General features: G+C 72.8%; 116 protein-coding genes and 1 riboswitch (2 of these 117 running past the window's edge). Of the genes, 59 read left to right on the top strand and 57 right to left on the bottom strand.

The annotated features are described in order from the left end of the window. A protein-coding gene (locus tag AB0A69_RS09545) for an alcohol dehydrogenase (protein ID WP_361417502.1) crosses the window boundary here: on the top strand, nt 1-362 show its 3' portion. It extends 484 nt beyond the left edge of the window; 362 of the gene's 846 nt are visible here — the last part of the coding sequence; the start codon falls outside the window, past its left edge; its stop codon occupies nt 360-362. 11 nt (nt 363-373) lie between these two features. On the opposite strand, the gene AB0A69_RS09540 is transcribed toward AB0A69_RS09545, so the two are convergent. Then, complete coding sequence (locus AB0A69_RS09540; protein ID WP_361417499.1) at nt 374-835, bottom strand: MarR family transcriptional regulator; 462 nt, start codon at nt 833-835, stop codon at nt 374-376. 144 nt (nt 836-979) lie between these two features. Here AB0A69_RS09540 and AB0A69_RS09535 point away from each other — a divergent pair, with 144 nt between their 5' ends. The 3 genes from AB0A69_RS09535 to AB0A69_RS09525 all read left to right on the top strand — a co-directional run bounded on the left by AB0A69_RS09535 (nt 980) and on the right by AB0A69_RS09525 (nt 3,668). Next, the gene (locus tag AB0A69_RS09535; RefSeq protein ID WP_361417496.1) at nt 980-2,161 is read left to right on the top strand and encodes an NADP-dependent malic enzyme; all 1,182 of its coding nucleotides are present in this window, start codon (nt 980-982) and stop codon (nt 2,159-2,161) included. Between the two features lie 52 nt (nt 2,162-2,213). Beyond that, nucleotides 2,214-3,257 (top strand): aldo/keto reductase, encoded by a 1,044-nt coding sequence (locus tag AB0A69_RS09530; protein WP_361417493.1) that lies wholly within the window; start codon nt 2,214-2,216, stop codon nt 3,255-3,257. A 99-nt stretch (nt 3,258-3,356) separates the two neighbouring features. Continuing rightward, nucleotides 3,357-3,668 (top strand): putative quinol monooxygenase, encoded by a 312-nt coding sequence (locus AB0A69_RS09525; RefSeq protein WP_361417490.1) that lies wholly within the window; start codon nt 3,357-3,359, stop codon nt 3,666-3,668. 121 nt (nt 3,669-3,789) lie between these two features. Here AB0A69_RS09525 and AB0A69_RS09520 read toward each other — a convergent pair whose 3' ends face one another. Then, nucleotides 3,790-4,989: a putative manganese transporter gene (locus AB0A69_RS09520; RefSeq protein WP_361417487.1), complete on the bottom strand. Its 1,200-nt coding sequence runs from the start codon at nt 4,987-4,989 to the stop codon at nt 3,790-3,792. Between the two features lie 223 nt (nt 4,990-5,212). Here AB0A69_RS09520 and AB0A69_RS09515 point away from each other — a divergent pair, with 223 nt between their 5' ends. The 3 genes from AB0A69_RS09515 (at nt 5,213) to tatC (ending at nt 7,703) form a co-directional block, all read left to right on the top strand. Beyond that, nucleotides 5,213-6,181, top strand: a complete 969-nt coding sequence (locus tag AB0A69_RS09515) for a cyclase family protein (RefSeq protein ID WP_361417483.1) — start codon at nt 5,213-5,215, stop codon at nt 6,179-6,181. Nucleotides 6,182-6,403: 222 nt separating this feature from the next. Then, a complete protein-coding gene (gene tatA, locus AB0A69_RS09510) occupies nt 6,404-6,694 on the top strand; it encodes a Sec-independent protein translocase subunit TatA (RefSeq protein ID WP_361417480.1) in 291 nt (96 codons plus the stop codon). Nucleotides 6,695-6,845: 151 nt separating this feature from the next. Further along, on the top strand, nt 6,846-7,703 hold the full coding sequence (gene tatC / locus AB0A69_RS09505) for a twin-arginine translocase subunit TatC (protein WP_361418426.1): 858 nt from the start codon (nt 6,846-6,848) through the stop codon (nt 7,701-7,703). A gap of 29 nt (nt 7,704-7,732) precedes the next feature. On the opposite strand, the gene AB0A69_RS09500 is transcribed toward tatC, so the two are convergent. Further along, nucleotides 7,733-8,704 (bottom strand): AraC family transcriptional regulator, encoded by a 972-nt coding sequence (locus AB0A69_RS09500; protein ID WP_361417477.1) that lies wholly within the window; start codon nt 8,702-8,704, stop codon nt 7,733-7,735. A gap of 147 nt (nt 8,705-8,851) precedes the next feature. Between AB0A69_RS09500 and AB0A69_RS09495 the strand changes: the two genes are divergently transcribed. Next, nucleotides 8,852-9,697 (top strand): LLM class F420-dependent oxidoreductase, encoded by an 846-nt coding sequence (locus tag AB0A69_RS09495; protein ID WP_361417474.1) that lies wholly within the window; start codon nt 8,852-8,854, stop codon nt 9,695-9,697. Between the two features lie 62 nt (nt 9,698-9,759). Next, nucleotides 9,760-10,575 carry an SDR family oxidoreductase gene (locus AB0A69_RS09490; protein WP_361417471.1) on the top strand — a complete coding sequence of 272 codons (816 nt, stop codon included), beginning with the start codon at nt 9,760-9,762 and terminating at the stop codon, nt 10,573-10,575. A 105-nt stretch (nt 10,576-10,680) separates the two neighbouring features. Here AB0A69_RS09490 and AB0A69_RS09485 read toward each other — a convergent pair whose 3' ends face one another. The 6 genes from AB0A69_RS09485 to AB0A69_RS09460 all read right to left on the bottom strand — a co-directional run bounded on the left by AB0A69_RS09485 (nt 10,681) and on the right by AB0A69_RS09460 (nt 17,519). After that, the gene (locus AB0A69_RS09485) at nt 10,681-11,175 is read right to left on the bottom strand and encodes an Atu4866 domain-containing protein (protein WP_361417467.1); all 495 of its coding nucleotides are present in this window, start codon (nt 11,173-11,175) and stop codon (nt 10,681-10,683) included. Between the two features lie 391 nt (nt 11,176-11,566). After that, nucleotides 11,567-12,610, bottom strand: a complete 1,044-nt coding sequence (locus AB0A69_RS09480; RefSeq protein WP_361417464.1) for a ketoacyl-ACP synthase III — start codon at nt 12,608-12,610, stop codon at nt 11,567-11,569. A gap of 82 nt (nt 12,611-12,692) precedes the next feature. Next, on the bottom strand, nt 12,693-13,379 hold the full coding sequence (locus AB0A69_RS09475; RefSeq protein WP_361417461.1) for an HAD-IB family hydrolase: 687 nt from the start codon (nt 13,377-13,379) through the stop codon (nt 12,693-12,695). A gap of 27 nt (nt 13,380-13,406) precedes the next feature. Next, a complete protein-coding gene (locus AB0A69_RS09470) occupies nt 13,407-14,507 on the bottom strand; it encodes a ScbA/BarX family gamma-butyrolactone biosynthesis protein (RefSeq protein WP_361417458.1) in 1,101 nt (366 codons plus the stop codon). Between the two features lie 205 nt (nt 14,508-14,712). Next, nucleotides 14,713-15,780: an aldo/keto reductase gene (locus AB0A69_RS09465; RefSeq protein ID WP_361417455.1), complete on the bottom strand. Its 1,068-nt coding sequence runs from the start codon at nt 15,778-15,780 to the stop codon at nt 14,713-14,715. Between the two features lie 188 nt (nt 15,781-15,968). Then, nucleotides 15,969-17,519 carry an MFS transporter gene (locus AB0A69_RS09460; protein WP_361417452.1) on the bottom strand — a complete coding sequence of 517 codons (1,551 nt, stop codon included), beginning with the start codon at nt 17,517-17,519 and terminating at the stop codon, nt 15,969-15,971. Nucleotides 17,520-17,666: 147 nt separating this feature from the next. Here AB0A69_RS09460 and AB0A69_RS09455 point away from each other — a divergent pair, with 147 nt between their 5' ends. Next, nucleotides 17,667-19,304 carry an FAD-dependent monooxygenase gene (locus AB0A69_RS09455; RefSeq protein ID WP_361417449.1) on the top strand — a complete coding sequence of 546 codons (1,638 nt, stop codon included), beginning with the start codon at nt 17,667-17,669 and terminating at the stop codon, nt 19,302-19,304. 118 nt (nt 19,305-19,422) lie between these two features. Here AB0A69_RS09455 and AB0A69_RS09450 read toward each other — a convergent pair whose 3' ends face one another. The 3 genes from AB0A69_RS09450 to AB0A69_RS09440 form a co-directional block, all read right to left on the bottom strand. Then, nucleotides 19,423-20,604 (bottom strand): acyl-CoA dehydrogenase family protein, encoded by a 1,182-nt coding sequence (locus AB0A69_RS09450; protein WP_361417446.1) that lies wholly within the window; start codon nt 20,602-20,604, stop codon nt 19,423-19,425. A gap of 542 nt (nt 20,605-21,146) precedes the next feature. Next, nucleotides 21,147-21,506: a LysR family transcriptional regulator gene (locus AB0A69_RS09445; protein ID WP_361417444.1), complete on the bottom strand. Its 360-nt coding sequence runs from the start codon at nt 21,504-21,506 to the stop codon at nt 21,147-21,149. Nucleotides 21,507-21,740: 234 nt separating this feature from the next. Then, entirely contained in the window at nt 21,741-22,430 is a 690-nt protein-coding gene (locus AB0A69_RS09440; protein ID WP_361417442.1) for a helix-turn-helix domain-containing protein, read from the bottom strand. A gap of 234 nt (nt 22,431-22,664) precedes the next feature. Here AB0A69_RS09440 and AB0A69_RS09435 point away from each other — a divergent pair, with 234 nt between their 5' ends. Further along, nucleotides 22,665-23,297 carry a ScbR family autoregulator-binding transcription factor gene (locus AB0A69_RS09435; RefSeq protein WP_361417439.1) on the top strand — a complete coding sequence of 211 codons (633 nt, stop codon included), beginning with the start codon at nt 22,665-22,667 and terminating at the stop codon, nt 23,295-23,297. Nucleotides 23,298-23,360: 63 nt separating this feature from the next. On the opposite strand, the gene AB0A69_RS09430 is transcribed toward AB0A69_RS09435, so the two are convergent. Continuing rightward, nucleotides 23,361-24,059, bottom strand: coding sequence for an HAD-IB family hydrolase (locus AB0A69_RS09430; RefSeq protein ID WP_361417436.1), 699 nt, complete (start codon nt 24,057-24,059; stop codon nt 23,361-23,363). 391 nt (nt 24,060-24,450) lie between these two features. Continuing rightward, nucleotides 24,451-25,455, bottom strand: a complete 1,005-nt coding sequence (locus AB0A69_RS09425; RefSeq protein ID WP_361417433.1) for a ScbA/BarX family gamma-butyrolactone biosynthesis protein — start codon at nt 25,453-25,455, stop codon at nt 24,451-24,453. Between the two features lie 275 nt (nt 25,456-25,730). On the opposite strand from AB0A69_RS09425, the gene AB0A69_RS09420 reads away from it, so the two are divergent. Continuing rightward, complete coding sequence (locus tag AB0A69_RS09420) at nt 25,731-26,723, top strand: aldo/keto reductase (RefSeq protein WP_361417429.1); 993 nt, start codon at nt 25,731-25,733, stop codon at nt 26,721-26,723. A gap of 148 nt (nt 26,724-26,871) precedes the next feature. On the opposite strand, the gene AB0A69_RS09415 is transcribed toward AB0A69_RS09420, so the two are convergent. The 5 genes from AB0A69_RS09415 to AB0A69_RS09395 form a co-directional block, all read right to left on the bottom strand. After that, the gene (locus tag AB0A69_RS09415; protein ID WP_361417426.1) at nt 26,872-27,042 is read right to left on the bottom strand and encodes a hypothetical protein; all 171 of its coding nucleotides are present in this window, start codon (nt 27,040-27,042) and stop codon (nt 26,872-26,874) included. A gap of 206 nt (nt 27,043-27,248) precedes the next feature. Further along, a complete protein-coding gene (locus AB0A69_RS09410) occupies nt 27,249-28,544 on the bottom strand; it encodes a CHAP domain-containing protein (RefSeq protein ID WP_361417423.1) in 1,296 nt (431 codons plus the stop codon). Between the two features lie 113 nt (nt 28,545-28,657). Further along, entirely contained in the window at nt 28,658-29,857 is a 1,200-nt protein-coding gene (locus tag AB0A69_RS09405; RefSeq protein ID WP_361417420.1) for a tachylectin-related carbohydrate-binding protein, read from the bottom strand. A gap of 64 nt (nt 29,858-29,921) precedes the next feature. Next, a complete protein-coding gene (locus tag AB0A69_RS09400) occupies nt 29,922-30,047 on the bottom strand; it encodes a hypothetical protein (protein WP_361417417.1) in 126 nt (41 codons plus the stop codon). Between the two features lie 198 nt (nt 30,048-30,245). Further along, nucleotides 30,246-30,560, bottom strand: a complete 315-nt coding sequence (locus AB0A69_RS09395; RefSeq protein ID WP_361417414.1) for a hypothetical protein — start codon at nt 30,558-30,560, stop codon at nt 30,246-30,248. A gap of 185 nt (nt 30,561-30,745) precedes the next feature. Here AB0A69_RS09395 and AB0A69_RS09390 point away from each other — a divergent pair, with 185 nt between their 5' ends. Then, entirely contained in the window at nt 30,746-31,741 is a 996-nt protein-coding gene (locus tag AB0A69_RS09390) for a LuxR C-terminal-related transcriptional regulator (RefSeq protein ID WP_361417412.1), read from the top strand. Between the two features lie 6 nt (nt 31,742-31,747). On the opposite strand, the gene thpR is transcribed toward AB0A69_RS09390, so the two are convergent. Next, entirely contained in the window at nt 31,748-32,311 is a 564-nt protein-coding gene (thpR, locus tag AB0A69_RS09385; protein ID WP_361417409.1) for an RNA 2',3'-cyclic phosphodiesterase, read from the bottom strand. 47 nt (nt 32,312-32,358) lie between these two features. Here thpR and AB0A69_RS09380 point away from each other — a divergent pair, with 47 nt between their 5' ends. Beyond that, nucleotides 32,359-32,865, top strand: coding sequence for a GNAT family N-acetyltransferase (locus AB0A69_RS09380; RefSeq protein WP_361418423.1), 507 nt, complete (start codon nt 32,359-32,361; stop codon nt 32,863-32,865). A gap of 44 nt (nt 32,866-32,909) precedes the next feature. On the opposite strand, the gene AB0A69_RS09375 is transcribed toward AB0A69_RS09380, so the two are convergent. Together AB0A69_RS09375 and AB0A69_RS09370 are read right to left on the bottom strand one after the other, a co-directional pair. Then, on the bottom strand, nt 32,910-34,250 hold the full coding sequence (locus AB0A69_RS09375; protein ID WP_361417407.1) for an MFS transporter: 1,341 nt from the start codon (nt 34,248-34,250) through the stop codon (nt 32,910-32,912). A gap of 26 nt (nt 34,251-34,276) precedes the next feature. Beyond that, nucleotides 34,277-34,720, bottom strand: coding sequence for a MarR family transcriptional regulator (locus tag AB0A69_RS09370; protein ID WP_361417405.1), 444 nt, complete (start codon nt 34,718-34,720; stop codon nt 34,277-34,279). Nucleotides 34,721-34,832: 112 nt separating this feature from the next. On the opposite strand from AB0A69_RS09370, the gene AB0A69_RS09365 reads away from it, so the two are divergent. Then, nucleotides 34,833-35,015, top strand: coding sequence for a ribbon-helix-helix protein, CopG family (locus AB0A69_RS09365; protein WP_361417402.1), 183 nt, complete (start codon nt 34,833-34,835; stop codon nt 35,013-35,015). A 10-nt stretch (nt 35,016-35,025) separates the two neighbouring features. On the opposite strand, the gene AB0A69_RS09360 is transcribed toward AB0A69_RS09365, so the two are convergent. Continuing rightward, on the bottom strand, nt 35,026-36,480 hold the full coding sequence (locus AB0A69_RS09360; RefSeq protein ID WP_361417399.1) for an NCS2 family permease: 1,455 nt from the start codon (nt 36,478-36,480) through the stop codon (nt 35,026-35,028). A gap of 203 nt (nt 36,481-36,683) precedes the next feature. On the opposite strand from AB0A69_RS09360, the gene AB0A69_RS09355 reads away from it, so the two are divergent. Together AB0A69_RS09355 and AB0A69_RS09350 are read left to right on the top strand one after the other, a co-directional pair. Next, nucleotides 36,684-36,962: a DUF2530 domain-containing protein gene (locus tag AB0A69_RS09355; protein WP_361417396.1), complete on the top strand. Its 279-nt coding sequence runs from the start codon at nt 36,684-36,686 to the stop codon at nt 36,960-36,962. A gap of 140 nt (nt 36,963-37,102) precedes the next feature. Continuing rightward, the gene (locus AB0A69_RS09350) at nt 37,103-39,553 is read left to right on the top strand and encodes an HAD-IC family P-type ATPase (RefSeq protein ID WP_361417394.1); all 2,451 of its coding nucleotides are present in this window, start codon (nt 37,103-37,105) and stop codon (nt 39,551-39,553) included. A gap of 146 nt (nt 39,554-39,699) precedes the next feature. On the opposite strand, the gene AB0A69_RS09345 is transcribed toward AB0A69_RS09350, so the two are convergent. Continuing rightward, nucleotides 39,700-40,296, bottom strand: coding sequence for an isoprenylcysteine carboxylmethyltransferase family protein (locus AB0A69_RS09345; RefSeq protein WP_361417391.1), 597 nt, complete (start codon nt 40,294-40,296; stop codon nt 39,700-39,702). Nucleotides 40,297-40,342: 46 nt separating this feature from the next. Between AB0A69_RS09345 and AB0A69_RS09340 the strand changes: the two genes are divergently transcribed. Further along, complete coding sequence (locus AB0A69_RS09340; protein ID WP_361417388.1) at nt 40,343-40,897, top strand: GNAT family protein; 555 nt, start codon at nt 40,343-40,345, stop codon at nt 40,895-40,897. 66 nt (nt 40,898-40,963) lie between these two features. On the opposite strand, the gene AB0A69_RS09335 is transcribed toward AB0A69_RS09340, so the two are convergent. From AB0A69_RS09335 to AB0A69_RS09320, 4 genes are all read right to left on the bottom strand, one after another. Next, entirely contained in the window at nt 40,964-41,788 is an 825-nt protein-coding gene (locus AB0A69_RS09335; protein ID WP_361417386.1) for an SAM-dependent methyltransferase, read from the bottom strand. After that, the gene (locus AB0A69_RS09330) at nt 41,785-42,033 is read right to left on the bottom strand and encodes a hypothetical protein (protein WP_361417384.1); all 249 of its coding nucleotides are present in this window, start codon (nt 42,031-42,033) and stop codon (nt 41,785-41,787) included. Before AB0A69_RS09330 ends, AB0A69_RS09335 begins: the two co-directional genes overlap by 4 nt. A 151-nt stretch (nt 42,034-42,184) precedes the next feature. Then, the gene (locus tag AB0A69_RS09325) at nt 42,185-45,292 is read right to left on the bottom strand and encodes a molecular chaperone Hsp90 (protein WP_361417381.1); all 3,108 of its coding nucleotides are present in this window, start codon (nt 45,290-45,292) and stop codon (nt 42,185-42,187) included. Nucleotides 45,293-45,384: 92 nt separating this feature from the next. Further along, entirely contained in the window at nt 45,385-46,308 is a 924-nt protein-coding gene (locus AB0A69_RS09320) for a DUF3027 domain-containing protein (protein ID WP_361417378.1), read from the bottom strand. 291 nt (nt 46,309-46,599) lie between these two features. Between AB0A69_RS09320 and AB0A69_RS09315 the strand changes: the two genes are divergently transcribed. Genes AB0A69_RS09315 through AB0A69_RS09300 form a run of 4 tightly spaced genes read left to right on the top strand, consistent with a single transcriptional unit; the run spans nt 46,600 to nt 50,080 of the window. After that, on the top strand, nt 46,600-47,961 hold the full coding sequence (locus tag AB0A69_RS09315; protein ID WP_361417375.1) for an MFS transporter: 1,362 nt from the start codon (nt 46,600-46,602) through the stop codon (nt 47,959-47,961). A 27-nt stretch (nt 47,962-47,988) separates the two neighbouring features. Next, nucleotides 47,989-48,474 carry a DUF2771 domain-containing protein gene (locus AB0A69_RS09310; RefSeq protein ID WP_361417372.1) on the top strand — a complete coding sequence of 162 codons (486 nt, stop codon included), beginning with the start codon at nt 47,989-47,991 and terminating at the stop codon, nt 48,472-48,474. 17 nt (nt 48,475-48,491) lie between these two features. Continuing rightward, a complete protein-coding gene (locus tag AB0A69_RS09305; RefSeq protein ID WP_361417370.1) occupies nt 48,492-49,250 on the top strand; it encodes a futalosine hydrolase in 759 nt (252 codons plus the stop codon). 2 nt (nt 49,251-49,252) lie between these two features. After that, a complete protein-coding gene (locus AB0A69_RS09300) occupies nt 49,253-50,080 on the top strand; it encodes a 1,4-dihydroxy-6-naphthoate synthase (RefSeq protein WP_361418420.1) in 828 nt (275 codons plus the stop codon). A gap of 3 nt (nt 50,081-50,083) precedes the next feature. Here the strand turns inward: AB0A69_RS09300 and AB0A69_RS09295 are convergent, their stop codons facing one another. Next, complete coding sequence (locus tag AB0A69_RS09295) at nt 50,084-50,467, bottom strand: cold-shock protein (protein WP_361417367.1); 384 nt, start codon at nt 50,465-50,467, stop codon at nt 50,084-50,086. 160 nt (nt 50,468-50,627) lie between these two features. Between AB0A69_RS09295 and AB0A69_RS09290 the strand changes: the two genes are divergently transcribed. Then, nucleotides 50,628-50,900: a hypothetical protein gene (locus tag AB0A69_RS09290; RefSeq protein WP_361417364.1), complete on the top strand. Its 273-nt coding sequence runs from the start codon at nt 50,628-50,630 to the stop codon at nt 50,898-50,900. On the opposite strand, the gene AB0A69_RS09285 is transcribed toward AB0A69_RS09290, so the two are convergent. Together AB0A69_RS09285 and AB0A69_RS09280 are read right to left on the bottom strand one after the other, a co-directional pair. Next, entirely contained in the window at nt 50,855-51,532 is a 678-nt protein-coding gene (locus tag AB0A69_RS09285) for a haloacid dehalogenase-like hydrolase (protein ID WP_361417361.1), read from the bottom strand. The genes AB0A69_RS09290 and AB0A69_RS09285 overlap by 46 nt on opposite strands. Before the next feature lie 48 nt (nt 51,533-51,580). Further along, nucleotides 51,581-52,501 (bottom strand): hypothetical protein, encoded by a 921-nt coding sequence (locus AB0A69_RS09280; protein ID WP_361417358.1) that lies wholly within the window; start codon nt 52,499-52,501, stop codon nt 51,581-51,583. Between the two features lie 41 nt (nt 52,502-52,542). On the opposite strand from AB0A69_RS09280, the gene AB0A69_RS09275 reads away from it, so the two are divergent. After that, nucleotides 52,543-55,233 carry a helicase C-terminal domain-containing protein gene (locus AB0A69_RS09275; protein ID WP_361417355.1) on the top strand — a complete coding sequence of 897 codons (2,691 nt, stop codon included), beginning with the start codon at nt 52,543-52,545 and terminating at the stop codon, nt 55,231-55,233. 216 nt (nt 55,234-55,449) lie between these two features. Next, nucleotides 55,450-55,587 (top strand): hypothetical protein, encoded by a 138-nt coding sequence (locus AB0A69_RS09270; protein WP_361417352.1) that lies wholly within the window; start codon nt 55,450-55,452, stop codon nt 55,585-55,587. A 9-nt stretch (nt 55,588-55,596) separates the two neighbouring features. On the opposite strand, the gene AB0A69_RS09265 is transcribed toward AB0A69_RS09270, so the two are convergent. Beyond that, nucleotides 55,597-55,983, bottom strand: a complete 387-nt coding sequence (locus AB0A69_RS09265) for a hypothetical protein (RefSeq protein ID WP_361417349.1) — start codon at nt 55,981-55,983, stop codon at nt 55,597-55,599. 174 nt (nt 55,984-56,157) lie between these two features. Here AB0A69_RS09265 and AB0A69_RS09260 point away from each other — a divergent pair, with 174 nt between their 5' ends. After that, nucleotides 56,158-57,828, top strand: coding sequence for a DNA repair helicase XPB (locus AB0A69_RS09260; RefSeq protein ID WP_361417346.1), 1,671 nt, complete (start codon nt 56,158-56,160; stop codon nt 57,826-57,828). Here AB0A69_RS09260 and AB0A69_RS09255 read toward each other — a convergent pair. Beyond that, nucleotides 57,815-57,991, bottom strand: coding sequence for a hypothetical protein (locus tag AB0A69_RS09255; RefSeq protein ID WP_361417343.1), 177 nt, complete (start codon nt 57,989-57,991; stop codon nt 57,815-57,817). The two genes, AB0A69_RS09260 and AB0A69_RS09255, sit on opposite strands and share 14 nt — an antisense overlap. A 280-nt stretch (nt 57,992-58,271) precedes the next feature. Here AB0A69_RS09255 and AB0A69_RS09250 point away from each other — a divergent pair, with 280 nt between their 5' ends. After that, nucleotides 58,272-60,317 (top strand): UvrD-helicase domain-containing protein, encoded by a 2,046-nt coding sequence (locus tag AB0A69_RS09250; protein WP_361418417.1) that lies wholly within the window; start codon nt 58,272-58,274, stop codon nt 60,315-60,317. Nucleotides 60,318-60,599: 282 nt separating this feature from the next. On the opposite strand, the gene AB0A69_RS09245 is transcribed toward AB0A69_RS09250, so the two are convergent. Together AB0A69_RS09245 and AB0A69_RS09240 are read right to left on the bottom strand one after the other, a co-directional pair. Next, nucleotides 60,600-61,301: a copper homeostasis protein CutC gene (locus AB0A69_RS09245; RefSeq protein ID WP_361417340.1), complete on the bottom strand. Its 702-nt coding sequence runs from the start codon at nt 61,299-61,301 to the stop codon at nt 60,600-60,602. 50 nt (nt 61,302-61,351) lie between these two features. Beyond that, entirely contained in the window at nt 61,352-62,206 is an 855-nt protein-coding gene (locus tag AB0A69_RS09240; RefSeq protein ID WP_361417337.1) for a hypothetical protein, read from the bottom strand. A 182-nt stretch (nt 62,207-62,388) separates the two neighbouring features. On the opposite strand from AB0A69_RS09240, the gene AB0A69_RS09235 reads away from it, so the two are divergent. After that, on the top strand, nt 62,389-64,656 hold the full coding sequence (locus AB0A69_RS09235) for a heavy metal translocating P-type ATPase (protein WP_361417334.1): 2,268 nt from the start codon (nt 62,389-62,391) through the stop codon (nt 64,654-64,656). A gap of 136 nt (nt 64,657-64,792) precedes the next feature. Beyond that, nucleotides 64,793-64,936: a hypothetical protein gene (locus AB0A69_RS09230; protein WP_361417331.1), complete on the top strand. Its 144-nt coding sequence runs from the start codon at nt 64,793-64,795 to the stop codon at nt 64,934-64,936. A gap of 28 nt (nt 64,937-64,964) precedes the next feature. On the opposite strand, the gene AB0A69_RS09225 is transcribed toward AB0A69_RS09230, so the two are convergent. Continuing rightward, complete coding sequence (locus AB0A69_RS09225; protein WP_361417328.1) at nt 64,965-65,624, bottom strand: maleylpyruvate isomerase family mycothiol-dependent enzyme; 660 nt, start codon at nt 65,622-65,624, stop codon at nt 64,965-64,967. 69 nt (nt 65,625-65,693) lie between these two features. Here AB0A69_RS09225 and AB0A69_RS09220 point away from each other — a divergent pair, with 69 nt between their 5' ends. Further along, the gene (locus AB0A69_RS09220; RefSeq protein WP_361417325.1) at nt 65,694-66,371 is read left to right on the top strand and encodes a hypothetical protein; all 678 of its coding nucleotides are present in this window, start codon (nt 65,694-65,696) and stop codon (nt 66,369-66,371) included. A 99-nt stretch (nt 66,372-66,470) separates the two neighbouring features. Further along, on the top strand, nt 66,471-67,718 hold the full coding sequence (locus tag AB0A69_RS09215; protein ID WP_361418414.1) for a Cmx/CmrA family chloramphenicol efflux MFS transporter: 1,248 nt from the start codon (nt 66,471-66,473) through the stop codon (nt 67,716-67,718). Here AB0A69_RS09215 and AB0A69_RS09210 read toward each other — a convergent pair. Further along, entirely contained in the window at nt 67,669-67,941 is a 273-nt protein-coding gene (locus AB0A69_RS09210; RefSeq protein ID WP_361417322.1) for a DUF4031 domain-containing protein, read from the bottom strand. The genes AB0A69_RS09215 and AB0A69_RS09210 overlap by 50 nt on opposite strands. Beyond that, nucleotides 67,938-68,294, bottom strand: a complete 357-nt coding sequence (locus AB0A69_RS09205) for a hypothetical protein (RefSeq protein ID WP_361417318.1) — start codon at nt 68,292-68,294, stop codon at nt 67,938-67,940. The genes AB0A69_RS09210 and AB0A69_RS09205 overlap by 4 nt, the downstream gene beginning before the upstream one ends. Before the next feature lie 185 nt (nt 68,295-68,479). On the opposite strand from AB0A69_RS09205, the gene AB0A69_RS09200 reads away from it, so the two are divergent. From AB0A69_RS09200 to AB0A69_RS09180, 5 genes are all read left to right on the top strand, one after another. Beyond that, nucleotides 68,480-69,379 carry a MurR/RpiR family transcriptional regulator gene (locus tag AB0A69_RS09200; protein WP_361418411.1) on the top strand — a complete coding sequence of 300 codons (900 nt, stop codon included), beginning with the start codon at nt 68,480-68,482 and terminating at the stop codon, nt 69,377-69,379. Between the two features lie 48 nt (nt 69,380-69,427). Further along, a complete protein-coding gene (gene murQ, locus AB0A69_RS09195; protein WP_361417315.1) occupies nt 69,428-70,330 on the top strand; it encodes an N-acetylmuramic acid 6-phosphate etherase in 903 nt (300 codons plus the stop codon). Between the two features lie 42 nt (nt 70,331-70,372). Beyond that, complete coding sequence (locus AB0A69_RS09190) at nt 70,373-70,924, top strand: hypothetical protein (RefSeq protein WP_361417312.1); 552 nt, start codon at nt 70,373-70,375, stop codon at nt 70,922-70,924. Between the two features lie 159 nt (nt 70,925-71,083). After that, nucleotides 71,084-72,535: a PTS transporter subunit EIIC gene (locus AB0A69_RS09185; protein ID WP_361417309.1), complete on the top strand. Its 1,452-nt coding sequence runs from the start codon at nt 71,084-71,086 to the stop codon at nt 72,533-72,535. Nucleotides 72,536-72,803: 268 nt separating this feature from the next. Continuing rightward, nucleotides 72,804-73,067, top strand: a complete 264-nt coding sequence (locus AB0A69_RS09180) for a WhiB family transcriptional regulator (RefSeq protein WP_361417306.1) — start codon at nt 72,804-72,806, stop codon at nt 73,065-73,067. Between the two features lie 3 nt (nt 73,068-73,070). On the opposite strand, the gene AB0A69_RS09175 is transcribed toward AB0A69_RS09180, so the two are convergent. Both AB0A69_RS09175 and AB0A69_RS09170 read right to left on the bottom strand, forming a co-directional pair. Beyond that, nucleotides 73,071-73,277 carry a hypothetical protein gene (locus AB0A69_RS09175; protein ID WP_361418479.1) on the bottom strand — a complete coding sequence of 69 codons (207 nt, stop codon included), beginning with the start codon at nt 73,275-73,277 and terminating at the stop codon, nt 73,071-73,073. Then, complete coding sequence (locus tag AB0A69_RS09170; RefSeq protein ID WP_361417303.1) at nt 73,274-73,489, bottom strand: hypothetical protein; 216 nt, start codon at nt 73,487-73,489, stop codon at nt 73,274-73,276. The genes AB0A69_RS09175 and AB0A69_RS09170 overlap by 4 nt, the downstream gene beginning before the upstream one ends. A gap of 115 nt (nt 73,490-73,604) precedes the next feature. On the opposite strand from AB0A69_RS09170, the gene AB0A69_RS09165 reads away from it, so the two are divergent. Both AB0A69_RS09165 and AB0A69_RS09160 read left to right on the top strand, forming a co-directional pair. After that, the gene (locus tag AB0A69_RS09165; protein WP_361417300.1) at nt 73,605-74,447 is read left to right on the top strand and encodes a helix-turn-helix transcriptional regulator; all 843 of its coding nucleotides are present in this window, start codon (nt 73,605-73,607) and stop codon (nt 74,445-74,447) included. Then, a complete protein-coding gene (locus tag AB0A69_RS09160; protein WP_361417297.1) occupies nt 74,428-74,670 on the top strand; it encodes a DUF397 domain-containing protein in 243 nt (80 codons plus the stop codon). The genes AB0A69_RS09165 and AB0A69_RS09160 overlap by 20 nt, the downstream gene beginning before the upstream one ends. A 20-nt stretch (nt 74,671-74,690) precedes the next feature. Here AB0A69_RS09160 and AB0A69_RS09155 read toward each other — a convergent pair whose 3' ends face one another. Further along, nucleotides 74,691-75,143, bottom strand: a complete 453-nt coding sequence (locus AB0A69_RS09155; RefSeq protein ID WP_361417294.1) for an SRPBCC family protein — start codon at nt 75,141-75,143, stop codon at nt 74,691-74,693. Between the two features lie 231 nt (nt 75,144-75,374). Here AB0A69_RS09155 and AB0A69_RS09150 point away from each other — a divergent pair, with 231 nt between their 5' ends. Both AB0A69_RS09150 and AB0A69_RS09145 read left to right on the top strand, forming a co-directional pair. Then, the gene (locus AB0A69_RS09150; protein WP_361417292.1) at nt 75,375-76,223 is read left to right on the top strand and encodes a hypothetical protein; all 849 of its coding nucleotides are present in this window, start codon (nt 75,375-75,377) and stop codon (nt 76,221-76,223) included. Between the two features lie 56 nt (nt 76,224-76,279). Further along, nucleotides 76,280-76,858: a Uma2 family endonuclease gene (locus AB0A69_RS09145; RefSeq protein ID WP_361417289.1), complete on the top strand. Its 579-nt coding sequence runs from the start codon at nt 76,280-76,282 to the stop codon at nt 76,856-76,858. Between the two features lie 25 nt (nt 76,859-76,883). Here the strand turns inward: AB0A69_RS09145 and AB0A69_RS09140 are convergent, their stop codons facing one another. Then, nucleotides 76,884-77,735 (bottom strand): hypothetical protein, encoded by an 852-nt coding sequence (locus tag AB0A69_RS09140; RefSeq protein WP_361417286.1) that lies wholly within the window; start codon nt 77,733-77,735, stop codon nt 76,884-76,886. 86 nt (nt 77,736-77,821) lie between these two features. Between AB0A69_RS09140 and AB0A69_RS09135 the strand changes: the two genes are divergently transcribed. Then, a complete protein-coding gene (locus AB0A69_RS09135; protein WP_361417283.1) occupies nt 77,822-78,274 on the top strand; it encodes a hypothetical protein in 453 nt (150 codons plus the stop codon). 34 nt (nt 78,275-78,308) lie between these two features. Here AB0A69_RS09135 and AB0A69_RS09130 read toward each other — a convergent pair whose 3' ends face one another. Then, nucleotides 78,309-78,695 carry a VOC family protein gene (locus AB0A69_RS09130; RefSeq protein WP_361417280.1) on the bottom strand — a complete coding sequence of 129 codons (387 nt, stop codon included), beginning with the start codon at nt 78,693-78,695 and terminating at the stop codon, nt 78,309-78,311. Nucleotides 78,696-78,776: 81 nt separating this feature from the next. Here AB0A69_RS09130 and AB0A69_RS09125 point away from each other — a divergent pair, with 81 nt between their 5' ends. The 4 genes from AB0A69_RS09125 (at nt 78,777) to AB0A69_RS09110 (ending at nt 81,828) form a co-directional block, all read left to right on the top strand. Next, nucleotides 78,777-79,370: a hypothetical protein gene (locus tag AB0A69_RS09125; protein WP_361417277.1), complete on the top strand. Its 594-nt coding sequence runs from the start codon at nt 78,777-78,779 to the stop codon at nt 79,368-79,370. A gap of 1 nt (nt 79,371) precedes the next feature. Continuing rightward, nucleotides 79,372-79,920: a GNAT family N-acetyltransferase gene (locus AB0A69_RS09120; RefSeq protein ID WP_361417274.1), complete on the top strand. Its 549-nt coding sequence runs from the start codon at nt 79,372-79,374 to the stop codon at nt 79,918-79,920. A 125-nt stretch (nt 79,921-80,045) separates the two neighbouring features. Next, nucleotides 80,046-80,996 (top strand): immunity 49 family protein, encoded by a 951-nt coding sequence (locus tag AB0A69_RS09115; protein WP_361417271.1) that lies wholly within the window; start codon nt 80,046-80,048, stop codon nt 80,994-80,996. Between the two features lie 34 nt (nt 80,997-81,030). After that, nucleotides 81,031-81,828, top strand: coding sequence for a hypothetical protein (locus AB0A69_RS09110; RefSeq protein ID WP_361417268.1), 798 nt, complete (start codon nt 81,031-81,033; stop codon nt 81,826-81,828). A gap of 113 nt (nt 81,829-81,941) precedes the next feature. Here the strand turns inward: AB0A69_RS09110 and groL are convergent, their stop codons facing one another. From groL to thrC, 4 genes are all read right to left on the bottom strand, one after another. Further along, nucleotides 81,942-83,564 carry a chaperonin GroEL gene (groL, locus tag AB0A69_RS09105; protein WP_355355581.1) on the bottom strand — a complete coding sequence of 541 codons (1,623 nt, stop codon included), beginning with the start codon at nt 83,562-83,564 and terminating at the stop codon, nt 81,942-81,944. A 333-nt stretch (nt 83,565-83,897) separates the two neighbouring features. Then, nucleotides 83,898-84,101, bottom strand: a complete 204-nt coding sequence (locus AB0A69_RS09100) for a cold-shock protein (protein WP_031073244.1) — start codon at nt 84,099-84,101, stop codon at nt 83,898-83,900. A gap of 412 nt (nt 84,102-84,513) precedes the next feature. Further along, nucleotides 84,514-84,792, bottom strand: coding sequence for a ubiquitin-like small modifier protein 1 (locus AB0A69_RS09095; protein ID WP_355355584.1), 279 nt, complete (start codon nt 84,790-84,792; stop codon nt 84,514-84,516). Nucleotides 84,793-84,826: 34 nt separating this feature from the next. Next, a complete protein-coding gene (gene thrC, locus AB0A69_RS09090; RefSeq protein WP_361417264.1) occupies nt 84,827-86,119 on the bottom strand; it encodes a threonine synthase in 1,293 nt (430 codons plus the stop codon). Nucleotides 86,120-86,136: 17 nt separating this feature from the next. After that, nucleotides 86,137-86,284, bottom strand: a riboswitch (SAM riboswitch). Between the two features lie 116 nt (nt 86,285-86,400). Here thrC and AB0A69_RS09085 point away from each other — a divergent pair. Both AB0A69_RS09085 and AB0A69_RS09080 read left to right on the top strand, forming a co-directional pair. Next, complete coding sequence (locus tag AB0A69_RS09085; protein ID WP_361417261.1) at nt 86,401-87,357, top strand: glucosyl-3-phosphoglycerate synthase; 957 nt, start codon at nt 86,401-86,403, stop codon at nt 87,355-87,357. Nucleotides 87,358-87,402: 45 nt separating this feature from the next. Beyond that, nucleotides 87,403-88,854 (top strand): trehalose-6-phosphate synthase, encoded by a 1,452-nt coding sequence (locus tag AB0A69_RS09080; RefSeq protein WP_361417258.1) that lies wholly within the window; start codon nt 87,403-87,405, stop codon nt 88,852-88,854. Between the two features lie 101 nt (nt 88,855-88,955). Here AB0A69_RS09080 and otsB read toward each other — a convergent pair whose 3' ends face one another. From otsB to AB0A69_RS09065, 3 genes are read right to left on the bottom strand one after another with little or no spacing between them, the layout of a single operon-like run. Beyond that, the gene (otsB, locus tag AB0A69_RS09075) at nt 88,956-89,801 is read right to left on the bottom strand and encodes a trehalose-phosphatase (RefSeq protein WP_361417255.1); all 846 of its coding nucleotides are present in this window, start codon (nt 89,799-89,801) and stop codon (nt 88,956-88,958) included. 36 nt (nt 89,802-89,837) lie between these two features. Next, nucleotides 89,838-90,068, bottom strand: coding sequence for a DUF3263 domain-containing protein (locus AB0A69_RS09070; protein WP_361417252.1), 231 nt, complete (start codon nt 90,066-90,068; stop codon nt 89,838-89,840). 22 nt (nt 90,069-90,090) lie between these two features. Further along, the gene (locus AB0A69_RS09065; RefSeq protein ID WP_361418408.1) at nt 90,091-91,308 is read right to left on the bottom strand and encodes an extracellular solute-binding protein; all 1,218 of its coding nucleotides are present in this window, start codon (nt 91,306-91,308) and stop codon (nt 90,091-90,093) included. 179 nt (nt 91,309-91,487) lie between these two features. On the opposite strand from AB0A69_RS09065, the gene AB0A69_RS09060 reads away from it, so the two are divergent. From AB0A69_RS09060 to AB0A69_RS09040, 5 genes are all read left to right on the top strand, one after another. After that, nucleotides 91,488-92,390, top strand: a complete 903-nt coding sequence (locus AB0A69_RS09060) for an SIS domain-containing protein (RefSeq protein ID WP_361417249.1) — start codon at nt 91,488-91,490, stop codon at nt 92,388-92,390. A 140-nt stretch (nt 92,391-92,530) separates the two neighbouring features. After that, entirely contained in the window at nt 92,531-93,442 is a 912-nt protein-coding gene (locus tag AB0A69_RS09055) for an ROK family protein (protein ID WP_361418405.1), read from the top strand. Then, nucleotides 93,442-94,593, top strand: a complete 1,152-nt coding sequence (gene nagA / locus AB0A69_RS09050) for an N-acetylglucosamine-6-phosphate deacetylase (protein ID WP_361417246.1) — start codon at nt 93,442-93,444, stop codon at nt 94,591-94,593. Before AB0A69_RS09055 ends, nagA begins: the two co-directional genes overlap by 1 nt. A gap of 129 nt (nt 94,594-94,722) precedes the next feature. Further along, on the top strand, nt 94,723-95,652 hold the full coding sequence (locus AB0A69_RS09045; RefSeq protein ID WP_361417243.1) for a 1-phosphofructokinase family hexose kinase: 930 nt from the start codon (nt 94,723-94,725) through the stop codon (nt 95,650-95,652). Nucleotides 95,653-95,677: 25 nt separating this feature from the next. After that, nucleotides 95,678-96,538, top strand: coding sequence for a class II fructose-bisphosphate aldolase (locus AB0A69_RS09040; RefSeq protein ID WP_361417240.1), 861 nt, complete (start codon nt 95,678-95,680; stop codon nt 96,536-96,538). Between the two features lie 15 nt (nt 96,539-96,553). Here AB0A69_RS09040 and AB0A69_RS09035 read toward each other — a convergent pair whose 3' ends face one another. Further along, entirely contained in the window at nt 96,554-97,501 is a 948-nt protein-coding gene (locus AB0A69_RS09035; RefSeq protein ID WP_361417237.1) for a CBM35 domain-containing protein, read from the bottom strand. Nucleotides 97,502-97,660: 159 nt separating this feature from the next. Next, the gene (cdgB, locus tag AB0A69_RS09030) at nt 97,661-99,352 is read right to left on the bottom strand and encodes a diguanylate cyclase CdgB (RefSeq protein ID WP_361417234.1); all 1,692 of its coding nucleotides are present in this window, start codon (nt 99,350-99,352) and stop codon (nt 97,661-97,663) included. Between the two features lie 372 nt (nt 99,353-99,724). Here cdgB and AB0A69_RS09025 point away from each other — a divergent pair, with 372 nt between their 5' ends. Beyond that, complete coding sequence (locus tag AB0A69_RS09025; protein WP_361418402.1) at nt 99,725-100,189, top strand: flavin reductase family protein; 465 nt, start codon at nt 99,725-99,727, stop codon at nt 100,187-100,189. A gap of 15 nt (nt 100,190-100,204) precedes the next feature. On the opposite strand, the gene arfB is transcribed toward AB0A69_RS09025, so the two are convergent. Next, nucleotides 100,205-100,642 (bottom strand): alternative ribosome rescue aminoacyl-tRNA hydrolase ArfB, encoded by a 438-nt coding sequence (gene arfB / locus AB0A69_RS09020; protein WP_361417231.1) that lies wholly within the window; start codon nt 100,640-100,642, stop codon nt 100,205-100,207. Nucleotides 100,643-100,778: 136 nt separating this feature from the next. Here arfB and AB0A69_RS09015 point away from each other — a divergent pair, with 136 nt between their 5' ends. Together AB0A69_RS09015 and AB0A69_RS09010 are read left to right on the top strand one after the other, a co-directional pair. Further along, entirely contained in the window at nt 100,779-101,354 is a 576-nt protein-coding gene (locus AB0A69_RS09015; RefSeq protein ID WP_361417228.1) for a TerD family protein, read from the top strand. 225 nt (nt 101,355-101,579) lie between these two features. Further along, nucleotides 101,580-102,095: a GNAT family N-acetyltransferase gene (locus tag AB0A69_RS09010; protein ID WP_361417225.1), complete on the top strand. Its 516-nt coding sequence runs from the start codon at nt 101,580-101,582 to the stop codon at nt 102,093-102,095. Between the two features lie 36 nt (nt 102,096-102,131). Here the strand turns inward: AB0A69_RS09010 and AB0A69_RS09005 are convergent, their stop codons facing one another. Together AB0A69_RS09005 and AB0A69_RS09000 are read right to left on the bottom strand one after the other, a co-directional pair. Further along, on the bottom strand, nt 102,132-103,427 hold the full coding sequence (locus AB0A69_RS09005; RefSeq protein WP_361418399.1) for a M1 family metallopeptidase: 1,296 nt from the start codon (nt 103,425-103,427) through the stop codon (nt 102,132-102,134). Nucleotides 103,428-103,552: 125 nt separating this feature from the next. Next, nucleotides 103,553-104,113 carry a heme-binding protein gene (locus AB0A69_RS09000; RefSeq protein ID WP_361417222.1) on the bottom strand — a complete coding sequence of 187 codons (561 nt, stop codon included), beginning with the start codon at nt 104,111-104,113 and terminating at the stop codon, nt 103,553-103,555. Nucleotides 104,114-104,289: 176 nt separating this feature from the next. Between AB0A69_RS09000 and AB0A69_RS08995 the strand changes: the two genes are divergently transcribed. The 4 genes from AB0A69_RS08995 to AB0A69_RS08980 all read left to right on the top strand — a co-directional run bounded on the left by AB0A69_RS08995 (nt 104,290) and on the right by AB0A69_RS08980 (nt 107,857). Continuing rightward, nucleotides 104,290-105,591, top strand: a complete 1,302-nt coding sequence (locus tag AB0A69_RS08995) for a sensor histidine kinase (RefSeq protein WP_361417219.1) — start codon at nt 104,290-104,292, stop codon at nt 105,589-105,591. Beyond that, nucleotides 105,588-106,187, top strand: a complete 600-nt coding sequence (locus AB0A69_RS08990; protein ID WP_361417216.1) for a response regulator transcription factor — start codon at nt 105,588-105,590, stop codon at nt 106,185-106,187. Before AB0A69_RS08995 ends, AB0A69_RS08990 begins: the two co-directional genes overlap by 4 nt. A 69-nt stretch (nt 106,188-106,256) precedes the next feature. Further along, complete coding sequence (locus AB0A69_RS08985; protein WP_361417213.1) at nt 106,257-106,757, top strand: hypothetical protein; 501 nt, start codon at nt 106,257-106,259, stop codon at nt 106,755-106,757. A 98-nt stretch (nt 106,758-106,855) separates the two neighbouring features. Continuing rightward, a complete protein-coding gene (locus AB0A69_RS08980; RefSeq protein WP_361417210.1) occupies nt 106,856-107,857 on the top strand; it encodes a zinc-binding dehydrogenase in 1,002 nt (333 codons plus the stop codon). A 191-nt stretch (nt 107,858-108,048) separates the two neighbouring features. Here AB0A69_RS08980 and AB0A69_RS08975 read toward each other — a convergent pair whose 3' ends face one another. Both AB0A69_RS08975 and AB0A69_RS08970 read right to left on the bottom strand, forming a co-directional pair. Further along, on the bottom strand, nt 108,049-108,525 hold the full coding sequence (locus tag AB0A69_RS08975; RefSeq protein ID WP_361417206.1) for a GNAT family N-acetyltransferase: 477 nt from the start codon (nt 108,523-108,525) through the stop codon (nt 108,049-108,051). Further along, nucleotides 108,522-109,140: the 3' portion of an aminoglycoside phosphotransferase family protein gene (locus tag AB0A69_RS08970; protein WP_361417203.1), read on the bottom strand. Its footprint extends 266 nt past the window's final position; only the last 619 of its 885 coding nucleotides appear in the window; its start codon lies off the right edge, out of view; the stop codon is at nt 108,522-108,524. The genes AB0A69_RS08975 and AB0A69_RS08970 overlap by 4 nt, the downstream gene beginning before the upstream one ends.

Genomic DNA, 109,140 nt, shown 5'->3' with positions numbered 1-109,140 from the left:
GGCCGGTCGCCTCGCTCGGCGCCGCGCGGGTCGTGACGGACGCCGCCGACGCGCAGGGCGTCTTCGACGTGGTGTACGAAGCCGTCTCCGGTGACGTGACGGCCGCGGAACAGGGCCTGGTGGCCGGGGGCGGTGTGGTCTTCCTCTACGAGAGCTTCGCCGCGAACGGCGCCGACATCGGCTTCTTCCGGTTCTTCGGCGGCCCGGAGCAGGCGGGTCTGCGGCACTTCGTCCTCCGCACCGCCACCCCCGGCGACCGGGAGCTGGCCCAGCTGCTCGACCTGCTGACGACGGGCGAGCTGTCCTTCGGACCCGCCCCGGTGAGGGTGAAGGCGATGGCGGAGGCGACACCCGCGGCCTGAGCCGCCACGGGTCAGGAGGACGACGGCTTGGCCGGCGCGCCCGGGAGGGTGGCCAGGGCCTTGGAGCAGCGGGACAGCTGCTCCAGGAAGCGTTCGGCCTCGTCCGGCTCGAAGTGGTCCGTGAGCGCCCGCTCCACCTCCTCCACCGCCGCGTCCGCGCGCTGGAGGAGGGAGCGGCCGGTACGGGTGAGCCGGGCCTCCAGGATGTGGCTGTGGATCGGGTGCGGCTTCCGCTCGACCAGGCCGCGCCCCTCCAGTGTGGAGAGCACGGAGGACATGGTCTGCGGTGTGACCATGCAGCGGCGGGCGAGCACCGAGCCGGACAGGCCGGGCTCCTGGAGCAGCGCGTAGAGCACGCTGTACTGCGGGACGTTGATCTTGAAGGGGCGCAGCACCGCGTGTTTGGCGGAGGTCAGTTCCTGCTCCACTCGCTTGATGTGCTGCCCCAGGCGCTCATGCTTCGACGGGTCCATGGGCTGAGATTACCTGTAGACGTCTTACTTCCCTAGGTCCTCTTACCCACTGAGCAGTAAGTCATCTTGCATCTATAAGATATCTTACTAATACTGGGGGTGAAGGGCCGGCTACGCCGCCGGCCCGTGAACCGAGGAGCCCCCATGCCCACCACGCCACCGTCCGTTCTCGACCGCGACCCCGCCTTCGCCCTCCATCGCGGCGGCAAGCTGGCCGTCCGTTCGACCGTCGAGGTGACCGACGCGGAGCAGCTCTCCCTCGCGTACACCCCCGGCGTCGCCCGGGTGTGCACGGCGATCGCGGAGGACCCCGACCTGGCCGCCGACTACACCTGGGCCGCGCGCACGGTCGCCGTGGTCTCCGACGGCACCGCCGTCCTCGGTCTCGGCGACATCGGCCCGGCCGCGGCCATGCCGGTGATGGAGGGCAAGGCCCTGCTCTTCAAGGAGTTCGCGGACGTCGACGCCGTACCGATCTGCCTGGCCACCACCGACGTCGACGACCTGGTGGAGACCGTCGTACGGCTCGCGCCCTCCTTCGGCGGCATCAACCTGGAGGACATCAGCGCGCCCCGCTGCTTCGAGATCGAGGACCGGCTCCGGGAGGCCCTCGACATCCCCGTCTTCCACGACGACCAGCACGGCACCGCCGTCGTCGTCCTCGCCGCGCTGCGCAACGCCGCCCGGCTCACCGGCCGCTCGCTGTCCGACCTGCGCGCCGTGGTCGCGGGCGCCGGCGCCTCCGGCATCGCCGTGAGCCGGATCCTGCTGGATGCGGGCATCGGCGACCTCGCCGCGGCCGACAGCAAGGGAATGCTGCACACCGGACGCGAGGACCTCAACCCCGTCAAGGCCCGCCTGGCCCGGGACGGCAACAAGGCCGGTTACGCCGGCTCGGTCGAGCAGGCGCTCAAGGGCGCCGACGTCTTCATCGGCCTGTCCGGCGCCACCGTGAGCGAGGAGGCCATCGCCGCGATGGCCCCGGACTCCATCGTCTTCGCCCTGTCCAACCCCACCCCCGAGATCGCGCCGGACGTCGCCGCCCGCCACGCCCGGGTGGTCGCCACGGGCCGCAGCGACTTCCCCAACCAGATCAACAACGTGCTGGCGTTCCCCGGCATCTTCCGCGGCGCCTTCGACGTCCGCGCGACCGCCGTCACCGAAGGCATGAAGCTGGCCGCGGCCGAGGCCATCGCCGCCGTCGTCGGCGACGACGAGCTGAGCGCCGACCACATCGTGCCGAGCCCCTTCGACCCCCGGGTCGCCCCCGCCGTCGCCGCGGCCGTCGCCGAGCAGGCGCGCCGGGACGGTGTGGCGCGGCTCTGACCGGCATCGATCCCCGACCACCCCACTCGCAACGAAAGGGACATCCCACGCTATGAGGCTGCCCGCCCAGCCCCTGGGCTCCACCGGCATCGACATCTCGCGCACGGGCTTCGGCGCCTGGGCCATCGGCGGCGACGGATGGCGCTACGGCTGGGGCGCACAGGACGACATCGCGTCGATCGCCGCCATCCACCACGCCGTCGACAGCGGCATCAACTGGATCGACACGGCCGCCGTCTACGGACTGGGCCACTCCGAGGAGATCATCGGAAAGGCACTCGCCTCCCTGCCGCCGCACGCGCGCCCCCACGTCTTCACCAAGTGCGGCCTGGTATGGGACGCGTCGAACCCGTCCGCGCCCCCGCACCGGATCATGAAGCCCGAAAGCGTGCGCCGGGAGGTGGAGGACTCGCTGCGCCGGCTGAACGTCGAGCAGATCGGCCTCTACCAGGTGCACTGGCCGGACACCGGCGAGTCGCTCGAGTACGGCGGGCCGGAGGGGGAGGTCTCCCCCAACGCCACACCGCTCGAGGAGTACTGGCAGGTGATGGCCGACCTCAAGGCCGAGGGGAAGGTACGGGCGATCGGCCTGTCCAACCACTCCGTCGCGCAGCTCGAAGCCGCCGAGCGCATCGCGCACGTCGACGTGATCCAGCCGCCGTTCTCCGCGATCAACCGCTCGGCCGCCGAGGAGATCGCCTGGGCCGCCGCGCACGGCACCGGCGTGATCGCCTACTCGCCGATGCAGTCGGGCCTGCTCAGCGGCGCCTTCTCGGCCGAGCGCGCGACGGCCCTGCCGGCCGACGACTGGCGGTCGGGCCACCCCGACTTCACGACGGGCCTGACGGCGAACCTGCGCCTGGCCGACGCCCTGCGGCCCGTGGCCGAACGGCACGGGGTGAGCACCGGCGCGGTCGCCGTCGCCTGGGTACTGGCGTGGCCGGGTGTCAGCGGCGCCATCGTCGGCGCCCGCACGCCGCAGCAGGTCGGCGGCTGGATCGCCGCGGCCTCCCTGGAGCTGACGGACGCCGACCTCGCCGAGATCGCGGCGGCCATCGAGGCGACGGGTGCCGGGTCCGGTCCCGTCCGGCCCTGACCCGCGCGCACCGCGCCTCCCCTGCCGCCGCCCCCTTCCCCCCTCCCGCCTTTCCCCCTCCCCCACGCACCTGACCTGCCGAGCACCTGAGGAGCCGTCATGTACCACATCGCCGTCGCCTTCGACGTACCGGCCGAGCGGCGCGCGGAGTTCATCGCCGCCGCCCTCGCGGACGGCCGCGACTCCCTCGCCGACGAGCCGGGCACCCGGCGGTTCGAGCTGATCGCCGACGCGGAGGACCCCAACCGCTTCTACCTCAACGAGGCGTACGAGGACGAGGCCGCGTTCGACGAGCACTGCGCCGGCGAGCACTTCGCCCGCTTCTTCGCGGTGATCGAGGAGTTCGCGGAGGGCCCGGCGTGGCTCATCCGCGGCACACGGGTCGACGACCACGCCGTTGCCGCGGCCTGACGGCGCACGCCGCCCCGTACGACGCGAGTCCGTACGGGGCGGGGGCGTACGACGCGAGGGGGCGGTCCCGGTATCCGTACCGGGACCGCCCCCTCGTACCGCTCCCCCGCGGGGCCGCGGCTCAGGACGCCAACAGCAGCACGGCGCCCACCGCCAGGGCGGGGACCGTCGTCAGGACCGTCGTCAGGAACGCCGCGCGGGCGTCCCGGGCGATCAGGGGCAGCAGGGCGTCACCGTCCTGGCTGACGGCGTTGGCCACCAGAGTGGGCAGCGGAACCCCGCCGGCGAGGTAGAGCGTGGTGAACGCGATCTGCACCGCGCAGCCCGGTATCAGCCCGATGCACGCCCCGACCACGACGCCGAGCCAGTCGTGCAGCGGCAGTTGGCTCCCGTCGAAGCCGGTGAGCGTCTCCACCAGGGTCCAGGCCAGGTAGATGACCGAGACCCACACCACGATCAGGGCGAGTTCGCGGGCGCCCGCGGCGAGCGCGATCGAGGGGCGCTGCGGCGAGATGCCGTCGTCGTGCTGGGCCGTGCCGCGGTGCGCGACCAGGACCATGGCGCACAGCACGGTGCCGAGGAAGCCGAGCACGAGGTACGGGTCCCAGCCCCCGGCGATCCGGGTCAGCGTCGCCGCGTCGACCAGCTGGAACGCCACGGGGACGGCGACGAGCGCCGCGAGCCCGGCGACGACCCACAGGGCGAGCCTCAAGGCACCCGCGGCGGTGGCCGCCGGAGCCGCGTCACCGGCGACGGCACCCGACGCGGCACCGGGGACACCGCCGGGCGTCCACGCGCCGGCGCCGCCCTTGAGCGACCCGCCCGCGGACGCCTGCGCGCCGACCGTCCGCCGTGCGCCGCCGCTCACCAGGACCAACTCCCGCACCTCGGCGGGCGCGTGGTCCTCCGCACCCCGGGAGGAGAGGCGCTCCGGGGTCAGGCGCAGCGCGTCCACGGCGTAACCGGTGACCACGCCCGTGGCGAAGAGCAGCGCGTGCACCTTGAGCGCCATCAGCGGCTGCGCCGCGAAGATCACCCAGGAGGAGTCGCCCATGGTGGCGGCCACACCGGCGACCACCGTGCCGAACGAGATGGCGCCCCGGGTGTAGAGCGGGGTCAGCAGCAGCGCGCCCGCGCAGCCGGGCGAGACCCCGAGGAGGGCGCCCACCACGGGCCCGAAGCCGCGCCGCCGCTCCAGCAGGGCGAGCAGGCGGTCACCGTACCGCCAGCGCAACCAGGCGAAGGCTCCCACCAGGAGGGCCACGAACACACCCACCTGCATGAAGCCGTCCGCCAGCGGGCGGACCAGGGTCTCGATCACGTCTGTGCTCCTTGGAGAGGCCGTACGGGGAGTGCGGCGCGCGGGTACGTCGCGGGGCGTCCGGCGGCGCGGCAGCACCAGAACTATACGATCTCTTATGGTTATTCGTAGCCGGAAGTTTGATCGATCTCTGAATCTGGGCTACGGTTCCACCGTTCCCCCTCGCCAACTCGACTTCGGGTACCGGCCTTTGGCTGCCCGCAGCATTTGAGAGGAGATCCCCATGTGCGGACCTCAGATCATGAACGCCGTCTATGGCGATGACTTCAGAGCCGAGCACGATCTGATCCCCACCCGCCAGGCGGGTAGCGAGCAGACCATCCAGACCGCGCAGGAGGCTCGCAAGGCCGGCTTCGGTGCCAACTCCAGCCGCCGCAAGCTGCTCGGCGTCGGCGGCGCGCTCGCCGCCACCGTCGCGGGCATGGGCCTGTTCGGCGCCAAGCCGGCCGTCGCCGCGAGCTCCGCCGCGGGCAACGTGGACAAGCTGTTCTCCCGCCGCCGCAAGGTCGTGGACATGAGCCACCCGTGGGGCGAGGACTTCCCGGTCTACCAGCCGTACGTCGCCCCGCCGAAGATCTGGCAGGTGGCCTCGGTGGACAAGGAGGGTTACAACACCAACCTGATGACCATCGACGAGCACAGCGGCACCCACATGGACGGCCCGAAGCACTTCGCCAACGGCCAGATCACCACGGACCAGATCGGTGCCGAAGACCTCATCGCCCCGATGGTCATCATCCGGCTGGAGGAGCGCGCCAAGCAGGACCCGGACGCGCTGCTCACCTACGACGACCTGAAGAAGTGGGAGGCGCGCTACGGCCGCATCCCCAAGGGCGCCATCATCTGCCTGGACAGCGGCTGGTACAAGCGGCTGCACACCCCGGAGCTGATCTTCAACCGGGACGCGGACGGGCACCCGCACTTCCCGGGCATCGGCTGGGACGCGGCGGAGTTCCTGGAGTCGCAGCGCGACGTCGTCGGCATCGCCACGGACGCCCCGAGCATGGACTCCGGCGCCCACGACGTCGTCGACCCGCGCAGCCACAAGATCCTGCTGCCCACGGGCCACTACGGCATCGAGTGGGCCGCCAACATGGACCAGCTGCCGGACAACGGCGCCATCGCCGTCATCGGCCTGCTCAAGCACATCGGCGGCTTCAGCGGCCCGGTCCGCATGTTCGGCATCTACTGAGCCGGACCGCACCCCGGTCGTACGGCGCGCACGGCGTCGCGGTGCCCGCGGGCTTCGGCCCGCGGGCGCCGCGGGCCCGCCACCCACCGCGGCCGCCCGGACGCGTCGTCCACCCGGCCGTGCCGTCCACCCGGCCGTGGCGTCCGCACGCCGCGTCGCCCGCACGCCGGCCCCGCTCCGGGCGGCCGGCTCCGCTCTCCCCCGTTCCGGAAGGAGCCCCCGATGTTCGGAAAGATCGGCGCCCCCGAGATCCTCCTCATCCTCATCGTCGTCCTGCTGCTGTTCGGCGCGAAGAAGATGCCGGAGATGGCCCGTGCGCTGGGCCGCTCCGCCCGCATCCTCAAGCGCGAGGCCGAGGCGATGAAGTCCGACGTCACCGCGCATGCGGCCTCGGCCCCCGCCACGGCGACGGGCCCCGCCACGACCCCGGCGCCCGGCCCGGTCACGGCCCCGCAGGCCGCCGTCGTCCGCACGCCCGTCGAGTCCGCCGCCCCGGCCGGCCTCCAGCACTGACGGACCCGGCACCCTCCACCACTCCACCACACGAGACGAGGACGAGATGCTGAAGTCGGCCCGCCTGCACACGCAGCCCCCCGGGGACGTGTCCACGGAGCGGCCCGCTCAGGCGGCGGGCACCGGCGACCCGCGTGGCGGTGACGGGAGGATGTCGCTCGTCGAGCACCTGCGCGAGCTGCGCAAGCGCCTCGCCATCGCCGTCGCCGCCATCCTGGTCGTCACCGTCACCGCGGCCTTCTTCTACGAGGCCATCACCGACTTCGCCACCCGGCCCATCCTCGACGCCGTCGGCTGCCGCTCCGCCTTCGCCGAGCTGGCGCGGGGCGAGGACAAGACCTGCGCGCGTCTCGTGCTCAACGGCCTGATCGCCCCGTTCTCCCTCGCCCTGAAGGTCTCGCTGGCCACCGGCCTGGTGGTCGCCGCGCCCGTCTGGCTCTACCAGCTGTGGGCCTTCATCGCCCCGGGTCTGCACCGCCACGAGCGCAAGTACACGCTGCTCTTCGTCGGCGCGGGCGTCCCGCTGTTCCTGGCCGGCGGCTTCCTGGCGTACCGCACGCTGCCCGTCATGGCGCGGGTGCTGCTGGACTTCTCCCCGGCCCAGGTGGACAACCAGCTGCCGCTCGACGAGCTGCTGGACCTGATCGTCCGCATGGTCGTCGTCTTCGGGTTCGCCTTCGAACTCCCCCTGCTGCTGGTCATGCTGAACGTGTGCGGCGTGGTCTCCGGCCGGAAGATGCTCGGCTGGTGGCGCTGGATGATCATGGGCGTCACGCTCTTCTCCGCCATCGCGACGCCGAGCACCGACCCGCTGTCGATGCTGGCGCTCGCCGCGCCGCTGTGGCTGCTCTACGCCCTCGCCACGGTGGTGGCACTGCTCCTGGACCGGCGCCGGGCCCGGTCCGCCGCGGGCGGCCCGTCCGACGACGAGGCGTCAGCCCTGGACTTCACCCCCGAGGAGATCGAGGAGCCGGAGCCGGAGCCGGTCCCCGCGGGACGGCACGCGTGACCCGCCGGGAGGCACACCGCGGCGGAGGCTCACACGCCCACCGGCTCGGGCACCGTACGCCGGTAGCGGCCCGGCGCGATGCCGCGCTGGCGGGAGAAGGCCCGGGAGAACGCGAACTCCGAGGCGTACCCCACCGCCTGCGCGATGTCGCCGACCAGCTCGTCGGTGTCGCGCAGCATCCTCGCGGCCCGGTCGATCCGCAGCCGCGCCAGGTACGCCAGCGGGGAGCTGCCGACCAGCGCCTTGAACTGCCGGGCGAAGGCCGGGCGGGACATCGCCGCGGCCCGTGCCAGGCTCTCCACCGTCCAGGGGCGCTGCGGTTCCTCGTGCATGAGGGACAGCGCCGTCCCGATGCGCGGATCGCGCAGCGCCGTCAGCCAGGACGGGCCGGGGCCCTCCCCGCCGCCCCCACCACCGTCCCCGCCGTCGTCCTCGCGGAGTTCGAGCCAGGCGCGGACCACCTGCACGAACAGCACGTCGGTCAGGCGGGTCGCCACGGCGCGTGCCCCGGGCCGGTTCCTGCCGGTCTCGGCGGCGAGCAGCCGGATGGTGCCCTGCAGATCCGGGTCGGCGCTCATCCCGGGTACGTGGATGACCTCGGGCAGCACGGACAGCACCGGGTGCCGGCCCGCCTCCCCCTCGTAGGAGAACTTGCCGCAGACGATGCGGACGGCCGCACCGGCGCCGCCCAGGTCCATGACGCCGTCGCGGCCCGGCGGATGGGCGGATTCGAGATCGGCGTACCGCACCGCCGTCGCGTCGGGGGCGCCCGCGAGCTCGTGGGGCTCACCGCGCGGGAGCAGCACCACGTCCCCGGGCACCAGGTGCAGCGGCGGGCGGCCCCGCGTCCGCAGCCAGCAGGTGCCCTCGGCGACGAGGTGGAAGCCCGCCGTGGGCAGCTGTTCGAGCCCGCAGCCCCAGTCGGGGCGGCCGGCGCGCAACTGGGCCAGCAGCACTCCGCTGAACCGGGTGGCGGCCAGTACGTCGGCGAGTACGTCCATGTCGCACACCCTAGCGGGAAAACCACACTTCCGAACGCGACATGAGACGCTCGGGCAATTTTTCTAGAGCTTCTGTCATGGAGCGTATACACCGCGCTCCTTAACGTTAAAGCACCGCTTCGGCACCGCCACGGAGGAAGACACGTCATGAAGCTAGGCATCGCCATGTTCCCCGCGGACTTCGCGATCCGCCCCGACGAACTGGCCCGGGCAGTCGAGGAGCGCGGCTTCGAGTCGCTCTTCCTGCCGGAGCACACCCACCTGCCCGCGACCGAACGCACCCGCGGCGAGGTCGGGCAGCTGCCCGACCACTTCTCGCACACGCACGACCTGTTCGTGGCGCTCAGTTACGCCGCCGCGGCCACCACGGAGCTGCGCGTGGCCACCGGGATCTGCCTGGTCCCCCAGCGGGACCCGATCGCCACGGCCAAGGCCGTCGCCACGCTCGACGCGCTCTCCGGCGGCCGCGTGCTGTTCGGCGTCGGCGCCGGCTGGATCCCCGAGGAGCTGGAGAACCACGGCACCGACCCCGGGCAGCGGTGGGCCGTCCTGGCCGAGCGGGTGAAGGCCATGCGGGAGATCTGGACCAACGACGTCGCCGAATTCCACGGCCGCCACGTCGACTTCGGCCCCGTCTGGTCCTGGCCCAAGCCCCGGCAGACCCCGCATCCGCCGGTCCTCGTCGGCGGCTCGGGCGCCAACGTGGCGCGCCGCGTCCTCGACTTCGGCGACGAGTGGATGCCGCACGCGGGCATGCCGCTGGACGAGCTGTCCGCACGGATCAGCGCCCTGCGGCAGGCGGGCCGCGACGCCGGTCGCACCGACGACGTCCCGGTCACCGTCTTCGGCGCCGAACCCGACGCGGCGGGGCTGGAGGCCCTGCGCGACCTCGGCGTCCACCGCGCGGTGCTGTACGCGCCCCCCGTCGGCGCCGACGGCGTCAAGAGCTTCCTGGACACCGTGGCCCCGCTGGTCACCAAGTTCCAGAACTGACTTCGTCCCCCACGCGGGGACGGACTTTCCCGGTACAGGAAACACACGGAATGGAGACACCCATGAGCAAGGTCTGGTTCGTCACCGGCTCGTCCCGCGGCTTCGGCCGCCAGTTCGTCGAGGCGGCCCTGTCCCGCGGCGACAAGGTCGCCGCCACGGCCCGTGACGCGCGGTCCCTCGCCGACCTGAAGGCCTCCTACGGCGACGCGGTGCTCACCCTCGACCTCGACGTGACGCACAAGGACGCCGTGTTCGCGTCCGTCAAGCAGGCCAAGGAGCACTTCGGCCGCCTCGACGTGATCGTCAACAACGCCGGTTACGGCCTCTTCGGCGCCGTGGAGGAGCTCGACGAGCAGGCGCTGCGCGACCAGCTGGAGACCAACCTGTTCGGCGCCCTGTGGGTGACCCAGGCCGCCCTGCCGTACCTGCGGGAGCAGGGCAGCGGCCACATCGTCCAGATCTCCTCCACCGGCGGCGTCGCCGCCTGGCCGCTGGTCGGCGGCTACCACGTCTCCAAGTGGGGCCTGGAGGGCCTGAGCGAGTCCCTGGCCCAGGAGGTGTCGCACCTCGGCATCAAGGTCACCCTGGTCGAGCCCGGCGCGTACGCCACCGACTGGGCCGGCCCGTCCGCCGCCCAGTCCGAGCCGATCCCGGCGTACGACGGTGTCCGTGAGGCGCTCGGCGCGTTCATGCAGACGCTCGACCTCGGTGACCCGGCCGCCGCCGGCCGTGCGCTGCTGAAGGTCGTCGACTCCGACAACCCGCCGCTGCGCGTCTTCTTCGGCACGCAGGGCAACGAGATGCTGCCGCAGGTCTACGCCGACCGGCTCAAGACCTGGGCCGACTGGCAGGACGTCGCCGTCGAGGCGCAGGGCTGACCGCCTGCCGGACGGCACGCGAGCGCGGCGCGAAAGCGGCGGGCCGCCACGGAATCCACCGTGGCGGCCCGCCGCTTTCGCCCTGCGGGGTGCGGGGTGCGGGTGTCAGGAGGAGGGCCTGAGCGTCCGGCCGCTGAGGGTGATGGTGTCCCCCTCGACCGTGCCGTCGGCGGCGGCACCGGAGTCGGCGCGCAGCCGGAGGGTGACGCCTTCAAGGGTGTACCGGCCGGTGTAGGCGGCCTTCTGTCCGTTGTAGTCCTCGCTGAAGGTGCCGTCGCCGCGCAGTTCGAGGCGCAGGCTGCCGTCGGCGGCGGCCCATACGCCGTCGAGGCGCGCGCCCCGGCCGTCGCCCCCGCCGGGCGCGGGCGCGGACGTGGGCGCGGAGGTGGGCGCGGGCGCGGGCGCGGAGGTGGGCGCGGCCTTCTCCGGCGCGTCGGCGCCCGGCGTACCGCACGCGGTGAGCACGGCGGCCAGCGCCACGGCGCCCAGGGCGCCGCCGACGGCGCGGCGCGCCGCGGGCCCCCGGCGCCCCGTACGGCCGGGGCGGGGCGTACGACCGGGGCGGGGCGCACGGCCGGGGCGGAGGTGTCCGGTGGTCATGACGCGGTCCTCCGGCGGCCGGGGCTCATCCGCGCAGCACGGCGCGCGCCAGCAGCAACCGGCACCGCAGCGCCATGTGCCGGGCGTGCCGGTACCTCTGTCTCGCGATCCGCTGCCGCGCGCGCGTGGACGGTGAAGGGTTCATGGAAGCGTTCTCCTCCTATTCCTCCGAAAACCAGTGAGTGCAGGGCGTCCTCGGCCCCTTGGCGCAACCGGGCGCGGCGCTGTGCGGCCACGTGCCGGGCGACCAGCGCCTGCAGTTCGGGGTCGAGGTCGGTCAGGACGGTGTGCGTGCTCATGGGTTCCTCGGTTTCCTCTCCTGGGGGATGCGTCCCGGACCGGACAACGGCCCCGGTTTCCCGGGGCCGTTGCCGTCGTCACGGGCGCGGGGTCAGCCGACCGGGGCCTGAAGCTCCCGCTCGCGGTGCTCCGGCCGTGCGTACCGGGTCGGCGCCCAGCGCAGCAGGGCCGCGCCGACGGTCATGCCGCCGCCGAAGCCGGCGAGGAGCACGATGTCGCCGTCGGTCAGGGCGCCTTCGCGGTGCGCGAGGTCCAGCGTGATCGGCACCGACGCGGAGCCGGTGTTGGCGTACCTCTCCAGCGCCAGGTGGAGCGTCGCGTTCCGCAGGCCCAGCCAGGGCCACACGTCGGCCAGCATCACGCCGTTGGCCTGGTGCGGCACGAAGTGGACGACGTCGTCGGGGTTGACGTCCGCCTTGACGAGCAGGTCGCCCAGGGCCTGCGGCAGGTTCTCCTGGACGAAGGCGCGCACACCGCGGCCGTCCATCCGGAAGAAGTGGCCGCCCTCGTCCACAGTGCGCGCCGTCGCGGGCATCCGGCTGCCGCCCGCGGGCACGCTGATCAGCCGGTACTGGTCGCCGCGGGTGAGCAGACTGGTCTCCAGCACGCCCCGGTCCTCCGGGACGGGTCCGAGGACGACGGCCCCCGCCCCGTCGCCGAAGAGGATCGCCGTCTTGCGGTCCGAGTAGTCCAGGATCCGCGAGTAGATGTCCGCGCCGATGACCACCGCGTGCTTGCCCTCGGGCGCGCCGCGCAGCATCCGCTCGGCCACGGTCATCGCGTACACGAACCCGCTGCACACCGCGTTGACGTCGAACGCCGCGGCGTTGACGGCCCCGATCAGGTGCTGCACGATGCTCGCCGTCGCCGGCTGCGGGTGGTCCGGTGTCGAGGTCGCCACCACGATGTACGCCACGTCCTCGGGGCGTACACCGGCCTGTTCGAGGGCCCGGCGGGCGGCGTGCGCCGCCAGGTCGGACGTGGCGTGCCGGTCGTCGGCACGGCGCCGCTCCCTGATACCGGTCTTGCGCACGATCCATTCGTCGGTCACACCGGTGCTGCGGGCGATCTCCTCGTTGGTGACCACCTGCTCCGGCAGAAACGATCCGGTTCCCAGGATTCCGATGGGTTTCATACTGCCTCCTGTTCTGCGGCGGGCCGCCGCACGGCGGCCCGCCGCCGTTGCTCGGCGACGGCGAAGTGCCGGGGTGGCCGGTTCAGATGCCCGCCGCGGTCCGCCCGGTCGGCAGCCGCCGCCATCCGGCCCGGTCCGCGTGTGCGGCCAGGTCCGGGTCGTCGCCCACCGCGACCGGGTGACCCACGGCCGCCAGCAGGTCCAGGTCGCTGATGTGGTCGCCGTACGCCGTGCAGTCGGCGAGGTCGGCCCCGAGGACCGCGGCGGCGGCGTGCGCCACCCGCCCCTTGGCCGCGCCGATCAGCGGGAACAGCACCTCGCCGGTGAGCCGGCCGCGGCGGATCAGCGGCCGCGTGCCGATGGCGCGGTCCGCGCCGACGTGGGCCGCGACCGGGTCCAGGCAGGCGAAGAACGACCCGGACACCAGCACGACGGTGTCGCCGGCCGCGCGGTGCCCGGCGAGGGACCGCTCCACCGCGGGGATGAACAGGCCCCCGGGCCGCGTCTCCTGTTCGTAGGCGAACCACGCGCGGCCCGACGCCGCGAGGGTGCGGGCGTCCTCGCCCGCGTACAGCCGGTAGTAGCGGCGGTTGATCTCCGCGCGCGGGGCACCCCGTCGTACCGCCTCGCGCAGCTCACCGACCAGCCGGTCGTACGTGCCGGCCGGTTCACCGCGCCGGTCCAGGTGGAACTCCAGGAACCGGAACATGCTCTTGACGTCGATCAGCGTCTCGTCGACATCCGAAAAGGCGATCGCCGGGACGCCCATCAGCGCTTCTCCCTCCCCCATGGCCGGTCAGCCGGCCGTGACGCGGGTCAGCCGGAAGGTGAAGACGCAGAGGCTCTCGCCCTTCTGGGTGGCCTCCACGCGGACCGGCACCTGGTGGGCCTGGTGCGCGGCGCCGTCCTCCGGGGCCTCCAGCGGACCGCCCAGCGTGTACGGGACTCCGTCCACGGCGCCGCCCGGCGCCGTCGGCTCGCCGATCTCCGCGGTGAGGACCGTGTCGTCCTCCAGCTCGCCGAAGCGGGTGAAGCGCACGTCGACGTCGGTCACCAGGGTCTTCGCGGTGGACATGCCGTGCAGCTCCAGCGCGGCGAACAGCGCCAGCTGACGGGCGCCCTCGGCGATGACCATGCCCGGCAGGTGGTCCTGCGGGTGGTCGAAGAGGCTGGCGTGGCCGGTCGGCACCCGCAGCAGGGCCGAGGCGGCGGAGCTGGTGACGGCGGGCTCCACGAGCACGACGTTGTCCGGGTTGGCCCGGCCCACCAGGTGCGGGGGCACGAGGGTGCCGGGGGTGGCCTGCGGGTGGGTGGCGGAGGACGGCAGGGCGAGTCCGCCGCGGTTGTTGAGCCGCAGCGTCAGGTAGCCGTTGGGCGTCTTGAAGCGCAGGCCGAGGTGGGCCGTGCCCACCTGCGTGCCGCCCGCCGAGAGGGTGAACTCGTAGTCGAGGCCGGTGACCCGGCCGTCGCGCTCCTTGCGGCTGACGATCCGCGCCTCCATCGCCAACGGCAGCGGCGCGGAGCCGACCGTCACCCACCGCGGGTGCGAGACGTGCAGCCGCAGGTGCGTGAGGATGAACTTGTTGTCCGCCGCCACGCCGAAGAAGCGGTGGGCGCCGGCCAGACCCGCCTGGCGGCACGCCTCCAGGATGAGCAGCGGGTCGTACGAGAGCGGGCGGAGCAGGTGGTCGCCGTAGTAGGCGTGCGACCGGGGGAGCTGCGCCCCGGCGAGGTAGCGGTCCTCGCCGGTCTGCCGCAGGTCGGTGAGGAACACCTCCCCCAGGGCGTCCCGGTGCACGAGCAGCCGGTCCACGGTGCGCGTGTAGTCCAGAACCGGATCGGACGGAAGGAACGGTGTGGCGGACCGCGGCTCCGGTCCTGCTGTTGCGGTGGTCATGGGTGACGTTCGCTTTCTGTTCGGTCGTGCCGGAAGACCCCGGTGGCCGGCCGGCGGCCCCGGGGAGCAGGCGCGTGCGGGGCAGGGCGCTACGTCGCGGGACGCGTGGGCGTGGGGCCTCACGTGCGGGGGGATTTACGTGTGGAGGGCCGTCCACGTGGGAACGGCCCTCCATGCGCGTCCTGCGGCTCACTCCGTCAGCGGGTCACGCGGGGTAGACGTCGCCCGGCAGCTTGCGGTCGGCGCCGACGGTGCCGATGTGCCAGTACGGGTACGGAGCGGTGGTCTCGCTCACCTTGTCGAGGCGCTCCAGCTCCTGCGCGGTCAGCTCCCACTCCATCGCCCGGAGGTTGTCGTCCAGCTGGTGGGGCTTGGTGGCGCCGATGACGGCGGAGGTGATGCCCGGCTTGGCGAGCACCCAGTTGATCGCCACCTGGGCGACCGTGGCACCGCGCTCCTCGGCGATCGCGGCCATCTCGTCGACGATGTCGTACGCCTGGTTCTCGTCGGTGAGCGGCGCGGACTCGGCGGGGGTCCGCTCGGCCAGGCGGCTGCCCTCGGGGCGGCCCTCGCCGCGGCGGTACTTGCCGGTCAGGAAGCCGCCGGCCAGCGGCGACCAGGCGGTGATGCCCACGTTCTGGTCGACCGCGAGCGGGATGATCTCCCGCTCCAGGTCGCGGGCGGCGATGTTGTAGTAGCCCTGGTAGACGCAGAACTTGGCGAGGTTGCGGCGCTCGGAGACCGACAGGGCCTTCATCAGCTGCCAGCCGGCGTAGTTGGAGACGCCGATGTAGCGGATCTTGCCCGAGCTGACCAGGTCGTCGAGCGCGCGCAGGGTCTCGTCGAGCGAGGTCCGCGGGTCGAAGCCGTGCAGGTGGTAGACGTCGATGTAGTCGGTCTCGAGGCGCCGCAGGCTGCCCTCGACCGCCGCGATCAGGTGGTGGCGGGTGGCGCCGATGTCGTTGGGGTCGTCGGTGATGCGCCAGCGGCCCTTGGTGCCGATGATGACGCGGTCGCGGACCTTCTTCAGGGTCTTGCCGAAGAACTCCTCGCCCATGCCGTTCTTGTAGACGTCGGCGGTGTCGAAGAAGTTGATCCCGGCGTCCAGCGCCTGGTCCATCATCCGCAGCACGGTCTGGTCCTCGACCGTGCCGAACTCGGACCAGTTGCGGTCCTCGGCGCCCAGGAAGGACGCACCGCCGCCGAAGGTCATGGCGCCGAAGCACAGTTCTGAGACGGACAGGCCGGTGTCGCCGAGGTAGCGGTAACGCATGTTCTCCTGCTCTCTTATCGGTGGGTACGTCGTGGGGGGTTCGGGGGGATGGGGAGGCGCGGGGGGTCGGGGAGGGGAGGGGGAAGTGGATGTGGAGGGGGAAGGGGATGTGGAGGGCTCGGGCGGCGGCGGGGGGGAGGAGCCGCACGACCCGGGCCCTCCGGCCCGGGGCGCGTACGCCCGCCGGCTCAGCCGGCGGCGTCCGCGAGTTCCTTGTCCTTGATGACCAGGAAGGTGACCACGGCTCCGACGAGGGCCAGCACGGCCAGGGCGATGAAGGCGGTGTGCATGCTGGAGGTGAGGCTCGCGGCCACCGCGTCGAGGGCGTCGGTGCGCCGGGCGGGCTCGACCGCGGCGAGCGCCTCGTCCAGCCGGCCCTGCGTGGCCTCGCCCGCCAGCCGCTGGGCCTGGTCGGCGAGTTCGGGTGAGCGGTCGGCCAGGTCACTGCGGGTCAGCGAGGTCAGGAAGCCGCCCGCCGAGGCGATCGCCACCGACTCGCCGGCGATGCGCATGGTGTTGAAGATGCCCGACGCCATGCCGGCGCGCTCCACGGGGACGACGCTGACGGCGGCGTTGTCCATGGCTCCGAACGCGGAGCCCACGCCGAGGCCGAAGACGAGCAGCGGACCCGCCACCTCGTACCACGGCCGGCCGGGCTCCAGGACGACCAGCCACAGCGAGCCCACGGCGATCAGCAGCGAACTCGCGGTCAGCAGCATCCGGGACGAGACCCGCCCGGCGACCAGGCGGCCGACCAGCAGCGGCAGGACGAAGACGGGGAGGGTCAGCGGCAGCAGCAGCGCACCGGAGGCGGTGTCACCCTGGCCGCCGACGCCGTTGAAGTACGGCGGCAGGAAGTTGAGCAGCACCACGAAGCCGAAGGTGATGGTGAACGGCTGGCAGACGACCACCACGAAGGTCGGGTTGCGGAACAGCGCCAGGTCGAACATGGGCCGGGCGACGCGGAGTTCGACCGCGACGAACGCGGCCATGAAGACCACGAACCCGGCGAGCGAGCCGAGTGTCGGCGCGCTGAGCCAGCCGCTCTCGCCGCCCTCGACGAAGACCAGCGCGAGGAAGAACAGGCTGCCGCTGAAGGTGACCAGACCGCCCCAGTCGACCTTCGTCGCGTCCGGGTCCCGGGACTCCTTGATCTTCGACATGAAGGCGAGGGCCACGATGCCGACCAGCACGTTCAGCCAGAACACGGCCCGCCAGCCGGCCAGGTTGACCAGCGCGCCGCCGAGGATCGGGCCGAGCGCGAGTCCGGCGCCGAAGGAGGCGCCCAGCACGCCGAACGCCTGGGTGCGCTTGCGGCCCTCGAACGACGCGGCCAGGATCGCGGCCCCGCTGGTGAGCACGCCGGCCGCGCCGACGCCCTGCAGTGCGCGGGCGATGTCGAGGACGACGATGTCCGTGGAGACGGCGGCCACGGCGGACATCGCCATGAAGACGACGGCGCCGATGGCCAGGATGCGGCGGCGGCCGAACTGGTCGGCGAGCGCGCCGGCCGCGAGCATGCACGCGGCGAACGTCACGCCGTAGGCGTTCTGCACCCACTGACCGGCGGCGACGCCGGCCCCGAGGTCCACCGTGAGATCCGGCAGCGCGACCGCCGGTGCGGTGACCGCCAGCGGCAGCAGGATGCTGGCGAGCGCGACGGCGATGAGCGTGGGTGCTCCGCTCGCCTCCTGCCGCCGGTCCGGCACCGGGCGCCGGGAATCGGTCTGGATGCTCATGGCTTCTTTCTCTCCGCTCAGCAGGTCCCAGTTCTTTCGCTGTCGATGGACTGTAAGAGATCTTATGGATATCGTCAATGCTAGGGCATGAAGGTCCCTTACCTTCAACGACCGGGAACGGAACCACGGAACGGAAAGAGAGTCACCATGCCGAACCCAGCGAGCACCGCCCGCACCAGCGGGGACCCGGGTGCTTCGGACGCGTACGACGTACTGGTCGTGGGGGGCGGACCGACCGGGATGATGGCCGCCTGCGAACTGCTCAGGCGGGGCATCCGGGTCCGGATCGTCGACCGCGCCCCCGAACCGTCCCCGTTCCCCAAGGCCCTGCTCGTCTGGCCCCGCAGCCTGGACCTCTTCGAGGACCTGGGCGTGCTGCCGCGGCTGCGCGAGGCGGGGCTGCAGATCAACGCGTTCAGCTACTACTCCGACCGCGAGCACCTGGCCACCTTCGACTTCCCGCAGGAGCTCAGCCCCGTATGCCTGCCGCAGAACGAGACGGAGCGCATCCTGCGCGACCGGCTGCACGAGCTGGGCGGCAGGGTCGAGCGCGGGGTGCGGCTGCTCACCTTCGACGGGCTGGACTTCTCGGGCCGGATCGACGCCGTCGACGGCGTGACCGCCGTCCTCGAGCACCCCGACGGCACGATCGAGCGCACCCGCGCGCCCTTCGTGATCGGCGCGGACGGTGCGGGCAGCGCGGTCCGCGCCCAGTTGGGCACGGGCTTCTCCGGGTCCACGTACGAGACCGCGTTCGCGCTGGTCGACGCCGAGATCGAGGGCTTCCTGCCACCGGACCAGGCGCTGTACTACCAGTCACCGGCCGGGGCGCTGGTCATCGTCGCGCTGCCGAACGGTGTCTTCCGCTTCTTCTCCAGCCTGGCCCCGGGCGAGGAGGTCAGCGTGGCCGCCATGCAGCGGATCGTGGACGAGCGCGGCCCCAAAGGCGTCCGGATCGCCGAGCCCATCTGGCAGAGCGTCTTCCGCGTGCACGCCCGGCACGCGAACGACTTCCAGCTCGGCCGGGTGTTCATCGCCGGTGACGCCGCCCACGTACACAGCCCCGCCGGCGGCCAGGGCCTCAACACCGGTTTCCAGGACGCCCACAACCTCGCCTGGAAGCTGGCCGCCGTCCTCCGCGGCGAGGCACCGTCCGACCTGCTCCTCAGCTACGGCCCGGAGCGCGCGGCGGTCGCCAAGCGGGTGGTGCGCGACACCGACATCCAGACCCGGGCCTGGCTGGTGCAGACTCCGGCCAAGGTCGGGCTACGGGACGCCGCGTTCCGGATCGCCGACCGCACCGGGCTGTTCTCCCAGTTCTACGCCCCGGTGATGGCCGGGCGCCGGCTCGCCTACCCGCCGGTGCGCGACACCCAGGCGCCCGGCGGGCGCACCACCTGCCAACTGCTGCCCGGCGTCCGCAACGCCGTGCGGGTCGGCGCGGTCTTCCCCCGGGAACTCGCGATGCCCCACAAGATCCAGGGGCCGGCCGCCGATCCGACGACGTGGACCCTGGCCGCGGTCTGCCGGGGCGACGCGGCCGCATGGCGTGCCGAACTGCGCGCCATGGCCGCGCTCCGCCCCGGCCTGCGGGTCGTGGATCTGGCCGCGGGGCCGGCCGCCCGGCTGACCGGGTGCCGGCACCAGGGTTACTACCTGATCCGCCCGGACGGGCATGTCGCGGCCCACGGTCACAGCCGCGATCTGGACCGGCTGCGCGAGGAGCTCACCGCACATCTCGGCGAGGCGCCGGCACAGGAGCCGGAGCCGGCCCTGGCCGCATGACCACCGGCCCCGCCCACGTGGTGCGTGGGCGGGGCCGGGTGCTTAGGGGTGGGGTGGGGTCAGGTGCTGATGGGTGAGGCCGGGTGGCCTGTCGGCGGGGCCACCCGGTCGGCCGCGGTCATGCCGCGGCGGCCCCGCCCCAGCCCGCCTGGACATGGCGCCCGTAGGCGGCCGCGGCGGGCGCGAGCTGCACGGCCGCGTGGCTCGCGACGGCGTGCACGTCCCGCCAGTGGCGCTGCAGATCGCTGGCGGAGCGCTGCGCATGGGCGCCCCCGTGGCGCAGCAGCCGCTCGACGGCGCCCACCAGCATGTCGAGCGCCACCGCGGCGTCACGCTGGTTCTGCGCCACGGGCAGGTCGTCGAGCGGGGCGAGGTCGGCACGCAGCGCGGCGCGCTCCAGGAGCAGTTGCGCGGCGTCCGTCTCCGCCGACGAGCGGGCGAGCACGTCCTGCGCGGAGCCGGTGTCGAGCAGCGGCGTGCCCTGCGGGGTGGTGCGCCGCAGCGCCCCCTCCGTCCACGCCCGCAGCGCGCCGCGCGCCGCGCCGAGCGCGGGGGCGGCCAGGAGTACGGAGGTGACCAGTGGATACGGCAGGCCGTGGCAGCGGTCGGCGCCCGCGCCGCGCCACCCGGCGGCCATGACGTCCCGGTCCACCATGCGGTGCGCGGGTACGAAGGCACCGTCCGCGGCGATGCTGTGGCTGCCCGTGCCGCGCAGGCCCAGGCCGTCCCAGGTGTCGACCACCCGCACGTCCCGGCGGGGCACGGCGACCACCTTCTGCACCGCACCCCCGTCCGTACGCAGGACCGAGGCGAGGAGCACCCAGTCGGCGTGGTCGACGCCACTGGCGAACTCCCAGCGGCCGGTGAGCAGATGGCCTCCGTCGACCGGGCGCAGCTCGCCCGCCGGGGGCACGACGGCCGCCGCGATGGGCACGTCGGGACCGGCTCCCCACAGATCGGCGTGCGCCCCCTCGGGCAGCAGCGCGGCGAGGCGGCCGTGCATGGCCTGCAGGACGCCGCACCAGGCGGCGGACGCGCAGCGCTCGCCCACCGTGGCCACGGCGTGGAGGAGACCGGTGAACGTGCCGCCGGACCCGCCGAGTCGCCGTGGCACGAACTGCCGGGCGAACCCCGCCTCCACCAGGGCTCCGGCCGTGTCGGGGTGCAGCGTACGGCTGCGCTCGGCATGCGCGGCGTACAGTCCGGCGGCCTCGGCGGCGGCCCCGGCCCGAGGGGCGGGCACCGGTGCGGCCACCCCCTCGGTTGCCGTGGGTGTTGCCTCGAGCAGTGCAGCGGGCATGGGTGAACTCCCTTGCTGTGCTGTGTGGTTCGCTGAATGGGCAGTAATTGGTGCAGAGATGCGGTTCTTCGCGGAGCGGCGGTGGGGGCGGCGGCGAGGACAGCGGGGATACGGAAGCGGCCGGTGCGGGTCCCTCCGGGCGCGCGACCGGCACCGGGCCGCCGCCGACGAGCGCCTGCGGCCCCGCCGTGAGCGACTTCCGGCCCGGGGTGAGCCCGCAGGGCCGCCACTCGGCCCGGCGAGGTCACCGGAACCGGGCGGGGCAGCCCGCGCGGCATCCCGCCGGCCCTGTCAGAGCAGGACCGTCAGGACAAGGACCGTCAGGGCAGGACCGGCCGGCAGGACCGGCCGGCAGGACAGTCAGGCCCGGCAGGACCACCCGGCGAGCGCGGCGTGTGCCGCGGAGCAACCCCGCGGCGCCTCCGCGGGCCGGACGGCCCGACGGCGGCACCCGCAGCCGGATGCGCGGCCGCATGCGCGGCCTGTGCGTCGGGCCGCGTGACGCCCCGGCCCGCGGCATCCCGCGGGCCCGACGCCCGGGCTCAGACCCGCGCGCCGTCTCCCGGCGGGAGCGGCACCAGGCGTGCCGCGCCGGGCGGGGCCGGGCGTGCGGTGCGGCAGGCCGCCTTCGTACGGCCGACGAGCGCGTTGCGGATCTCGCGCCCCGCCGCCTCGACCGCGTCCAGGATCTCCTCGGCCAGGGGCAGCAACAGGTGACCCATGTCGGTCAGTTGGGTCGACCGACGGCCGCGCCGGTGAAAAAGCTCCACCCCCAGTGACGCCTCGAGACTCTTGATCTGCTCGGTCACCGTGGACTGCGCGCAGTGCAGGTTCCTCGCCGCCCGGGTGAAGCTCGCCTCTCTCGCCACTTCGCGGAACACCCGCAGGTGGTGGATCTCCATGGGTTCCCTCCCCCAGGGGAGGGACAGCAGCGGCCGGCAGCGTGCCAGGCCGTGCTGCGGCGTGGTGCGGTCCGGCCGCCGCCTACCCCCCGCGGCCGATCGCAGCCCCTGAACTCCCCCGTCATTCGACGCGGACCCCCCGTCCGCGCTCCGGGGAGAAATATACCTACCGAAACGAATCTGCCAAGGCTCTGACCAGTGGACGGACAGGATCGGCACCGCGCCCCGGAGAACTCAACCGGCTTCCGTCACGGCCCCGTTCGGCGGTACCACGGCGGGCCGGTGGCCCTCCAGCAGTTCCTCCGGGAGCCTACCGTCGGCCAGTACGCCGCCGACCGCGCCCCACACCGCCTCCAGCCAGGCCACCGCGTCGACCCCGGCCGCCGCGAGCGTCGCCGAGCGCACCGCGGCCACGAGGGCCAGCAGCACCTCGGCGATGACGGTGGACGAGCACCGCAGGGCCACCGCCCCGGCCTCCTGGGCCACGCCGACGAGCCGGCTCATATGGGACTGGATGTCCAGGAGCAGCCTGCCCTCGCGCTCCCCCGCCAGCAGGGCGTCGGCGGCGAGCCGGTACGCGGCGCGAAAACGCACGTCGTCGGCGAGGCCGCGGGCGAGCGCGAGCGTGACGGTACCGAGGGGGGCGAGGGGCTCGCCGACCGGCGGCCGCCCGGGGACGGCGGGCCCGCGCTCGGCGGGCGGGGACGCCAGGATGCGCTGCCAGGCCGCGTCGCCGTACTGGAGGATCGCCTCCGCCAGCTCGTCCTTGGACGCGAAATGGCCGTACAGCGCCCCTTTGGTCATGCCGAGCCGGGCGGCGACGGCGTTGACCGTCGTATGCGCATAGCCATGGGCGGCGAACTCCTGGGCTGCCGCGTCCAGCGCCCGTTCGCGGGTACGCCTCGCCCGCTCCTGCTTCACCACGCCGCCCTCACCGTTCCTCTGCCGCGCCGACCGGGCGCACAGCCTAGCAGGGAAAAATTCCCTCTGGAAGGAATGTTCTGGCCATCCGGAGCGACCTCGGCCGAAGTGTGACTGGACGGGGGGTCGCGGGGGTGCCGTACGCTACCGCTGACGAGAAAAATACCTCTCGGAAGGTATGTCGTGACGCACAGTACGAACAGCTCGGCGCTGCCGGCGCCCGGACGGAAGACAGCCGTGACACCACCAGCCCTCAAGACGCCGTCGGACGTTCCGCGGGGTCCCGACCCCCGGCAGGACAGGTCAGCCAGGACGCGGGAGCTGGTGATGCGCGCGGCCGCCGAGGTCTTCGCGGAGCACGGGTACCGCGAATCCTCGGTCAAGGACGTCGCCGAGCGCACCGGCATGACCAAGGGGGCGGTCTACCACCACTTCCCCACCAAGGAGGTCCTCGCCCTCGCCCTGGTGGAGGAACACTACGCACGCTGGCCGCACGTCCTCGACGAGGTCGCCGCGATGGGCCTCTCCCCGCTGGCCACCGCCCTGGAGGTGATGGACCGGGTCGCCGCGGCGTTCGGCGACGACCCGATCACCATCGCCGGCGCCCGGCTCCAGAACGAGCAGGCGTCCATCGGGGTGGAGCTCCCCACCCCGTACGTGGGCTGGATCGGCGTGATGACCAAGCTCTTCCAGGAGGCCGAGGCGGCCGGTGAACTGCGCGAGGGCATGGTCCCCGAACAGCTCGCCCGCCTCATCGTGGCGTCGTTCTTCGGGACCCAGCACGTCTCCGCCACCCTCACCGGCCGGGCCGACCTGGCCGAGCGCTGGCAGGAGCTGCGGGAGCTGTTCCTGTACGCGATCCGCCGCTGACCTCACGCACGACGGCCGTACGCGTACGGGGACGGCGCCCCGTACGCGTACGGTCACGCGGGCTCAGGCCGCGTCGGCCTCCGCGTACACCCCCGGCAGCCGCGGCCGGCCGGTCCGCAGCGCCCACGCGCGGAGCACCGGGTCGTCCCCGACGACGGTGGCGTGGCCCACGGCGCGCAGCACGTCGATGTCCCCAGCGTCGTCCCCGTACGCGAAGCAGTCCTGCGGCTGTGCCCCCAGGTCGTGCATCAGCCGGCGGACCCGGCGGGCCTTCTCCTCCCCGATCACCGGGGCGTCGACCTCACCGGTGAGGACTCCGCGGCGGACCTCCGGCATGGTGCACACCGTCCGGTCCGCCGCGACATGGCGGGCTATGGGGTCCAGGCACGCGGCGAACGAACCGGACAGCAGCACGATCGTGTGCCGGGCCGCGCGGTGCCGGTCCAGTGCGGCACGGACCGGCGGGTGGAACAGGTCGCCGCGGGCGAGCTCCGCCTCGAACCAGGCCCGGCCACTGCGCATCAGGTCGCGCTCACGGTGGCCGCGCAGCCGGCGGAAGAAGGCGCGGTTGAGGTCGGCACGGGCGGCGCCCGCCGCCCGCAGGGCGAACAGCTCGGCCCGCACCACGGCGGCGGGCGGGCGACCACGGCCCCCGGTGTCGCCGAAGTGGTGATCGAGCAGGCCCAGCATGCTCTTGCCGGTGATGAGGGTCTCGTCCACGTCGAAGAAGGCGAGGACGGAATGCTTGTGGGTGGTCGACATCAGTTCAAATCCGGGAATCGGGGCGGGAGCTGGTCAGGCGCCCGCCGGGTACGGAGCGGAAGCGGGCACGTCGGGGCCCGGCAGGAACGGCAGGAACGGCGGAAAGGGCAGGAACGGCGGGCGCGCTCGCAGGGCTCCGCGCCGGGCACGGCGGGGAGCAGCGGCGAACGGCCGGGACCGGCCCAGGACTCGCTCGCCCGTGGCGCAGGCCCGGGCACGCCCGGGCACCGGCGGGACGGCGCCGGCATGGGGGCGATGGAGAGCGATGGGGAGCGATGGGGGCACGCGACGATCGGCGTCGATCGGCGGCCGGGGTTCCCCGGGGCTACCGGGCTCACACGGCCCGGCATACGGGCAGGCCCGGTCAGGCCCGGCTCAAAGGAGAGGGGCTCTAGCGGACGAAGTGGTGGGCCAGGCCGGCGCGGGCCACGGCCTCGCCGTGCTGCGTCGCGGTCAGCCGCACCACGTGGCCCTGCGGGAGCTCCGTCGTGTCCTCGACCGTGATGGTCACCGGCGCGTCCAGTTCCGCGAACCGGTCGAAGCTGATCAGCGCGGCGGCCAGCGTCATCGGCTCCGCAGCGGTGGGCCGGGGCGCGGCCAGGTGCGCGGCCTGGCGGAACGCCTCGGTCAGCGCGATGCCCGGCACGTGGTCGCAGGCGTGCTCGAAGTACCCGGCGTGATCGGGGTCCAGGCGCAGGAGGTAGGTGTTCTCCGCGAGCCCGGGTGCGACGGCGAGCAGGACGTTCTGGGGGTTCGGCCGGCCGGCGCGAGCACCGCACACCGGGGTACCCCTGTCCGGACGTATCTCCGCGGGCTGTGCCGTCCGTGCGGCCCCTCGGGCGCGCAGGGCGCGGTACGCCCGCGACGCGAGGGTCACCAGGCGCCCCGAGATCCGTGCGCAGGGGCGGCCGCCGACCTTGATGTCCGCGGTGAAGCGCGCCTGGACGCGCTGCGGCGTGGCGGGCTTGTCCGGGTCGGGCGTGAAGGTGGTGTCGAGGACCACCTTCAGCGGATCGGCACCCACCTTCAGCGCGGCCGGGTCGTCGATGCGGAGGTCGAGGTCGCAGAAGACGAACCGGTGGTCGAGCGGCACGTCGTTGTAGCGGTGGGCGACGTAGATGCCGGCCTGGCGGAACGTTTCCACGAGCAGCAGCGGATCGCTGTGGCCGTGGGTGTCGGGGCCGTACAGGGCGTGGGTCCGCGGCCACTGGGCCGCGACCAGCGCGCGCCCGGGGCCGGTGGAGCGGCCGTCGGTCACGAACACCTCGGCCACCGAGGCCCGGTGCACCAGTCTTCGCGGAACCGTGCGCTCAAAGCCCAGGGGCTCTGCCAGGGCCGGTGAGGGCAGGACCACCCGGAGGCGATCCTCAGCGGGCGAAGACAACGTACGAGACATCACAATTCCCCCCATTTGTCACGCTGCAGCGCATGCACAGCGCGTGGCACTCTCCCGCAGGAGAAATATTCCTTCGGGAATGTATATTGCGCTCCGCAGTCAGACCAGCACTCATCTCACAGAGTGGACACCCGTCCCGAAGGCGCGCGGCGCACCCGGGGACCGCACGGAAGAGGAGGGGACGGTTCAGCGCCGCGCGCCGACGAGCGGGCCCAACACCCGTGTTCCCACGCGCCCTTGCTTCGAGCGCGCTCCAAGGCGTTGGCTGTACGTCCATGAAGTACACGCAGCTCGGACGCACCGGACTCAAGGTCAGTCGCATCGTCCTCGGCACCATGAACTTCGGGCCGCAGACCGACGAGGCCGGCAGTCACGCCATCATGGACGCCGCGCTCGGCGCGGGGATCAACTTCTTCGACACCGCCAACGTCTACGGCGGGACCGACAACAGGGGCCGCACCGAGGAGATCGTCGGCTCCTGGTTCGCCAAGGAGGCGGGACGGCGCGACAAGGTCGTGCTCGCCACCAAGGTGTACGGGCCCATGGGCGGCGACGGGGACGTGTGGCCCAACCACGACCGGCTCTCCGCCGCCAACATCCGGCGGGCCGTCGAGGGCAGCCTCCGGCGGCTCAACACCGACTACATCGACCTCTACCAGTTCCACCACATCGACCGGCGCACGCCGTTCGAGGAGATCTGGCAGGCCATCGACGTACTGATCCAGCAGGGCAAGATCCTCTACGCCGGTTCGAGCAACTTCCCCGGCTACAAGATCGCCCAGGCCAACGAGAGCGCCGCCCGCCGCGGCATGGTCGGGCTCGTCAGCGAGCAGTGCCTCTACAACCTCGCCGAACGCCGCGCCGAGATGGAGGTCATCCCCGCCGCGCGGGACTACGGCCTCGGCGTCATCCCGTGGTCCCCGCTGCACGGCGGACTGCTCGGCGGCGTGATCAAGAAGGAGGCGGAGGGTACGGCGCGCCGCACCCAGGGCCGTTCCGCCGACGCGCTCGCCAACAGTGCCGTACGCGAGCAGGTCCAGGCGTACGAGAACCTCCTCGACAAGCACGGGCTCGCGCCGGGCGAGGTCGCGCTGGCGTGGCTGCTGACCCGGCCCGGGGTGACGGGACCGATCGTCGGGCCGCGCACCGCCGAGCAGCTGGAGTCCGCGCTGCGCGCGGTCGAGCTGGACCTCTCGGACGAGGTGCTCACGGGGCTGGACGCGATCTTCCCGGGGACGGGGCCGTCGCCGGAGGCGTTCGCCTGGTAGGCGGCGGTCACACGACCGACGCCACCGCGACGATCAGGAACATCAGTACGAGCACACCGGCCATGATCCGGTTTCGGGTTTTCGGGTCCACGCGTCGAGCGTAACCGCCCGCCGGGAAGGACCACCCGGAGGGACCCGCGGTGCGGGGCTACTGCCAGCTCATGTCACCGAGGGTGCCCGCCGGTGCGGTCTGCCAGCTCATGTCACCGGCGACGGTGAGGGCGGGGGCGGGCTCGACGGCCGCGCCGTTGCCGGCGAGGAGGGCGGCGAGGGCGAGGGCGGCGACCGCGGCGGCCTGGGCGATACGGGTGCGGATCATGGTGTGTCGTTCCTTCGCTGCGAGGGCTGAGGTGGCTTCCCGGTCGGACCCGCGTCCCGCGGTGACGCGCGTTCCGGCCGGTGCTCCATAGCTTCGTCGCAGGTGGGAGCCGGTGGAAGAGGTTCCCGGTGGACCGAAACGGCCTTGACCCAATGCGGCCACGCCCCCTCGTGAGGAGGCGTGGCCGTCGGCGGGTCGGGGAGTCGTCAGCCCTTCGGGGAGACGAAGCCCTGCACCGGGCCCGCGCCGACCGGGCTGGAGGCCGTGTCCCAGGAGAACCAGCCGCTGCGCTGCACCTGGCGGCTCTCGTTGCCGCCCACCGTCTGGATCTGCTTGCCGTCCGCCGAGACCGCCACGACGAGGTTCACGTGGTCGGCCCGGCCGTCGGACAGGTTGTTCTCCCGGTCGTACAGTACGGCGTCGCCGACCTTCGGGCCGGTGGTGTGCCAGGTGCCGTGGCGCACGCCGTACTCGCGCAGGCTGATGGCGCGGGCGTCGAGCTGGTAGGCGTAGTCGACGTCGTTGCCCGCCCAGATGTACTTCACGAACTCGGCGCACCAGGCGCTGCTGTAGTCGAACTGGGGGAAGTCGCTGAAGGTGTTGCCGACCTCGGCGTTGGCGTCGTTGGCGATGTCCTGGCCGAGGGTGCTGACGACCTTGCAGGAGACCGTGCGGGGAGCGGCGGACAGCAGCTGCTGCGTCCAGCCGGACTCGTCGACCGGGTCGTTGGTGTGGTAGGCGATGTCGGCGCCGCTGCCGTCGGAGATGTTGCCGTCCTTGTACCAGTACATCCCACCGGTGTTGGCCGTACGGCCGTAGTAGAAGCCGCCGCCGGGCGAGACCAGCTGGTTGAAACCGGACCAGCCGTCCTCCTTGAGGTCGTCCCGCTTCCACGCATTGCCGATGATCTTGTACGAGTGGAGCTTGCCGGCGTCGGTGGTGGCGATCAGGCGGTCCTGGCCCGCGGCGGCGAGGGTCTTCAGGACGAAGCCGGTGCCGATCTCCACGCGCTGGTTGATGTGCTGCGAGCCCGCCGGCTTGTCCTCGGAGACCAGGTAACGCATGAGGATGCCGCTCGCGGTGCCGTACAGGTGGCCGTAGCCGTCGTACGTCAGCTTGTCGTGCGTCCAGCCGCCGTCGGCGATGCGGACGGGGGCGTTGGCGAGGGCCAGTGTGGTGTTGTTGGTCTGGACGTCGACGCGGTACAGCTCACCGGCGGTCGACGTCACCAGCACGGTGTTGAAGTTGAGCGTCGCCATCGCCTTCGGCGTGAAGCCCAGGTCCGGGCCGACGAGCGTCTTGATGCGGTCACCGCTGGTCGGGTTGATCGCCGAGTAGGTGAGGCGGCCGTCGGGCAGGACGCCGTAGATCGAGGCCGTACCGGAGCAGACCGTCGTGTCGGCGCTGGCGGTGGAGGCGTTCAGGGTGACCAGGCCGAGCGAGACGGCCCCGGCGGCGAGGGCGGTGACGGCGGTGCGCAGCGTCTGGGACGTGCCGAACATGGATGTCTCCTGGGAAGGCGCGGGTTTCCGGCAGCCCTGACGGCGCGGTCGGGCCGAAGTCTTCGGAAAACGGGGGGTGAGGAAGGGGGAGGAAGGCGGGAGGAAGGGGGGGTTTAGTACCAGCCGACCGACTGCGAGTGGTTCCAGGCGCCGCACGGCGTGGCGTACCGGTCCTCGATGTAGTTCAGGCCCCACTTGATCTGGGTGACCGGGTTCGTCCGCCAGTCGTCGCCGTAGACGGACATCTTGGAACCGGGGTTCGCCTGCGGGATGCCGTACGCGTCCGAGGTCGGGTTGTCGGCGTTCCACTTCCACGTGCTCTCGCGCTGCCACAGGGCGTCGAGGCAGTTCCACTGGGTGGTGGTGTTCCAGGTCGCGTCCTGCTGGATCATCATGTCGCGGGCTTTGGCCTTCACCGCGGGGATGTCGTTCGGGTCGAGCGTCTCGGTGGTCGTGACGCACTTGAACGTCGCGGGCTGCGCGGAGAGCAGCTTCTGCGTCCAGCCGGACTCGGTGACCGGGTCCGTGGTGTTGTACGTGATGTCGGCGCCGCTGCCGTCGGTCGGGTTGCCGTCCTTGTACCAGTACATGGCGCCCGTCGTGGCGATCCGGCCGTAGTACAGGCCGCCGCCGGGCGAGACCAGCTGGTCGAAGGCGGACCAGCCGTCGGCCTTGAGGTCGTTGCGCTTCCAGGTGCTGCCGGAGATGACGTAGTCGAGCAGCTTGCCGTCGGAGGTGGTGGCGCCGAGGCGGTCGTCGCCCGTGGCGGTGAGGGTCTTCAGGGTGAAGCCGGTGCCGATCTCGGTGCGGGCGCCGATGTGCTGGGAGCCGGCGGGCTTGTCCTCGGTGACGTTGTAGCGCAGCAGCAGGCCGGCGGCCGTGGTGCCGTAGAGGTGGCCGTGGCCGTCGTACGTGAGCTTGTCGTGCGTCCAGCCGCTGTCGGCGATGCGGACGGGGTTGCGCTCCAGGACCAGGGTCTCGTTGTTGGTCTTGACGTCGACGCGGTAGAGGGCGCCGGTGGTCGAAGTGACCAGGATGGTGTTGAAGTTGAGCGTCGCCATCGCCTTCGGCTCGAAGCCGAGGTCCTGGCCCACCCGGACCTTCGCGAGGTCGCCGCCGGAGGGGTTGATGGCGCTGAAGGTGAGCCGGCCGTCGTCGAGGACACCGTAGATGGAGACCGTGCCGGAACAGGTGGTGGCGGCCTGGGCGGTGGTGGCGGTGGCGATGCCGGCGGCGGTGAGCAGCCCGGCCCCGGCGGCTCCGGCGAGCAGCATGCCGGTGGCTCGGCGCGCGGTCGTGCGGATGGCGTTCATGCGGAGGTCCCCCCTGGGACGTGGTGGCAGGCAGTAGGAAGTGCGGTGGAGATGGCGGCGGTTCTTACTGCCAGCTCATGTCGTCGGCGCATCCCGCGGCGGCGCGGGCGGTGGTGCCGGTGGTGCCGGTGGTGCCGGCGAGGGCGAGGGCGGCGACCGCGGCGGCCCGGGTGGCGGAGATGCGGCTCATGGTGCTGAGACCCCTTCGGGAAGACTGGCGTGGCAGGTGACCGGCCGGTTCGGTCAGGCGTTCCGCGGTGACGCCCATCGAGCTCGTTCCGGCCGTTGATCCATAGCTAAGCCGCAGGTCAGCGGGGTGAGAAGGGATTTCCCCGGGCCGGAATCGGCCCTGGACGGTTGCGTCCACCCCCCGCCCGGCGCGGGCCGTTCAGAGCCGGCTCGGCCAGTCGCCCAGGAGCGCGGGCGCGATCAGCGGGACCCCTACGCGGGTCAGTCGGGCGGGCGGCAGCCAGCGGGCCTCGGCGAGCAGCCGCCGGCACACCGCCGTCGCTCCGCTCTCCGCCTCCGCCAGGCTGCCGGCCGTGGAGTAGAAGCCGAGCGTGAAGGCGTGCGGGGAGCGCGGATGCACCGAGAGGTGCTCCACGCGGTCGGACGGGAGGAGCGATGAGCGGGCCAACTCACGCAGGACGCCGGGGACTTCATGCGGCGGAACGAGTTCGAAGTGGGCGTGGACCAGATACATGCTTTCCACCTTCGCCGCGAATGAACCGCCGTACGCCATGACAAAGGCGGCCTGTTCGGGCACTGGCCGCTTCCGTCCATGTCGGTGTTCACGAAGGTGTGAGCCTTGTGTGATGACGTGGGGTGTCTGCGATGATCATGTGCGCACGTCATGTACGCGATGACCTCAGCGATCCGGGGGGAAACATGCTGACCGAGCTCGGTCTCGACGTCACGGCGGAGGCCGTCTACCGCGCCATGCTGTCGCGGCCCGACGCCGGTGTGGCGGCGCTCGCCACGCTGATCGGAGCCTCCGAGGACGCCGTACGCGACGCCCTGGACGACCTCAGCGAACTCGCCCTGGTCCGGCCGTCCGCCGAGGACGAGGGCAGGCTGCGCGCGGTCTCACCCGACGTCGGCATGGACATCCTGCTCGCCCGGCGGCAGGCCGAACTCGCGGCGCAGCAGCAGCGGTTGGAGGCGTCGAGGGCCGCCGCCGCGCAGCTCATCTCCGAGTACACCGAGCTCACCCCGGCGGGCGGCACCCCCGGTGTCGAGCAGCTGGTCGGCCTCGACGAGGTGCGCGACCGGCTGATCGCGCTCACCCGGAGCGTCACCACCGAGGTCATGACGTTCTCCCCGGACGCCGCGCTCACGGAGTCGGCCATCGCCTCGTCCCGCCCCCTCAACGAGGACCTGCTCGGGCGCGGGATACGGATGCGCACGATCTACCTGGACAGCGTGCGCAACAGCCGCCCCTCCATCGAGCACGCCAACTGGCTGGCGGGACTGGGCGGTCAGGTCCGTACCGCCCCCTCGCTGCCGACGCGCATGGTCATCGTCGACCGCACGACCGCGCTGATCCCGGTCAGCAACGAGAGCTCCGCGGACGGAGCGGTGCTGCTCACCGGCGCCGGCATGCTGACCGCCCTGTGCGCGCTCTTCGAGACGACGTGGACGGCCGCGCAGCCGCTCGCCGAGGTGCCGGCGCTCGGGCCGCACGGCCTCACGGCGCAGCAGTCGGCGGCGCTGCGGCTGCTCGCCGAGGGGTACACGGACGAGGCCATCGCCAAGCGGCTGGGCGTCTCACCCCGTACGGCGCGCCGCATCGCCACCGACCTGATGGAACGCCTGGACGCGCGCAGCCGCTTCGAGGCGGGCGTACGCGCGGTCCAGCAGGGCTGGCTGCCCGACCACTGCTAGCAGGGGCTATCCCAGGGGCCAGGCGGCCAGGGTCTCGTAGCGGGGTGGGCCCCCGGGTTCGCCCTTCGCGGCGAGGTTGCTGCGGACGAGGACCAGCTCGCCGACCTGCCACCGCGCGCCCTCGAAGTGCTGGAGCTCGTCGACGTACGGGCGCAGGTCGACGGTCTGCGTACGGCCGCGGGCCAGCGTCAGGTGGGCGTGGTACGCCCGGTGCTCGTCCATCGCGATACCGGTGCGGCGGGCCGCCGCGTCCGTGCGCTCGGCGAGCAGCCGGATGTCGTCGAGCGCCCCGGCCGCGCCCGCCCACAGGGTGCGGCGCCCGAACCGGCCGCCGCCGTGGAGGCGCAGCGGGAAGGGCGCGGTGCGGTGGGCGGCGCGGGCGAGCCGGCCGCGCAGCTCCGGCAGGAGCCGCTCGTCCACCTCGCCCATGAAGGCGAGGGTGAAGTGCCACCCCTCCCGGCCGGTCCAGCGCAGTTCGTCCGCGCCGGGGAGGGTCTTCAGGCGGCGGACCTCGGCGGCGAGTTCGTCGACGGCCGCGGGAGGCGGCAGCACGGCAGCGAAAAGCCTCATGACGCGAGTCTGGCATGATCGCGCGCCCCTATTCTCAGGCCATGAACATGCCCATCACCATCAGGAAGGCCGTCGCGGACGACGTCCCCACGATGCTCGCCATCATGGACAGCGCCGTCGTCTGGCTCAACGCGCGGGGCATCACGGCACAGTGGGGCACCGAGCCGTTCTCGGCCAGTCCGAAGCTGGTGGAGGGGTTTCACCGGTACGTCGCCGAGTGCTCGCCCTGGATCGCCGAGATCGACGGCGTACCCGCCGGGACCATGACGCTGGCGCCGGTCCCGGGGGCGCACGTCCCGCCCGCCGGCGAGCCGGAGGTGTTCGTCCGCAGCCTCGCCACCGAGGGCCGGCACCACGGGCGCGGTGTGGGCAGCGCGCTGCTGGCGCACGCGGTGGAGGAGACCCGCCGGCAGGGGGTCTCGCTGCTGCGGGTGGACTGCTTCGCGGGCGGCGAGGGCCGCCTGGTGCGGTGCTACGAGCGCAACGGCTTCACGCCGACGGAGACCTTCGCGATCGACGACTGGCCGGGCCAGGTGCTGGCGCGACGGGTGTGACACCCGGGGCGCACGGAGTGCGCCCCGGGGCCTTACGCGCGGCGTTACGCCGCCGTCGCCAGCTGCTCGCGCGGTACGAAGCGCACGTGCGGGTGCCCCCGCCGCATGTCCAGCTTCAGCCGCAGGCCGACCGCCCGGACCAGCACCAGGCCGATGACCGCCGCCGCGGCCAGCGAGACCGCGCCGCCCACGGCGAACCCGGTGCGGGCGCCGTAGGTGTCGGTGATCCAGCCGACGAGGGGCGCGCCCAGCGGCGTACCGCCGACGAACACCATCATGTAGAGGCTCATCACGCGCCCCCGCATCACGGGGTCCGTCGCCATCTGCACCGACGCGTTCGCGGTGACGTTGACCGTGAGGCCCAGCATGCCGATGGGGACCAGCAACAGGGCGAACAGCCAGAACGCCGGGGCGAGCGCCGCCGCGATCTCCAGGACGCCGAAGGCCATCGCCGAGCCGACCAGCAGCCGCAGCCGCGAGGTGCCGCGCCGGGCGGAGAGCAGGGCGCCGACCAGGGATCCGGCGGCCATCAGGGTGTTGAGCAGGCCGTACGTCCCCGGCCCGACGTGGAAGACGCCGTCCGCGAAGGCGGTGAGCCAGATCGGGAAGTTGAAGCCGAAGGTGCCGATGAAACCGACGAGCGCGATGGGCCAGATCAGCTCCGGGCGCCCGGCGACGTACCGCAGGCCCTCCCGCAGCTGGCCCTTGCCGCGCGGGGCGCGCTCGGCCTTGTGCAGCTCGCCGGTGCGCATCAGCAGCAGCGCGGTCAGCGGGGCGAGGAAGGACAGGCCGTTGACGAGGAACGCCCAGCCGCTGCCGATGGAGGCGATCAGCACGCCCGCGACGGCGGGGCCGACGAGCCGCGCCGACTGGAAGTTCGCGGAGTTCAGGCTCACGGCGTTGCGCAGCTGGACCGGGCCGACCAGTTCGGAGACGAAGGACTGACGGGCCGGGGTGTCGACGACCGTGACCATGCCGAGCAGGGACGCGATCAGGTACACGTGCCAGACCTGGACGTGCCCGGAGAGGGTCAGGACCGCGAGCGCCAGACCGCACAGGCCGAGCGCGGCCTGGCTGGCCAGCAGCAGGCGCCGCTTGGGGTAGCGGTCGGCGATGACGCCGCCGTACAGGCCGAAGAGCAGCATCGGCAGGAACTGCAGCGCCGTGGTGATGCCGACGGCCGCGGCGGAGCCGGTGAGGCTCAGCACCAGCCAGTCCTGGGTGATGCGGGCCATCCAGGTGCCGGTGTTGGAGACGATGGCCCCGGTGAAGAACAGCCGGTAGTTGCGGACCTTCAGGGAGGCGAAGGTCGACTTCTTGGTGGTGCGCGTGTCGGTGGTGGATATGTGTGCGGGTGCGGAGTCTGCTCCGTTTCCCGTACTCAAAGGTTCGCCTCCTCGATGCGGTGTGCTTACAGGTGCGCGAGCTTCTCCAGCACGGGCGCGGCCGCACGCAGCTTGGCCCACTCGTCCTCGTCGAGACCCTCGGCGAGCGAGGCCAGCCAGGCGTTCCGCTTGCGGCGGGACTCCTCCAGCATGGTCTCGGCCGTCTCGGTCGAGCTGACGACCTTCTGCCGGCGGTCGTCGGGGTGCGGCTCCAGCCGGACCAGCCCCTTGGCTTCGAGCAGCGCCACGATGCGCGTCATGGACGGCGGCTGGACGTGCTCCTTGCGGGCCAGCTCACCGGGGGTGGCCGAGCCGCAGCGGGCGAGGGTGCCCAGCACCGACATCTCGGTGGGGCTCAGCGATTCGTCGACGCGCTGGTGCTTCAGGCGTCGGCCCAGCCGCATGACGGCCGAGCGGAGCGAGTTCACGGCAGCCGTGTCGGCCGGATCGCCGTGGGAGAGGTCAGGCATGTTCCTTAGCATAACTCATTACTCTGACTAAAGACCAACGCTTCACCCGAACGAGTGAGAGATTTCCGGAAAGTGACGCGCGCGGCCGGGCGGGGCGGTCACCCTGACCGGCATGTCATCGACGGTGCTGAGTCTGCGCATAGACGGGGAGCTGCTCGACCGGGTGAGGCAGCACGCGGCGAGAAGCGGAATGAGCGTCCAGGACTATGTCGTCCGGACGCTCATTCGGGAGGATTTCGACGAACGCTTTCAGGCGGCGGTCGACGAGACGGAGAGGTTCTACGGCCTCACCTGACGTACGCGGCTCACGTCAGGCCGAGCGACGGCATGGCGTAGGAGAAGACGAAGACCGCCGACACCACGTACATCGCCACCGGGACCTCCCGGCCGCGCCCGGCCGCCAGCCGCAGCACGCTGAAGGCGATGAAGCCGATGCCGATGCCGTTGGTGATCGAGTACGTGAACGGCATCATCAGCATCGCCAGGAAGGCGGGCACGGCGATGGTGAAATCGCTCCAGTCGATGTCCTTCACCGACCCGGCCAGGATCAGGAAGCCGACCGCCAGCAGGGCCGGGGTGGCCGCCTGGGACGGGACCATCGTGGCGAGCGGCGTGAGGAACAGCGCCACCGAGAAGAGCGCGCCCGTGACGACCGAGGCGAGGCCGGTACGGGCCCCCTCGCCGACGCCCGCCGTGGACTCCACGAAGCAGGTGGTGGCGGAGGATGAGGTGGCGCCGCCGGAGGCGACGGCGAGGCCGTCGACGAGCAGCACCTTGTTGATGCCGGGGAAGTTGCCGTCCTTGTCCATCAGCTTGGCCTCGTCGCCGACGCCGAGGATCGTGCCCATGGCGTCGAAGAAGCAGGAGAGGAGGACGGTGAAGACGAACAGGCAGCCGGTGAGCAGGCCGACCTTCTCGAAGCCGCCGAACAGGCTGACCTCGCCGACCAGCCCGAAGTCGGGGGTGGCGACCGGGTTGCCCGGCCACGTCGGGGTGGTCAGGCCCCAGGAGGGGATGGTGGCGACGGCGTTGACCACCATCGCGACGATCGTCATGACGACGATCGAGATGAGGATGGCGCCGGGCACCTTGCGGATGATCAGCGCGAGGGTGAGCAGGGCGCCGAGCACGAAGATCAGGACCGGCCAGCCGGAGAGGTGACCGCTCGACCCCAGCTGGAGCGGGACGGTGGTGTGGGCGGCGTCCGGGATACGGGAGACGAAGCCCGAGTCCACCAGGCCGATCAGCATGATGAACAGGCCGATGCCGATGGCGATGCCCTTGCGCAGCCCGACCGGCACGGCGTTCATCACCCGCTCGCGCAGGCCCGTCGCGACCAGCAGCATCACGACGATGCCGGCCAGGACCACCATGCCCATCGCGTCCGGCCACGACATGCGGGGCGCGAGCTGGAGGGCGACGACGGTGTTGACGCCGAGGCCGGCGGCGAGGGCGATGGGGACGTTGCCGATGACGCCCATGAGGAGCGTCGAGAGCGCGGCGGTCAGGACGGTGGCGGTGACGAGCTGGCCGCCGTCGAGCTGGTGACCGTACATGTCCTTGGCGCTGCCGAGGATGATCGGGTTCAGCACGATGATGTACGCCATCGCGAAGAAGGTCGCGAAGCCGCCGCGTACCTCCCGGGCGACCGTGGAGCCGCGTTCGGTGATCTTGAAGTAGCGGTCCAGGCCGCTGATCGGCTGCTGCGGGGACGGCGGCGTGGCGCCGGTGTCCACCGGAGCGGTGACCGAGGAGGGCATGCGAAACCTCAGGGTGCGGGGGGCGGGAAGGGGGGGTTGACCGGTCGTATTCGTTCATTCACACGAAAGAAACCGGTCAGGCATAAGCCGTTTCAGTATGAATGCATCATGCGAAGATCGGTATCTCCGCGCGTAGATGCGTCCGATGGGTGGGACGCCGCTGCGCCTCGGACGCCCGTCGGCGCTCCGCATAGACTCGCCGCATGGCGAAGTGGACCCCCAAGCACGAGGCACCGGAGCCCCTGGAGGGGCCCGTCGTCGGCACGATCACCGGTGGCACGATCCTCTGGTTCGCCCTCTTCCTCGTGCAGGTCCCGTTCTACGGCTGGTTCGCCGACCGCGACCTCACCTGGTGGGTCTGGACCTGCCTCGCGGGCGGCGGTCTGGGCCTGATCGGCATCTGGTACGTCCGCAAGCGCGACGCCGCGATCAAGCGGGCGCGCGCCCAGCAGGACGCGGCACCGGGGCCGACCGACTCCTGAGACCGATCAGGTGGCGGGGCACGGCCCGTAAGGCACCGGGCCCTGCCCGTAGGTCCACGGGACCATCCCCGTCCTCCCGTGGTCGGATCTTCCCCGTACTCGGGGGGTGAACGCCCGCCTCCCGCCGTACCGTCGAAGACATGACGCAGCGGGCGAAGATCGACACCGACGGCCCCGAGCCGGGGTCCCCCGTCATCGACGCCGGGGCGGAGCTCGACCCCGTCCACCCGGTGGCGCCACCCGTGCGGCACCGGCCCGGGGGGCTGACCGCCGCCGAGGTGGCCGAGCGGGTCGCGCGGGGCGAGGTCAACGACGTACCCGTACGCTCCTCGCGCTCCGCCGCCGACATCGTCCGGGCCAACGTCTTCACCCGCTTCAACGCCATCATCGGCGTGCTGTGGGTGATCATGCTGGTCGTCGCGCCGATCCAGGACAGCCTCTTCGGCTTCGTCATCCTCGCCAACACCGGCATCGGCATCATCCAGGAACTCCGCGCCAAGAAGACCCTCGACGGGCTCGCCGTCATCGGCGAGGCCAAGCCCACCGTCCGGCGCGACGGCGTCGCGGCGCGGCTCTCCACCTCCGAGATCGTGCTCGGCGACTGCGTCGAGCTCGGCCCCGGCGACAAGGTCGTCGTCGACGGCGTGGTCGCCGAGGCGGACAACCTGGAGATCGACGAGTCGCTGCTGACCGGCGAGGCCGACCCCGTCGTGAAGAAACCCGGCGACGAGGTCATGTCCGGCAGCTTCGTCGTCGCGGGCGGCGGGGCGTTCACCGCCACCAAGGTGGGGCGCGAGGCGTACGCCGCGCAGCTCGCCGAGGAGGCGTCCCGCTTCACGCTGGTCCACTCCGAGCTGCGCAGCGGCATCTCCACGATCCTGAAGTACGTGACGTGGATGATGGTCCCGACCGCGATCGGGCTCGTCATCAGCCAGCTCGTCGTCAAGGACACCGACCTCAAGGAGTCCGTGGCCCGGACGGTCGGCGGCATCGTGCCGATGGTGCCCGAGGGGCTGGTGCTGCTGACGTCCGTCGCCTTCGCCATCGGCGTCATCCGGCTCGGGCGCAAGCAGTGCCTCGTCCAGGAGCTGCCCGCCATCGAGGGTCTCGCACGCGTCGACGTCGTCTGCCTGGACAAGACCGGCACCCTCACCGAGGGCGGCATGGACGTCACCGGGCTGCGGGCGCTCGACGGGTACGACGAGACGTACGTACGCGAGGTGCTCGGCGCGTTCGGCGCGTCCGACCCCCGCCCGAACGCCTCCCTCCAGGCGATCATCGACGCCTACCCCGACAGCGGGTGGACCTGCGTCCGGACGCTGCCCTTCTCCTCCGCCCGCAAGTACAGCGGCGCCGCCTTCCAGGAGCCGGAGGGGACGAGCTCCTGGCTGCTCGGCGCGCCCGACGTGCTGCTCCCCGACGGCGACCCCGTCCTGGACGAGATCGAGGACCTCAACGCCCAGGGCCTGCGGGTGCTGCTCCTCGCCCGCGTCACCGGCGCCCTGGACGACCCCGAGGTCGCCTCCACCGCGCGCGCCGCCGCCCTCGTCGTCCTGGAGCAGCGGCTGCGGCCCGACGCGGCCGACACCCTCGCCTACTTCGCCGACCAGAACGTCGCCGCCAAGGTCATCTCCGGCGACAACGCCGTCTCCGTCGGCGCCGTCGCCGCCAAGCTCGGCATGGACGGCGCCGACCGCGCCGTCGACGCGCGCCGCCTGCCCGCCGAGCGGGCGGAGATGGCCACGGCCCTGGACGAAGGAGCCGTCTTCGGGCGGGTCACCCCCCGGCAGAAGCGCGACATGGTCGGCGCGCTCCAGGCGCACGGGCACACGGTCGCGATGACCGGCGACGGCGTCAACGACGTCCTCGCCCTCAAGGACGCCGACATCGGCGTCTCCATGGGCTCCGGCTCCGAGGCCACCAAGGCGGTCGCGCAGATCGTCCTGCTCAACAACAGCTTCGCCACGCTGCCGTCCGTCGTCGCGGAGGGCCGCCGGGTCATCGGCAACATCACACGCGTCGCCACGCTCTTCCTGACGAAGACGGTCTACTCGGTGCTGCTGGCGATCCTGGTGGTGTGCTCGCAGGTGGAGTACCCCTTCCTGCCCCGCCACCTGACGCTGCTGTCCACCCTCACCATCGGCGTCCCGGCCTTCTTCCTCGCCCTCGCGCCCAACAAGGAGCGGGCCCGGCCGCACTTCGTACGCCGCGTCATGCGGTACGCGATCCCCGCCGGACTCATCGCCGCCGCCACCACCTTCGCCACCTACCTCCTCGCCCGCACCCACTACAGCGGGGAGGGCGCGCTCGCCGCCGAGACCAGCGCGGCGACGCTCACCCTCTTCCTGGTGTCCCTGTGGGTGCTGGCGATCATCGCCCGCCCCTACACCTGGTGGCGCGTGGGCCTGGTGGCGACGATGGGCCTCGGCTTCCTCGTCGTCCTCGTCGTGCCCTGGCTCCAGGACTTCTTCGCCCTGAAGCTCGTGGGCACGACGATGCCGTGGGCCGCCGTCGCCATCGCCGCGCTCGGTGCGGCCGTGCTGGAGCTGGCCTGGCGGTGGGTGTCCCGGAAGGTCCCGGCGGCCGGCTAGGCCCCCGGTTCCGCCAGGAGCGGGCGCCGGTGCGCCCGTTCACTCCATCGGGCGGTGTACGCCGTGCCGCCGCATGAGGGGCGGTCGCGCGGCCGAGGTAACCGGGCATGAGCTCCGCACCCCGCTCCGTCACCGGGTCCGACGGTTCACCAGACACCGGGGACGAGACGTGCGGTGCGGGCGGCGTACTGGGCGTACTCCGGGCCCAGCGCGGAGATCAGGACGGCGTCCTCGGTACGGATGCGGTAGAGCATCCCGGCCAGGGTGCCGCCGACCAGGACGAGGTGGGCGGGCGGGTGGTCCAGGCCGAACCCGGCGCAGGCGACCATGAGCAGCCCTCCGGCGTACGAGGGGTGCCGCAGGTGGCGGTAGGGGCCGCTGCGGACCACCGGCTGCCCGGGACGCACGTCGACGGTGCCGCGGAAGTGCTCGCCCAGGGTGGCCACCGCCCAGTGGCGCAGCGCCATCCCGGCCCAGACACCGGGCAGGGCGATCAGCGTGTTGGCCGCGCGGTCCCCGGTCATGCGGGCGGAGGGAACGCGGCGCATCAGGACCGCCGCGCCGGCTTCACCGAGGGCGATGGCGCCGAGCAGGACGTACGTGCTGCGCCGGTCCCGCGCGAGCGGCTGGGACGGGTGGCGGCGGTTCCGGCGCCGCTCGCGCAGCGCCCACCTTGCTTCGAGTCCGTACTCCAGCGCCGCCGTGGCGCCCGCCAGGGTCCAGGCGAGGGCGGCTTTCGACACTCCGGACGCCGGCTCCGGTGAGGAATTCCGAAGGGTGAGGCGAGAGATGAGCGAGGTACGAGGCATGGGGAATGGTGGTCCCTTCCGTCCTTTCCAGGACAGCGAACTCGCGATGCTGGACCGGGCGCTGAACGACCCCGAGGTGATGGGGCAGTACGCGTGGACCGGGTGGTCCGGCCACACGTCGACGCTGCGTCAGCGGTGGGAGGCGAACCGGCTGCTGTCACCCGAGCTCGGCATGCTGGCCGTGGTGCGGGAGGACGTGGCCGTGGGCGCGGTGACCTGGCGCCCGGTGGCCTACAACGGGGTATCGCAGTGCTGGAACGTCGGGGCCTACCTCCTGCCGGAGGCGCGCGGCCGGGGCGTGATGGCGACGGCGGGCCGTGCACTCGTGGAGTATCTCTTCGCGCACACCCAGGCCCACCGTATCGAGGTGCATGTGGAGGCCGGCAACAAGGCCGCGCGCCTGTGCGCCGAGCAGGCGGGGCTGGTTTTCGAAGGCACGGCCCGCGGTGCCGCCTGGCGCGGGGGCCGCTGGCGCGACATCGAGGTGCTGGCCGTGCTGCGCGGCGATGCCCCGCCGGCACCGGCGGGTGTTTGAGAACGTCGCCGGGCGCCCGGCACACGGCCGGGCGCCTAGCGACGGCTGACGCGCGTCCCTTGCCGGTCAACGGCGGGCGGCGAGGCGGCCCAGCAGCTCCCGGTCGACGGGCCGCGGTGGCAAGGGCGGCACCACCAGCGTGGAGGCCGCCGACAGCGGGGTGTCGGGGAGCTTGGCCAGCGGAACGGTCGTCATGCGCGGTTCCGCGGTCACATACGGCGATGCTTCGTAGACCGTCACCGGGTGATCGGAACCGTAGGAGGCGACCAGGGCATCGGCCAGAATCGTGACGCCGGGACGCGCGTCGTACCCAGGGTCACGGTCCATCATGCCGATCACACCGACCTGCCACAGGATCAAGAGGCCGGTGGGATCGAAGACGCGGTGACGGATCAGGAAATCGGTGGCCTCGAAGCTTTGGCACCCCCGCTCTCCGGGGTCCAGACCCAAGTCGGCGAAGAGCCAGTCCTCCGCGGAGCACGCCGGGAGCATCCGCGCCGCGATGCCCTCCAGGCGCGCCCGACGGATCGCTTCGTGCCCGGGGTAGGCGAACACCCCGGGGTGCCCGTACAGGGCCACGCACACGAATTGGTCGCGACGTACCTCGGACAGGATGTGCTCGACCATGTCCTCGTACGAGGCGGAACGCGGCTTGCCGACGGCGTAGTGGACGTCGAGCGTCTCGACCGAGGCGTTCAACGCTCCGATATGGCGGGTGACCAGAGGGTCCCCGATCAGGCACAGCACCTTGTCGGCCTGTTCCAGACAGGCCCGTGCTTCGACGGTGAGGTCGCCGATGGCCCGGAATCCGGTTCCCACGACGACCAGTTGCGCATTGTCCATGGTTTCCGGCACCGGACCACCGACTCCCTCATGCGTTTGCTCGGTCACGCGCCGGACGGAACCTCGTCGGGATTGAAGAGCAGGACGATGAGAATGGTGTGAGACTCCTTGACCCTGCTGTGCTCCGCCAGCGCGGTGCGCGTGCGCTCCACGTCACCGGAGACGACCGCCTCGCGCTCCGAGGCGGTCAGGGCGCTGTCGGCGACGTACGCCTCCGTCGAGCGGCGGAAGGCGTGCTGTTTGCGCGGCTGGGTGACGAGTTCTTCCATGAAGTCGACTACTGCGGCAGGCATGTTCGCTCCTTCTCGTGGGGGGATGGAACGCCTACCAGCCCACCACGGATAAGTCCCGAAGTGGGCTGATAAGGATGCAAACCGCATGTAAGAGTGAAACCTGACCCTGGCCTACGGCCAACGCCTGACGGCCCGTTGGGGTCCGCGCGCTCTAGTCGAACCAGCGGTCCCGCGCCAGCTCCTCCGTGCGCGACGGGTCCTCCAGCAGCGCCGCCACCTCGAAGCGGCGCGGCCACTGGCCCGCGGCCCACGCCAGGCCCGCCGCCACGCCCTCCAGCGTCGCGGCGTGGACCGTGCCGTCCGGGGTCCGGAGCCAGTCCAGCTCCACTCCCCCGGCCCGCAGCTCCTCGTGCTCGACGTACGTCTCCGGGGTGCCGGCCCCGAGCAGGGCGTGCACCGACTCCGGTACGTCGTGCACCTCGCCCTCCGAGGTCACCTCGGCGTCCACGGCCTCGCTCAGCCGCCGCACCTGGAACAGCTCCGCCAGCTCCGCCGCCCGCGACGGGGCCACCGGCAGCAGCGCCCGGCCCCCGGCCAGCGGCAGCAGGTCGGGCGCGTCCGCGACCAGCGCCTCCGCCGCGTCGACCACCCGCACCTCGCCGTCGACCACGGCGCGCAGCTCGTCGGGGAGGAGCGACACCTGCTCCGGGTCGAGGTCCGCGAGCGCGGTGTACAGGCCGTGCAGCTGGGCCGCGTCCACCTCACGCTCCGGGTCCGCGAGGCGCGCCAGCAGCTCCGCCGCGCCGCCCGGCTCCTCCAGCAGCGCCGCGACCGACGTGCGGACGCCCAGGGCGCGCAGCACCTGCGCGTCCGCGAAGCCCGTCGTGTCGACCCCGTCGTACAGGCCCTCCAGCAGCGGGTCGGCCCCGGCGGCCCGGAGCCCGGCGGGGCGGCGCCCATCGAGCACGGGGTGCCCGCGCAGCCACCACGCCGTGTAGGAGCGGACGGTCTCGGTCGTGCCGTCCGGCAGCAGGATCCGCACCCGCTGGGTGAGCGCGTCCCGCAGCGGCGGTTGGGCGAGCAGCGCGAGCGCCTGCGGCCAGGCGTCGTCGTCCACCAGGTCCAGGTCCCGTACGGCGACGATCTCGGTGGCCACCGGCGGCACGGGCGTGTCCGGCAGCCGGTCCAGGACGTCCTCGCACCACACGTCGACGGCGTCCAGCAGGCCCACGTCGTCCGGCTCGGGGAAGTCGCCCTCGCGCGGCTCCACTTCGTCCGGGTCGAGCACGACGTCCGTGGCGCGGACGAGCGCGAAGTTCGCCAGCACCCCGCAGGCGGCGAGCGGCTGCTCGCCCCAGCGCTCGGCCAGCTCCGGGTCCACCAGCGCCAGTTCGTCCTCGCGCATGACCGAGGCGAAGGGGCTGCCCGGCAGGACCAGTTCGCTCGCGGGCGCGAGCTCCCCGTCCTCGTCCGGCAGCGCCAGCGCGCCCAGCCACGGTTCGTCGCCCGACTCCAGGCCGGCTTCCCGTACGAGCGCGAGGACGGCGTCCGCGAGCTCGTCCGCGTCGACCCCCTCCTCGTCCCAGATGTCGGCGGCGTCCAGCGAGGCGGCCACCGCCGCCCGCACCTGAGGCGTGGTCAGCACCGCGCGGGGCGTCGCCGCCACCGCGCCGAGCTTCTCCAGGACGGGGTGCGCGGCGTCCGGGTGCGCCACCTTCAGGCCCAGGCGCGTGAGGTCCACGGGCGTGTCCGGCAGCGGCAGCAGCACCTGGCGCGGCCCGATGGCCGTGCGCCCGCCGACCAGCGGCACGGGCAGGCCCGTCAGCCGGTCCGGGTCCACGCCCGCGAGCGACTCGTACAGCCGGTGCCACCACTCCGGCGCCCGCTCCGCGCCCGCCAGCCGGTCGATCGCCTCGCCCAGCGGCAGCCGCGCCACGCCCAGCGCGCGCAGCTCGGTCCGGCGCTCCAGGCCGGCCGGCAGCAGCGTCGGCAGCACCTCCGCCAGGACGCGTACGGTCTCGGCGCCCGCGCCCTCCACGACCTCCGCCTCGAACGGGCGCAGGGCCTGCAGCTCCTCCGACGGGGCCGCCGGGGCGAGGAACGCGACGCGCGGCAGCAGCTCCAGCACCGCGCCCCGGATCGCGCCGTCCAGCACGCCCTTGCCGAGCGGGCCCGGCACCAGGTCGATCGTGCCCGTCGACACGGGCCGCCAGTCGGCGAGCAGCTCGGCGTACGCCTCCGCCGCCCGCCGCACCAGGAAGTCCGTCAGCGGCCCCGGCGCCGGGTGGCGGCGCGTGGTGTCCAGCGGGAAGGAGGCGATCAGCAGCGCCGGGATGCCCAGCGGCTCGTCCGTCGGCGTCGGCGCGTGCACGACGGGCGCGGTGCGGGGGCGGACGGGCGCGCCCTCCCCGTCCACGGGCACGGCCCAGGTGAGGGACCAGTGCGGCCGCAGCCGCTCCTCGACGGGCCGGTCCTTCAGCAGGTCGGGCGCGATGGCCCCCTGCCGGCTGACCGTCCGCCAGCGGTGCGTCCCGGTCTCGCTGTCCTCGATGTGCGTGTACCCGTCCCGCCGCGTGCGGGTCAGGACGCGGCTGCCACCCGGCGTCTCCACGACCACCTCGGTGAGGCCCGGGAGCGTCAGCAGCAGCGCGTCGTCGACGCCCGCGAGGAGCCGCTCGACCAGGTCCACGGCGGCCGCGTCCCGCAGCGGCAGGATCACCACCGTGTCGTAGCCCTCGGGCGCGGTGCCCTCGGCGGGCAGCGGCAGGCGCAGCAGCGGCACGTGGCCGTCGCGGCGGCGCAGCTCGTCCCCGAGGCCCGGGCTGGCCTTCGCGGCGTCGGCCGCCATCTCGCGCGCCTCGCGCAGCGACCAGCGCACCCCGCCGTGGCGGCCCACCACCGCGGGCTCGTCGCTCACCGCGAGCACGGCGGCGAAGCCGACTCCGAAGCGGCCGACCGCGCTCTCGTGGCCCTCGCGCTTGGCGGACGCGCGCAGGGTGGACAGCGACTCGACGCCCGTCGCGTCCAGGGGCGCGCCGGTGTTGGCGGCGACCAGCACCGCACGGCCGTCGCCGGCCGGGTCCGGGTCCGCCGGGTGCAGCGTCAGCCGCAGGCGCCCCGCCACGCCCGCGCGGGCGGCGGCGTCGGCGGCGTTCTGCGCGAGCTCCACCACCAGGCGGTCCCGGTAGCCCCCGAGCGCCAGGTCCTCCTCGGCGTTGGCGTCCTCCCGGAACCGGGCGGGCGCGGCGCCCCAGGCGTCGAGCACCCCGCGCCGCAACCGGGCGGTCCCGAACGGGTCGGCCGCGCCTTCGGTCGCCATGGCCCTCACGCTCACGTCGTGCTCCGCTCTCGTGGACTGTGCCTGTACGGGGCCCGAAGGTACCGCGTGAGAGCGACCGGGATCTTGTCGGGCTAGCTGTGGCCCAGGTCCTCCGAGGCGGCGTCCGGCGAGGTCGCCGGGACGGAGCCCTCGTCACGGGCCGGGCGCAGCGGGAACGCGTCGGCGCCCATCGAGTCGAGGACCGGCGGCGCGGGGCGCGGCGGCTTCGGCATGACCGCGGCCTCGGAGTGCCCGCCGCAGCCGTACCCGAGGGACACCACGCGCCCGTCGGCCGGGGAGAACTCGTTGGCGCAGACACCGAACGCCAGCCGCAGCGAACCGCCCAGCGGCACCAGGAAGCCGCAGCTCGCGCAGGAGGCCGGAGCCGCCTGGGCCATCGGGGTCTTCGCGCCGAAGGACTCCTCCCAGCGGTCGGCCGCGACGTGGAGCCCGTACCGCGACAGGACCCGGGCGCGGCGCATGCCGAGCTCCTCGGCCACGGCCGCGATGGCACCCCGCGAGGGCGTGCGGGCGACGAACTCGGCGTCCTCGGCGGCGACCAGCTCCGCGACCTCCTCGGAGACCGGGGAGTTCGGCGGCGGCTCGTCCTCGCCGGTGTAGCCCGGCTCCAGGCGCAGGTCGTCCTGCTCCGTGGGCAGCAGGTCGCCGGGCCCGAGGTCCCCGGGCCGCAGGCGCTCGCTCCACGGCACCCACTCGGGGGCGAGGAGGGCGTCCGAGCCCGGCAGCAGCACCACCTCGTCGAGGGTGACGTTCTTGGCGCGGGAGGCACGGGCGACGGTGACGGCCCACCGCCAGCCGCGGTAGCCGGGTTCGTGGCTCGCGAAGAAATGGGTGACGACCCGGTCACCCTCGGCGACCACTCCGGCGTGCTCTCCGACGACGCCCGGCGCGGCGACCTCCTCGGCCGCCTCCCTGGCGAGGTCTACCGCCTCCGCGCACAGCCGGTCCGGGGCGGGGGTACGCGCAGTACGGCTTCGCGTCGTCGCAGCACTCACAGGTCTCGCTTCTCTCCTACGCCGTCTCACAGATGCGCCGGCCGAGTCGCGATGTTGGGCGGCGGGCGGAGCGGACCGGGGGGCCGCATCGACGTCCGCGCCCGACGTTTCCGTTTCCCGGGCACACCTATCGTCATCCATTCTGCGGGATGCCGAAGAGGCGCGCGGCCGAGAACAGCCGCCGGTGGCGCGCTACGCACGCTACCCCCTCCACAGCCCGCCGCCCACCTGCCCGCCCCAAGTAGCCGTCATACCGGTTCACCGAAGTGGCACGTGGGGCACTATGACGGGGTGGCAGCCGCGAGGTCGTCCTCCGACGCGTCCGACGGTGCCGGGCCGCTCCGCAGGGCGGCCGGGCGGATCGGCCGTGCGCTGCACCTGCCCATCACGGGCACGGCGCGCGGCATCCGGCGCGCCACGCACGCGCAGGGCGCGGGTGAATCGGGCCTCGGCAAACTGATCGAGCTGCACGCCCTCAACGGCGCCGGTGACGTCATGATCACCGTCGCGCTCGCCTCCACCGTCTTCTTCTCCGTGCCGACCGACGAGGCGCGCGGCCGCGTCGCGCTGTACCTCGCCATCACCATGGCGCCGTTCACGCTCCTCGCCCCCGTCATCGGCCCGCTCCTCGACCGCGTCCCGCACGGCCGCCGCGCGGCGATGGCGGGCGCGATGCTCACCCGCGCCGTGCTCGCGCTCACCATGTCCGGCGCCGTCGCCACCGGCGGGCTGGAGCTCTACCCGGCCGCCCTCGGCGTGCTCGTCGCGTCGAAGGCGTACGGAGTCGTCCGCAGCGCCGTCGTGCCGCGCCTGCTCCCACCGCGCTTCTCGCTGGTGAAGGCGAACTCGCGGGTGACGCTGGCGGGCCTGCTGGCGACGGGTGTCGCCGCGCCCGTCGGCGCCGGGCTCCAGTTCATCGGTCCGCAGTGGCCGCTGTACGGGGCGTGCGTGCTCTTCGTCGGAGGAACGTTCCTGGCGCTGTCGATGCCGCACAAGGTGGACTCGGCGCGCGGCGAGCGCAAGGCGCACATCCTGACCCACGGCGAGCGCAAGCCCAGCCTGCGCACGGTCGGGCCGTCCGTCCTGCACGGCCTCCAGGCGAACGCCGCGCACCGCGCGCTCTCCGGCTTCCTGATCTTCTTCCTCGCGTTCCTGCTGCGCGAGCACCCGCTGTCCGGGCAGAGCGCGGCCGTCTCGCTCGGCATCGTCGGCGTCGCGGCGGGCGTCGGCAACGCCTGCGGCACCGCGATCGGCGCCTGGCTGCGGGCCCGCGCGCCCGAGGTGATCGTCGCCACCATGCTGACGCTGGCGCTCACCGCGGCGGTCGTCGCCGCCGTGTTCTTCGGCGGTGTCGCGGTGGCGGTCCTCGGGGCGGTCGCCGGCCTGTCGCAGGCCCTGTCGAAGCTGTCGCTCGACGCGATGATCCAGCGTGACGTGCCCGAGGTGGTGCGTACGTCGGCGTTCGCCCGCTCCGAGACGCTGCTCCAGATGGCGTGGGTGGTCGGCGGCGCCATCGGCATCGCCCTGCCGCTCAACGGCTCCCTGGGCATGTCGGTCGCCGCGGCGATCCTCGCGGCGGGCGCGCTGATCACGGTCCGGGGCCTGCTGTCGGCGGCCCGGCACGGCGGCACGCCGCACCCCCGCGTGGCGTGATGCGGGGTGGCGTATAGCCTTCGAGCCATGACCGTTGCGTTCATTTCCGGTAGGGCCCGCCGGGCCGGCGTCGCTCTCGGTGCCGTCTCCGCGGGACTCCTCGTCCTCTCCGCCTGCGGCGAAAAGCCGACCCCGCTCGCGACCGTGACGGTCGGGTCCGACTCCGTACACGCCGAGGCGACCTGCTACAACGACGGGAAGCCGATCAAGGAGTCGGAGATCCAGAAGTGCCTGGACAAGAAGTCCGGCAAGACCATCGAGGTCGCTCTGGACGACCGGATCCGCTTCGGCGTGGACCCGGAGATCGCCGAGAACGGCTGGACGCTCTTCATCGGCGGCCAGCAGGCCGAGCAGGAGCCCTTCAAGAAGACGTACCGGACGATTCCGGCGAACGCCTTCCTGTCGGGACAGGCCGGCGAGACGACGAACACCGCCCAGATCAGCATCGTCGAGACGACCGGCAAGAAGCTGACGGGCATCTGGCACTTCGAGCTGAAGAAGGCCACGTCCTGACGCTGCGCTTCCTCGTCGTGACGGCGGTCCCGGCGGAGGCCGAGGCCGTCACGCGCGGCCTGGCGGGCTTCGCCCCGCCGGGCCCGCCGCGCCGCCTGCGCTCCGGCCACACGGTGTCCCACACGCGGTGGGGCGGCCTGTACGGCGTCCCGGCGCCGGGAGCCGCGGGTACGACGGTGCCCGACGTCCTCGTGGACGTCGTGGCCGCCGGGGTCGGACCCGCGGCCGCCGCCGTGGGCGCCACCAGCGCGCTGGCCTCCGCCCCGTACGCGTACGACCTCGTCGTCTCCGCCGGGATCGGCGGCGGCTTCCCGCCGCACGCGCCGCTCGGCGCCGTCGTCGTGTCCGACGCGATCGTCGCCGCCGACCTCGGGGCCGACACGCCCGGGGGCTACCTCACCGTCGAGGAGCTCGGCTTCGGGCGCTCCGTACACCGGCCGCCCGCCGAGGTGACCGGCCGCATCGCCGCCGCCCTGCAGGCGGGCGGGCAGCGGCACGTCGTCGCGCCCGTCCTCACCGTGTCGACGGTGACCGGCACCGCCGACCGCACCGCCGAGCTGGTCGCCCGCCACCCGAGGGCCGCCGCGGAGGCGATGGAGGGCTTCGGCGTCGCCGAGGCCGCCGCCGCGCACGGCGTCCCGGTCGTCGAGCTCCGCGCCGTCTCCAACACCGTCGGCCCGCGCGACCGCGCCGCCTGGCAGATCGGCCGGGCGATGGACTCCCTGCGGTACGCCTTCGAACTGATCGCCACCACCGTCTTCCTGGAGGACCTGTGAGGATCGCGTACTCGCCCTGCCCGAACGACACCTTCGTCTTCCACGCCTGGGCCCACGGCCTCGTCCCCGGCGCGCCGCCGCTGGACGTCACCTTCGCGGACATCGACGTCACCAACGGCATGGCGGAGCGCGGCGAGCTGGACGTCCTCAAGGTGTCGTACGCCGTGCTGCCGTGGGTGCTGGACGAGTACGCCCTGCTGCCGTGCGGCGGCGCGCTGGGCCGGGGCTGCGGGCCCCTGGTCCTCACGCGCGAGCCGGAGGCGGACTTGACCGGCAAGACGGTCGCGGTGCCGAGCGAGCGCTCGACGGCGTACCTGCTGTTCCGCCTCTGGGCGGCGGACGTCGTCCCCGCGGGCGTCGGCGAGGTCGTGGTGATGCCGTTCCACGAGATCATGCCGGCCGTACGGGACGGCAAGGTCGACGCGGGGCTCGTCATCCACGAGGCCCGCTTCACCTACCAGGACTACGGGCTCCACCGCCTCGCCGACATGGGCGAGCACTGGGAGTCCACGACGGGCCTGCCCATCCCGCTCGGCGCGATCATCGCCAAGCGCTCCCTGGGCGCGGACACGCTGCGGCTGCTCGCCGAGTCGGCGCGGACGTCGGTCCGGATGGCCTGGGACGACCCGGAGGCGTCGCGCGCGTACGTACGCGCACACGCCCAGGAGATGGACCCGGCGGTAGCCGATCAGCACATCGGCCTGTACGTCAACGAGTTCACGGCCGGCCTCGGCGAGGACGGCTACGCGGCGGTGCGGGGCCTGCTGACCCGCGCGGCGGCCGAGGGGCTGGTCCCGCCCCTCGGCCCGGACGCGCTGTCGTTCGTCTGAGCTCTACACGTCCAGCTGGTCGGCGACCGCCCGCAGCAGGCCCGCGATCTTCTTGCCGTGGGCCTTGTCGGGGTAGCGGCCCCGCTCCAGCATCGGGGTGATGTTCTCCAGGAGCGTCGTCAGGTCCTGGACGATCGACGCCAGCTCGTCCGGCTTGCGCCGCTGCGCGGCCGCCACCGACGGCGTCGGGTCCAGGACGATCACGGAAAGCGCCTGGTCGCCACGCTGGCCCGCCACGACGCCGAATTCCACACGCTGGCCGGGCTTGAGGGCGTCCACCCCGGCAGGGAGCACCGACGAGTGCACGAAGACGTCGCCGCCGTCGTCGCGGGAGAGAAAGCCGAAGCCCTTCTCGCTGTTGAACCACTTGACCTTGCCGGTAGGCACGTCTGTCCTCGTCCTCGTACTCGATCTGGCGCCATGAAATGGCTCTGGATAGCACTACAGCGGGTCGCCAGGACCCGCCGAACATCAAGGCTAATGGTCCGTGGCCTGGTGACAAGACGTCTCTGGTTTGTTCCTCCGGCCGGGGAACTACCCTGGCCGAATGCGTAGTGAAACCCCTGCGAGCAGCGCCGCCCCCGGTGACGGCCTCGTCCGCGCCGGCGGGATCGTCTTCATCGTCGGCGCCATCGCCACCCTGGTCACGGTCGCGCCCCTCTTCCTGGGCACGGACCCCTTCCCCCCGGTGGCGTACGCCGTGTGCATGCTGATGGGCGTCGGTTTCGTCATCGCCGCGGCGGGGGTGCTGCGCTCGATCGCGGCGCAGCGCCGTCAGGCGAAGTCGGCCGCCGAGCCGACCGCCAAGCCCGCCCTGTAGGCCTCCCACCAGGCAGGAAAGGCCGTCAGGTCGTCCAGGACGACGTCCGCGCCGGCCGCCCGCAGCTCCTCGGCCCCGCAGGGGCCGGTGGGTACGGAGACGGCGAGCGCCCCCGCCGTGCGGGCGCCGCGTACGTCGCCGGTGTGGTCCCCGACGTACACGCTCGCGCCGTGCTCGCGCAGCGCCTCGGCCTTGGCCTCCGCCCACAGCCAGCCGATGACCGCGTCGGCTTCGATGCCGAGGTGGGTGAGGTGGAGTTCGGCGTTCGGCTGGTGCTTGGCGGTCACCACGATGGCCCGCCCGCCCGCCGCGCGAACGGCTTGAATCGCATCCCTCGCGCCCGGCATCGCGAGCGTCGGCTCGATCGCGTACGCGGGGTAGAGCGCGCGGTAGCGGTCCGCCATCTCCTGGACCCGGTCCGCCGGGAACCAGTGCGCCAGCTCCAGCTCGAGCGGCGGCCCGAGACGGGTGACGGCCAGGTCGGCGTCTATCCAGACGCCGGTCTCGGCGGAGAGCGCCCGGTAGGCGGCGTGGATGCCGGGGCGGGAGTCGATCAGCGTCATGTCGAGGTCGAAGCCGACGGTGAGCGGGGCGGCGAGCGGGGCGTTCGGGTCTGCGGGCATGGGGGCCATTGTGCCGGGCGGCGGCTTCCGGCCACCCGACGCTTTACGGGGCGGGGTTCAGGCGCGGCGCGAGCGCCAGGCCAGGAACAGCGCCGACGCGAGTGCCGCGCCCCGCACCACCCAGGGCCACGTCTCCGACACCGCCTCCCCCATCGCGCCCGCAGCGAGCGGCTCGCCCCAGCGTCCCTCCGTCCGCCCCCACAGCCACACCGCCGCGCCCGCCGCCACCAGCCCCGGCAGCCACATGACCGCCCACTTCGCCTCCGTACGGCTCAGGCGCCGTGAGCCGTACGCGAGGAGCCAGCCGCCGGCGAGCGGGTACCAGGAGCCGAGGACCGCGCCGACGAGGAGCAGCGCGGCGGCGAGCAGCAGGAACGGGTTGCGGATCCGCGCCGGGGCCTTCACCGGCACGGCCGCGGCTGCGGGCGCGGCTGCTGCGGGTGCCGCTTCCGGCGGCGTACGGCGGCGCAGGCGGAGGCGCGGGAGGCGGCGGGCCTTCGCCGCGGCGTCGGAGGCTTCCGGCGCTTCCGGGTCCTCCGTGCCCTCCGGGGCGTCAGGGTCCTCGGGGTCCTCGGGCGCCGGGGGCTTCAGCATCTCCGGGATCTCGACGCCGCCGTGGAAGCCCGCCGGTACGTCCTCCACGCGCCACCAGTCCGGCTGGACGTCGCCCGACCCCACCTCGTCCGTGCCCGCCAGGTGCGGACTGCCGGCCGGGTCCGGCGTCTTCGCCGTGCGCTGCGGCGGCACGGACAGCTGCCCCGAGGACGCCGCCGCCACCACTTCGTCCGGCGTGCCGAGGCGCGTCAGGATCCGCCGCACCGCCTCCGGGCTGTCGCTCTTCGCCCGCCGCTGCTCGATCTCGCCGCGCAGCGACGCCACGAGCCTCATCCGCGCCTGGGAGGGCAGCTGTTGCCGCTGGGCCAGGTCACCGACCCGGCTCAGGTAGTCGAAGACCAGTTGGTCGCTCTCGATCCCCACGTCCCGACGTTAGCGTGCGCGCAGGGGCTAACGTGGTCCGGATGGGGACCGATGGCAACGAAGGCAAGGGCGTCACGGCGGCTCCGCGCACCCTCGCGGAGGCGCTCCGCGCACGCGGTGACGAGGGACTGGCCGTGCTGCTGCGCGCCCGGCCGGATCTGCTCGTGCCCGTACCGAACGACCTGACCCAGCTCGCCACGCGCGCCGGTACGCGCGCCTCGGTCGTCCGCGCGCTGGAACGGCTGGACCGGTTCGCGCTGCAGACGGCGGAGGCGCTGGCGGTGGCGCCGGACCCGGCGCCGTACTCCGTGCTGCTCGCCCTCATGGCGGGCGACGAGGGCGACCCGGCCGTCGAGGCGGCGCTGCCGGGCGCGGTCGGGCTGCTGCGCGACCAGGCCCTGGTGTGGGGCGACGACGAGCGGCTGCGACTGGTGCGTACGGCCCGGGAGTTGCTCGCGCCGTCGTCGCAGCACGCGTCGCCCACCGGGCTCGGCCCGACGGTCGCGGAGGCGACGGCGGGGATGTCCCCGGGCCGGCTCCAGGAGATCCTCGCGGCGGCCGGCCTGCCGACGACACACGATCCGGTGTCGGCGGTGGCGGCGTTGACGGCGTTGTTCACCGACCGGGAGCGGATGGGTGCCCTGCTGGACACGGCCCCGATGGAGGCGCTGGCGGTGCTGGACCGCCTGGTGTGGGGGCCGCCGTACGGCGAGATCACGCCGAACCCCGCGCCGCCGGTGCGGTGGCTGCGGGAGCGGGGGCTGCTGCTTCCGGCGACCGCGCGCACGGTGGTGCTGCCGCGCGAGGCGGCGCTGCACCTGCGCGGGGGGCGGGCGCACCGTACGCCGGAGCCGGTGCCGCCGGCGGTCGCGGCGGCGAGGGAAAACCGTCCACAGGTTGTGGACAGTACGGCGGCCGGTCAGGCGTACACGGCGCTGGCGACCGTCGAGGAGCTGCTGAAGGAGTGGAACGAGGGCGGTCCGGCCGTGCTGCGCGCGGGCGGCCTCTCGGTACGGGACCTGAAGAGGACGGCCGTCGCGCTGGACGTGTCGGAGCCGATGGCCGCCTTCTGGGTGGAGCTCGCGTACGCGGCCGGGCTCATCGCCTCGGACGGCGAGGCCGACGAGCGGTACGCGCCGACGCCCGCGTTCGACGAGTGGCTGGACCTGCCGGCCCCCGAGCGGTGGGGGCGGCTGCTGGCGGCGTGGCTGCCCGCGACGCGGACGCCGGGCCTGGTCGGCGGCCAGGACGCGAAGGGCCGTACGCTCTCGGCGCTCGGCCCCGACCTGGACCGGGGCGCGGCCCCGGAGGTACGCCGCCGGGTCCTGGCCCTGCTGGCGGAACTCCCGGCCGGGGCGTCCCCGGACCCGGACACCCTGCTGGCCCGGTTGCGCTGGGAACGCCCGCTGCGCGGCGCGGCCGCGTCGGGGACGGACCTGCGCGCCCGGCTGGCGCGGTGGACCCTGTCGGAGGCGGAGCTGCTGGGCGTGACGGGCCGGGGAGCGCTGTCCACGCACGGCCGGGCGCTGCTGCCGGAGGCCGTGCCTCCGGCTCCGGGTGAGGCGTCGGATGCCGGGCAGCCCGCCGGAGGAGCGGGAGCGCCGGGCACGGGAGCGGGCGCGCCGGCTGCGGAGGTACCGGGCACGGGAGCGCCGGGCGCCGCAGGCGCCGGGGCCTCGCAGCACGCCGGGGCCTCGCAGCACGCCGGGCACGGCGTCGCCACCGAGAACGGGGTCTCCGTCGCGGAGGCCGCCGCCGGGGCCGTGCGGGCCGCCGCGCTGCTCGCGCCGCTGCTGCCCGAGCCCGTGGACCACGTACTGCTCCAGGCGGACCTCACCGCCGTCGCCCCCGGCCCCCTCCAGCGACCCCTCGCCGACATGCTCGCCGTGATCGCGGACGTCGAGTCCAAGGGCGGTGCCACCGTGTACCGCTTCACGCCCGCCTCCGTGCGCCGCGCGCTCGACTCCGGGCAGGCGGCGGCCGACCTGCACGCCTTCCTCGCCGCACACTCCCGCACGCCGGTCCCGCAGCCGCTCGCGTACCTCATCGACGACGTCGCCCGCCGCCACGGCCACCTGCGCGTCGGCGCCGCCTCCGCCTACGTACGCTGCGACGACGACGCCGTCCTCGGCGAGATCCTCGCCGACAAGCGGTCGGCGTCCCTGCGGCTGCGGCGCCTCGCGCCCACGGTGCTGGCCGCGCAGGCCGACCCGGCGGCGCTGCTGGAGGGCCTGCGGTCCATGGGCTTCGCGCCGGCCGCCGAGTCGGCGGAGGGGGACGTGCTGGTCACCCGCGCCCACGCCCGCCGCACCCCGCCCCGGACGCCGCCCGCGCCGGTCCCGGACGGCCCGCCGGTGCCGGACGCCACGCTGCTCGGCGCGGCCGTGCGGGCCATCCGCGCCGGTGACCAGGCCTCGTCGGTGGTGCGCAAGGACACCACGGACCAGGTCGAGGGCGAGGACGGGGCCCTGGGCCGGGAGGGGCACGGCGGCGGACTGCCCCGCACCTCCGCCGCCGAGACCCTCGCCACCGTCCAGGCCGCCGCCATGACCGGCTCCGCCGTCTGGATCGGTTACGTCAACGCCGACGGCGCCGCCAGCCAGCGCGTCATCGCGCCCGTACGGGTCGAGGGCGGCTTCGTCACGGCGTACGACCACACGGCGGACGAAGTCCGCACGTATCCGCTGCACCGCATCACGGGTGTGGCGGAGGTGGCGGAGGACCAGCTCTGACCGTTTGAACGGTCCGGCGCCGATCATGCACCGGGCCGGTCGGATTACCACTCCGGGGTGAGCGAATCCGCACCCCCGGGGGACTTTCCGCATCCTCTCGGCGTGGCACGGGCAGCCACGGGGCGGTCCCGCTCCTCAGCCCAGCCCTCTGCGACCGGTCCCCACCGACGTCCGACCGGTGCGGGCCCGGCCGCTGTCCCCGTGAAAGGACCCGCCGTGTTCCGTCGCCTCACCCTCGCCCTGACCGCCGTGACCGTCTTCCTCGCCGTCGCCGGGACGGTGCTCCCGCCCATCAGCGGCCCGCTGAGCGACCTGCAGATCGAGGGGCCCTTGATCCAGAGCATCATGCTCTGACCGCGGCGGTCAGGCCGTCACGTTGCCGGTCAGGAGCATGACGAAGAAGACGATCAGCGCCAGGGGCGTGAGGAGCGCCATGTACGCCGCGCTGAGGAGGCACCCGGCCGCCCCCAGCCCGATCCGCGCGCCCCGCCCGGCCGTCGTACGGTCGACGAACCAGCTCGCCGCCACCATCCCCAGCGGCACCAGGTAGCCGAGGGCGAAGGGGTTCCACTCCCCGCCCTCCCGCAGCGGGGCCGAGCACACGACCGCCAACACCACGGCGAGAACCGTCGCGACCAGCGGCGGCACCCACCAGTGCCGGTCGTACGGAGCCCGCGCCGCCGCGGGCGCGGGGGCAGAGGGCAGCAGGTGGGGCGGGAAGGGGTTCGTGGCGGGGCGGCTTCGTCGCATGCCCCCATCCCACCGCCCCCACCCCGGCGGCCCCACCCGCGCCCGTACTCATCCGTGGCCGCGCGACTACTCACCCCGCTTCCTCCGCCGATGCGTAACACTGGATGTTTGGCCGGTCCCCAGACGGCGGCCAAAACCGCCAGGAACGCCAGGAACGCCAGGAAAGGGTGAGGCGTGAACGGACCACTGATCGTCCAGAGCGACAAGACACTCCTGCTCGAAGTCGACCACGAGCAGGCCGACGCGTGCCGACGCGCCATCGCGCCGTTCGCGGAGCTGGAGCGGGCCCCCGAGCACATCCACACCTACCGCCTGACGCCGCTCGGCCTGTGGAACGCCCGGGCCGCCGGGCACGACGCCGAGCAGGTCGTGGACGCGCTCGTCGAGTACTCGCGCTACCCCGTGCCGCACGCGCTGCTCGTGGACGTCGCCGAGACGATGGCCCGCTACGGGCGGCTGACGCTGGCCAAGCACCCCACGCACGGGCTCGTGCTGACCACCACCGACCGGCCGGTCCTGGAGGAGATCCTCCGGTCCAAGAAGGTCCAGCCGCTGGTCGGGGAGCGCATCGACCCCGACACCGTCGCCGTGCACCCCTCCGAGCGCGGGCAGATCAAGCAGACGCTGCTCAAGCTGGGCTGGCCCGCCGAGGACCACGCCGGTTACGTGGACGGCGAGGCGCACCGCATCGACCTGGACGAGAACGGCTGGGCCCTGCGCCCGTACCAGAAGCAGGCCGTCGAGGGCTTCTGGCACGGCGGCTCGGGCGTCGTCGTGCTGCCCTGCGGCGCGGGCAAGACGCTCGTCGGGGCCGGGGCCATGGCGCAGGCCAAGGCGACGACCCTGATCCTCGTCACCAACACGGTCTCGGCCCGCCAGTGGAAGCACGAGCTGGTGAAGCGGACCTCCCTCACCGAGGACGAGATCGGCGAGTACAGCGGCACCCGCAAGGAGATCCGGCCCGTCACCATCGCCACCTACCAGGTGCTGACGACGAAGCGGAAGGGCGTCTACCCCCACCTGGAGCTCTTCGACTCCCGCGACTGGGGCCTGATCCTCTACGACGAGGTGCACCTGCTGCCGGCGCCCGTGTTCAAGTTCACCGCCGACCTCCAGGCGCGCCGCCGCCTCGGTCTGACGGCGACGCTCGTCCGCGAGGACGGGCGCGAGTCGGACGTGTTCTCGCTGATCGGGCCCAAGCGGTTCGACGCGCCGTGGAAGGAGATCGAGGCGCAGGGCTACATCGCGCCCGCCGACTGCGTCGAGGTGCGCGTCAACCTCACCGACTCCGAGCGGCTGGCGTACGCGACCGCCGAGACGGAGGAGAAGTACCGCTTCTGCGCGACCACCGCGACGAAGCGGAAGGTGACGGAGGCGCTGGTCGAGAAGCACCGGGGCCAGCAGACGCTGGTGATCGGCCAGTACATCGACCAGCTCGACGAGCTGGGCGAACACCTGGACGCGCCGGTCATCAAGGGCGAGACGTCGAACGCGCAGCGCGAGAAGCTCTTCGACGCGTTCCGGAACGGCGAGCTGAGCGTGCTGGTGGTGTCGAAGGTCGCCAACTTCTCCATCGACCTGCCCGAGGCGACGGTCGCCATCCAGGTGTCCGGCACCTTCGGCTCCCGCCAGGAGGAGGCCCAGCGCCTGGGCCGGGTCCTGCGGCCGAAGGCCGACGGGCACAAGGCCACCTTCTACTCGGTGGTCGCCCGGGACACCATCGACCAGGACTTCGCGGCGCACCGGCAGCGGTTCCTCGCGGAGCAGGGGTACGCGTACCGGATCGTCGACTCCGACGAGCTGCTGCGGGACCGCGACGCGGACCCCGACCTCAGCGGCGCCTGACGCCCGCCGCCGCTTTCGCCTCCGCCTCCTCGGTGTACTCGCCGAGGAGGACGACCTCCAGCGCCGCCGTCGTGAAGACCCTGACCGCGCGCAGGGCGTTGCCGAGGCGGCCGGAGGGGGCGGGCCGGCCGTGGGCACCGGGGATGTGCGTGACTGTGGTCATGTGTCCAGGATCCTTCCCGTACGGGCGCGGCACATCGGTCCGCAGAGCGAACCCGGCCGCCGCCCGCGTACGACTCCAGGCATACGGCGTCCCCTACGGGTCTTAGGGGCGACTCGGCGCCCGGCCCGTCCGCCCGGTCCCGTAATTCGGTGGAGGGCCGCCCGGCCGGTGGCTAGACTCCTCCGCCTTGCCCGCCTCCCGTTCGTGGAGCGCCGCCGTCCGGTCGGCAACCGGACGGCCCCGCCGTACCACCACCCGTACGACCGACGGAGGCTCCGCCGTGCCCGCCGACCTGCCCGGCTCCCCTGATCCCGACCCGCTCGCCCGCGAACGGGCCCACCTCGCCGCCTCCCGCGCCGCCCTGCGCGCGATGCGCGAGGACGTCGAGGCGCTCGACATCACCGACGTGACCGCGAACTGGGTCAACGCCGCCGTCCTGGAGGCGCAGATCGAACAGCGCATCACGGCGCTGGCGGACCTCTCGCACACCCCGCTGTTCTTCGGGCGGCTGGACTACCTTGCCACGACCCAGGAGGGGCAGCGCTTCTACATCGGGCGGCGGCACGTCCACGACGGGGACGGCGACCCGATGGTCGTCGACTGGCGTGCGCCGGTGTCGCAGCCGTTCTACCGCGCGTCCAAGAAGGACCCGCAGGACGTGGGGCTGCGGCGCCGCTTCGGTTACACGGGCGGCGAACTCACCGCGTACGAGGACGAGCGCCTCTCCGACCCCGACGAGGCCGAGCGCACCTCGAAGCTGCTGCAGGCGGAGATCGAGCGCCCGCGCGTCGGGCCGATGCGGGACATCGTCGCGACGATCCAGCCGGAGCAGGACGAGATCGTACGGTCCGGGCTCGGCGGCACGGTCTGCGTGCAGGGCGGTCCCGGCACGGGCAAGACGGCCGTCGGCCTGCACCGGGTGGCCTACCTGCTGTACGCGCACCGGGAGCGGCTCGCCCGCACGGGCACCCTGGTCATCGGGCCGAACCGTTCCTTCCTCCACTACATCGAGCAGGTGCTGCCCGCGCTCGGCGAGCTGGAGGTGCAGCAGACCACGGTCGACGACCTGGTCGCCACGCGCGTCGAGGTGCGGGGCGTCGACGACGCGGCGGCCGCCGTGGTGAAGGGCGACGCCCGGATGGCGGAGGTGCTGCGGCGCGCGCTGTACGCGCACGTCACGCTGCCGACCGAGCCGCTGATGGTCGTGCGCGGCTCCCGGCGCTGGCGCGTCCCCGCGTACGAACTCGAGGAGATGGTGCGCGAGTTGCTGGACCGCGGCATCCGTTACGGCGCCGCCCGCGAGGCCCTCCCGCAGCGGATCGCCCACGCGGTGCTGGTCCGCATGGAACAGGCGGGCGAGGCCCCGGACGACCGCGTGCAGAACGCGGTGGCGCGCAACGCCGCCGTCAAGGCCGTGGTCAAGGAGGTGTGGCCGCCGGTCGAGCCGGCGAAACTGGTGTACCGGCTGCTGTCCGACGCGGAGTTCCTCGCCGCGCACGCGGACGGCCTGCTGTCCGCCGAGGAGCAGAAGGCCGTCCTGTGGCCGAAGCCGCCGCGCTCGGTGAAGTCCGCGACGTGGTCGGCGGCGGACGCGGTCCTCGTCGACGAGGCCGCCGACCTCGTGGAGCGCACGCACTCCCTGGGCCATGTGGTGCTCGACGAGGCCCAGGACCTGTCGCCCATGCAGTACCGCGCGGTCGGGCGCCGCTGCACGACCGGCTCCGCGACGGTTCTCGGCGACCTCGCGCAGGGCACCACCCCGTGGGCCACGGCGAGTTGGGCCGACGCCCTGCGGCACCTCGGCAAGACGGATGCGGCCGTGGAGGAGCTGACGGCCGGCTTCCGCGTGCCCCGCGAGGTGATCGCGTACGCGTCCCGGCTCCTGCCGCACATCGCGCCGGACCTCGCGGAGGTCCGGTCGGTCCGCGAGGCACCGGGCTCCCTGGAGGTCGTCCGGCACGCGCCGGACGCGACGCCCGCGGTCGTGTCGGCGTGCCTCTCCGCCCTGGAGCACGAGGGCTCGATCGGCCTCATCGCGGCGGACGCCCGCCTCGAACCACTGGCCCGCGCGCTGACCGAGGCGGGCCTCTCCTACCTGGCCCCCGGCGAGGAGACCACGCCCGAGTCCCGCCTCACCCTGGTCCCGGCCTCGCTGGCGAAGGGCCTCGAGTACGACTACGTCGTCCTCGACGAGCCCTCGGCCATCGTCGACGCCGAACCCGACGAACGCACGGGCCTGCGCCGCCTGTACGTCTCCCTGACCCGCGCGGTCTCGGGCCTGACGGCGGTCCACGCGGCGGACCTGCCGGCGCAGCTGGCGGGCTGAGCGGGGGCCTTGGTTGCCGCCGGGTGCGTACCGGGCGGGTGCCGGGGGTTCCGGTGGGGGGTGGCCGGACTCTCGTTCACCGCGCTTCGCGCGAGTTCAGTCGTCTTACGTCCGACCACCCCCCACGCTCCACCCCCGACCCCCTCACGCGGGTGGTCGTTTCCGCCGCCGGCGCGTGCGTCCCCCGGTGGGCGCCCCAAGGCCGTTTCCTCGCCCCACCCGAGCCTCCCTCGCCCACCCGGGAGCGCCCCGGCACAGCCCTTCGCGGCGCGAAACCGCTGCCTACGCCCCCGCGTCCAGCGCCGCCCGCCACTCCCGTACCGCCGCCTGCGACACCGGCGCCGACCACCCCGCCGGTCGCGCCGCCCCGCCGATGTGGAAGCCCGTCACCCCGCCCGCCAGCAGCGCCGGGACGTGCTCCAGCTGCAGCCCGCCGCCCACCAGGAGCCTCGGCGCGTAGCCGGGCTCGCCGCGCCGGGCCGCCGCCGCCTCGGCCAGCAGGGTCGGCAGGCCCTCGTCGACGCCCGCCGCCGAGCCGGCGGTCAGGTACGTGTCGAGGCCCGGCAGGTCCGCGAGCTGCTTGCGCGCGGCGTCTCGGTCGGCTGCCCGGTCGAGCGCCCGGTGGAAGGTCCACCGGCACCCCTCCAGCTCCGCGACCAGCCGCTCCACGGCGACGAGGTCCACGTGCCCGGCGGCGTCCAGGAAGCCCAGGACGAACTCGTCCGCGCCCTCCGCGCGCATCTCGCGCGCCACCCGCACCAGCGCGTCGACGTCGCCCGCCGCGAAGCCGTCCGCGAGGCGCAGCATCACGCGCAGCGGGATGTCGACGGCGGCGCGGATCCGGCCGTAGGTCTCGCGGGACGGCGTGAGCCCGTCCGCGGCCATGTCCGTGACCAGTTCGAGGCGGTCCGCGCCGCCCGCCCGGGCGGCGATCGCGTCCTCCGCGTCGAGCGCGATCACCTCCAGAAGTGCACGATCGCTCACGCTCACTGGGACTCCATTCCTCGATAGACAGGTCTAGTCCATTGGTCAGCCTAATGCGCGTGCACCGTGAAAGCAGCCGTACGCACTTTCCCCTCGTGCCGGAAGTCGAGGAAGAGCCGGTACGACCCCGAGCTCGGCGCCGTCGCCGTGAACGACACCTCCGGACCGGCCGGCCCCTCGTGCGGGTGGACGTGGAGGTACGCGAGGTCACCGGCGCGCAGCGCGACGAGGTGGCCGTACGCGCCCAGGTAGGGCTGGAGGTCCGACACGGGTACGCCACCGCGGCTGACGCGCAGCGTCAGTTCGGCGGGCCGGCCCGGTACGGGGGTCCCCCGCAGTTCGACGCGGTAGCCGTCGACCTCGGCGACGCGGCTCGCGGCGGGGAGTGCCGCCGGGCGGTACGCCCCCGCGACGGCGAGGTCGGCCCCGAGGGTCAGGCCCTCTCCCCCGGCGGGCGTGAAGTCGGCGAAGGCGCGGTAGTCGCCGGCCTTCGGCAGCCGCACCGGCACGGACCAGGTGCCGTCGGCGCCGCGCACCGGGTGGAGGTGCCGGTACACGGTGAGGTCCCGCGAGGCGACGATGAGGTGGAGCTCCTTGCCGTGTTCTCGCTCGTACGCGGTGACCTTGCGGCCGCGGGCGTCCGTGATCGCGAAGCGCAGCTCGGCAGGCGCGTCCGCCGTGAGCGCCGCCGGCTCCAGGGCGAGGGTGTACCCGGCCTCGGAGACCTGGAGCCCCGCAGGCGCGGACGCCGCTCCACCGGCCGGGGCCTCCGCGTGCCCCCCGTGGGCGGCGGGCGCGGCGGCGGGCGCGACCACCGGGTCGACACCCTTGCCGACCCCGTACGCCGTACCGAACGTCGCGGCGAGCGCTGCCGCGAAAGCGGTGATCTTCACTCCGGTGTTCATGACCGACTCCTTGATACGGGTCCGAGATCTGCCTGACACCCACCACTAGATACCCCCTGGGGGTATGAAGTCAAGGCGGGTGAGCACTTGCGCACCGATACCCACCCTGGGTATACATGGAGTCGCACAGCCAGTACCCCCCAGGGGTATAGCGGAAGCCCACGACAAGGAGCGGCAGCGGGATGAGCACCCCCACCACCACGACGGCCCACATCGAGCTCGCCATCGGCGGCATGACCTGCGCCTCCTGCGCCGCCCGCATCGAGAAGAAGCTGAACCGCATGGACGGCGTCGAGGCGACCGTCAACTACGCCACCGAGAAGGCCAAGGTCACCTACCGCGGCGACGACGTCTCCGTACAGGACCTCATCGCCACCGTCGAGGCCACCGGCTACACCGCGCACGAGCCCGCGCCGCCCCCGACGGCGCCCGCCACCGCCGGGGGCCCGCCGTCCCGGGAGCAGGAGGAGGACGACGAACTGCGCCCGCTGCGGCAGCGCCTGCTCACGGCCGTCACCCTCTCCCTCCCGGTCATCGCGATGGCGATGGTCCCGGCCCTCCAGATCCCGTACTGGCAGTGGCTCTCGCTCACCCTCGCCGCGCCCGTCGTCACGTACGCCGCCTGGCCCTTCCACCGCGCCGCCTGGAAGAACGCGCGGCACGGCGCCGCGACGATGGACACGCTCATCTCGGTCGGTACGTCGGCGGCGTTCCTGTGGTCGCTGTGGGCGCTGTTCTTCGGTACGGCCGGGACGCCCGGCATGACCCACGCCTTCGAGTTCACCATCGCCCGCAGCGACGGCGCCGGGAACATCTACCTGGAGGCCGCCGCCGGCGTCACCGCCTTCATCCTCGCCGGGCGCTACTTCGAGGCCCGCTCGAAGCGGAAGGCGGGCGCGGCGCTCAAGGCCCTGCTGGAGCTGGGCGCGAAGGAGGTCACGGTCCTGCGGGACGGCCGGGAGGTCCTCATCGCGACGGCCGACCTCCAGGCCGGGGACCGCTTCCTGGTCCGGCCCGGCGAGAAGATCGCCACGGACGGCACGGTCGTGGAGGGTTCCTCCGCCGTCGACGCGTCGATGCTCACCGGCGAGTCCGTCCCCGTCGAGGTCGGCGTCGGTGACGCCGTGACGGGCGCGACGATCAACGCCGGCGGCCGGCTCGTCGTCGAGGCCACCCGCGTCGGCGCCGACACCCAACTGGCGCGGATGGCCCGGCTCGTGGAGGACGCGCAGAACGGCAAGGCGGCCGCGCAGCGCCTCGCCGACCGCATCTCGGCGGTCTTCGTCCCCGTCGTCATCGGTCTCGCGCTCGCCACGCTCGGCTTCTGGCTCGGCAACGGCGCCGGCCTCACGGCCGCCTTCACCGCCGCCGTGGCCGTACTGATCATCGCCTGCCCCTGCGCCCTGGGCCTCGCGACCCCGACGGCCCTGATGGTCGGTACGGGCCGGGGCGCCCAGCTCGGCATCCTCATCAAGGGCCCGGAGGTCCTGGAGACGACCCGCACGGTGGACACCATCGTCCTGGACAAGACCGGCACGGTGACCACCGGGAAGATGACGCTGCTGGCCGCCCACACCGCCGAGGGCACCGAGGAGCACGAGGTGCTGCGGCTGGCGGGCGCGCTGGAGCACGCCTCCGAGCACCCCGTCGCCCAGGCCGTCGCCGCCGGCGCCACCGCCAGGGCGGGTGCACTCCCGACGCCCGAGGACTTCGCGAACGTCCCCGGTCTCGGCGTCCAGGGCATCGTCGAGGGCCACGCGGTCCTGGTCGGCCGCGAGCAGCTGCTCGCCGACTGGTCCATCGCCCTCCCGGCCGGGCTCAAGCGGGCGAAGGAGGCGGCGGAGGCGGCCGGCCGCACGGCCATCGCCGTGGCGTGGGACGGCGAGGCGCGCGCGGTCCTGGAGGTCGCGGACGCCGTGAAGGAGACCAGCCCGGAGGCGATCCGACGGCTGCGCGCGCTGGGTCTGACCCCGATCCTGCTCACCGGCGACAACCGCGCGGTCGCGGAGGCGGTCGCCGCCGAGGTCGGCATCGACGAGGTGATCGCCGAGGTCATGCCGGAGGACAAGGTGGAGGTGGTCAAGCGCCTCCAGGCCGAGGGCCGTTCGGTGGCCATGGTCGGCGACGGCGTCAACGACGCGGCCGCCCTCGCCCAGGCCGACCTGGGGCTCGCCATGGGCACGGGCACGGACGCCGCCATCGAGGCGGGCGACCTCACCCTCGTACGCGGCGACCTGCGCGCGGCGGCGGACGCGATCCGCCTCTCCCGCAAGACCCTCGGCACGATCCGCTCCAACCTCTTCTGGGCCTTCGCCTACAACGTCGCCGCCCTGCCCCTGGCCGCCGCCGGCCTGCTCAACCCGATGATCGCCGGCGCGGCCATGGCCTTCTCCTCGGTCTTCGTCGTCGGCAACAGCCTGCGGCTGCGCGGTTTCAAGGCCGCGTCGTAACCACCCCGGAGCGGGGCCACGGGCCTCGGACCTGCCGCTACTTGGCCAGGTCCGAGGCCCGTCGGAACGGGAGTTGACCTTCAATGCTCAGCAGGGGGACGGACCCGGTCCCCACCCACTCCGGGAGTGCATCGCGATGAGACGGAACTTGGCCGCGAAGGGCTCACTCGGCGGCTCGCTGAGCGCCGACGGGCGGTACGTCACGCTCGTCTCGGACTCGACCGACCTCGTACCGGGCGACACCAACGCCTCCACGGACGTCTTCGTACGCGTCCGCTGAGCCCCTGGGGCCCCTGAGTTTTCAGGGCCTACCCGAACAGCACCAGCTCCGCCTCCCGCACGCCCGCCAGGTCGTAGCGGGTGCCCGTCAGGGGCCGGGCCGCGTACAGCCGGATCAGCGTGGAGGCGGGCCCCAGGTACCGCGCCGGCGGGTGCTCACCCGTCGCCGCGCCCAGCAGCACCGGCTCGTCCACGTCGTCGAGGTCCGCGTGGAGCGGCGGCGTGGCACGGGCGCGGGTCACCGCGGCGAGCAGATCCAGCGCCGGGGCGAGACCCGCGCCCGCGTACGCCCCCGGCTCCCCGAGTGCCTCGCGCACGTCACCGGCGTGCACCCACTCCCCGAAGGCGATCCCGTCGAGCCGCCCGTCGGCCGCCTTCGCGATGACCGGCCCGGCCTCGGTCATGCCGCGCTCCAGCTCGTCGACGACCTCCGCGTTCGACAGCCCGGCGCGCTCCTCGATGTCCCGTTCGTTGGCCTCGGGGCTGAAGACGCCCTCCTCGAACCGGTTCTCCACGACGCGCGTCAGCGCCGCCGCACAGTGCGCGAGCACATGCCGCACCGTCCAGCCGGGACAGCAGGTGCGGACGGCGAACGCCTCGTCAGGAAGCTTGTGGAGAAAGGGGATCAGGGCGTCGCGCTCGGTACGCAGCAACAGCCCGGGCAGCTCTGGATCACGTACGTCGGTCATGGCCCCAGCAAACCGCCCACCGCGCCCCACGGCAACCACGCGACGGCACGCCACCGGCACAATGACCTCATGGCCGCACCCTCCGCACCCCGCCACCCCGCCCACGACGACCTGCGCGAACGCTGGGCGTCGGCCGTACTCGTCGCCCGCGGCACCGACGACTGCATGCCGTCTCCCCACCGCTACGCGGACGACCTCCTCGCCCGCTGGGCCGAGCCGCAGCGCCGCTACCACACCACCGACCACCTGATCGCGGTCCTCGACCGGATCGACGAGCTGGCCGGGTACGCCGACGACGCCGACCTCGTCCGCCTCGCCGCCTGGTTCCACGACGCCGTCTACCTCCCCGAGCGCTCCACCAACGAGGAGCGCAGCGCCCGCCTCGCCGAGCGCGCGCTGCCGGAGCTCGGCATCGACGAGGCCCGTACGCGGGAGGTCGCGCGGCTCGTCCGCCTGACGATCACCCACGACCCCGCCGAGGCCGACCGCAACGGCGAGGTCCTCTGCGACGCGGACCTCGCGGTCCTGGCCGCCGCCCCGGAGCGGTACGCGGCGTACGCGGCGGCGGTACGGGAGGAGTACGGCTTCGTCCCCGACGACGCCTTCCGCGAGGGCCGCGCGGCGGTGCTGCGCCAGCTGCTCGGGCTGCCGCACCTCTTCCGCACGCCGCACGGCCGCCGGGAGTGGGAGGAGCGGGCGCGCCAGAACCTGACGACGGAGCTGTCCCTCCTGGAGACAGGAATGTAAGCCGCGTCAGGGGCGTTGGACCCTGTCATGCCGCCTCATACCGACCACAGCGACACCACCGACAGCACCGCCGGCACCGACAGCACCGCCCGCGCCCGCATGCCCCTGGCCGTCTACATCCTCGGCCTGTCCGTCTTCGCGCTCGGTACGAGCGAGTTCATGCTCTCGGGGTTGCTGCCGCCGATCGCCGCCGACATGGACGTCTCCATTCCGCGTGCCGGTCTGCTGATCTCGGCGTTCGCGATCGGCATGGTGATCGGCGCGCCGCTGCTGGCGGTGGCGACGCTGCGGCTGCCGCGCAAGACGACGCTGGTCACGCTGATCACGGTGTTCGGCCTCGGCCAGGTCGCGGGCGCGCTGGCGCCCTCGTACGGCGTGCTGTTCGCGTCCCGCGTGATCAGTGCGCTCGCGTGCGCCGGATTCTGGGCGGTCGGCGCGGCGGTCGCGATCGCCATGGTGCCGTTCGGGGCGCGCGCCCGGGCGATGGCGGTGATGATCGGCGGGCTGTCGATCGCGAACGTCCTGGGCGTCCCGGCGGGCGCGTTCCTCGGCGAGCACCTGGGCTGGCGGTCGGCGTTCTGGGCGGTCGCGCTGGCGTCCGCGATAGCGCTGGTGGGCGTGGTGACGCTCATCCCGCGCATCCCCCTGCCCGACGCGCGGCCCCGGCTGCGGCGCGAGCTGGCCATCTACCGCGACCGCCACGTCTGGCTGGCCGTCGTGATCACCGCGCTCGCCGCGGGCGGTGTCTTCTGCGCCTTCTCATACCTCGCCCCGCTGCTGACGGACGTCGCCGGGCTCGACGCCGGCTGGGTCCCGACGGTGCTGGCGCTCTTCGGCATCGGCGCGCTGGTCGGCACGATGGTCGGCGGCCGCGTCGCCGACGCCCACCTCTTCGGCGTGCTGCTCAGCGGCATCGCGGCGTCGACGCTCTTCCTGGTCGCGCTCGCGCTCCTCGCCTCCGGCCCGGTCGCCGTGATCGTGCTCTCGTTCCTGCTGGGCGTCTCGGCGTTCTACACGGCCCCGGCGCTGAACGCCCGCATGTTCAACGTCGCGGGCGCGGCCCCCACCCTGGCGGGCGCCACGACGACGGCGGCCTTCAACCTCGGCAACACCGGCGGCCCCTGGCTCGGCGGCACGGTCATCGACGCGGGCCTCGGCTTCGCCTCCCCGGCCTGGGCGGGCGCGGCGATGACCCTCCTGGCCCTGGTCACGGTCGCCGTGGCCCTGCGCCTGCACGGCCGTACGTCGCCGTCCCGCCTGGTCACGGGCGGGAAGGGGCCTTCAGCGGCCCCCGCCGTCAGTCCGTCCCCGAGCGGCGCTTCGGGCGGCGCAGGCCCGACGTCCTGAGGAGGCGTACGACCTCCCGGGAGCTGACCTCGACCGCGCCGGCCGCCACGGCGTCCGCGTACCGCACCGACGGCACGTCGTAGTGGTCGCGGTCGAACGCGCGGCGCGGAGCGCCGATCTTCTCGGCGAAGGCGTGCAGCTCGTCGAAGGAGACGTCGCTGATCATGTGGGACCACATGCGGCCATGGCCCGGCCAGGTCGGCGGGTCGATGTACACCGTCACGTGAGGCCGCCCACGGGGGCCACCACGACACCCGCCTGGGCGCAGACCCAGTGCGGGTCGGGGCCCAGCTCCGGCTCGACGTCCAGCGCGTGCGGGTCGCCCGCGTCGCACACCGGGCACAGCGGCCAGCGGCCGTACCGCTCCAGCAGCGCGTCCTGTACGTCCTGGGCGACGAGCCCGGCGAGATAGCCGACGCCCTCGGGCCACTGCTCGACCCACCAGCGGCGGTGCGTCACCGCGTCCTCGACGAGCGAGACGACCTCGGCCTGGGCGACCTCGCGCGCGACGAGGTCGGCGAGGACCCGCGCGCGGGCGGCGTGCAGGGCCTGCTCAAGGGGGTCTAGCGCGTTCATGGAGCCATTGTCGCCCCTGAAGCCCCCCGGGCCACCGGGCAGGGTTGACGACCCGATGGGCTGAAAATACCTTTCATGGCGTGACCCACCACGTGAAGGAAAGTTTCACCGCCGCCCTCCCCGCAGCTCCCGCCTCCGCTCCCGCCGCCCCCACGGCACCCACAGCGAGCCCGGCCGCCCCGGCCATCCCGGCCCCCGCAGCGGTCGCCCCCGCCCCCGCCGCCCTCGCCGCCAAGGTTCGCACCCTCGCCCCCTCCATGACCCGCTCCATGCAGCGCGTCGCCGAAGCCGTCGCCTCCGACCCCGCCGGGTGCGCCGCCCTCACCGTCACCGGACTCGCCGAGCTCACCGGCACCAGCGAGGCCACCGTCGTGCGCACCGCCCGCCTCCTCGGCTACCCCGGCTACCGCGACCTGCGCCTCGCGCTCGCCGGGCTCGCCGCCCAGCAGCAGTCCGGCCGGGGCCCCTCCGTCACCGCCGACATCGCCGTCGACGACCCCCTCGCCGACGTCGTCGCGAAGCTCGCGTACGACGAGCAGCAGACCCTCGCCGACACCGCCGCGAACCTCGACACCGTCCAGCTCGGCGCCGCCGTCACCGCGCTGGCCGCCGCCCGCCGCACCGACATCTACGGCGTCGGCGCCTCCGGGCTCGTCGCCCAGGACCTCGCCCAGAAGCTGTTGCGCATCGGGCTCGTCGCGCACGCGCACAGCGACCCGCACCTCGCCGTCACCAACGCCGTCCAGCTCCGTTCCGGTGACGTCGCCATCGCCATCACGCACTCGGGTTCCACCGGCGACGTCATAGAACCGCTCCGCGTCGCCTTCGACCGGGGCGCCACGACCGTCGCCATCACCGGCCGCCCCGACGGCCCGGTCTCGCAGTACGCCGACCACATACTCACCACCTCGACGGCCCGCGAGAGCGAGCTGCGCCCCGCCGCCATGTCGTCGCGCACGAGCCAACTGCTCGTCGTGGACTGCCTCTTCACGGGCGTCACGCAGCGTACGTACGAGACGGCCGCTCCCGCCCTCGCCGCGTCGTACGAGGCGCTCGCGCACCGCCACACGCCCCGAACCCGCTGACCGGCGGACCGAACCCGACCGGCCGAAAGAGCGAAAGAGCACGCCCGCATGAACCCCTCCGAGCTCGCCGCCCTCACCACGGAAGCCTTCCGCCCCGACCTCGCGGACATCGACCGGCTCCCCACCGCCGAGATCGCCCGCCTCATGAACGCCGAGGACCAGTCCGTACCGGCCGCCGTCGCCACCCAGCTCCCCCGGATCGCCGCCGCCGTCGACGCCACCGCCGCCCGCATGGCCCGCGGCGGCCGCCTGATCTACGCGGGCGCCGGCACGGCCGGCCGCCTCGGCGTGCTCGACGCCAGCGAGTGCCCGCCCACCTTCAACACCGCCCCCGGCCAGGTCGTCGGCCTCATCGCGGGCGGCCGCGCGGCGATGACGGAGGCCGTCGAGGGCGCCGAGGACTCGCGGGACCTGGCCGCCGAGGACCTCGCGGCCCTGCGGCTGCGCGCCGACGACACGGTGGTCGGCGTCTCCGCCTCGGGCCGTACGCCGTACGCCCTCGGCGCGGTGGAACACGCCCGTACGGCGGGGGCCCTGACGATCGGCCTCGTCTGCAACCCGGGCAGCGCGCTCGCGGCCGCAGCCGACCACGCCATCGAGGTCGTCGTCGGCCCCGAGTTCGTGACGGGCTCCACCCGCCTGAAGGCGGGCACCGCCCAGAAGCTCGTCCTCAACATGATCTCGACGATCACGATGGTCCGCCTGGGCAAGACATACGGAAACCTCATGGTCGATGTCCGCGCCACCAACGACAAGCTCCGCGCCCGCTCCCACCGCATCGTCGCCCTGGCGACCGGCGCCCCCGCCCCCGCCATCGACGCGGCCCTCGCGGCCACGGACGGCGAGGTGAAGCCCGCGATCCTCACGCTCCTGGCGGACGTCGACGCCGACACGGCGATCCGCCTGCTCAAGGAGACGGACGGCCACCTCCGCGCGGCATTGGAGCGCTAGGGGGTGTCCGGGTCGTGTGGAGGTCGTGCCTAGTCTGTGGACATGCTGCTCATCCACGGCGGGGAAGCCGTAGCCGACGCTCCCGAACTGCGCACGGGGGGAGTGCCCCTCGTTCCGGAGGGATTCGTGTGGCCGATGTGCCGCGAGTGCGGCGGGGCCATGCTGTTCTTCGCCCACCTGCCCCTCGCATTCGGGGTGGTCTCGGTGTTCCTCTGTCAGAACAACCCCGGCATGTGCGACGACTGGGACGCCACCAGCGGCGCCAACCGCGCCTTCCTGTTCGACGGTCCCCTCGGGGCGGCCACCGTCCCCGCCGAGGGCGAGACGCTGCTCGGCGCGGTCACCGCTCTGCGCCCCCACCCGGCCGACGTCCCGACCACGGAGCCAGTCCTGGGGGCGCTGGGCGGCGGACCCGGCTGGATTCAGGGTGACGAGACCCCCGACTGCCCCTCCTGCGCCACCCGGATGACCTTCACGGCCGACCTGGAAGAGGGAGCCGACTTCGCGACCTCCGCCAACTTCGGCGGCGGCGGCCGCGGCTACGTCTTCCACTGCCTCCCCTGCCGCGTGGCCGCCTTCCTGTGGCAGCGATGAGGATCGCCTCCCAGCCCGGGTCCGGAACGCTCGGGTCCGGAACACTCGGGTCCGGAACGTCACCCCAGTGACGTAGTCCCAGGGGGAGGAACGGGTGGGCCCGACCCGCCACCGGCGCGCGGGCGCCGTACGGCCCGCGCCCGCTGGCACCATCCGCGCATGACCGCAGCCGCACCCGCCCCCGCGCCCGACCCGCACCGCGAAACCGCCACCGCCCTCCTCCCCCTCCTCGGCGGCGCCCCCAACATCACCTCCGTCGCCCACTGCATGACGCGCCTCCGCCTCACCCTCCGCGACCGCGCCCTCGTCCAGGACACGGACATCCGCGCCCACCCCGCCGTCCTCGGCGTCGTCGAGGACGGCGACAGCTACCAGATCGTGCTCGGCCCCGGCACCGTCAACCGCGTCACCCCCGCGTTCGAGGCGCTCCTCCTCCAGGACCGGGACCTCCAAAACCGGGGCCTCCAGGACCGGGGCGCCGCGATCAAGGAGGCGCAGAAGGCGAGGAACGCCACGCCCCTCAAGCTGCTGCTGCGCCGCGTCGCCGCGATCTTCGTGCCCCTCATCCCCGCGCTCATCGGCTGCGGCATCATCGCCGGCCTCAACGGCCTGCTGGTCAACCTCGGCCTCCTCCCCTCCCTCACCCCCGCCCTCGCCGCCATCGCCTCCGGCTTCATGGCGCTGATCGCCGTCTTCGTCGGCATCAACACCGCGAAGGAGTTCGGCGGCACCCCGGTCCTCGGCGGCGCGGTCGCCGCGATCATCGTCTACGCGGGCGTGGCGAAGATCGAGGTCCTCGGCCACACCCTCGCCCCCGGCCAGGGCGGCGTCCTCGGCGCGCTGGCCGCCGCGCTGCTGGCGACCCGCATCGAGAAGTGGTGCCGCCGCCGCGTCCCCGAGGCCCTCGACGTCCTCGTCACCCCCACCCTCACCGTCCTCCTCGCGGGCCTCGTCACCCTCTTCGGCCTGATGCTGCTCGCGGGCGCGGTCTCCACCGCCATCGGCACCTTCGCGGACTGGCTCCTCACCCACGCGGGCGCCGCCGCCGGGTTCGTCCTCGGCGGCCTGTTCCTCCCGCTCGTCATGCTGGGCCTGCACCAGGCCCTCATCCCCATCCACACCACCCTCATCGAGCAGCAGGGCTTCACCGTCCTGCTCCCCATCCTCGCCATGGCGGGCGCGGGCCAGGTCGGCGCGGCGGCGGCCGTGTACGTACGGCTGCGCCACCGCACCGACCTCCGGCGCACCATCAAGTCCGCGATGCCGGCCGGTCTCCTCGGCGTCGGGGAGCCGCTCATCTACGGCGTCTCCCTCCCCCTGGGCCGACCCTTCATCACCGCCTGCGTCGGCGGCGCGTTCGGCGGCGGCGTCGTCGGCCTGTGCGGCATGCTCGGCGCCAAGGTCGGCTCGACGGCCATCGGCCCGTCCGGCTGGGCGCTGTTCCCGCTGCTCAACGGCGACCAGGGCCCGGCCTCCCTCATTACGGTCGCCATCTACGCGGCCGGCCTGCTCACCGGTTACGTCACCGGCTTCCTCGCCACCTACTTCTTCGGCCTCGACAAGGCCACCCTCACTCCCGCGCCCGCGCCAACGCCCCCGCCTGCTCCCTGATCGTCCCCCGCCGTACGGGGATTGAAGGACCTTCCCCTGGGGCTGGTTCCTTCGACGGCGCAACTCGCGCCGGAGATAGGTGAAGAACATGCCTGCGAACGTAGGCAGGCGAGGTGATGGGGGCTTGAGCCCGCGATGAGAGCCGGATGAGAAGACGAGAAGAGAAGAAGAAAAGAAGAGGAATCGCGTCTGCCGTTTCAGCGACAGAAGGGCGGTCACCCGAAGAGAAGCCCCGAACCACCCCGAAACCGACCCAGGGAGGCCCCTGATGGACAACTGGCGTACCGCCGCCGCCTGCCGGCACGAAGACCCCGACCTGTTCTTCCCGATCGGGACCAGCGGGCCGGCCATGCTCCAGACCCAAGCGGCCAAGTCCATCTGCCACCGCTGCCCGGTACGCGAGCCGTGCCTGCGGTGGGCCATGGACAACAGCCAGGAGAGCGGTGTGTGGGGCGGCCTGAGCGAGGACGAGCGTCGCGCACTCAAGCGCCGCACCCGCAACCGCGCGGCGAAGGCGAACGCCCGCCGCTGAGGCCTACGGCGCCAGGCGCATCTGCCGGTTGAGCTGCCGTACCCGCTCTCTCAGCACCTCTCCCGGCGGCGCCGGGCTCAGCACCTCGGGCGGACAGTCCCACTCCCGGCCCCCTCCCGGCGGACGCAGCTGTACGTACCCGCCGACATGGCCCATCACCTGACCGACGCGCCCGCTCCGGCCGTCGATCACGTACTCCCCCGCCTTCACCGGCGCACCTCGTGGAGAACGGCGACCAGCCTCATGGCCGTGTCCAGGTTGCAGCGCCCCAGATCCACCAGCGGGTACGGCGCCTCACTCGACGCGGTGACCGGGTCCACCCCCAGGGACGGCAGCACCAGCCCCAGCTCCTTCAGCTCGCTCCGCAGCTGGTCCACTACTTCCTCGGCCGCCCGCAGCCGCTCCATCGGTCGCAACTCCATGACCTGCCACCTCCACGCTGAGTATTCCGATCCTGTACACAGAGTGGTCGACTTGCGGCTAGCCTGAACATATATGGGGCTCAACAACCCCATCTGTGCTAACGGGAGTTGACACATGCCCCGTCCAAAGGATCTGGATCCGTTCTCCTCGCCGCGCGCGCTGCTGGGAAACGAGCTGCGCCATCTGCGCGAAGCCGCAGGTCACAGCCAGGACTCACTGGGCGCGGCGCTCTTCGTGAGCGGCTCGTTCATCGGCCAGCTGGAGCTGGGCATCCGGCGGATCACACCGGAGATGGCGGTCCGGCTCGACGAGATCCTGGGTACGAACGGCTTCTTCGCCCGCAACTGCGGAGCGGCCAGCAAGTCGAAGTACCCGGACCACTTCGCGGAGGCGGCGAAAGCGGAAGCGTTGGCGGTGGCCATCAAGGAGTACGCGCCGCAACTGATCCCGGGGTTGTTGCAGACGGAGGCGTACGCGCGGACGGTGTTCCGCGCGTACCACCCGACCGCACCGGAAGCGTTGATCGACGAGCTCACCGAGGCCAGACTCGACCGCGCCAACTTGCTCGACGATCCAACCAAGCCGTTGTTTTGGGCAGTACTGGATGAGGCGGTGCTACGCCGAGAGGTCGGCGGTCCGGGAGTGATGACGGAAGCACTTCGACAAGTGGCGGAGTTGGCGCGCCAGCACCGGATCATCGTGCAGGTGCTGCCATTCGGCGCGGGCGCGCACATGGCACTTGAAGGCTCGCTCAAGCTGATGGCCTTCGAGGACGCGCCTCCTCTGGCATACCTTCAGGCAATGGGTACGGGACGGCTGGAAGATGACCCGACCACGGTTCGACAGTACGAACTGGCCTACGATCTGGTCGGGGCCAGTGCACTGCCCCCTGTCGAATCCCTGGCCCTGATCGAATCAGTGGCGGAGGATTACGCCCATGAAGATCGAAATCCTTGAGTGGCGCAAGTCCAGCTACAGCGGCGGCAGCGGCGGCGACTGCCTTGAAGTGGCGACTTGGCGCAAGTCCACTCACAGCGGCGGCGACGGCGGCAACTGCCTCGAAGTCGCCGACGGCAACCCCGACATCGTCCCCGTCCGCGACTCCAAGAACCCGCACGGCCCGAAGCTCGTGTTCCGGGCGGCGGCCTGGTCCGCGTTCGTAGCGGGCGTCAAGCAGTAAGGCGGAGGCCCCGGCACCGGTCAGGCGTCGGGGTCCATCCGCCACTCCATCTGGGCCTTCAGGTTCCGGAGGTCCTTGCGGTTGGCGTAGCGCACCGCGGGCTCGGCGAAGCGGTGGCCGGGGCCGCCGCGATTGCGGAGGGTCATGCGGGTGCGGGTGCCGTCGAGTCCGTACGGCTCCCAGGTGTAGGTGGTCTCCATGTCGTGCGGGCCCTCGGTCGCTCGCATGACGAGGCGCCGCTCGGGCTCGTACTCGGTGATCTCGTACGTATAGACCCAGCGCCGCCCCATGAAGCGCGCGATGAAGGTGACGCGGGAGCCGACCTCGACGGCGGTCCGGGGCGGCGGGGTCCGCCATTCAACAGAGACGATGTTGGCGTACCACTCGGGCGCGTTCGAGGGATCGGCGGCGTACGCGGCGACCAGGTCGCACGGCGCGTCGATCACGATCTCCGACAGGACGTCGACGGCCATATCTCCAGCGTAGGCCCGAGGCTCAAGCCCCGAGATTCGAGCTTTCTTCACAGGATTGGGTTCATGGGTCTGGTCATGAACCCGCCCACCCACCCGGCATGTTGACCCTTCGGAGTCGATTTGCCACGCAGCGTGTCAACGCTCTAGCGTGCCCGAATAACGAACAACCCCCGCGAGGTGCTGACAACACCTGCGGGGGTCTAGCCATCGAGATCGCAAAGGCCCGATCCCATGGATGACGAAGAGCTTAGTGTTGCCGCGCACCCCCTCGCGAGCCCCGGCTACGGCAAGCGTTCCGCGCCTGGCCAGAAACCGCCGACGAGCAGTGACTTCGCGCACCTGCCGCCGCGCGAGGCGTCCATCGCCGGGTACATCGACAGGTTGACGGACGGCGCGGACATCTCCGTGAAGACGCTGGCGAAGGTGCTCCCGGAGTACGGGCAGTGCGCGCTGCGGACGGCGCTCAACAACCTCGTACGCGCGGGGCACCTGCGCCGGGGGCGGGAGCACACGCTCGGCGACGGCCCCCAGCAGTGGGTGACGCGCACGTGGTGGTCCCGGACGGCGAGGGACGACGAGTGGTGGGCGGCGTTCCAGCGGGGGGACGTACCGGAGGACAAGCCCCGGCGCCAGACGCTGTCGCGGGCGTACGTGCTGCTGGCGGCCCTGGGGCGCGAGGTGCCGATGATGTCGCTGTCCGCCGGGGAGTGCGGGGTGCTGGCGCCGCTGGTGGACGAGTGGTTCGAGCGCGGGGCGACCGAGCAGCAGGTGCGGATCGCTCTGACGGCCGGGCTCCCGGAGACCGTGCACCGTCCGCTGGCGCTGGCCCGGACCCGCCTCACGACCAAGATCCCGCCGCCGCGCACGGAGCCGTACCGGCCGCCGCTGCGCATCCTGGAGTGCGCCCGCTGCGGCGACCCGGCCCGCCCGGAGGCCCTCCGCGACGGCGAATGCGGCCCCTGCCGGGGCGAGGCGGTGCCCGAACGGCCCACGGCACCCCTGCCGGCCGCCCGCGTCCACGCCCACGCGGCGGCGACGAAGGCGGCGGCCGGCCTGCGACCCGAAAGGAGCCATGCATGACAGTTCAGCTCACCCGCACCAGAGGCGGGGCACTCTGTAGGGGAGGAGGCGACACCATGACCCCTGGCATCGCAGAGCGCCCGCAGATGTCCGTAGAGGAGTTCGAGCAGCTCGCCCGCCGAGCCCCGGAAACCGTCACGCTCGAATTCATCAACGGAAAGCTGAAGGTCAAGCCCGTGCCCGACGGCGACCACGACGAAATGATCATGTGGCTTCTGGAGCAGTGCATGCATCACCGCCCCGACCTCAGGCTCTACCCCGAGCGGGGCCTCGTGGTCGAGGGTTACCGGAAGGGGCGGGCCCGGTCCGACGGGGCCCTCGCGCCCAGGCGGTACTTCGCCGGGCACGGCGAATGGGCGGACCCGTCGGGCGTCCTCATGACCGTGGAAGTCACCTCGTACGACTCCGACACCGACCTCCGGGACCGCAAGGAGAAGGGCACCGGATACGCCCAGGCGGGCATCCCGGTCTTCCTCCTCGTCGACCGGGATTCCGACACCCTGGTCGTGCACAGCGATCCGTCGCACGGGACCTACCAGCAGCAGGTCCCGTACAAGTACGGCGACACCGTCGAGCTTCCCGACCCCGTGGGCATCACCCTCGAAACGGGGGAGCTGAAGGACTACGCGGGCTGAGCGGGCCCGGCCTGGAACGTTCGGCCTAACCGTCGAAGGCGGGGAGGGCGAGGGCGAGCGTGCCGTAGCCGACGGCGGTGGCGAGGGCGGCCACGAACAGGCCGAGGGCGAGATGCGGGACGATGCCGCGCCAGCCCCGGCCGGCCACGGCGCGCTGGGGGTTGCGCGGGTGGTAGGCGGCTTGGCCTGTGGTGCACCAAAGGACGTTGCGGCCGACGCGGTGTACCGCTCCGCTGCTGTCCGTGAAGGCGAAGACGGCCTCGCCTTCGAGGATGACCTGCGTGAATTCCACGGTGATGCCGTAGCGGGGCAGGTACCAGGAGTCCCAGGCGTCCCACAGCATCCGGCACGCGTGGAAGCCCAGCCAGGCTCCGACGGAGCCGAGGAGCAGCGTCGCGATGGCACGGCCCACGTGGCCGCCGGCGACCCAGACGGTCACGGAGAGGACCGCCAGGACGACGCCGGGGGCCAGGGCGGCCCGCCCCACAAGGGGTGGCTCTTCGTACGGCTCCTCGTCCCCTTCGCCGTCCGCCGCGCCGTCGGCTGCGGCACGGAGGCTGCGGACGGTGACCAGGGCGGAGCCGTCGACCGGCTCTTCGCCTGCGGGACGTTCGGGCAGTACGTCGGTCACGGCGTCGGCGAAGACGGCCGCAGCGGCCGCGCTCACGTCCTCGACCCGGTAGGCGGTCGGCTCGGCACCGGCCGGGGCGGTCAGCTCGACGGTCACGTCGCGCCGTTCGGCACGCACCCGGGCGATCGCCGCGAAGGGGATGCGCAGTTCTTCGTCGGAGCGACGCAGCAGTAGATCTTCGCCCTCGCAGCGGAGCTCGGTTCCCCGGTTGCCCCGGAGGATGGGTATGGGCGATGGGATCGACATGGGCGTGATCGTAAGCTGCCTTCGACCGCACGGTGAAGGGATTGCGGGGCTTACGGCAGGGCCGAGGGTGCCGTACGGTCCGCTGTGTGAACTTGGTGAACGCAGTGCTCATATGCTTCGCGATCGCGTCCGTGCCGGGCCTCATGTTCGGTCTGATGTGCGTCAAGGGCGAGCGGACAGTGCTGAAGAAGATGACGGAGCTCGACGAAACCGGCATCGAGGTGCAGGCACGTCTGGTGAGTCTGGTGCCGTTCGGCAAGGGGCGGTTCGCACACGCGGTGTACGAGTTTGAAGGGCCCGGTGGGACGTACGTACGGCACGAGCAGGGCGCGACGGTCGGGCCCGCGCACGTGGTGGGCGAGACGTACGCGTTCGTGCACCACCCGCAGTTCCCGAAGCGTCTGCACATGGGGACGGCCAAAACCATCCGCAAGGAGCGGAGGGCCCGCGCCCGCTACCTACGGGAGGGGCAGCGGATCGCGCTGTGCTCGCTTGCTGCGGGGGTGCTCGCGGGCGTGGGCCTCGTCTTCGGCCCGTAGGCCGTCCCAGCCCGCGGGCCGCCCTCTCGGACGCTCAGTCGAGACAGAACTCGTTGCCCTCGATGTCCTGCATCCCGATGCAGGACTCGTTCTCGTCGTCGGCGAGCAGCGTCCGCACGTGGACCGCGCCGAGCGCGACCAGTCGCGCGCACTCGGCCTCAAGGGCGGCGAGGCGCTCCTCCCCCACGAGCCCGGTGGCGACCCGCACATCGAGGTGCACCCGGTTCTTGGCGGCCTTGCCCTCGGGAACGCGCTGGAAGTACAGCCGCGGGCCCGCCCCCGAAGGGTCCACGCAGGCGGACCACTCGTCCGCTTCCGGCGGCGCCGATACGACGTACCCCAGGACCTCGCACCAGAAGCGGGCGACGCGCGCGGGTTCCGCGCAGTCGAAGGTGACTTGGAAATGCTTGATCGATGACATCGGCGCACCCTAGTGCACCTCGACCCGGTCGCGTCAGGGGAACAGCTCCTTGACGCACATCGCGGCGTCTAGGGTGTCCGCATGGACGTGGGGGCCGTACTGATCGCGATCGCCGGTGTCGCGGGAACTCTCGGGGGCGCGTTGCTCACCCAGCAGGGCGCCGACCGGGCCAAGAGGCGCGAGCTGGAGATGGCCCAAGCCCTCCAGGAAGCCCGCGAGTACCGTGAGCTGCGCCGCAGCTGCTACACGCAACTGCACCGGGATGCCCGGCAGTTCGCCACGGCACTCAGTCGGCACTTGTACGTCATGCGGGACCGCACGCCCGGGCAGGAGGACGTAGCGGCCCTGGAGGGAACCAAGGACGCCTACCGTGACCGGTGGTCCGAGGCTCTGATGATCGCCCCCGACGGGGTGATCGATCCCGCTCGGGAAGTGAACGCAGCGCTGACCAGGGTCTACGGACAGATCAAGCGCCTGGAACAGGGGAACCCCCAGCCAGGCGAAACCCTGCAGTCGGCCGCTGAAGCGCAGCACGCGCTCTGGGCGCTGATAGGCGTCGCGAGGGAGGCGATGCGCCGTGATCTGGGCATCGCCGCGGACGCCGGCGAGGAGACCGACGCCCCCAGGGCCTTGACCAGGGACTTCGCCGAGCCGCTCGACGGAAGCGACTCGTAGGATGTCCGGCGAGATCAGGTCCGGCGCGCACGTGCGCCCGAGTCCCCCGCGTATCCGACAGCGGACCGAGCGCGACCTCGGTGACTGCGTGCGGATACTGGCGGAGGTCCATCAGCGCGACGGCTATCCGGTCAACTGGCCCGACCTTCCGGGCGCCTGGCTCACCCCCTCGTCGCTCATCGCCTCGTGGGTGGCAGAGCTGGAGGGCCGCCCAGCCGGTCACATCGGCCTGTCGCGGAGTGACCCGGCGGACGCGGCTCCCGGGTTGTGGAGCGTCCGTACGGGGAGGGGTACCGACCGGGCCGCCGTGGTGAACCGCTTGTTCGTCGCCCCGTGGGCCCGCGGCCATGGCATCGGTGCGCTGCTCATGGCGCGGGCCGTCACGGAAGCACGGGACCTCGGCGTACACCCGGTGCTGGACGTGCTGGCTTCGGACACTGCGGCGGCAGCCCTGTACGAGCGGCTCGGCTGGGAGCTGCTGGCCACGGTCGAACAGCAGTGGGGCCCGGAGCAGCGGGTGGCCGTTCGTTGCTATGCGGCGCCTACCTAGCGGAGGCTCCCTGGGCCCGGCCGCGTCAGGGGAGCAATCCCTTGACGAGAAGACGCTCCAGTGCTGTCAGTGCCTGTTGCTAACGTGCTCCGTTCAGTCATGGAGTGCATGAAGGGGCGGGGAACGTGCGGGAAGTGGCAGGCCATCAGGTCGGCGAGCAGCGGTTGGCCGAGGCGCTCGACGACATCCACGGGCGGGCCTACACGCGGTGGCACTCGCTGCGGTACGGCAGCATCTCGCCGGCGCTGATCCGGGCCATGGCGGACGAACTGCTCGACCATGTCGCCGCGCGAGCGGTGGCCGAGCCGGGGCTCGACGCCGCGACCGGCAGGGTCGCCGTCACCGCCGCGGAGTGTCTGCACGGAGTGCTGAGCATCATGTGCTTTCCGGACGGGGACCAGGACCTCCAGTTCTCGCTCATCGGGGAACGGATCAGCACGGACCCGGACGACGACGAGTTCGGGGACGGGCCCATCACCTTCCGGGACGTCGTCAGGGAGGCGCCCACCGCGCGGACCTGGCTCGACATGTTCGAGACGTGTGTCGTCAGCGGGTACCTGCGGGAGGAGCGGGTCACCGGGCTGCTGCTGCGCGGCGACTACGCGCCCGCCATCCGTGACGGCGTGCCCTACAACCGGTACACCTCCGTCTCCGATCCCGCCGACCTGGCCGCCATGGACGCCCTGTGCCCCTATCTCACCGAGGCGGCCGGGCATCTGCCCCGCGACTGGCCGACGGTTCCGCTGCGCAAGCCCGACGCCGGGGAGCGCGCGGAGGCCGCCCGGCGGCTCGACGAGGTCGGCGACGCGCTGAGCGCGGACCAGCGGCTGCTCCGCGTCCTGCTCGACGACGACCAGCACGCCTTCGAGGACGCCCTCGTCGCCCGGCTGGTCGCGTACCGGGAGAGCGTCGAGGCCGGTGCCGGTGATCCCGCGCCCCGGTCCCTCCTCCCCCTCGGCCCCCTCGCCCTGGCCTGCCTCGCCGTCCAGGTCCACGGGTGGGACCTCGGTGTCCGGTCCGGGTACCTGCCGCACGGCCTGCTGGGATCGCGCTTGGGCCACCAGGCCGCCACGTAGGCCACCCGGGGGGCCGACTGGTTGACTGTGCCTCGTGACCGAGGTGATCAGGAAACGGGATGGGCAGGGCGACGGGGAGCCCACGACGGAACTCCGGGCAGGTGGGCGCAGCCCGGTGCGGCAGGTGTCCATGTACCAGAGCGTGGCCTGGCCGTTGCGTGCGCTGGCCCTGCTCTCGGTGGACTTGGAGGAGGTGGCGCGGCGGCTGGGGCTGACCCTCGAGAGCTCGTGGGACAGCCGCGGCAGTGTGCGGACCGCGTTCTTCGTGCTGGACGGGACGGACTTCGTCGTCACCCACCACGAGGGGGACGCTCCGGGAACCCACGTGTGGACCCGGTCGGGCGGGCCTGTCGATTCGGCCGCCCGCGTGGGCAGCGTCCTCGCGGCTCTCGGCGTGGGGCCGGAGGCGGTCTCGTACTCCACCTGGGGGGCCGGCACCGGCGATGCGCACATGCCCGCTGCCTGGGGGCGCGGCTGGGACAAGCCGACGCGGTCGCACCAGGACGTCTGGGCCCACTTCAAGAAGCGCCCGGGGATGTTCGTCGGCAGGGTCACTTTCGATGCGGTGGTCGGGTTCCTCAACGGCTATGACACCGCCTCCGAAGGAGCCCTGCTGGACGGGTTCCGGGAGTGGCTCGCCACCAAGCTGGGCTACGGCTGGAACCTGGTGTACTGGCTCTTGGCCGAGAAGCTGGTCTTTCCCGACGGCCGTCCCGAGGAGCCCTGGTCGCGCGAGACCGAAGAGCACGCCGTGGCCGGGCTGCTCGCTCTGATCGACGAGTTCTTCGATCACCTCGCCGACGGTCCGAAGGACCGCACCGAAACGGTCTGACGGAGGGGCCCGGGTCGATGACGCCCGCGGCGCGGGAACGCCCGAGGGCGGCACCCCCACGTCGGGGAGTGCCGCCCTCGGTTCCGTAACCGGGCTTACCGATCCGCGCGGGATCAGAAGTCCATGTCACCGCCCGGCATGCCGCCACCGGCCGGGGCGGACGCCTTCTCCGGCTTGTCGGCGACGACGGCCTCGGTGGTGAGGAACAGCGCCGCGATGGAGGCCGCGTTCTGCAGAGCGGAACGGGTCACCTTGGCGGGGTCGATGATGCCCTCGGCGATCATGTCGACGTACTCACCGGTCGCGGCGTTCAGGCCGTGGCCGACGGGCAGGTTGCGCACCTTCTCGACGATGACGCCGCCCTCGAGACCACCGTTGACGGCGATCTGCTTCAGCGGGGCCTCCAGGGCCAGGCGCACGATGTTGGCACCGGTCGCCTCGTCGCCCTCCAGCTCCAGCTTCTCGAAGACGGAGGAGGCCTGGATCAGGGCCACGCCACCGCCGGCGACGATGCCCTCCTCGACGGCCGCCTTCGCGTTGCGAACGGCGTCCTCGATGCGGTGCTTGCGCTCCTTGAGCTCGACCTCGGTGGCGGCACCGGCCTTGATGACGGCCACGCCGCCGGCCAGCTTCGCCAGGCGCTCCTGGAGCTTCTCGCGGTCGTAGTCCGAGTCGGAGTTCTCGATCTCGGCGCGGATCTGGTTGACGCGGCCCTGGACCTGCTCGCTGTCACCGGCACCGTCGACGATCGTGGTCTCGTCCTTGGTGATGACCACCTTGCGGGCGCGGCCCAGCAGGTCGAGACCGGCGTTCTCCAGCTTGAGGCCGACCTCCTCGGAGATGACCGTGCCGCCCGTGAGGATGGCGATGTCGTTCAGCATGGCCTTGCGGCGGTCGCCGAAGCCCGGGGCCTTGACGGCGACGGACTTGAAGGTGCCGCGGATCTTGTTGACGACCAGCGTCGACAGGGCCTCGCCCTCGACGTCCTCGGCGATGATCAGCAGCGGCTTGCCCGACTGCATGACCTTCTCCAGCAGCGGGAGGAGGTCCTTCACGGAGGAGATCTTGGAGTTGACGATCAGGATGTACGGGTCCTCCAGAGAGGCCTCCATACGCTCCATGTCGGTGGCGAAGTACGCCGAGATGTAGCCCTTGTCGAAGCGCATACCCTCGGTGAGCTCCAGCTCCAGACCGAAGGTCTGGGACTCCTCGACGGTGATGACGCCTTCCTTGCCGACCTTGTCCATCGCCTCGGCGATGAGCTCGCCGATCTGCGTGTCGGCGGCGGAGATGGAGGCGGTGGAGGCGATCTGCTCCTTCGTCTCGACCTCCTTCGCCTGGTCGAGCAGCGCACCGGAGACGGCCTCGACGGCCTTCTCGATGCCGCGCTTCAGGGCCATCGGGTTGGCGCCGGCGGCGACGTTGCGCAGACCCTCGCGGACGAGCGCCTGGGCGAGGACGGTCGCGGTGGTCGTACCGTCACCGGCGACGTCGTCCGTCTTCTTGGCGACTTCCTTGACCAGCTCGGCGCCGATCTTCTCGTACGGGTCCTCGAGCTCGATCTCCTTGGCGATGGAGACACCATCGTTGGTGATCGTGGGGGCGCCCCACTTCTTCTCGAGGACGACGTTGCGACCCTTGGGGCCCAGGGTCACCTTGACGGCGTCGGCGAGCTGGTTCATGCCGCGCTCGAGGCCGCGCCGTGCCTCCTCGTCGAACGCGATGATCTTGGCCATGTGAAGTGGTCCTCCCGGACTGGGGTGGATGCTCCGGACCGCGCTGGCGCCCGCGACGGACGGCCTGCATGCCCCTGTGGTTCCTTGCCCCACCGGCCTGCGGACCTCACCGACTCGGTCCTTCGTTGTCACTCTCACCTTCAGAGTGCTAACGCCAATGATTAGCACTCGACCCCTTCGAGTGCAAGCTCCTCCCGGGGATCTCCCAGGGATCGGGAGCCCTCGATCCCCTACGCGTGTACGCGGGCGCGCACGCGCGAGGGGCCCGCATCCTGTGCGGATGCGGGCCCCTCGGCACCACTGTGAAAGTCGCTGGCCGAAACGCGTCTGCTGCTAGCCGGCGAGCTTGACCATGTCCGCCTGCGGACCCTTCTGGCCCTGCGAGATCTCGAACTCGACTCGCTGACCCTCCTCCAGGGTGCGGTAGCCGTCCATCTGGATCGCGCTGTAGTGGACGAATACATCCGCACCACCGTCGACCGCGATGAAGCCGTACCCCTTCTCCGCGTTGAACCACTTGACGGTGCCCTGAGCCATGCCTAACTCCCCTATTACTGGCCCTTGCACAGGACCGCACTTCGCGGACCCGGGTCAGACCTCACCCGCTGACAGGAACGGGCGTGCGCCGGAACGCGTCGACCGCCGCTGAATGTATCTGTCCAACTGCCGTCTGCAACAGGTCAATCGGACGAGAATTCCGAGCACGCGTGAACGGAAAAGTAGGCGGAATTCGCCAGAATCCTGGGCAAGTCGGGCCCGGCAAAGCGCACATTCGGCGCATCAGGCACGGGTACTTTGACTGCATCTTGTCGCGCCGGGGCGTGAATTCATATGCGCGTGACATGACCGGCGGCGGGGGCTTCCCCAACTCTACCGCGCTCAACCATGCGGAAATGCCCCCTGCGCACCGTGTGCGGAGGGGGCAATTCCGGAAAGCGCTATCCCTGGGCTAGCAACCGCCGGCCACGGCGGGAATGATCGACACGCCCGCGCCGTCCGGCGTGGCGGTCTCCAGACCCTGCTCGAAGCGGACGTCGTCGTCGTTCACGTACACGTTGACGAAGCGGCGCAGCTTGCCCTGGTCGTCCAGGACGCGGGCGGCGATACCCGGGTGGTTCTTCTCCAGCGACTCGATGACCTCGGCGAGGGTCGCGCCCTCCGCCGGGACCTCGGCCTGGCCACCCGTGTACGTGCGGAGGATGGTGGGGATGCGCACGTTGACGCTCATGTCGTGATGCCTTTCAGTACGAGCTCAGGTCGGGTCAGGCCAGGCCGGCGTCGCGGAACGCGTCCAGGCTCGGGCGGATCGTGGCGGTGGGGCCGGTCGTCGGAGCCACGGCGTCCAGGGTCTTCAGGCCGTCGCCGGTGTTGAGCACGACGGTGGTGAGGGACGGGTCCAGCACGCCCGCCTCGATCAGCTTCCTGGTCACACCCACGGTCACACCGCCCGCCGTCTCGGCGAAAATGCCCTCCGTACGGGCCAGCAGCTTGATCGCGTCGACCACCTGCTCGTCGTTGACGTCCTCGACCGCGCCGCCGGTGCGGCGGGCGATGTCCAGGACGTACGGGCCGTCGGCGGGGTTGCCGATGGCGAGCGACTTGGCGATGGTGTTCGGCTTCTGGGGGCGTACGACGTCGTGGCCGGCCTTGAAGGCCGCCGACACCGGGGAGCAGCCCTCCGCCTGCGCGCCGAAGATCTTGTACGGCTTGTCCTCGACCAGGCCCAGCTTGATGAGCTCCTGCAGCCCCTTGTCGATCTTCGTCAGCTGCGAGCCGGACGCGATCGGGATGACGATCTGGTCGGGCAGCCGCCAGCCGAGCTGCTCGCAGATCTCGTACGCGAGCGTCTTCGAGCCCTCCGCGTAGTACGGGCGGAGGTTGACGTTCACGAAGCCCCAGCCCTCGCCGAGCGGGTCGCCGATGAGCTCGGAGCAGAAGCGGTTGACGTCGTCGTAGTTGCCCTCGATGCCGACCAGGTCACCGCCGTACACCGCGGCCATGACGACCTTGCCCTGCTCCAGGTCGTGCGGAATGAACACGCAGGAGCGGAAGCCGGCCCGGGCGGCGGCGGCGCCGACCGCGCCCGCCAGGTTGCCGGTGGAGGAGCAGGACAGGGTGGTGAAGCCGAAGGCGCGGGCGGCCTCCAGGGCCTGGGCGACGACGCGGTCCTTGAAGGAGTGCGTCGGGTTGCCGGAGTCGTCCTTGACGAAGAGCTTGCCCGGCTCGACGCCGAGCTCGCGGCCCAGGTTGTCGGCCTGGACGAGCTTGGTCCAGCCCGGGTTCAGGTTCGGCTTGTCCGCGACGTCGGCGGGGACGGGCAGCAGGGGCGCGTACCGCCAGATGTTCGCGGGCCCGGCCTCGATCCGCTTGCGCAGGGCCTCGGGGTCGCCGCTCGGCAGGTCGTACGCGATCTCGAGCGGCCCGAAACACTGCTCGCAGGCGAAGAGGGGGCCGAGGGCGAAGCGCTCACCGCATTCGCGACAGGAGAGCGCGGAGGCGGGCCCGAGGTCGACGTTCTGGGTGGTGTCCGGGGTGGCGACGGTCTGTACAGCCATGGAGGCGAGGCCCTTTCTCCTCATCTTCCTCATGGCGCACTTCGCCATGAGACGGATTTGGCACCTTCCCTAGCCGGGGCCTCGCGTTGCGCAGATGTGCGAGTGCCGACTGGAGGGTTGCCGGGGCTTCAACGGGCCGTATCCCTCTGCCCCTCTGGATGAGCGGTATTCGATTGTGTGCGCGGGGGACCCGACATGTGTCGGCCATCCGCGTTGTTCAAGACTGTAACCGAACCCCTGGACGCTCGAGATGGTCGTCCGATACGCGAGATGGAGATCACGTGCTGGAAGAGGTGGAGCGCTGGCTGGACCGGCGGTCCTGGTCCGTTGCGGAGCGACCGCTCGACCAGCTGCTCGCTGCGAAACGCGGGGCGACCCGCGGTACGACCGTCAGTGTCGTCCTGCCGGCGCTCAACGAGGAGGCGACGGTCGGCGAGATCGTCACCGTGATCCGCCGCGAGCTGATGTCCGGCGCCGTGCCGCTGGTGGACGAGCTGGTGGTGATCGACTCGGGCTCGACCGACCGTACGGCGGAGGTGGCGCGGGCGGCCGGGGCGCGGGTGGAGCGCCGGGACGCGATACTCCCCCGGATACCGGCGCTGCCCGGCAAGGGCGAGGTGCTGTGGCGGTCGCTGTTCGTGACGAGCGGCGACATCGTGTGCTTCGTCGACGCGGACCTGGTCGACTTCTCGGCGGACTTCGTGACCGGGATCGTGGGGCCGCTGCTGACCGACCCGTCCGTGCAGCTCGTGAAGGCGATGTACGACCGGCCGCTGGGCGGTGCCGTCGGCCAGGGCGGGCGGGTGACGGAGCTGGTGGCGCGGCCGCTGCTGAACCTGCACTGGCCGCAGCTGGCCGGGTTCGTCCAGCCGCTGGGCGGCGAGTACGCGGCGCGGCGCTCGCTGCTGGAGCGGCTGCCGTTCCCGGTGGGGTACGGGGTGGAGCTGGGCCTGCTGGTGGACGCGCTGCACACGGTGGGGCTCGACGCGCTGGCCCAGGTGGACGTGGGCGTGCGCAAGCACCGGCACCAGGACGACCGGGCGCTGGGGCGGATGGCGGCGGCGATCTACCGGACGGCGCAGCTGCGGCTGTCGCGGGGGCACCTGGTGCGGCCGCGGCTGACGCAGTTCGACCGGGGGGAGACGGGGTTCGTGCCGCGGACGCACGCGGTGGACACGGAGGAGCGGCCGCCGATGGCGAGTGTGGCGGAGTACACACGACGGCGGCGCGTGGCGTGACGGGCGTACGTTTGAGCGTTTCGGCTACGGGCTAGGTTCGTCTCCATGGCGCCCCAGATTCTCGTTGCTTCGAACAGAGGTCCGGTCAGCTACGTGCCGCGTGCGGACGGCACGCTCGACGCCCGGCGAGGCGGGGGCGGGCTGGTCTCGGGCCTGTCCGCGATCGGGCCGGACGCGGGGGCGCTGTGGGTGTGCGCGGCGCTGAGCGACGGCGACCGGGAGGCGGTGCGGCGCGGGATCTCCGAGCCCGGTGTGCGGATGCTCGACATCGACGCGGCGACGCACTCGGCGGCGTACAACGGCATCGCGAACTCGGTGCTGTGGTTCGTGCACCACATGCTGTACCAGACGCCGCTGGAGCCCGTGTACGACGCGGAGTTCCGGCGCCAGTGGGACGCGTACCGGCTGTACAACCGGGCCTTCGCGGCGGCGCTGGCGGCGGAGGCGGACCGGGACGCGACGGTGATCATCCAGGACTACCACCTGGCGCTCGCCCCCGGCATGCTGCGCGAGCTCCGCCCCGACCTGCGGATCGGGCACTTCTCCCACACGCCGTGGGCGCCGCCGGAGTACTTCCGGATGCTGCCGGACGACATCGCCGAGGAGCTGCTGCTCGGCATGCTGGGCGCGGACCGCCTCGGCTTCCTCACCTCGCGGTGGCGGCGCGCCTTCCAGGACTGCTGCCAGGCGGTGCTCGGGCACTACGACGGGATGGCGTACTGGCCCCGGGACCAGGAGCCGAGCTTCGAGTACCGCATCCCGGGCCATCAGCGGCGGCGGACGTACCTGGGCGTGCACGGCCTGGGCGCGGACGCGGACTTCCTGCGCGAGCGGTCGCGGCGGGCGGACGTGGACGACCGGATGGCGGCGCTGCGGGAGCAGATCGGCGGGGCGGACCGGCGCGTGATCGTCCGCGTGGACCGCACGGAGCTCTCCAAGAACATCGTGCGCGGCCTGCTGGCGTACCGCGCCCTCCTGGAACAGCGCCCGGAGTGGCACGAGCAGGTGGTCCACCTCGCCTTCGCCTACCCCTCCCGGCAGGACCTGCCCGTGTACCGCGAGTACACGGCGCGGGTGTCGCAGCTGGCGGACGAGATCAACGCGGAGTACGGCCGCGACGGCTGGACCCCCGTGATCCTCCACGTCGAGGACGACTTCGCCCGCTCGCTGGCCGCCTACCGCCTCGCGGACGTGGCCCTCGTCAACCCCATCCGCGACGGCATGAACCTCGTCGCCAAGGAGGTCCCCGTCGTCTCCGACCATGGCTGCGCGCTGGTGCTGTCGCGGGAGGCGGGCGCGTACGAGGAGCTGCGCGACGAGGCGATCACCGTGAACCCCTACGACGTGACCGGCACCGCCGAGGCGCTCCACGAGGCCCTGACGATGCCGACGGCGGAACGCGACGAACGCACGAAGCGCCTCGCCTCCGCGGCGACGGCGCTCCCGCCCCACCAGTGGTTCCTGGACCAGCTGCAGGCGCTGCGGGAGCTGGGTTAAGGGGCTCTTCCCCCACCCCCACGCCCGCCAGGGACGTGGGGGGAGGGGTGGGGGCTAACCCACCCCCACGCCCGCCAGGGACGTGGGGGGAGGGGTGGGGGCTAACCCACCCGGCGGGCCAGCGACTGCAGGAGGTCCACCACCGCCGACGGGCCCGGGACCGCCAGGTCCGCGCGGGTGGCGAGGTCGGGGACCTCGGCGCTGGCGCTGCAGATGAGGAGGCCCGGGGTGCCGTCGGAGCGGAGTTTCTCGACGGCCGCGAAGGCGGGGAGGTCACCGAGGTCGTCGCCGGCGTACAGGACCGTCGTGGCGCCGGTGGCGCGGACGTGGTCCATGAGGGCGACGCCCTTGTCCATGCCCGGGGGCCGCAGCTCCAGGACCAGGCGGCCGGGCTCCAGGACCAGGCCGTGGCGGGTGGCGAGGTCGGCGAGGGGCTCGCGGAGGGCGTCGAAGGCGGCCTGCGGGTCCTCCGCGCGGCGGGTGTGGACCGCGACCGCGCGGCCCTTCTCCTCCGTCCAGGTGCCGCGCCACGCGCCCGCGCGGTCCAGGACGTCCGGCAGCTCCGCGCGGACCGCCGCGACGCCCGGGTGCTCCGGGGCCGCGCGGACCGTGCCCGTCACGGCGTCCCAGCGCTCGGCGCCGTAGTGGCCGAGGACGACGAGGTGTTCCAGACCCGGTACGCCGGCGAAGCCGCCGTACCGTACCGCCACGCCCGCCGGGCGGCCGGTGATCACGGCGATGGACGCGACGTGCGGCGCCAGCGCCGCGAGGGCGGCGACCGCGCCGGGGTGGGCGCGCGCCTGCTCGGGGTCGTCGACGATCTCGGCGAGGGTGCCGTCGAAGTCGAGGCCGATGACCGCCCGCTCGGGATGGGCCAGGAAGGAGTCGAGGCCCTCGCGGCCGGCGCTGGTGGTGGGGCGCGGCAATGCGTTCTGTTCGGTGCCCATGAGCGGAAACCTATCCACGGGCGCCGGTGCACACACCTACCGCCGGGCCTCCCGCGCCGCCCGCACCCGCCGCAGCCGGTTGACCGTCACGGGGTCGTGCCGCAGCGCCCTCGGGTCGTCGAGGAGCGCGTTGAGCAGCTGGTAGTAGCGCGTCGGCGACAGGCCCAGCTGCTCCCTGATCGCCCGCTCCTTCACACCGGGGCCCGGCCACGAGCGGCGCTCCATGGCCAGGACGGCCTGATCACGAGCACTGAGGTCGGCGGTCATATGAAGAACATAGCGACTCGGGCTACTCGGCCGCTTCCGCGTCCGTCGCCACCTTCGCTATCCCCTGCAGCACCGCCTCCGGGTCCCCGTCCGGCGCCACCGCCTGGCCGATGGTGCGCTTGACGCTCTCGCTGACCTTCGCCCACGACGTCTCGCCCACCGGGTACAGCTCCGACGTCGGCAGTGTGTCCAGGAACGGCTTCAGGTCCGCGTGCTCGGGGTCGGCGGCCATCGCGCTGTTCGCGGTGACGGTGACCGGGAGGATGTCGTACCGGTCGGAGAACTCCAGCACGTTCTTGTCCTGGTAGACGAAGTCCAGGAACGCGCCGGCCTCCCGCCGGTGGCCGTTCTGCTTGAAGGCCATCATCCAGTCGGCGACGCCCATCGACGCCTTGGGCCTGCCGTCGGCGCCCGGCAGCGGCACCGTGCCGACCTTCACGCCCGCCTTCTCGGCCGTCTGCATCAGCGTCGGGTGCCCGTTGAGCATGCCGACCTCGCCGCGCGTGAAGGCGTCGAACGCCTGCTGCCGGTCGAGCTTGCCGGGCGCGACGGGGCCGGTCAGGCCGGGGCCGACGAGCTCGTTCTTGAGCCACGTGAAGGTCTTGACGTTGTCGACGGAGTCGATCTCGTACGAACCGCCGCTGTCGTCGCGGTAGCCGCCGCCCCCGCTGAGCATCCACTGCATGGTCTCGGCCTGGGCCTCCTCGGAGCCCAGCGGCAGCGCGAAGGGGTACTTCACGCCCTCGTCCTTCAGCTTGGCGGCGGCCGCGGCGAGGTCGGCCCAGGTCTTCGGCGGCTTGACGCCGGCCTTGTCGAAGAGGCCCTCGTTGAAGAAGAGCAGCCGCGTGCTGGCGGCGAACGGCATGCCGTACTGCACCCGGTCGACCTCGCCGGCGCGGGCCAGCAGCGGCAGGAAGGCGGCCTGGGTGGGGACGGAGAGCAGTTCCTCCGCCTTGTAGAGCTTGCCCTGCTTGGCGTAGTCGGCGTACGCGCCGATCTGCGCGAGGTCGGGCGCCTCGCCGCGGTTCACCATCTCGGCGACCTCGCGGTCGACGTCCTTCCAGGACAGCACCTTCACATCGATCTTGATGTGCGGGTGGGTCTTCTCGAACTCCCTGGCAACGTTGTCCCAGTACGTCTTCGACGTGTTGGACTCGTTGCTTCCGTAGTCGGCGGCGACCAGCCTGAGGGTGACGTCCTCGGAGTCACCCGCCCCGCAGGCGGACAGGCTCGCCGTCATGCCGAGTGCGGCCACCGCCGCGGTCAGTCCCAGAGAGCGGCGTCGCTGCACAGCCTTGTCCCACCTTCATTCACCTACCGAGGGGATGAGGTCTACACCACTGGGTATCGCTTCCACAACTCGGGTCTGCTAGACCGGCAGGGACCTGTACGCGTACGAACGCCGTAGGAGTCCCTCGCATGTCCCGTACCGCAGCAGAGATTGCCACCCAGCCGGCCTGCTGGCGCCGCGCCGCCGAGGCCGCCGCGTCGTTCGCGGAGGGGCTCCCGCGCCCCGGCGAGCGGGTCGCCGTGACCGGGTGCGGCACGTCGTGGTTCATGGCGATCGCGTACGCCGCGCTGCGGGAGGTGGCGGGGCACGGCGAGACGGACGCCTTCGCGGCCTCGGAGTTCCCGTCCTCGCGCGCGTACGACCGGGTCGTGGCGATCACCCGCTCCGGGACGACGACCGAGGTGCTGCGGCTGCTGGACGAGCTGCGCGGGCGCGGGGTGGCCACGCTGGCGCTGACCGCCGACCCCAGGACGCCGGTGATGGGGGCGGCGGACGCGGTGGCGGTGCTGGACTGGGCGGACGAGGAGTCGGTGGTCCAGACGCGGTTCGCGACGACGGCGCTGGCGTTCCTGCGGGCGGGGCTCGGTGACGTACCGGGTGTGAAGCCGGTCGGCGAGGCGGCGGTGGACGCGGAGCTGGCGGTGACGGAGCCGCTGCCGGAGGCGGTGCTCGCGGCCGAGCAGTGGACGTTCCTGGGGCGGGGCTGGGCGTACGGGCTGGCGCTGGAGGCGGGGCTGAAGATGCGTGAGGCGGCGGGCGCGTGGACGGAGGCGTACCCGGCCATGGAGTACCGCCACGGCCCCATCGCGATCACCGGTCCGGGGCGGGTCGCGTGGGTCTTCGGCGCGCTGCCGGAGGGCCTGGCGGCCGAGGTGGCGCGGGTGGGCGGCACGCTGCACGCCCACGCGACGGCGGATCCGATGGCGGACCTGATCCGGGCGCAGCGGCTGGCGGTGGCGCTGGCGGAGGCGAAGGGGTACGACCCGGACCGGCCGCGCAACCTCACGCGGAGCGTGATCCTGACCCCGTAGCCGTGGGCAGGGCCGTACGGAAAGCGTTTTGTATGCGGTGACAACAATCCACGAAAGTGGACTAGACCTTTCACGGGTTCACGAGCCACACTGTCTCCGTGAGACGACACGTCATCGCCCTCGATGTGGGCGGCACCGGCATGAAGGCCGCCCTGGTCGGAGCCGACGGGGCGCTGCTGTACGAGGAGCGCCGCGCGACCGGCCGGGAGCGCGGCCCCGACGCGGTCGTGGAGTCCATCCTCGGCTTCGCCGCGGACCTGCACGCCCACGGCCGCGAGCGGTACGGCACCGGCGCCGTGGCCGCCGGTGTCGCCGTGCCCGGCATCGTCGACCGTGACCGCGGCGTCGCCGTCTACGCCGCCAACCTGGGCTGGCGCGACGTCCCGCTCCGCACCCTGCTGTCCGAACGGCTCGGCGGGCTGCCCGTCGCCCTCGACCACGACGTACGCACCGGCGGGCTCGCCGAGGGCCGCGTCGGGGCGGGCCAGGGCACCGACCGGTTCCTCTTCGTCCCGCTGGGCACCGGCATCGCGGGCGCCATCGGCATCGGCGGCACCATCGAGGCCGGCGCCCACGGCCACGCCGGCGAGCTCGGCCACATCGTCGTCCGCCCCGGCGGCCCCGCCTGCGGCTGCGGCCAGCGCGGCTGCCTGGAGACCCTCGCCTCGGCCGCCGCCGTCAGCCGGGCCTGGGCGGCGGCCTGCGGCGACCCGGCCGCGGACGCGGCGGACTGCGCCAAGGCCGTCGAGTCGGGCGACGAGCGGGCCGTACGCGTCTGGCGCGAGGCGATCGACGCGCTCGCCGACGGGCTGGTCACGGTGCTCACCCTGCTGGACCCCCGCACGCTCATCATCGGTGGCGGTCTCGCCGAGGCCGGGGAAACGTTGTTCACACCCCTGAGGGCGGCCGTCGAGGAGCGGGTCACGTTCCAGAAGCTGCCCGCCATCGTGCCGGCGGCCCTCGGGGACACCGCCGGATGCCTGGGCGCGGGCCTCCTCGCCTGGGATCTGCTCTCCACGGACCCCGCCCCTGACTCGGAGGTACCCGCCTGATGGCCGATCGCACTGTTCTCGCCGGCGCCCGCGTGGTGCTGCCGACCGGGACCGTCGACAGCGGGCGGGTGATCGTCGAGAACGGCCGGATCGCCGAGCCCGCCCACGTACCCGACGGCGTCCCGGCGGTGGACCTCGCCGGGCACTGGGTCGTCCCCGGCTTCGTCGACCTGCACAACCACGGCGGCGGCGGCGCGTCCTTCACCTCCGGCACGGTCGAGGAGGTCCTCCAGGGCGTCCACACGCACCGGCTGCACGGCACCACCACCCTCGTCGCCTCCACCGTCACCGGCGACATGGACTTCCTCGCGCACCGCGCGGGCGAGCTGTCCGAACTCGCCGAGCAGGGCGACATCGCCGGCATCCACTTCGAGGGCCCCTTCATCTCCCCCTGCCGCAAGGGCGCCCACAGCGAGGGGCTGCTGCGCCACCCGGACCCGGCCGAGGTGCGCAAGCTCGTCGACGCCGGGCGCGGCCACGCCAAGATGGTCACCCTCGCCACCGAACTGCCCGGCGGCATCGACTCCGTACGCCTGCTCGCCGAGCACGGCGTCATCGCCGCCATCGGGCACACGGACGCCACGTACGAGCAGACCGTCGAGGCCATCGAGGCGGGCGCCACCGTCGCCACGCACCTGTTCAACGCCATGCCGCCGCTCGGCCACCGCGCCCCCGGCCCCATCGCCGCGCTGCTGGAGGACGAGCGGGTCACCGTCGAGCTCATCAACGACGGCACGCACCTGCACCCGGCGGCGCTGGAGCTGGCGTTCCGTCACGCGGGCGCGGCACGGGTCGCCTTCATCACCGACGCGATGGACGCGGCGGGCTTCGGCGACGGCGTCTACCACCTCGGCCCGCTGGAGGTCGAGGTGCGCGACGGCGTGGCCCGACTGGTGGAGGGCGGCTCGATCGCGGGCTCCACGCTCACCCTCGACACCGCCTTCAGACGCGCCGCGACGGTCGACGGACTGCCCGTCGAGTCGATCGTCCAGGCACTCTCCGCCAACCCGGCGAAGCTGCTCGGCCTGTACGACAGGGTCGGCTCGCTGGAGCCGGGCAAGGACGCGGACCTGGTCGTCCTGGACGCCGACTTCACGCTCAAGGGCGTGATGCGCAAGGGCGCCTGGGTGATCGAGCCCCAGCTGGGCTGATTCCGGCCCGTGTCGACGCGGGGCGCCGGCCTGAGCGGCAAGACACCCTCTAGGCCAACCGCCCCGCGTTTGGCATGATCAGGGCCCGGAAGACGCGAAAGACGACTGGGCTGGGGGGTGCGCCACCACATGATCCTCACCGTCACCCTCAACACCGCCCTCGACCTCACCTACACCGTCGGCGCCCTGGTGCCGAGGTCGTCCCACCGCGTCACCGACGTCATCGAACGCCCCGGCGGCAAGGGCCTCAACGTCGCCCGCGTCCTCGCCTCGCTCGGCCACGAGACGGTGGTCACCGGCTTCGCCGGCGGCGCCACCGGCGAGGTCGTCCGCGGCCTGCTCGCCCCGCTGCCCGGCGTGCGCGACGCACTCGTACCGATCGCGGGCGCCACACGCCGCACGGTCGCCGTCGTCGACGCCTCCACCGGCGAGACCACGCAGCTCAACGAACCCGGCCCGGTCGTCTCCCCCGCCGAGTGGTCGGCGTTCCTCTCCTCGTACGACGCCCTCGTCGGCGGGGCGAGCGCCGTCGCACTGTGCGGCAGCCTGCCGCCCGGGGTGCGCGTCGGCGCGTACGCGGAGCTGATCCGCCGCGCCCGCGCCGCCGGCGTACCCGTGCTGCTCGACACCAGCGGCGAGCCGCTGCGCCGGGGCATCGCCGCCCGCCCCGACATCGCCAAGCCCAACGCCGACGAGCTCGCCCACCTCACCGGCGCCCGCGAGCCGCTGCCCGCCACCCGCGACGCCCGCCGCCGGGGCGCCCACGCCGTGGCCGCCTCGCTCGGCCCGGACGGGCTGCTCGCGGTGACCCCCGACGGCACCTGGCGGGCGGCGCCGCCCGCGCCGGTGAAGGGCAACCCGACGGGCGCGGGCGACTCGGCGGTCGCCGGGCTGCTGTCCGCGCTGGTCGAGGGCGAGGCCTGGCCGGAGCGCCTGCGCCGCGCGGTGGCGCTGGCGACGGCGACCGTGCGGGCCCCGGCCGCCGGCGAGTACGACCCCCGGACGTACCAGGAGCTCCTGGACCGGATCACGGTGACGGAGCTGGTCGCAGCCGCGTAAACGGAGCCCTACGGAGGTCCCCGAGATGCCCCTCGTTCCCACCGGCGAGCTCATCGCCCAGGCCAGGGCGGCGCGGCGCGCGGTCGCCGCGTTCAACGTCATCACGCTGGAGCACGCGGAGGCCATCGCGGCCGGGGCCGAACGGACGGGGGCGCCCGCCATCCTCCAGATCTCCGAGAACGCCGTGCGGTTCCACGGCGGCGACCTCTCCGCCATCGCCGCCGCCGCGTCCGCCGTCGCCCGCGGCTCCACCGCCCCGCTCGGCCTCCACCTCGACCACGTCGTCTCCCGCGACCTGCTGCACGCGGCGTACGCCGAGGGCTTCGGCTCGGTGATGTTCGACGCCTCGAAACGTCCGTACGGCGACAACGTCAAGGCCACCGCCGAGGCGGTGCGCTGGGGCCACGAGCGCGGCATGTGGGTCGAGGCGGAGCTGGGGAGGATCGGCGGCAAGGACGGCGAACCGCCGCTGGACGCCCACACCCCCGGGGTGCGTACGGACCCGGCCGAGGCCGCCGCCTACGTCGCCGACACCGGGGTCGACGCCCTGGCCGTCGCGGTCGGCTCCACCCACGCCATGACCACGCGCACGGCGACCCTCGACCACACCCTCATCGCCGCCCTGCGCGACGCCGTCCCGGTCCCCCTGGTGCTCCACGGCTCCTCGGGCGTCCCGGACCCCGAGCTCCGCGCGGCGGTCGCCGCCGGCATGACGAAGATCAACATCGGTACCGCCCTGAACACGGCCTTCACGGGCGCGGTGCGCGCCTTCCTGGACGCCGACGCCGACGCCGGCGCCTCGACCGTCGACCCCCGGAAATACCTCGTCCCCGCTCGCGAGGCGATGACGGGGACGGTGGCGCACTTCCTGACGGTCCTCGGCTGACCGAGGACCGGCCGATCAGGGCGTCCTGACCTCGAGCCAGTCGAGGATGGCGTTGCACTGGTTGCCCTGCTCGCACGAGATCTTGAGCTCGTTCTCGCCCTCCTTGAGGGTGACCGGCGCCCAGGTGGTCTGCCAGTTCTTCTCCCAGTTCGGGTCCGTGGAGCTGATGAAGTTCTTCAGACCGAGGGGGTTCGAGTTCGCCTTGCCGTTGACGGTCAGCGTGGCGTTGGCGTCCTGCGCGGGGATGGCGTAGCGCACGTACAGCTTGTACTCGCCCGCCTTGTCGACCTTCGCCTTCCAGGTGACGGAGGCGCCGACGGCGTTGAAGCCCGTCACGTACGCACCCTCGGTGCCTTCGGCGCCCTTCACGTCCTTGGCCAGCACGGCGGGCGCGCCCAGCTGCAGCGTCGCCGCGTCCTGCTTCGGCAGCTCCTGCGGCTTGTCGTCCTCGCCGCCCTTGGAGGGCTCGCCGCTCGGGGACTCCTGGGCCTGGGAGGCGGGGGCCGACGGGCCGGCCTGGTCGCCCTTGTCCTTGTCGCCGGTGTTGGTCAGGACCGCGACCGTGATGCCGATCACCACGACCAGGACGACCGCGATGGCGCCGATCAGCAGGCCCTTGGTGTTGGGGCCACCACCCCGGCCGCCGCGCTGCGGGGCCTGCGGGGGCATCGCCTGGGGCGGCGGGCCGTACGTCTCGGGCGCGGCGTACTGCGGCGCGGGACGCTGCTGCGGCGGGACCTGGGCGTGGCCGTAGCCGCCGTACTGGCGCTCGCCGACCGCGCGGACCTGGTTGTACGACGTTCTCGGCACACCGGGCTGCGCGCCCGCCGCGGGACCGGGATAGCCGTAGCCGCCCTGGCGCGGGGCCTGCGCCCCCGCCGCCTGCCCGTCCGCGTACAGGTAGCCGAACGGATCGTCGTCCTCGGGCGTGCCCGCGCCGTTGCCGTTGTTACCGGCAGCCATCCCTGGTCACTCCTCATCCCTGCTCGCCAGCGGTCACCGACCCGGGCGAGCCTACCCCGAATGGCCTAGGGGGTCCCCCGTGGATCTTGCCGGGCTCGCGTGGCCTGGCACGGGCATCTGCCCCCGCTCCCTGATCCGGCCTGATCCACGGGCGACCCCCTACCCAGCCCGTCGGTGAACCTTGGAGCGGGAGCGCTTCTCTATGTACATGCGCTGGTCAGCGGAGTTCAGGACCTCTTCGACGGACATTCCGCACTCCGCCCAGCCGATGCCGAAACTCGCCCCCACCCGGACCGCGCGGCCGTCGACCCGGATGGGCGGGATGATCGCGTTCCGCAGCCGGACGGCGAGGTCGGCGGCGTCGGCCGCGCCGAGGCCGTCGGCGAGGACGACGAACTCGTCGCCGCCGAGCCGGGCGACGGTGTCGCCGTCCCGGACGCCGGCGGTGAGGCGGCGGGCCACCTCGATGAGGACCGCGTCACCGGTGTGGTGCCCGAACCGGTCGTTGATCGACTTGAAGCCGTCGAGGTCGCAGAAGAGGACCGCGAGCCCCTTCGTACCGTCGTCGACGTCGTTGTCGGCGGGCGGCGCGACCGTGTGGACGTGGTGGTCGTACGCCCCGGCGGCGTCGGGACCGAAGTCGAACCCGTGGCCGTGGTTCTGCTGGGGCGGGTGCGGGTGCTGGTTCTCGTACTCGTAGTCGAACTCGTACGCGGCGCTCTCGGGGGCGTACGCGTCCGGCGGCGACGCCGCCGACCGGACCGCCTGCGGGCGCGCGCACAACCGGGAGCTGAGGCGGGCGCGGAGCTCGGCGCTGTTGGGCAGGCCCGTCAGCGCGTCGTGCGAGGCGCGGTGGGCGAGCTGGAGCTCGTGGCGCTTGCGCTCCTCGATGTCCTCGACGTGGGTGAGCAGGAAGCGCGGCCCGTCGGCGGTGTCGGCGACCACCGAGTTCCGCAGGGACACCCAGACGTACGTGCCGTCGCGGCGCCCGAGGCGCAGTTCGGCGCGGCCGCCCTCGGCGGAGGTGCGCAGCAGGGTGCCGATGTCCTCGGGGTGGACGAGGTCGGCGAAGGAGTAGCGCCGCATGACGGAGGCGGGACGGTTCAGCAGCCGGCACAGCGCGTCGTTGGCGCGCAGCAGCCGGCCGTGCTGGTCGCCGCCCATCTCGGCGATGGCCATGCCGGAGGGCGCGTACTCGAAGGCCTGGCGGAACGACTCTTCACTGGCCCGCAGGGCCTGCTGCTCGCGCTCCAGGCGGACCAGCGCCCGCTGCATGTTTGCTCTCAGTCGGGCGTTGCTGATCGCAATCGCGGCCTGCGAGGCGTACATCTGGAGCGCCTCCTGGCCCCAGGGGCCGGGGCGGCGGCCGTTGCGGGGCCGGTCGACGGAGATGACGCCGAGGAGCTCGCGGCCGCTGCCCGAGGCGTACATCGGGGCGTACAGGCGGTCGCGGGGGTGCCACTCGTCCTCGAAGCGGGGCTCGGGGCCCTCGGTGTGCCACTGGGGGACGTCGTCCTCTATCAGGACCCAGCCCTCGGTGTGCGGGATGAAGCGCAGGTCCCCCCACGCCTCGCCCATGGACAGGCGGCGCTCCCAGGAGGCGCGCGAGCCGACCCGGCCGGTGATCAGCGCTTCGGCGGCGGCGCTGCCGGCGAAGGCGGCGACGACCAGGTCACCGTCGGGGCGTACGAGGTTGACGCAGGCCAGCTCGTAGCCGAGGCCTTGGATGACACCGTCGGCGACGGTTTGCAGCGTGTCGGCCAGACTGCGGGCCGTGTTGAGGTTGGCGACGACCTGATGCAGCTGCCGCAGGGTCGCAAGACGGACGTACGGCTCCGACTCGGTCTCCATTGCTCGCTCTCCCCGAGACCTCGACAGCAACTCCAGGGTTCTCATCGGCGCTCGTGTTGCACTTCATCGGCCACTGAATCACAGCGAGCTGCGCACCCGGTACACAGGGTCAACAATTCCCGGGCTCTGTGACTCAAGTCACAAACGGTGGGGTCGGGGCGCGTGGGAGGCACTGCGGCGCGGCGTTCCTTTGCTTCCGGCAACTCCCCGGCCGCTTCCGGCACGGGGTCCTAGGACCCGGCTGGTCCCTTGGGCCGATGCGGCCGGTAGGCGGGCAAGGTTAGCGTTCCGGGTGTGTTCCCGACGACCCCGCCTTCAGCCCCCGCCGTCCCCCATCCTGAGGGGGTGAGCAACGACGAGTTCCGTGCCGCCATGTCGCGGCTGGCCGCGGGTGTGGTGCTGGTGACCGCCGTCGAGCCCCCGCTGGGCGAGGACGTCGGCATGACGGCGACGGCCTTCATGTCGGTGTCGCTGGACCCGCCGCTGGTCATGGTCAGCCTGCGCAACGGCTCCCGCATGGACGACCTGCTGGACGAGCAGCCGCTGTGGGGCGTCTCGGTGCTCGCCGAAAGCCAGCGGCACGTCGCGGGGCGCTTCGCGATGAAGGGCCGCATCAGCGACCGGCTGCTGTTCGCCGACATCCCGTACACGCGCGGCGAGGAGAGCGGCGCGCCCCTGGTGGGCGGGGCCCTGGCCACCCTGGAGTGCCGTACCGAACAGCGCGTGGTGGCGGGCGACCACACCCTGGTGATCGGCCGCGTGCTCGGCGCCGACTTCCCCAGCCCGCAGGGCGAGCCCCTGCTGTACTTCCGCGGCAAGTACCGCCACCTGAGCTGAGGCCCGGTGAGGTGACTACGACCAGTCGCGGGACGAGCGTCCGCGCTTGGTCTCGGCGCGCTGCTTCTTCTCCCGCAGGCGGCGCTCGTTGATCCCCCGGGGGATCTTCGTCGCGCGGCGCGGCTTCGGCGGCGGAGCCGTCGCCTCCGCCAGGAGGGACGCCAGCCGCACCGCCGCCGTCTCGCGGTTGCGCCACTGCGAGCGGTGCTCCGAGGCGCGGACGCTGACCACGCCGTCCACCAGGCGCCCGCCGAGCCGCTGGAGCGCCCGCTCCTTCCAGACCGGCGGGAGCGACTCCGTACGCGCGAGGTCGAAGCGCAGCTCCACCTGCGAGTCGCTGGTGTTCACGTGCTGTCCGCCCGGCCCGGACGACCTGGAGAAACGCCACATGAGCTCGGCCTCCGGCAGGGAGACCGAGCCACGGATGACATAGGGACCGGACATGCCCACCATGGTCGCCTCTCTGGCGCGGTCACGTCACCCCGTTTTCCCCGCGTTCCCGCTTCAGGAACCAATGCGCCCCGCCCCGCGTTATGTGCAGTGACGCCAGTCAAGAACGACGCCAGTCAAGAATTACGAAGGGGACTCCATGGCTGTAAGCCTGTCCAAGGGCGGCAATGTCTCGCTGACCAAGGAGGCGCCGGGTCTGACCGCCGTCACCGTGGGCCTCGGCTGGGACGTCCGCACCACCACGGGCACCGACTTCGACCTCGACGCCTCCGCCATCGGCGTCGACGCCTCCGGCAAGGTCGTATCCGACGGCCACTTCGTCTTCTTCAACAACAAGTCGACGCCGGACCAGACCATCGTCCACACCGGTGACAACCGCACCGGCGAGGGCGGCGGCGACGACGAGCAGATCAACGTCAACCTCGCGGGCCTGCCCGCCGACGTGGACAAGATCGTCTTCCCGGTCTCCATCTACGACGCGGTCAACCGCTCGCAGAACTTCGGCCAGGTGCGCAACGCCTACATCCGCATCGTCAACCAGGCCGGCGGCGCCGAGATCGCGCGCTACGACCTGAGCGAGGACGCCGCCACCGAGACCGCCATGGTCTTCGGCGAGCTGTACCGCAACGGCACCGAGTGGAAGTTCCGCGCCGTCGGCCAGGGGTACGCCTCGGGCCTGGAGGGCATCGCCCGCGACTTCGGCGTCAACCTCTGACGCGTCGCCCCCTTCGGTACGGCCCCGGCGGCGAAGACCGCGCCGGGGCCCCAGGGGGTGTCCGGCGGATCATGCTGGGCTCGCGGCGTCATGCGACGCCGTCTCCCGCGTTGTCGTCGGTCGCCACTGCTCCGCAGTGGCTCTCTCCTCCGCCTTGGATCCGACGCCACATGACGCCGCTCGCTTATCCAGCCTGACCCGCCGGACACCCCCTACTGTTTCGGCATGATCGTCGAACCGCTGGAGGTCCGGGAGGACGGCTCGCTGCCCGGCCCGCTCCTCACCGAGCTGACCGAGCTGTACGCGTCGAACCGGGAGTTCCAGCAGCTCAGCGGGGACTTCCCGGACCCCGGCGACATCCGGCCCGAGCAGGTCGCCGCCTCGCTCGCCGAGGAACTGGCGCACCCGGACGCCGAGGTGCTGCTCGCCCGTTCGGCGGGGCACGTCATCGGCGTCTCGGTGACCCGGGCGCACCACCCCACCGACCCCGACGACCCGGACCCCTGGATCGGGCTGCTCATGGTCCACGCCCGCGACCACCGCGTCGGCTTCGGCCGCGAGCTCGCCGAGATCGTCGAGAAGCGCTTCCGGGAGGCGGGCCGCCAGGGCGTCAGGCTGGCGGTCCTGGAGAACAACCCCAAGGCGGTCGCCTTCTGGAGGGCGCTCGGGTACGAGGAGCTCGACCGCCGCAAGGACCTGCGGCTCGGCCGCGACTCCGTCGTCATGCGGAAGGCGCTGTAGGCCACGCGCGGGGCCTCCCGGGGACCTCGGACCTCGTCACGGCCGGGCCGGGCGTTCACCGCCGTACAGCCAGACGTCCCACACCGCGTCCAGGTCTTTGCCGGCCCTGCCCTCCACGTACCGCGTGAAGTCCGCGGTCGAGGCGTTGCCGTGCCGGTGCTCCGCCGGCCAGCCGCTCAGGATCGAGAAGAAGGTGTCGTCGCCGACGGCCTGGCGGATCTTGTGCAGGACCATCGCGCCCCGGCCGTAGACGGGCGCGTCGGAGATCCGCTCCGCCGACGGCGGAGCGGCGGGCGGGAAGGCCCAGTTCGCCGCGTCGGCGAAGGCCTCCTCGAAGTTCTCCTGCGCGGGCTTGGCCTCGAAGTCCTCCGCGTACAGCCACTCGGCGTACGTCGCGAAGCTCTCGTTGAGCCACATGTCACGCCACGACTCCGGCGAGACCGAGTTCCCGTACCACTGGTGGGCCAGCTCGTGGACGACGAACTCCACCGTGAAGGTGTCCGCCGCGAAGAAGGGCCGGGTCTGTGTCTCCAGCGCGTACGGCACGTCGACGGTCGGGTCCACGATCGCGCCGACGGAGGAGAAGGGGTACGGGCCGAAGTTCTCCACCTCCCACTCCAGCAGCTCGGGGATGCGGGCGAGCAGCTCCGGGTCCGCCTCGGAGCCCTTGGTGGCGGTGTGGACGGGCAGCCCGGACGGCGTGCGCGAGACCTTGGTCTCGTACCGGCCCACGGCGACCGTCGCGACGTAGCTCGCCATCGGCTCGGCGGAACGCCAGGCGTACGTCGCACGCCCGCGCCGCGTGCGGTGCTCCTTCAACTCGCCGTTCGACAGGGCCTCGTACCCCTCGGGGACGGTGACGGTGACCGCGTACGTGGCCTTGTCGCCGGGATGGTGGTTGCCGGGGAACCACGTCATGGAGCCGGTCGGCTGGCCCAGCGCCAGAGCCCCGTCGGAGGACTTCAGCCAGCCCTCCTCGGCGTCCTCGTCGGTGAAGGTGAGCGGGACGCCGGAGTAGCGGATCACGGTACGGAAGGTGGCGTCGTCGGCGAGGGCGCTCGCGGGCCGGACGGTCAGCTCCTCGCCGGAGCGGCTCACGGCGGCGGGCTCGCCGTCGACGGTGGCGGACCGCACCGTCAGCCCGGCCAGGTCGAGGTTGAAGGCGCTGAGGGCCTGGGTGGCGCGGGCGGTGATGTCGGCGGTGCCGGTGAGGCGGCCGGTGGCGGGGTCGTAGTCGAGGGTGAGGGCGTAGTGCCGGACGTCGTAGCCGCCGTTGCCGAGGCGGGGGAAGTACGGGTCGCGCAGGCCGGCGGCGCCGGGCTCGGCCGCCACGGCCGCGCCGCCGCCGCTCGTACAGCCCGCGGTGAGGGTTCCGGCGAGCAGCAGGGCGGCGGCGGTCCGCACACGTCTCCGTAAGGGTCGGTGATCCACGCACCGATCCTACGGACGGCCCGCGGTCACTTGCCCAGCGAGGCGACGCCCGCCTGGGCGTACTTCTCGTCGAGGTCGCCGCTGGGCGCGCCCGCCACGCCGATGCCCGCGATCGGCGCGCCGTCGGCCGCGACCGGGGCGCCGCCGCCGAGGAAGAGGGTGCCCGGGATGTCCTTGAGGTTCGGCGCGTTCTGGAGGCGCTTGGCGAGCTCGGACGTCGGGGCGTTCCAGGAGACGGCGGTGAACGCCTTGCGGATGGCGGAGTCGTACGACTGCGGGCCGGCGCCGTCGCCGCGCAGGGTGACGAGGGTGGTGCCGTTGCGGTCGACGACGGCGACCGTGACGCGCTGGTTCTCCTTCTCGGCGGCCTTGAGGGCGGCCTGCGCGGCCTTGGTGGCGGCGTCGATGGTGAGGTGCCGCGTGGTGCGCAGGTTGTGGTCGGAGGCGTCGACCGTCTGCGCGGGCGCGGCGGCCGGGGCGGCGGGCGCGGCGGCGTTCGCCGATATCGCGCCGAAGGTACCGGCGGACAGGGCGGCGGCGGCGACGGCACCGGTCAGGACGCGGGCGCGCAGCGACATCTTCTTCACGGGGACTCCTTCGCACGGCTCGCACGGCTCTACGGCTCGTACGGCTCGTATGGTTCACGCGGTTCGGGGAGGGCTACGTCTTCGATCCTGGGGCCGCCGACGGGGGTCCGGGGTCAGCCGATCGGTTGATGCCGCGCCGCCGTGCCCGGGTGAGGATGGCGGCGTATGACGGTCGTATGGACAAGGAGCGTGCCGTGGAGCAGGACGCCGACGCCCGCAGGCTGGCGCGGGTGATGCACGCCGCGTTCTTCGCGCTGCTCGGCGCCTCGCTGGTGCGGTTCCTGCTGCGCCACCCGTGGGCGGAGCTCGGCCCGTGGGTGGTGGGCCTTTCGGCGGCGCTCGCGGTGCTGTACGTCCTGCCGAGCCCGCGCCGGCTGGCCTGGCTGGGCACCGTCGTCGCCGTGTGGGTGGTGCTGGTGGTGCTGGCGCCGAGCTTCGCGTGGTGCGCGGTGCCGCTCTTCTACACCGGGCTGCGCACGCTGCCGCCGCGCGCCGCGCTCGCGCTGGTGGTGCTGCTGACGGCGTTCGTGGTCGCGGCGCAGCTGCGGTTGTCGGACGGCGCCCTGGACCCGAACGTGCTGGTCGCGCCGCCCGCCGTCGCGGCGATCGCCACCGCCGTGTTCCTGCACACGCGGCGGCAGGCCGACCGGCTGGCGGCGACCGAACGGCGCGAGGGCACCCTCGCCGAACGGCAGCGGCTGTCGATGGAGATCCACGACACCCTGGCGCAGGGCCTGTCCAGCCTGCGCATGCTGCTCCAGGCCGCCGACCGCACCTGGGACGTCGACCCGGCGACCGCGCGCCGCCATGTGCGTACGGCCGCGGCGATCGCCGAGCGCGACCTCGCCGAGGCGCGCCGCTTCGTCCACGACCTGGCGCCCGCCGACCTCGCGGGCGGCGCGGACCTGGAGGACGCGCTCGCCGCCCTCGCGGCCCGCGAATCGGCCCGTGCACCGGCCCGTGCACCGGCACGCGAGTCCGCCGGAGGGCCGGCTGGCGACGCGACCGACGCCGCGACCCGCGAATCGGCCGGCGACTCGGCCCGCGAATCGACCGCCGCCGCGACCCGTGACTCGGCCGGCGACTCGGCCCGCGACGCGACCCGCGAATCTGCCCGCGACGCGGCCGGCTTCCCGGTCGCCTTCCGCGTCGACGGCACGCCGATCGCCGCCCTGCCCGACCGGGTGCGCTCCGCGCTGCTGCGCATCGCGCAGGGCGCGCTCGCCAACGTCCGCGAGCACGCGGGCGCGACCTCCGCCGCGCTGACCCTGACCTACCTGGACGACCAGGTCGTGCTCGACATCGCGGACGACGGCCGCGGTTTCGACCCCGCCGCCGTACGCAAGGGCCTCCGCGGCCACGGCCTGCCCGCGATCCGGGCGCGCGCCGAACAGCTCGGCGGCACCCTCACCATCGAATCCGCGCCCGGCGAGGGCACGGTCCTGTCGGTCTCGATCCCCCTGGAGCCCCCGCGATGAGCGCCGTACGCATTCTGCTCTGCGACGACCACGCCGTCGTACGCGCCGGGCTGCGCGCCCTGCTCGCCAGCGCGCCCGGCATCGATGTCGTCGGCGAGGCGGGCGGCGGCGAGGAGGCGGTCGCCATGGCCGCCAAGCTGACTCCGGACGTCGTCCTGATGGACCTCCAGCTCGGGGAGGGCATCGACGGTGTGGAGGCCACGCGCCGCATCGCCTCGCCCGAGGTGCGGGTGCTGGTCCTCACGACGTACGACACGGACGCCGACGTCACCCGCGCCGTCGACGCGGGCGCCACCGGCTACCTGCTGAAGGCGGAGCGTCCGGAGGAGCTGTTCGCCGCGATCCACGCCGCGGCGGAGGGCCGCCGGGCCCTGAGCCGCACCGTCCCGCAGCACCGCGCCCCCTCCCTCACCCATCGGGAGCTGGACATCCTGGGCCAGCTGGCCCGGGGCCTCGGCAACCGGGAGATCGCGCGGGCGCTCTTCATCAGCGAGGCGACGGTCAAGACGCACCTGGGCCGCATCTACGCGAAACTCGGCGTGGACACGCGCGCGGGCGCGGTGGCGGTGGCGAAGGAGCAGCGCCTGCTGCCATGACGGCGGCCGGCGGTGATGCGGCCGGCGCTGATGCGGGGGCGCTCCCGTGGGCGTGACACCATCGACCACGTGCTCGACATCGGCTACTCCCTCTCCCGCCGCTTCCCCGACCCCCCGCAGACCGACTACCGCCACGCGGACGTCCACGCCCTGCGGCACGACCTCTTCTGCGGCGACGTGTACCTCGCCGACACCGAGACCGACCGCGAGGTGTCCACAGCCTGGGGATGGGTGCCGGTGCTCGACTTCGCGTGGGCGCTGTGCGACATCGTCGAGCGCCTCGACCGCGACCCGCTCGGCAGCCGCTCGGCGAAGCCGCAGTACGCCGAGCTCGACTTCACCGAGTCCTCCGACCGCATGCTCTTCGAGCGCCGCTTCGGCTGGGTGGACGTCGAGGCCGACTGGATGCCGGCCGACGAGCCCCCGCTGACCTTCGGCCACGCCGTGCTGCGCCGCGAGGCCCGCGACTTCCTGCACGACCTGATCGCGGACCTGACGGACATGCACGAGGGCCTGGCGGACAACCCGGCGATCTGGACGCTCCAGTCGCGCTTCCCGCGCGTCGCCTGAACGGGAACGTGATCGACGGGCTTGACCTCAAGCGGACTTGAGGCCGGAGGCTGGGGCTCCCTCGCCACGACACCTCACCACGACAAGGGAGAGAGCCCGTGCACGCCATCCGCCTCCACGCCTTCGGTCCCGCCGAGAACCTCACCTACGAGCAGACGCCCGACCCCCGCCCCGCCCCCGGCCAGGTCCGGATCGCCGTCGCCGCGGCCGGCGTGCACCTCCTCGACACCGCGCTGCGCGAGGGCATGAAGGGCCCCTTCCCCGCCCCCGCCGAGTTGCCCACCATCCCCGGCCGCGAGGTCGCCGGAACCGTCGACGCGCTCGGCGAGGGCACCGACCCCGCCTGGCTCGGCACGCGCGTCGTCGCGCACCTGGGCCTCGCGCCCGGCGGCTACGCCGAGCTCGCCGTCGTCGACGCGGCCCGGCTCCACGCGATACCGCCGGGCCTCGACGAGGCCGAGGCGGTCGCCATGATCGGCACGGGCCGCACCACCCTGGGCATCCTCCAGTTCACCGAGCTCGGCCCCGACGAAGTCGTCCTCGTCACGGCCGCGGCCGGCGGCATCGGCACGCTCCTCGTCCAGTACGCGAAGAACGCCGGCGCCACCGTCATCGGCCTCGCCGGCGGCCCCGCCAAGACGGCTCGCGTCGAGGCGAACGGCGCCGACCTCGCCGTCGACTACCGGCTCCCCGACTGGCCGGACCGCGTCCGCGCCCACCTCGGGGACGCCCGGCCCGCGACCATCGTCTTCGACGGCGTCGGCGGCGACACCGCCCGCGCCGCCGTCGACCTCCTCGGCAAGGGCGGCCGGCACGTCGTCTACGGCTGGGCAGGCGAGAACCTGCACGACGGCGAGCCGCTCACGTACACCGACGACGAGCTCGCCGAGCGCGGCATCGCCTCCGTCAACGTCCTCGGCCCCGCCATGCTCCAGAAGGCGGGCGGCGACGTCCGCAACCTGGAGCTCGCCTCCCTCGCCGAAGCCGCCGCCGGCCGCCTGCGCCCGGCCGTCCAGCGCTTCCCGCTCGCCGAGGCGGCCGCCGCCCACCGCGCCCTGGAGACCAGGGCGACGACGGGCAAGGTCGTCCTCGTGCCCTGAGGGCTCCTCCCGTGAGGACTCAACAGGAAGAGGCCGGCCCCGGCGGGGTCCCCTTAACACCCGCCGGGGCCAGGCCCGCCATGCGCCCGGATCAGTGAGGTGCACGCAGGCAGGCCGTCCGACCGCTTTCCTGGACTCCAGCCGTCGACACGCCGGTTGACGGCCGGTGGCACCCTGGCGCCGACGGCGCGCTACGCGCTCGCACCCAGCTTGTGGAGAGCCTCGTCCGTCAGCCGGTACACCGTCCACTCGTCCTGCGGCCGCGCGCCCAGCGACTCGTAGAAGTCGATCGACGGCGTGTTCCAGTTCAACACCGACCACTCCAGCCGCTCGTACCCCCGCGCCACACAGATCCGCGCCAGCTCCGTCAGCAGCGCCTTGCCGTGCCCACCGCCGCGCGCCTCCGGCCGTACGTACAGGTCCTCCAGGTAAATCCCGTGCACCCCGCGCCACGTCGAGAAGTTGAGGAACCACAGCGCGAAGCCGACGGCCTCGCCGTCCTCCGTCTCCGCGATGTGCGCGTACGCCGCCGGGCGCTCGCCGAACAACGCCTCCCGCAGCTGCTCCTCGCTCGCCCGCACCTCGTCGAGCGCCTTCTCGTACGCGGCGAGCTCGCGGACCATCGCGTGAATGACAGGGACGTCGTCGACCACAGCAGTACGAATCATGAGAGCAGTATCCGGCCCACCTCCGCCCGCTCCCCGACCAGGACCGCCTCCTCCTCGTCCTCCACCTCCCACAGGGAGTCCTCCAGCACCCGCCCCAGCGTCCACGCCCGGGCCCGCTCCCGGTCGAGCCCCAGCACCTCCGTCATCAGGTCGAACCGCCACCGCACCTCACCGGGCTCGAACCGGTTGCACAGCGCCGGCAGCAGCTCGAACCCCGGATCACCGGCCAGCGGCTTCGGGTCGATCGCCAGCCACGGCTCCCGGTCCGCCGCCAGCACGTTGTCGAAGTGCAGGTCCCAGTGGAGCAGCCGGTCCCCCGGCTCCCCCACCACCTCCCGCACCGCCGCCGCGCACTCCCGCACCAGCCGCCGGTCCTCCGCCCGCGCCAGCCGGCGCAGCGCCTCCGGTACGCCGTCGAGCATGTCCGCCGCCATGTCGCCCAGGCGCCGCAGCCCGGCCGGCGCCGGCGTCGCCACCAGCCGCGCCAGCACCCCCGCCAGGGCCGCCGTCGCCTCCCGCGCGTCACCGACCGCCGACAGGGACCGGCCGTGCGGCAGCCACTCCAGCAACAGCGTGCCGGTCGCGGCGTCCTCCGCCAGGAGCCGTACGGCCCCG

The sequence above is a fragment of the Streptomyces sp. NPDC045431 genome (assembly GCF_040646655.1).
Lineage (GTDB): Bacteria > Actinomycetota > Actinomycetes > Streptomycetales > Streptomycetaceae > Streptomyces.
This window is presented reverse-complemented; position numbering and strand designations above follow the sequence as displayed.

Bases quoted from the DNA above. Each gene is read 5' to 3' on its own strand.
- AB0A69_RS09365 (WP_361417402.1), top strand. From the start codon at position 34,833: ATGTCATCGACGGTGCTGAGTCTGCGCATAGACGGGGAGCTGCTCGAC.
- AB0A69_RS09400 (WP_361417417.1), bottom strand. From the start codon at position 30,047: ATGAGCCGCATCTCCGCCACCCGGGCCGCCGCGGTCGCCGCCCTCGCC.
- AB0A69_RS09240 (WP_361417337.1), bottom strand. From the start codon at position 62,206: ATGAACACCGGAGTGAAGATCACCGCTTTCGCGGCAGCGCTCGCCGCG.
- AB0A69_RS09275 (WP_361417355.1), top strand. From the start codon at position 52,543: ATGGGGACCGATGGCAACGAAGGCAAGGGCGTCACGGCGGCTCCGCGC.
- AB0A69_RS09410 (WP_361417423.1), bottom strand. From the start codon at position 28,544: ATGTTCGGCACGTCCCAGACGCTGCGCACCGCCGTCACCGCCCTCGCC.
- groL (WP_355355581.1), bottom strand. From the start codon at position 83,564: ATGGCCAAGATCATCGCGTTCGACGAGGAGGCACGGCGCGGCCTCGAG.
- AB0A69_RS09225 (WP_361417328.1), bottom strand. From the start codon at position 65,624: ATGACCGACGTACGTGATCCAGAGCTGCCCGGGCTGTTGCTGCGTACC.
- AB0A69_RS09180 (WP_361417306.1), top strand. From the start codon at position 72,804: ATGGACAACTGGCGTACCGCCGCCGCCTGCCGGCACGAAGACCCCGAC.
- AB0A69_RS09145 (WP_361417289.1), top strand. From the start codon at position 76,280: ATGACCCCTGGCATCGCAGAGCGCCCGCAGATGTCCGTAGAGGAGTTC.
- AB0A69_RS09430 (WP_361417436.1), bottom strand. From the start codon at position 24,059: ATGTCGACCACCCACAAGCATTCCGTCCTCGCCTTCTTCGACGTGGAC.
- AB0A69_RS09330 (WP_361417384.1), bottom strand. From the start codon at position 42,033: ATGCCTGCCGCAGTAGTCGACTTCATGGAAGAACTCGTCACCCAGCCG.
- AB0A69_RS09460 (WP_361417452.1), bottom strand. From the start codon at position 17,519: ATGAGCATCCAGACCGATTCCCGGCGCCCGGTGCCGGACCGGCGGCAG.
- AB0A69_RS09170 (WP_361417303.1), bottom strand. From the start codon at position 73,489: ATGGAGTTGCGACCGATGGAGCGGCTGCGGGCGGCCGAGGAAGTAGTG.
- AB0A69_RS09080 (WP_361417258.1), top strand. From the start codon at position 87,403: ATGGCGCCCCAGATTCTCGTTGCTTCGAACAGAGGTCCGGTCAGCTAC.
- AB0A69_RS09070 (WP_361417252.1), bottom strand. From the start codon at position 90,068: ATGACCGCCGACCTCAGTGCTCGTGATCAGGCCGTCCTGGCCATGGAG.
- AB0A69_RS09355 (WP_361417396.1), top strand. From the start codon at position 36,684: ATGGCGAAGTGGACCCCCAAGCACGAGGCACCGGAGCCCCTGGAGGGG.
- AB0A69_RS08995 (WP_361417219.1), top strand. From the start codon at position 104,290: ATGGACAAGGAGCGTGCCGTGGAGCAGGACGCCGACGCCCGCAGGCTG.
- AB0A69_RS09045 (WP_361417243.1), top strand. From the start codon at position 94,723: ATGATCCTCACCGTCACCCTCAACACCGCCCTCGACCTCACCTACACC.
- AB0A69_RS09015 (WP_361417228.1), top strand. From the start codon at position 100,779: ATGGCTGTAAGCCTGTCCAAGGGCGGCAATGTCTCGCTGACCAAGGAG.
- AB0A69_RS09540 (WP_361417499.1), bottom strand. From the start codon at position 835: ATGGACCCGTCGAAGCATGAGCGCCTGGGGCAGCACATCAAGCGAGTG.
- AB0A69_RS09530 (WP_361417493.1), top strand. From the start codon at position 2,214: ATGAGGCTGCCCGCCCAGCCCCTGGGCTCCACCGGCATCGACATCTCG.
- AB0A69_RS09025 (WP_361418402.1), top strand. From the start codon at position 99,725: ATGTCGCGGCTGGCCGCGGGTGTGGTGCTGGTGACCGCCGTCGAGCCC.
- AB0A69_RS09120 (WP_361417274.1), top strand. From the start codon at position 79,372: ATGTCCGGCGAGATCAGGTCCGGCGCGCACGTGCGCCCGAGTCCCCCG.
- AB0A69_RS09095 (WP_355355584.1), bottom strand. From the start codon at position 84,792: ATGAGCGTCAACGTGCGCATCCCCACCATCCTCCGCACGTACACGGGT.
- AB0A69_RS09235 (WP_361417334.1), top strand. From the start codon at position 62,389: ATGAGCACCCCCACCACCACGACGGCCCACATCGAGCTCGCCATCGGC.
- AB0A69_RS09325 (WP_361417381.1), bottom strand. From the start codon at position 45,292: ATGGCGACCGAAGGCGCGGCCGACCCGTTCGGGACCGCCCGGTTGCGG.
- AB0A69_RS09205 (WP_361417318.1), bottom strand. From the start codon at position 68,294: ATGAACGCGCTAGACCCCCTTGAGCAGGCCCTGCACGCCGCCCGCGCG.
- AB0A69_RS09310 (WP_361417372.1), top strand. From the start codon at position 47,989: ATGACCGTTGCGTTCATTTCCGGTAGGGCCCGCCGGGCCGGCGTCGCT.
- AB0A69_RS09040 (WP_361417240.1), top strand. From the start codon at position 95,678: ATGCCCCTCGTTCCCACCGGCGAGCTCATCGCCCAGGCCAGGGCGGCG.
- AB0A69_RS09350 (WP_361417394.1), top strand. From the start codon at position 37,103: ATGACGCAGCGGGCGAAGATCGACACCGACGGCCCCGAGCCGGGGTCC.
- AB0A69_RS09215 (WP_361418414.1), top strand. From the start codon at position 66,471: ATGCCCCTGGCCGTCTACATCCTCGGCCTGTCCGTCTTCGCGCTCGGT.
- AB0A69_RS09220 (WP_361417325.1), top strand. From the start codon at position 65,694: ATGGCCGCACCCTCCGCACCCCGCCACCCCGCCCACGACGACCTGCGC.
- AB0A69_RS09455 (WP_361417449.1), top strand. From the start codon at position 17,667: ATGCCGAACCCAGCGAGCACCGCCCGCACCAGCGGGGACCCGGGTGCT.
- AB0A69_RS09525 (WP_361417490.1), top strand. From the start codon at position 3,357: ATGTACCACATCGCCGTCGCCTTCGACGTACCGGCCGAGCGGCGCGCG.
- AB0A69_RS09290 (WP_361417364.1), top strand. From the start codon at position 50,628: ATGCGTAGTGAAACCCCTGCGAGCAGCGCCGCCCCCGGTGACGGCCTC.
- AB0A69_RS09060 (WP_361417249.1), top strand. From the start codon at position 91,488: ATGTCCCGTACCGCAGCAGAGATTGCCACCCAGCCGGCCTGCTGGCGC.
- AB0A69_RS09155 (WP_361417294.1), bottom strand. From the start codon at position 75,143: ATGGCCGTCGACGTCCTGTCGGAGATCGTGATCGACGCGCCGTGCGAC.
- AB0A69_RS09265 (WP_361417349.1), bottom strand. From the start codon at position 55,983: ATGCGACGAAGCCGCCCCGCCACGAACCCCTTCCCGCCCCACCTGCTG.
- AB0A69_RS08975 (WP_361417206.1), bottom strand. From the start codon at position 108,525: ATGATTCGTACTGCTGTGGTCGACGACGTCCCTGTCATTCACGCGATG.
- arfB (WP_361417231.1), bottom strand. From the start codon at position 100,642: ATGGTGGGCATGTCCGGTCCCTATGTCATCCGTGGCTCGGTCTCCCTG.
- AB0A69_RS09230 (WP_361417331.1), top strand. From the start codon at position 64,793: ATGAGACGGAACTTGGCCGCGAAGGGCTCACTCGGCGGCTCGCTGAGC.
- AB0A69_RS09160 (WP_361417297.1), top strand. From the start codon at position 74,428: ATGAAGATCGAAATCCTTGAGTGGCGCAAGTCCAGCTACAGCGGCGGC.
- thrC (WP_361417264.1), bottom strand. From the start codon at position 86,119: ATGGCTGTACAGACCGTCGCCACCCCGGACACCACCCAGAACGTCGAC.
- AB0A69_RS09125 (WP_361417277.1), top strand. From the start codon at position 78,777: ATGGACGTGGGGGCCGTACTGATCGCGATCGCCGGTGTCGCGGGAACT.
- AB0A69_RS09445 (WP_361417444.1), bottom strand. From the start codon at position 21,506: ATGGAGATCCACCACCTGCGGGTGTTCCGCGAAGTGGCGAGAGAGGCG.
- AB0A69_RS09360 (WP_361417399.1), bottom strand. From the start codon at position 36,480: ATGCCCTCCTCGGTCACCGCTCCGGTGGACACCGGCGCCACGCCGCCG.
- AB0A69_RS09190 (WP_361417312.1), top strand. From the start codon at position 70,373: ATGCTGCTCATCCACGGCGGGGAAGCCGTAGCCGACGCTCCCGAACTG.
- otsB (WP_361417255.1), bottom strand. From the start codon at position 89,801: ATGGGCACCGAACAGAACGCATTGCCGCGCCCCACCACCAGCGCCGGC.
- AB0A69_RS09140 (WP_361417286.1), bottom strand. From the start codon at position 77,735: ATGTCGATCCCATCGCCCATACCCATCCTCCGGGGCAACCGGGGAACC.
- tatA (WP_361417480.1), top strand. From the start codon at position 6,404: ATGTTCGGAAAGATCGGCGCCCCCGAGATCCTCCTCATCCTCATCGTC.
- AB0A69_RS09100 (WP_031073244.1), bottom strand. From the start codon at position 84,101: ATGGCTCAGGGCACCGTCAAGTGGTTCAACGCGGAGAAGGGGTACGGC.
- AB0A69_RS09035 (WP_361417237.1), bottom strand. From the start codon at position 97,501: ATGGCTGCCGGTAACAACGGCAACGGCGCGGGCACGCCCGAGGACGAC.
- AB0A69_RS09475 (WP_361417461.1), bottom strand. From the start codon at position 13,379: ATGGGCGTCCCGGCGATCGCCTTTTCGGATGTCGACGAGACGCTGATC.
- tatC (WP_361418426.1), top strand. From the start codon at position 6,846: ATGTCGCTCGTCGAGCACCTGCGCGAGCTGCGCAAGCGCCTCGCCATC.
- AB0A69_RS09470 (WP_361417458.1), bottom strand. From the start codon at position 14,507: ATGACCACCGCAACAGCAGGACCGGAGCCGCGGTCCGCCACACCGTTC.
- AB0A69_RS09500 (WP_361417477.1), bottom strand. From the start codon at position 8,704: ATGGACGTACTCGCCGACGTACTGGCCGCCACCCGGTTCAGCGGAGTG.
- AB0A69_RS09390 (WP_361417412.1), top strand. From the start codon at position 30,746: ATGCTGACCGAGCTCGGTCTCGACGTCACGGCGGAGGCCGTCTACCGC.
- AB0A69_RS09415 (WP_361417426.1), bottom strand. From the start codon at position 27,042: ATGATCCGCACCCGTATCGCCCAGGCCGCCGCGGTCGCCGCCCTCGCC.
- AB0A69_RS09055 (WP_361418405.1), top strand. From the start codon at position 92,531: ATGAAGGCCGCCCTGGTCGGAGCCGACGGGGCGCTGCTGTACGAGGAG.
- AB0A69_RS09165 (WP_361417300.1), top strand. From the start codon at position 73,605: ATGCCCCGTCCAAAGGATCTGGATCCGTTCTCCTCGCCGCGCGCGCTG.
- AB0A69_RS09450 (WP_361417446.1), bottom strand. From the start codon at position 20,604: ATGCCCGCTGCACTGCTCGAGGCAACACCCACGGCAACCGAGGGGGTG.
- AB0A69_RS09340 (WP_361417388.1), top strand. From the start codon at position 40,343: ATGAGCGAGGTACGAGGCATGGGGAATGGTGGTCCCTTCCGTCCTTTC.
- AB0A69_RS09370 (WP_361417405.1), bottom strand. From the start codon at position 34,720: ATGCCTGACCTCTCCCACGGCGATCCGGCCGACACGGCTGCCGTGAAC.
- nagA (WP_361417246.1), top strand. From the start codon at position 93,442: ATGGCCGATCGCACTGTTCTCGCCGGCGCCCGCGTGGTGCTGCCGACC.
- AB0A69_RS09535 (WP_361417496.1), top strand. From the start codon at position 980: ATGCCCACCACGCCACCGTCCGTTCTCGACCGCGACCCCGCCTTCGCC.
- AB0A69_RS09425 (WP_361417433.1), bottom strand. From the start codon at position 25,455: ATGTCTCGTACGTTGTCTTCGCCCGCTGAGGATCGCCTCCGGGTGGTC.
- AB0A69_RS09485 (WP_361417467.1), bottom strand. From the start codon at position 11,175: ATGACCACCGGACACCTCCGCCCCGGCCGTGCGCCCCGCCCCGGTCGT.
- AB0A69_RS09515 (WP_361417483.1), top strand. From the start codon at position 5,213: ATGTGCGGACCTCAGATCATGAACGCCGTCTATGGCGATGACTTCAGA.
- AB0A69_RS09065 (WP_361418408.1), bottom strand. From the start codon at position 91,308: ATGACGGCGAGCCTGTCCGCCTGCGGGGCGGGTGACTCCGAGGACGTC.
- AB0A69_RS09420 (WP_361417429.1), top strand. From the start codon at position 25,731: ATGAAGTACACGCAGCTCGGACGCACCGGACTCAAGGTCAGTCGCATC.
- AB0A69_RS09010 (WP_361417225.1), top strand. From the start codon at position 101,580: ATGATCGTCGAACCGCTGGAGGTCCGGGAGGACGGCTCGCTGCCCGGC.
- AB0A69_RS09495 (WP_361417474.1), top strand. From the start codon at position 8,852: ATGAAGCTAGGCATCGCCATGTTCCCCGCGGACTTCGCGATCCGCCCC.
- AB0A69_RS09380 (WP_361418423.1), top strand. From the start codon at position 32,359: ATGCCCATCACCATCAGGAAGGCCGTCGCGGACGACGTCCCCACGATG.
- AB0A69_RS09255 (WP_361417343.1), bottom strand. From the start codon at position 57,991: ATGACCACAGTCACGCACATCCCCGGTGCCCACGGCCGGCCCGCCCCC.
- AB0A69_RS09185 (WP_361417309.1), top strand. From the start codon at position 71,084: ATGACCGCAGCCGCACCCGCCCCCGCGCCCGACCCGCACCGCGAAACC.
- AB0A69_RS08990 (WP_361417216.1), top strand. From the start codon at position 105,588: ATGAGCGCCGTACGCATTCTGCTCTGCGACGACCACGCCGTCGTACGC.
- AB0A69_RS09465 (WP_361417455.1), bottom strand. From the start codon at position 15,780: ATGCGTTACCGCTACCTCGGCGACACCGGCCTGTCCGTCTCAGAACTG.
- AB0A69_RS09480 (WP_361417464.1), bottom strand. From the start codon at position 12,610: ATGAAACCCATCGGAATCCTGGGAACCGGATCGTTTCTGCCGGAGCAG.
- cdgB (WP_361417234.1), bottom strand. From the start codon at position 99,352: ATGGAGACCGAGTCGGAGCCGTACGTCCGTCTTGCGACCCTGCGGCAG.
- AB0A69_RS09490 (WP_361417471.1), top strand. From the start codon at position 9,760: ATGAGCAAGGTCTGGTTCGTCACCGGCTCGTCCCGCGGCTTCGGCCGC.
- thpR (WP_361417409.1), bottom strand. From the start codon at position 32,311: ATGAGGCTTTTCGCTGCCGTGCTGCCGCCTCCCGCGGCCGTCGACGAA.
- AB0A69_RS09285 (WP_361417361.1), bottom strand. From the start codon at position 51,532: ATGGCCCCCATGCCCGCAGACCCGAACGCCCCGCTCGCCGCCCCGCTC.
- murQ (WP_361417315.1), top strand. From the start codon at position 69,428: ATGAACCCCTCCGAGCTCGCCGCCCTCACCACGGAAGCCTTCCGCCCC.
- AB0A69_RS09130 (WP_361417280.1), bottom strand. From the start codon at position 78,695: ATGTCATCGATCAAGCATTTCCAAGTCACCTTCGACTGCGCGGAACCC.
- AB0A69_RS09150 (WP_361417292.1), top strand. From the start codon at position 75,375: ATGGATGACGAAGAGCTTAGTGTTGCCGCGCACCCCCTCGCGAGCCCC.
- AB0A69_RS09395 (WP_361417414.1), bottom strand. From the start codon at position 30,560: ATGTATCTGGTCCACGCCCACTTCGAACTCGTTCCGCCGCATGAAGTC.
- AB0A69_RS09405 (WP_361417420.1), bottom strand. From the start codon at position 29,857: ATGAACGCCATCCGCACGACCGCGCGCCGAGCCACCGGCATGCTGCTC.